Annotated in this window: 95 protein-coding genes, 3 tRNA genes and 1 pseudogene (1 of these 99 only partly in view); 62 read left to right on the forward strand and 37 right to left on the reverse strand. The window is 42.6% G+C overall.

Going from position 1 to position 115343, the window contains the following annotated elements:
* The 6 genes in view from fabG to yceD are tightly spaced (at most 18 nt apart) and all read right to left on the reverse strand, a layout consistent with a single transcriptional unit that may run on beyond the window.
* Positions 1-71, reverse strand: the beginning of a protein-coding gene (gene fabG / locus H0913_RS11140) for a 3-oxoacyl-ACP reductase FabG (RefSeq protein ID WP_154603577.1). The gene continues 664 nt to the left of window position 1, outside the view; the window shows 71 of its 735 coding nt (coding positions 1-71); it begins with the start codon at positions 69-71; its stop codon lies beyond the left edge, outside the window.
* Between the two features lie 8 nt (positions 72-79).
* Complete coding sequence (fabD, locus tag H0913_RS11145; RefSeq protein WP_154639314.1) at positions 80-1012, reverse strand: ACP S-malonyltransferase; 933 nt, start codon at positions 1010-1012, stop codon at positions 80-82.
* Positions 1013-1030: 18 nt separating this feature from the next.
* Entirely contained in the window at positions 1031-1981 is a 951-nt protein-coding gene (locus H0913_RS11150) for a beta-ketoacyl-ACP synthase III (RefSeq protein WP_036953071.1), read from the reverse strand.
* A gap of 3 nt (positions 1982-1984) precedes the next feature.
* Positions 1985-3025: a phosphate acyltransferase PlsX gene (plsX, locus tag H0913_RS11155; RefSeq protein ID WP_071992158.1), complete on the reverse strand. Its 1041-nt coding sequence runs from the start codon at positions 3023-3025 to the stop codon at positions 1985-1987.
* Positions 3026-3036: 11 nt separating this feature from the next.
* The gene (gene rpmF, locus H0913_RS11160) at positions 3037-3207 is read right to left on the reverse strand and encodes a 50S ribosomal protein L32 (RefSeq protein ID WP_006660802.1); all 171 of its coding nucleotides are present in this window, start codon (positions 3205-3207) and stop codon (positions 3037-3039) included.
* A 12-nt stretch (positions 3208-3219) separates the two neighbouring features.
* Entirely contained in the window at positions 3220-3744 is a 525-nt protein-coding gene (gene yceD, locus H0913_RS11165) for a 23S rRNA accumulation protein YceD (RefSeq protein ID WP_036953067.1), read from the reverse strand.
* A 142-nt stretch (positions 3745-3886) separates the two neighbouring features.
* On the opposite strand from yceD, the gene H0913_RS11170 reads away from it, so the two are divergent.
* Entirely contained in the window at positions 3887-4471 is a 585-nt protein-coding gene (locus H0913_RS11170; protein WP_154603575.1) for a Maf family protein, read from the forward strand.
* A gap of 50 nt (positions 4472-4521) precedes the next feature.
* On the opposite strand, the gene rluC is transcribed toward H0913_RS11170, so the two are convergent.
* Complete coding sequence (gene rluC / locus H0913_RS11175; RefSeq protein ID WP_181477255.1) at positions 4522-5478, reverse strand: 23S rRNA pseudouridine(955/2504/2580) synthase RluC; 957 nt, start codon at positions 5476-5478, stop codon at positions 4522-4524.
* 616 nt (positions 5479-6094) lie between these two features.
* On the opposite strand from rluC, the gene rne reads away from it, so the two are divergent.
* Entirely contained in the window at positions 6095-9307 is a 3213-nt protein-coding gene (gene rne / locus H0913_RS11180) for a ribonuclease E (protein WP_181477256.1), read from the forward strand.
* A 156-nt stretch (positions 9308-9463) separates the two neighbouring features.
* Here rne and tmaR read toward each other — a convergent pair whose 3' ends face one another.
* Entirely contained in the window at positions 9464-9799 is a 336-nt protein-coding gene (gene tmaR / locus H0913_RS11185; RefSeq protein WP_132495292.1) for a PTS system regulator TmaR, read from the reverse strand.
* A gap of 287 nt (positions 9800-10086) precedes the next feature.
* Here tmaR and H0913_RS11190 point away from each other — a divergent pair, with 287 nt between their 5' ends.
* From H0913_RS11190 to sbcB, 3 genes are all read left to right on the forward strand, one after another.
* Positions 10087-10401, forward strand: coding sequence for a type II toxin-antitoxin system RelE/ParE family toxin (locus H0913_RS11190; RefSeq protein WP_154603570.1), 315 nt, complete (start codon positions 10087-10089; stop codon positions 10399-10401).
* An 8-nt stretch (positions 10402-10409) separates the two neighbouring features.
* Entirely contained in the window at positions 10410-10727 is a 318-nt protein-coding gene (locus tag H0913_RS11195) for an addiction module antidote protein (RefSeq protein WP_154639312.1), read from the forward strand.
* Between the two features lie 73 nt (positions 10728-10800).
* Positions 10801-12240, forward strand: coding sequence for an exodeoxyribonuclease I (gene sbcB, locus H0913_RS11200; protein ID WP_181477257.1), 1440 nt, complete (start codon positions 10801-10803; stop codon positions 12238-12240).
* A 69-nt stretch (positions 12241-12309) separates the two neighbouring features.
* Here sbcB and dld read toward each other — a convergent pair whose 3' ends face one another.
* From dld to H0913_RS11225, 5 genes are all read right to left on the reverse strand, one after another.
* Complete coding sequence (gene dld, locus H0913_RS11205; protein WP_181477258.1) at positions 12310-14037, reverse strand: D-lactate dehydrogenase; 1728 nt, start codon at positions 14035-14037, stop codon at positions 12310-12312.
* A 397-nt stretch (positions 14038-14434) separates the two neighbouring features.
* Entirely contained in the window at positions 14435-15817 is a 1383-nt protein-coding gene (locus tag H0913_RS11210) for an APC family permease (RefSeq protein WP_132495302.1), read from the reverse strand.
* A 524-nt stretch (positions 15818-16341) separates the two neighbouring features.
* Positions 16342-16899, reverse strand: coding sequence for a hypothetical protein (locus tag H0913_RS11215; protein ID WP_181477259.1), 558 nt, complete (start codon positions 16897-16899; stop codon positions 16342-16344).
* Positions 16900-17086: 187 nt separating this feature from the next.
* On the reverse strand, positions 17087-19066 hold the full coding sequence (locus tag H0913_RS11220) for a ligand-gated channel protein (RefSeq protein WP_181477260.1): 1980 nt from the start codon (positions 19064-19066) through the stop codon (positions 17087-17089).
* Between the two features lie 383 nt (positions 19067-19449).
* On the reverse strand, positions 19450-20235 hold the full coding sequence (locus H0913_RS11225; RefSeq protein WP_181477261.1) for a DJ-1/PfpI family protein: 786 nt from the start codon (positions 20233-20235) through the stop codon (positions 19450-19452).
* 101 nt (positions 20236-20336) lie between these two features.
* Between H0913_RS11225 and H0913_RS11230 the strand changes: the two genes are divergently transcribed.
* Positions 20337-20972, forward strand: coding sequence for a TetR/AcrR family transcriptional regulator (locus tag H0913_RS11230; RefSeq protein WP_181477262.1), 636 nt, complete (start codon positions 20337-20339; stop codon positions 20970-20972).
* Between the two features lie 76 nt (positions 20973-21048).
* Here the strand turns inward: H0913_RS11230 and H0913_RS11235 are convergent, their stop codons facing one another.
* A complete protein-coding gene (locus H0913_RS11235; protein ID WP_154603563.1) occupies positions 21049-22536 on the reverse strand; it encodes an amino acid permease in 1488 nt (495 codons plus the stop codon).
* 145 nt (positions 22537-22681) lie between these two features.
* Entirely contained in the window at positions 22682-23545 is an 864-nt protein-coding gene (yieE, locus tag H0913_RS11240; protein WP_154603562.1) for a DNA-binding transcriptional regulator YeiE, read from the reverse strand.
* A gap of 190 nt (positions 23546-23735) precedes the next feature.
* Between yieE and H0913_RS11245 the strand changes: the two genes are divergently transcribed.
* Complete coding sequence (locus H0913_RS11245) at positions 23736-24815, forward strand: YeiH family protein (RefSeq protein WP_154639306.1); 1080 nt, start codon at positions 23736-23738, stop codon at positions 24813-24815.
* A 133-nt stretch (positions 24816-24948) separates the two neighbouring features.
* The gene (gene nfo / locus H0913_RS11250) at positions 24949-25794 is read left to right on the forward strand and encodes a deoxyribonuclease IV (RefSeq protein ID WP_181477263.1); all 846 of its coding nucleotides are present in this window, start codon (positions 24949-24951) and stop codon (positions 25792-25794) included.
* Positions 25795-25892: 98 nt separating this feature from the next.
* On the opposite strand, the gene fruK is transcribed toward nfo, so the two are convergent.
* A complete protein-coding gene (gene fruK / locus H0913_RS11255; RefSeq protein ID WP_036953017.1) occupies positions 25893-26828 on the reverse strand; it encodes a 1-phosphofructokinase in 936 nt (311 codons plus the stop codon).
* A 182-nt stretch (positions 26829-27010) separates the two neighbouring features.
* Here fruK and H0913_RS11260 point away from each other — a divergent pair, with 182 nt between their 5' ends.
* The 3 genes from H0913_RS11260 to yeiP all read left to right on the forward strand — a co-directional run bounded on the left by H0913_RS11260 (position 27011) and on the right by yeiP (position 29557).
* Positions 27011-27451 carry a nucleotide triphosphate diphosphatase NUDT15 gene (locus H0913_RS11260; protein ID WP_181477264.1) on the forward strand — a complete coding sequence of 147 codons (441 nt, stop codon included), beginning with the start codon at positions 27011-27013 and terminating at the stop codon, positions 27449-27451.
* Positions 27452-27598: 147 nt separating this feature from the next.
* A complete protein-coding gene (gene mtr, locus H0913_RS11265) occupies positions 27599-28843 on the forward strand; it encodes a tryptophan permease (protein ID WP_154639304.1) in 1245 nt (414 codons plus the stop codon).
* Between the two features lie 141 nt (positions 28844-28984).
* The gene (yeiP, locus tag H0913_RS11270) at positions 28985-29557 is read left to right on the forward strand and encodes an elongation factor P-like protein YeiP (RefSeq protein WP_154603558.1); all 573 of its coding nucleotides are present in this window, start codon (positions 28985-28987) and stop codon (positions 29555-29557) included.
* A 154-nt stretch (positions 29558-29711) separates the two neighbouring features.
* Here yeiP and H0913_RS11275 read toward each other — a convergent pair whose 3' ends face one another.
* Positions 29712-30056, reverse strand: a complete 345-nt coding sequence (locus tag H0913_RS11275) for a hypothetical protein (RefSeq protein WP_181477265.1) — start codon at positions 30054-30056, stop codon at positions 29712-29714.
* A 1054-nt stretch (positions 30057-31110) separates the two neighbouring features.
* On the opposite strand from H0913_RS11275, the gene mepS reads away from it, so the two are divergent.
* Positions 31111-31698 (forward strand): bifunctional murein DD-endopeptidase/murein LD-carboxypeptidase, encoded by a 588-nt coding sequence (mepS, locus tag H0913_RS11280; protein ID WP_154603557.1) that lies wholly within the window; start codon positions 31111-31113, stop codon positions 31696-31698.
* Positions 31699-31830: 132 nt separating this feature from the next.
* Here mepS and H0913_RS11285 read toward each other — a convergent pair whose 3' ends face one another.
* The 3 genes from H0913_RS11285 to rsuA all read right to left on the reverse strand — a co-directional run bounded on the left by H0913_RS11285 (position 31831) and on the right by rsuA (position 34809).
* Entirely contained in the window at positions 31831-32172 is a 342-nt protein-coding gene (locus tag H0913_RS11285) for a hypothetical protein (protein WP_181477266.1), read from the reverse strand.
* Between the two features lie 723 nt (positions 32173-32895).
* Complete coding sequence (locus tag H0913_RS11290) at positions 32896-34080, reverse strand: Bcr/CflA family multidrug efflux MFS transporter (RefSeq protein ID WP_036953002.1); 1185 nt, start codon at positions 34078-34080, stop codon at positions 32896-32898.
* 24 nt (positions 34081-34104) lie between these two features.
* Positions 34105-34809 (reverse strand): 16S rRNA pseudouridine(516) synthase RsuA, encoded by a 705-nt coding sequence (rsuA, locus tag H0913_RS11295; protein ID WP_154603556.1) that lies wholly within the window; start codon positions 34807-34809, stop codon positions 34105-34107.
* A gap of 222 nt (positions 34810-35031) precedes the next feature.
* On the opposite strand from rsuA, the gene H0913_RS11300 reads away from it, so the two are divergent.
* Positions 35032-36804: a DEAD/DEAH box helicase gene (locus H0913_RS11300; RefSeq protein ID WP_181478765.1), complete on the forward strand. Its 1773-nt coding sequence runs from the start codon at positions 35032-35034 to the stop codon at positions 36802-36804.
* Between the two features lie 209 nt (positions 36805-37013).
* Positions 37014-37295, forward strand: coding sequence for a 50S ribosomal protein L25 (gene rplY / locus H0913_RS11305; RefSeq protein WP_154603555.1), 282 nt, complete (start codon positions 37014-37016; stop codon positions 37293-37295).
* Between the two features lie 125 nt (positions 37296-37420).
* Here rplY and yejK read toward each other — a convergent pair whose 3' ends face one another.
* Positions 37421-38422, reverse strand: coding sequence for a nucleoid-associated protein YejK (gene yejK, locus H0913_RS11310; protein ID WP_108477940.1), 1002 nt, complete (start codon positions 38420-38422; stop codon positions 37421-37423).
* Positions 38423-38660: 238 nt separating this feature from the next.
* On the opposite strand from yejK, the gene H0913_RS11315 reads away from it, so the two are divergent.
* The 29 genes and pseudogenes from H0913_RS11315 (at position 38661) to H0913_RS11455 (ending at position 72920) form a co-directional block, all read left to right on the forward strand.
* A complete protein-coding gene (locus H0913_RS11315) occupies positions 38661-38888 on the forward strand; it encodes a YejL family protein (protein WP_108477939.1) in 228 nt (75 codons plus the stop codon).
* A gap of 21 nt (positions 38889-38909) precedes the next feature.
* Positions 38910-40625 (forward strand): LPS biosynthesis-modulating metalloenzyme YejM, encoded by a 1716-nt coding sequence (yejM, locus tag H0913_RS11320; RefSeq protein WP_181477267.1) that lies wholly within the window; start codon positions 38910-38912, stop codon positions 40623-40625.
* 107 nt (positions 40626-40732) lie between these two features.
* Positions 40733-40809: transfer RNA gene (locus tag H0913_RS11325), tRNA-Pro, on the forward strand.
* Between the two features lie 140 nt (positions 40810-40949).
* Complete coding sequence (locus H0913_RS11330) at positions 40950-41492, forward strand: YcxB family protein (RefSeq protein ID WP_181477268.1); 543 nt, start codon at positions 40950-40952, stop codon at positions 41490-41492.
* 522 nt (positions 41493-42014) lie between these two features.
* Positions 42015-42512, forward strand: a complete 498-nt coding sequence (gene tssB, locus H0913_RS11335; RefSeq protein WP_154603552.1) for a type VI secretion system contractile sheath small subunit — start codon at positions 42015-42017, stop codon at positions 42510-42512.
* A 19-nt stretch (positions 42513-42531) separates the two neighbouring features.
* The gene (tssC, locus tag H0913_RS11340; protein WP_154603551.1) at positions 42532-44076 is read left to right on the forward strand and encodes a type VI secretion system contractile sheath large subunit; all 1545 of its coding nucleotides are present in this window, start codon (positions 42532-42534) and stop codon (positions 44074-44076) included.
* Between the two features lie 22 nt (positions 44077-44098).
* A complete protein-coding gene (gene tssK, locus H0913_RS11345; protein WP_154603550.1) occupies positions 44099-45436 on the forward strand; it encodes a type VI secretion system baseplate subunit TssK in 1338 nt (445 codons plus the stop codon).
* Entirely contained in the window at positions 45433-46089 is a 657-nt protein-coding gene (gene tssL, locus H0913_RS11350; RefSeq protein ID WP_181477269.1) for a type VI secretion system protein TssL, short form, read from the forward strand. The genes tssK and tssL overlap by 4 nt, the downstream gene beginning before the upstream one ends.
* Positions 46090-46091: 2 nt before the next feature.
* Positions 46092-47831, forward strand: coding sequence for an OmpA family protein (locus tag H0913_RS11355; RefSeq protein WP_181477270.1), 1740 nt, complete (start codon positions 46092-46094; stop codon positions 47829-47831).
* A 2-nt stretch (positions 47832-47833) separates the two neighbouring features.
* Positions 47834-48325, forward strand: coding sequence for an Hcp family type VI secretion system effector (locus H0913_RS11360; protein ID WP_006660409.1), 492 nt, complete (start codon positions 47834-47836; stop codon positions 48323-48325).
* Positions 48326-48537: 212 nt separating this feature from the next.
* Entirely contained in the window at positions 48538-51201 is a 2664-nt protein-coding gene (gene tssH / locus H0913_RS11365; RefSeq protein ID WP_181477271.1) for a type VI secretion system ATPase TssH, read from the forward strand.
* Positions 51198-53738, forward strand: a complete 2541-nt coding sequence (locus H0913_RS11370; protein ID WP_181477272.1) for a type VI secretion system Vgr family protein — start codon at positions 51198-51200, stop codon at positions 53736-53738. Before tssH ends, H0913_RS11370 begins: the two co-directional genes overlap by 4 nt.
* Positions 53739-53750: 12 nt before the next feature.
* Positions 53751-56066 carry a hypothetical protein gene (locus H0913_RS11375; protein WP_181477273.1) on the forward strand — a complete coding sequence of 772 codons (2316 nt, stop codon included), beginning with the start codon at positions 53751-53753 and terminating at the stop codon, positions 56064-56066.
* Between the two features lie 63 nt (positions 56067-56129).
* Entirely contained in the window at positions 56130-57011 is an 882-nt protein-coding gene (locus H0913_RS11380; protein ID WP_181477274.1) for a formylglycine-generating enzyme family protein, read from the forward strand.
* Positions 57012-57013: 2 nt separating this feature from the next.
* Entirely contained in the window at positions 57014-57856 is an 843-nt protein-coding gene (locus H0913_RS11385; RefSeq protein ID WP_181477275.1) for a formylglycine-generating enzyme family protein, read from the forward strand.
* On the forward strand, positions 57840-58100 hold the full coding sequence (locus H0913_RS11390; RefSeq protein ID WP_181477276.1) for a hypothetical protein: 261 nt from the start codon (positions 57840-57842) through the stop codon (positions 58098-58100). The genes H0913_RS11385 and H0913_RS11390 overlap by 17 nt, the downstream gene beginning before the upstream one ends.
* Positions 58100-58933 (forward strand): formylglycine-generating enzyme family protein, encoded by an 834-nt coding sequence (locus tag H0913_RS11395; protein ID WP_181477277.1) that lies wholly within the window; start codon positions 58100-58102, stop codon positions 58931-58933. The genes H0913_RS11390 and H0913_RS11395 overlap by 1 nt, the downstream gene beginning before the upstream one ends.
* A gap of 243 nt (positions 58934-59176) precedes the next feature.
* Positions 59177-60067 carry a formylglycine-generating enzyme family protein gene (locus H0913_RS11400; protein ID WP_181477278.1) on the forward strand — a complete coding sequence of 297 codons (891 nt, stop codon included), beginning with the start codon at positions 59177-59179 and terminating at the stop codon, positions 60065-60067.
* A gap of 67 nt (positions 60068-60134) precedes the next feature.
* On the forward strand, positions 60135-60401 hold the full coding sequence (locus tag H0913_RS11405) for a PAAR domain-containing protein (RefSeq protein WP_181477279.1): 267 nt from the start codon (positions 60135-60137) through the stop codon (positions 60399-60401).
* Between the two features lie 2 nt (positions 60402-60403).
* Positions 60404-61546 carry a hypothetical protein gene (locus tag H0913_RS11410; RefSeq protein WP_154639290.1) on the forward strand — a complete coding sequence of 381 codons (1143 nt, stop codon included), beginning with the start codon at positions 60404-60406 and terminating at the stop codon, positions 61544-61546.
* 8 nt (positions 61547-61554) lie between these two features.
* Positions 61555-64890: an ImcF-related family protein gene (locus H0913_RS11415; protein WP_232368784.1), complete on the forward strand. Its 3336-nt coding sequence runs from the start codon at positions 61555-61557 to the stop codon at positions 64888-64890.
* 20 nt (positions 64891-64910) lie between these two features.
* Positions 64911-66521: a type VI secretion system protein TssA gene (tssA, locus tag H0913_RS11420; RefSeq protein ID WP_181477281.1), complete on the forward strand. Its 1611-nt coding sequence runs from the start codon at positions 64911-64913 to the stop codon at positions 66519-66521.
* 23 nt (positions 66522-66544) lie between these two features.
* Positions 66545-68296, forward strand: coding sequence for a type VI secretion system baseplate subunit TssF (tssF, locus tag H0913_RS11425; RefSeq protein WP_181477282.1), 1752 nt, complete (start codon positions 66545-66547; stop codon positions 68294-68296).
* Positions 68272-69363 (forward strand): annotated as a pseudogene (gene tssG / locus H0913_RS11430) (type VI secretion system baseplate subunit TssG). Before tssF ends, tssG begins: the two are co-directional and overlap by 25 nt.
* A gap of 15 nt (positions 69364-69378) precedes the next feature.
* Positions 69379-69918 carry a type VI secretion system lipoprotein TssJ gene (tssJ, locus tag H0913_RS11435; RefSeq protein WP_181477283.1) on the forward strand — a complete coding sequence of 180 codons (540 nt, stop codon included), beginning with the start codon at positions 69379-69381 and terminating at the stop codon, positions 69916-69918.
* Between the two features lies 1 nt (position 69919).
* Positions 69920-70348, forward strand: coding sequence for a type VI secretion system baseplate subunit TssE (gene tssE / locus H0913_RS11440; protein ID WP_004912512.1), 429 nt, complete (start codon positions 69920-69922; stop codon positions 70346-70348).
* 23 nt (positions 70349-70371) lie between these two features.
* Positions 70372-71718: a VasL domain-containing protein gene (locus tag H0913_RS11445; protein WP_181477284.1), complete on the forward strand. Its 1347-nt coding sequence runs from the start codon at positions 70372-70374 to the stop codon at positions 71716-71718.
* A gap of 112 nt (positions 71719-71830) precedes the next feature.
* Positions 71831-72508, forward strand: coding sequence for a DUF1345 domain-containing protein (locus H0913_RS11450; protein ID WP_036952946.1), 678 nt, complete (start codon positions 71831-71833; stop codon positions 72506-72508).
* Positions 72509-72659: 151 nt separating this feature from the next.
* Entirely contained in the window at positions 72660-72920 is a 261-nt protein-coding gene (locus H0913_RS11455) for a DinI-like family protein (protein WP_036952942.1), read from the forward strand.
* 170 nt (positions 72921-73090) lie between these two features.
* On the opposite strand, the gene H0913_RS11460 is transcribed toward H0913_RS11455, so the two are convergent.
* A complete protein-coding gene (locus H0913_RS11460; RefSeq protein ID WP_154602844.1) occupies positions 73091-73330 on the reverse strand; it encodes a hypothetical protein in 240 nt (79 codons plus the stop codon).
* A 161-nt stretch (positions 73331-73491) separates the two neighbouring features.
* Between H0913_RS11460 and H0913_RS11465 the strand changes: the two genes are divergently transcribed.
* The 3 genes from H0913_RS11465 (at position 73492) to H0913_RS11475 (ending at position 76224) form a co-directional block, all read left to right on the forward strand.
* Entirely contained in the window at positions 73492-74166 is a 675-nt protein-coding gene (locus H0913_RS11465; protein ID WP_154602845.1) for a response regulator, read from the forward strand.
* Positions 74156-75523: a sensor histidine kinase gene (locus tag H0913_RS11470; protein WP_181477285.1), complete on the forward strand. Its 1368-nt coding sequence runs from the start codon at positions 74156-74158 to the stop codon at positions 75521-75523. The genes H0913_RS11465 and H0913_RS11470 overlap by 11 nt, the downstream gene beginning before the upstream one ends.
* A 125-nt stretch (positions 75524-75648) precedes the next feature.
* Positions 75649-76224, forward strand: coding sequence for a cysteine hydrolase family protein (locus H0913_RS11475; protein WP_154602846.1), 576 nt, complete (start codon positions 75649-75651; stop codon positions 76222-76224).
* Between the two features lie 332 nt (positions 76225-76556).
* Here the strand turns inward: H0913_RS11475 and H0913_RS11480 are convergent, their stop codons facing one another.
* Positions 76557-77081 (reverse strand): anti-virulence regulator CigR family protein, encoded by a 525-nt coding sequence (locus H0913_RS11480; protein WP_181477286.1) that lies wholly within the window; start codon positions 77079-77081, stop codon positions 76557-76559.
* A gap of 180 nt (positions 77082-77261) precedes the next feature.
* Here H0913_RS11480 and H0913_RS11485 point away from each other — a divergent pair, with 180 nt between their 5' ends.
* From H0913_RS11485 to H0913_RS11505, 5 genes are all read left to right on the forward strand, one after another.
* The gene (locus H0913_RS11485; RefSeq protein ID WP_154602848.1) at positions 77262-78512 is read left to right on the forward strand and encodes a mechanosensitive ion channel family protein; all 1251 of its coding nucleotides are present in this window, start codon (positions 77262-77264) and stop codon (positions 78510-78512) included.
* A gap of 308 nt (positions 78513-78820) precedes the next feature.
* Complete coding sequence (locus tag H0913_RS11490; RefSeq protein ID WP_154639278.1) at positions 78821-81250, forward strand: DMSO/selenate family reductase complex A subunit; 2430 nt, start codon at positions 78821-78823, stop codon at positions 81248-81250.
* 11 nt (positions 81251-81261) lie between these two features.
* Entirely contained in the window at positions 81262-81879 is a 618-nt protein-coding gene (locus H0913_RS11495; protein WP_036952921.1) for a DMSO/selenate family reductase complex B subunit, read from the forward strand.
* Position 81880: 1 nt separating this feature from the next.
* Positions 81881-82657: a dimethyl sulfoxide reductase anchor subunit family protein gene (locus tag H0913_RS11500; RefSeq protein WP_154628169.1), complete on the forward strand. Its 777-nt coding sequence runs from the start codon at positions 81881-81883 to the stop codon at positions 82655-82657.
* A 124-nt stretch (positions 82658-82781) separates the two neighbouring features.
* On the forward strand, positions 82782-83381 hold the full coding sequence (locus H0913_RS11505; RefSeq protein ID WP_181477287.1) for a TorD/DmsD family molecular chaperone: 600 nt from the start codon (positions 82782-82784) through the stop codon (positions 83379-83381).
* A 61-nt stretch (positions 83382-83442) separates the two neighbouring features.
* On the opposite strand, the gene H0913_RS11510 is transcribed toward H0913_RS11505, so the two are convergent.
* Positions 83443-83985 (reverse strand): DUF924 family protein, encoded by a 543-nt coding sequence (locus H0913_RS11510; protein WP_154602851.1) that lies wholly within the window; start codon positions 83983-83985, stop codon positions 83443-83445.
* A 448-nt stretch (positions 83986-84433) separates the two neighbouring features.
* On the opposite strand from H0913_RS11510, the gene H0913_RS11515 reads away from it, so the two are divergent.
* The gene (locus H0913_RS11515) at positions 84434-84709 is read left to right on the forward strand and encodes a hypothetical protein (protein WP_154602852.1); all 276 of its coding nucleotides are present in this window, start codon (positions 84434-84436) and stop codon (positions 84707-84709) included.
* A 75-nt stretch (positions 84710-84784) separates the two neighbouring features.
* Here the strand turns inward: H0913_RS11515 and H0913_RS11520 are convergent, their stop codons facing one another.
* From H0913_RS11520 to H0913_RS11540, 5 genes are read right to left on the reverse strand one after another with little or no spacing between them, the layout of a single operon-like run.
* On the reverse strand, positions 84785-86527 hold the full coding sequence (locus H0913_RS11520) for an acetyl/propionyl/methylcrotonyl-CoA carboxylase subunit alpha (RefSeq protein WP_181477288.1): 1743 nt from the start codon (positions 86525-86527) through the stop codon (positions 84785-84787).
* The gene (locus H0913_RS11525) at positions 86514-88118 is read right to left on the reverse strand and encodes an urea amidolyase family protein (protein WP_181477289.1); all 1605 of its coding nucleotides are present in this window, start codon (positions 88116-88118) and stop codon (positions 86514-86516) included. Before H0913_RS11525 ends, H0913_RS11520 begins: the two co-directional genes overlap by 14 nt.
* A gap of 9 nt (positions 88119-88127) precedes the next feature.
* A complete protein-coding gene (locus H0913_RS11530) occupies positions 88128-88934 on the reverse strand; it encodes a putative hydro-lyase (protein WP_154639273.1) in 807 nt (268 codons plus the stop codon).
* A complete protein-coding gene (locus H0913_RS11535) occupies positions 88931-89710 on the reverse strand; it encodes a LamB/YcsF family protein (RefSeq protein WP_181477290.1) in 780 nt (259 codons plus the stop codon). The genes H0913_RS11530 and H0913_RS11535 overlap by 4 nt, the downstream gene beginning before the upstream one ends.
* A 27-nt stretch (positions 89711-89737) precedes the next feature.
* Positions 89738-90976 carry an NRAMP family divalent metal transporter gene (locus tag H0913_RS11540; RefSeq protein ID WP_036952895.1) on the reverse strand — a complete coding sequence of 413 codons (1239 nt, stop codon included), beginning with the start codon at positions 90974-90976 and terminating at the stop codon, positions 89738-89740.
* 429 nt (positions 90977-91405) lie between these two features.
* Here H0913_RS11540 and H0913_RS11545 point away from each other — a divergent pair, with 429 nt between their 5' ends.
* The 3 genes from H0913_RS11545 to H0913_RS11555 all read left to right on the forward strand — a co-directional run bounded on the left by H0913_RS11545 (position 91406) and on the right by H0913_RS11555 (position 95623).
* A complete protein-coding gene (locus H0913_RS11545; protein ID WP_154602857.1) occupies positions 91406-92068 on the forward strand; it encodes a GntR family transcriptional regulator in 663 nt (220 codons plus the stop codon).
* 395 nt (positions 92069-92463) lie between these two features.
* Complete coding sequence (gltP, locus tag H0913_RS11550; protein WP_154602858.1) at positions 92464-93771, forward strand: glutamate/aspartate:proton symporter GltP; 1308 nt, start codon at positions 92464-92466, stop codon at positions 93769-93771.
* 343 nt (positions 93772-94114) lie between these two features.
* The gene (locus H0913_RS11555) at positions 94115-95623 is read left to right on the forward strand and encodes a phosphoethanolamine transferase (RefSeq protein ID WP_181477291.1); all 1509 of its coding nucleotides are present in this window, start codon (positions 94115-94117) and stop codon (positions 95621-95623) included.
* A 406-nt stretch (positions 95624-96029) separates the two neighbouring features.
* Here the strand turns inward: H0913_RS11555 and H0913_RS11560 are convergent, their stop codons facing one another.
* The 4 genes from H0913_RS11560 to H0913_RS11575 form a co-directional block, all read right to left on the reverse strand.
* On the reverse strand, positions 96030-96317 hold the full coding sequence (locus H0913_RS11560; protein WP_154599427.1) for a putative quinol monooxygenase: 288 nt from the start codon (positions 96315-96317) through the stop codon (positions 96030-96032).
* Between the two features lie 70 nt (positions 96318-96387).
* Positions 96388-96552, reverse strand: a complete 165-nt coding sequence (locus H0913_RS11565) for a hypothetical protein (RefSeq protein ID WP_181477292.1) — start codon at positions 96550-96552, stop codon at positions 96388-96390.
* Between the two features lie 209 nt (positions 96553-96761).
* Positions 96762-96837 (reverse strand) — tRNA-Thr (locus H0913_RS11570).
* Between the two features lie 5 nt (positions 96838-96842).
* Positions 96843-96930, reverse strand: a tRNA-Ser gene (locus H0913_RS11575).
* A 215-nt stretch (positions 96931-97145) separates the two neighbouring features.
* Here H0913_RS11575 and rcsD point away from each other — a divergent pair.
* Together rcsD and rcsB are read left to right on the forward strand one after the other, a co-directional pair.
* Positions 97146-99845, forward strand: a complete 2700-nt coding sequence (gene rcsD / locus H0913_RS11580; protein WP_181477293.1) for a phosphotransferase RcsD — start codon at positions 97146-97148, stop codon at positions 99843-99845.
* Position 99846: 1 nt separating this feature from the next.
* On the forward strand, positions 99847-100497 hold the full coding sequence (gene rcsB, locus H0913_RS11585; RefSeq protein ID WP_181477294.1) for a response regulator transcription factor RcsB: 651 nt from the start codon (positions 99847-99849) through the stop codon (positions 100495-100497).
* Positions 100498-100577: 80 nt separating this feature from the next.
* Here rcsB and rcsC read toward each other — a convergent pair whose 3' ends face one another.
* Together rcsC and gyrA are read right to left on the reverse strand one after the other, a co-directional pair.
* Positions 100578-103430, reverse strand: a complete 2853-nt coding sequence (gene rcsC, locus H0913_RS11590) for a two-component system sensor histidine kinase RcsC (protein ID WP_181477295.1) — start codon at positions 103428-103430, stop codon at positions 100578-100580.
* A gap of 147 nt (positions 103431-103577) precedes the next feature.
* Entirely contained in the window at positions 103578-106181 is a 2604-nt protein-coding gene (gyrA, locus tag H0913_RS11595) for a DNA topoisomerase (ATP-hydrolyzing) subunit A (RefSeq protein ID WP_181477296.1), read from the reverse strand.
* A gap of 329 nt (positions 106182-106510) precedes the next feature.
* Here gyrA and ubiG point away from each other — a divergent pair, with 329 nt between their 5' ends.
* From ubiG to yfaE, 4 genes are all read left to right on the forward strand, one after another.
* Positions 106511-107233, forward strand: coding sequence for a bifunctional 2-polyprenyl-6-hydroxyphenol methylase/3-demethylubiquinol 3-O-methyltransferase UbiG (gene ubiG, locus H0913_RS11600; protein ID WP_036952802.1), 723 nt, complete (start codon positions 106511-106513; stop codon positions 107231-107233).
* A 334-nt stretch (positions 107234-107567) separates the two neighbouring features.
* Complete coding sequence (gene nrdA / locus H0913_RS11605; protein WP_181477297.1) at positions 107568-109859, forward strand: class 1a ribonucleoside-diphosphate reductase subunit alpha; 2292 nt, start codon at positions 107568-107570, stop codon at positions 109857-109859.
* An 11-nt stretch (positions 109860-109870) separates the two neighbouring features.
* On the forward strand, positions 109871-111007 hold the full coding sequence (gene nrdB, locus H0913_RS11610) for a class Ia ribonucleoside-diphosphate reductase subunit beta (RefSeq protein WP_036952796.1): 1137 nt from the start codon (positions 109871-109873) through the stop codon (positions 111005-111007).
* A 2-nt stretch (positions 111008-111009) separates the two neighbouring features.
* Positions 111010-111273: a class I ribonucleotide reductase maintenance protein YfaE gene (gene yfaE / locus H0913_RS11615; protein WP_154602863.1), complete on the forward strand. Its 264-nt coding sequence runs from the start codon at positions 111010-111012 to the stop codon at positions 111271-111273.
* Between the two features lie 162 nt (positions 111274-111435).
* On the opposite strand, the gene H0913_RS11620 is transcribed toward yfaE, so the two are convergent.
* Positions 111436-112776 (reverse strand): anaerobic C4-dicarboxylate transporter, encoded by a 1341-nt coding sequence (locus H0913_RS11620; protein ID WP_154602864.1) that lies wholly within the window; start codon positions 112774-112776, stop codon positions 111436-111438.
* Positions 112777-113259: 483 nt separating this feature from the next.
* On the opposite strand from H0913_RS11620, the gene tyrP reads away from it, so the two are divergent.
* Positions 113260-114408 carry a tyrosine transporter TyrP gene (tyrP, locus tag H0913_RS11625; RefSeq protein WP_230082430.1) on the forward strand — a complete coding sequence of 383 codons (1149 nt, stop codon included), beginning with the start codon at positions 113260-113262 and terminating at the stop codon, positions 114406-114408.
* 217 nt (positions 114409-114625) lie between these two features.
* Here tyrP and H0913_RS11630 read toward each other — a convergent pair whose 3' ends face one another.
* Positions 114626-115168, reverse strand: coding sequence for a YfaZ family outer membrane protein (locus H0913_RS11630; RefSeq protein WP_154602865.1), 543 nt, complete (start codon positions 115166-115168; stop codon positions 114626-114628).
* Positions 115169-115343: the final 175 nt, after the last annotated feature.

Raw genomic sequence — 115343 nt, forward strand, 5'->3', positions numbered from 1 at the left:
GTTAAAGCGATTGCTTTACCGATCCCGCGGCTCGCACCAGTTACCAGTGCAATTTTTCCTTCAAAGCTCATTGTCGTCCTCAGATAGTTTCTAAAGCCGAGTCTAATGATACAGGATCATTGACTGCAACGGCAGTTAAATTAGAGACAATTCGCTTGGTTAGACCAGTCAGAACTTTGCCTGGACCCATTTCAACCAATTGCTCAATGCCTTGTTCCGCCATGAATTCGACTGTTTCAGTCCAGCGCACCGGATTATATAATTGGCGCACTAATGCATCACGGATATTTTTCGCAGACGTTTCCATTTTAACATCAACGTTGTTGATAACAGGATAGGCCGGCTCACAAAATTCAATTTTTTCTAATGCTTCAGCTAATTTATCTGCAGCTGGCTTCATTAATGCACAGTGGGAAGGCACGCTAACAGACAGTGGCAACGCACGTTTGGCGCCAGCTTCTTTACAAGCAGCACCTGCGCGCTCAACAGCAGCTTTCTCGCCAGCAATAACAACTTGGCCTGGTGAGTTAAAGTTCACAGGTGAAACCACCTGCCCTTGCGCCGCTTCTTGGCATGCTTTCTCGATAGATTCGTTATCTAAACCGATGATTGCATACATTGCGCCAGTGCCTTCAGGAACCGCTTCTTGCATCAGTTTGCCGCGCAGTTCTACCAATTTAATGGCTTGTTTGAAGTCGATAACACCCGCACAAACTAATGCTGAATATTCGCCAAGGCTGTGACCCGCCATCAACGTAGGCATTTTGCCATTTTTTGCTTGCCAAACACGGAAGATAGCCACTGACGCTGCTAATAATGCAGGTTGAGTCTGCCATGTTTTGTTTAACTCTTCTTCTGGTCCATTTTGAACTAATGCCCAGAGATCGTAACCCAATGCTTCAGACGCTTCAGCGAATGTTTCTTTAACCAGCTGATTTTGTTCTGCTAAATCAGCTAACATCCCTAAAGATTGGGAACCTTGTCCCGGGAATACCATAGCAAATTGTGTCATGTCTGTTTTCTCAGTAAATTAAAAACGAACCAGTGCGGAGCCCCAAGTAAAGCCGCCACCAAATGCTTCTAATAACACTAATTGGCCACGCTGAATGCGACCATCGCGCACTGCTTCATCGAGTGCTGTTGGGACTGATGCCGCAGAAGTATTTCCATGACGATCCAGCGTAACAACCACTTTATCCATGGTCATATCCAATTTCTTTGCGGTCGCGGAAATAATTCGTAAATTTGCTTGATGTGGTACTAACCAATCAAGTTCTTCTTTTGCAATGTCGTTTTGCGCCAATGTCTCATCGACAATATGGGCTAATTCACGCACAGCAACTTTGAATACTTCATTACCTGTCATGGACAAGTAAGCTTGGTCATCTGAACAGCGGCTACGGTTTGGTAAGGAGAGTAAATCCCCATAACGCCCGTCGGCATGTAGATGTGTAGAAATGATCCCTGGTTCTTCAGAAGCACCGATCACCACAGCACCCGCGGCATCACCAAATAGAATAATGGTTCCGCGATCATTTGGGTCTAACGTTTTAGATAACGCATCCGCACCAATTACCAGTGCTTTTTTGGTCATGCCCGTTTTAACGAACTGATCAGCGATACTGATAGCATAAGTAAAACCAGCACAAGCCGCTGCCACATCAAATGCCGCGCAATCATTAATTTCCAGCATTTGCTGAATTTGACAGGCTGCGCTTGGGAATGCATGGGTTGCGGAGGTTGTCGCGACAATAATTAAACCAATTTCACTGCTGTCGACCTGTGCCATTTCCAGCGCATTTTTTGCTGCTTGGAAACCCATTGTGGACACGTTCTCATCGTCAGCTGAAATTCGTCTCTCTTTAATACCCGTACGCGTTACAATCCATTCATCAGAAGTATCAACCATTTTTTCCAGATCAGCATTGGTACGAACTTGCGATGGCAAATAGCTGCCTGTTCCTAATATTTTACTGTACATAGGTTATTGATCACTCCTGGGTAAAACAATATTAAGTCGAGCTGTTATTCTTTCGGGAACTTGTCGTTCAACAGCCTGTACCGCACGCTCAATTGCGGCTTTAAACGCATTTTCATTCGCTGCGCCATGGCTTTTGATAACAATCCCTTTTAATCCTAACAGAGTCGCGCCGTTATACTGGTCGGGGTTCATATCCCCAAAACGCTTCATTAGCCGTTTTTTCAACCATTTCTTAGCGAGTTGCATAAACCAACTGCTTTTTTTGTTCTCTTCACCGGCTGATTTTAACAATGAAAGAATGACACGAATCACCCCTTCCATCGTTTTTAGTGAGACATTACCTGCGAAGCCGTCACACACTAATACATCTGTTTTACCTGTCAGCAACTCGTTGCCTTCAACATAACCAATGTAATTAATTGACGCCGTTTCTTTCAACATAGCGGCGGCTTCGCGGATATTGTCCAGCCCTTTACTCTCTTCTTCACCAATATTGAGTAAAGCGACTTTAGGTTGATTGATGTTGGCAACTTCTTCCGCCATCACCGAACCCATCACTGCAAACTGCACGAGCATTTCACTGCTGCAATTCACGTTAGCCCCTAAATCGAGGACAACGGTTTTTCCTTTTTTCTGATTTGGCAAAATGGTCATTAACGCTGGGCGCTCAATACCTTCAATTGATTTTAACATCAATTTTGCCAAGCCCATCAATGCACCCGTATTACCCGCACTCACGCAAGCCTGTGCTTGACCTGTCTTCACTAACTCTAATGCCACTCGCATTGACGTCCCTTTGCTTTGGCGAATTGCGTGGGATGGCTTGGCATCGTTAGCAATGACGTTTTCGGCAGGGATAATTTCGATACGCGAAATTTGCTCCGCACTTTGTTGTGCAAGCAAAGGATGAATGGCTTCGGGTTGACCGACAAGCAGTAATTTTAATGCTGGATTAGATGCCAGTGCCTGCAATGCAGCAGGCACCGTGACGCGGGGACCAACATCCCCGCCCATGGCATCTAACGCGATGGTTAGACTAGCCAAAGTATCAACAATTACTTGCTGATAACCTTACGGCCACGGTAGTAACCATCTGCAGTCACGTGGTGACGCAGGTGAGTTTCACCGGAAGTTTTATCTACAGAAACTAGGGTAGCAGTCAGTGCATCATGTGAACGACGCATACCGCGTTTTGAACGAGTTGGTTTATTCTGTTGTACGGCCATTGACCTTACTCCTTAAGTACTTTTCTTTAAACTGGCTAATACGGCAAATGGATTTGGTTTCTCTACCTCAGGAGGTAGTTCACCATACACCATGTCCGCTTCGGACACTTCACAGTGTTCAGAATCATGAACCGGAACCACTGGTAGGGATAGAATTATTTCATCTTCTAACATTCCCAGCAAATTTATTTCACCAAATTCATCTACATAAACTGGTTCATACTGTTCCGGTAATGCTTCGGCCTTTTCGTCACTGACGACAGGACTAAAACAATACGATACGTAGACATGATGTTTGAAATCTTTTCTGCAACGTTGGCATTGTAGGGTGACATCCAATTCAGAATGCCCCTCTATGACCGTCAAGCGCTGATTATCAATTTTAAATGATAATTTGCTTTCAACATCACTATCTACACTGACTACTGATTCGGCAATTCGTGTAACTTGCTCAGGTGTGTAACTCCCGACATAGTCGAGGTTTTTCTGAGCTGCACGCTGCGCATCGATAGTCAGGGGTAATTTTACCTTTTGCATAAGGCGCGCATATTAACTTTGTAATGAACTATAGTCAAAGAAAAAGGCGGGATAAACTCGCCTTTTCACCAAAAAATCGCCGGTTAAGCGGATATAGTTTAAAATGAGTTAACCCTTTTGGCTATGAGTTTCGAGAAAAATCATGAAATCGATTATTTTGGCGTCAACCTCTGAATACCGACAAGCCTTACTTAAGAAGCTGGGCATCCCATTTCTTGCTGCTGCGCCCAACATTGATGAAACCCCTGTTCTACAGGAATCGGCTCAAGCTTTAGTGATGCGCTTATCTCACGAAAAAGCCAATGCATTGGCTCAACAATATCCACAGCATTTAATTATTGGATCTGACCAAGTTTGCGTCATTGACGATAAAATCGTCGGAAAGCCGCATAATTTTGATAATGCCTTTAAACAACTCAAGGCAGCGTCAGGTCATCGGGTGACTTTTTATACTGGGCTTTGCTTATTAGATAGTGCGACAGGTAAATTCAATCTCCAGTGCGAACCCTTCGATGTCTATTTTAGACAGCTCACGGATGAAGAGATCACCCAATACCTAAATAAAGACGAACCTTATCAATGTGCGGGCAGTTTTAAATCGGAAGGACTAGGCATTAGCCTGTTTGATAAACTTTCAGGGCGAGATCCAAACACGCTGATTGGTTTGCCAACTATTTTATTGTTGGAAATGTTACGCCAGCATGGGGTCAATCCACTCTTAGACTAAATAATAAGGTTAGCTAACCTGCAGGGTGTTGCTAACCTTTATTATCATTATTACTGCGCTTTTTTCGCTCTCAACACTTTCAGACACTGATTCAAATCGTTATGTAGTGGTGCAACAACTCGCATCTCTTCACCTGTTTTCGGATGAGTAAATTTCAGTGAATACGCGTGCAAGAACAAACGCTTCAATCCTGTCTCTGCCAGCTGGCTATCAAATTGCTTATCACCATAACGATCATCAAAAGCAATTGGATGACCTGCGTGTAAAGTATGTACGCGGATCTGATGAGTACGTCCAGTCACAGGGCTCGCCTTAACTAACGTCGCATTTTCAAATCGCTCTTCGACTTTAAAACGCGTTTCAGACGGCTTTCCTTCACTACTGACTCGAACAATACGCTCACCGCTTTGTAGAATATTCTTCAATAATGGCGCTTGTACAACTTTAGTATGTGACTGCCAATTACCGCGTACCAACGCTAAATAATCTTTTTGCATCTGTTTTAAACGTAATTGCTCGTGAAGAGCACGTAAAGCTGAACGTTTTTTAGCGACCAATAAGATACCGGAAGTATCTCTGTCTAAACGATGCACCAGCTCTAAAAAACGGGCTTCCGGACGTAATGCACGTAACCCTTCAATCACACCGAAGCTTAATCCGCTACCACCATGAACTGCGGTGCCTGATGGCTTATTGATGACTAGAATGGATTCGTCTTCAAATAGAATGCAGTCCGTTAATGCTGCTACCTTATCCAATTTCGCTGAAACAGGTGCAGTTTCACGCTCAGCAACACGCACTGGCGGGACGCGAACTTGATCCCCTTCGAGTAGTTTGTATTCAGGCTTAATTCGCCCTTTGTTGACGCGCACTTCACCTTTACGGATGATGCGATAAATCATGCTCTTAGGAACACCTTTTAACTTGCTCAGCAAGAAATTATCTATGCGTTGCCCTGCTTCGTCATCGCTAATATCAATAAATTGGACTTGGTTTTCTGTGTTCATTCGGGAATGCGTTAACTCTGATTGATGAATAAATAGTCTCACTTACATCGGTATATCATACCGACTCCACGAATTTTTTTATGTTTTTTTTTAAATTGGTCAATTTCTGCATGATCGGCTCAATTTCTTAATAAAATTTCCATATAACTTACGTTGCACTTGCTATAATGCACTTGGCAATGGAATAATAAGCGGTGCCAAGATGTTTAAAAACGAAAATTGGCTTTGCTATGTTAGCTTTAGGTGTTTTTGCACTTTCGGCTATAATTATTTTTAGCTAGTAGAATACAAGTTAGACGTAATACTGTAGGAATTTATTATTTGATGGCGTAACGATGCTGCAATGGCGTAAGACATCTAACTAAATCAAATAAATTAGCGAGCAACGAATTTTAGCTTATTGGGTTGGGAGTCTCCGTTTTCTAAGAAATCTACGGCATCCTGATTAAGAACGCTGAATTTTTAATCTAAAAATCAGGTTCACCGAATACTGCGCGTCTCTATACGAACGACTGCCGAGAGGTAGACGGCTTTGTAAAAATCATGAGGCCATCGGTTTACAGTAGCTCCTTCTTTCGCTGCTCTATTATTTAAAAAATAATGAGTAAGTAATAACATGAAAAGAATGCTAATCAACGCAACTCAACAGGAAGAGTTGCGTGTTGCCCTTGTTGACGGGCAACGACTCTACGATTTGGATATTGAAAGCCCAGGTCATGAGCAAAAAAAAGCCAACATTTATAAAGGTAAAATCACCCGTATTGAACCAAGCCTCGAAGCTGCTTTTGTTGATTATGGCGCTGAAAGACACGGTTTCCTGCCAATCAAAGAAATCGCTCGCGAATACTTCCCAAGCAATTATCACTCCCAAGGTCGTCCTAACATCAAAGATGTGCTGAAAGAAGGCCAAGAGGTTATTGTTCAAGTTGATAAAGAAGAACGTGGTAACAAAGGTGCAGCCTTAACCACATTCATCAGCTTAGCGGGTAGTTATTTAGTTCTGATGCCAAACAACCCACGTGCCGGTGGTATTTCTCGCCGTATCGAAGGTGAAGACCGTACAGAATTAAAAGAAGCATTATCTTGCTTAGAAATTCCAGATGGCATGGGGCTAATCGTCCGTACTGCGGGTGTGGGTAAATCAGCAGAATCCCTGCAACAAGATTTACTGTATCGCTTACGTCACTGGGAAGCGATTCAAAAAGCCGCAGAAAACCGTCCAGCTCCGTTCTTAATCCATCAAGAAAGTAATGTAATTGTCCGTGCTTTCCGTGATTATTTACGTCCTGACATCGGCGAAATCCTAATCGATAACCCGAAAGTGGTTGAGATGGCACGTAACCATATCGAAGCGATTGGTCGTGGTGATTTTGCTAGTAAAATTAAACATTATAGTGGCGATGTTCCTCTATTTAGTCACTATCAAATCGAATCTCAAATCGAATCTGCGTTCCAGCGTGAAGTGCGTTTACCTTCTGGCGGTGCGTTAGTTATCGATACAACCGAAGCATTAACGGCTATTGATATCAACTCCTCACGCTCAACCCGTGGTGGTGATATCGAAGAAACCGCATTCAATACCAACCTTGAAGCCGCTGACGAAATTGCACGTCAATTACGTTTACGTGACTTAGGTGGACTGATTGTTATCGACTTTATCGATATGACTCCAGTTCGCCACCAGCGTGAAGTTGAAAACCGCCTACGTGAAGCTGTTCGCCAAGACCGCGCGCGTATTCAAATCGCGCGTATTTCACGCTTTGGTCTGTTAGAAATGTCTCGTCAGCGTCTTAGCCCATCATTGGGTGAGTCCAGCCATCACGTCTGCCCACGCTGTACAGGTACGGGTACTATCCGTGATAACGAATCGCTGTCACTGTCAGTACTGCGTTTAATCGAAGAAGAAGCACTGAAAGAAAATACCCATGAAGTGCATGCGATTGTCCCAGTGCAAATCGCGTCATACCTGTTAAACGAAAAACGCCAAGCAGTTACAGAAATTGAACAACGTCAGCGTAACGTTCGCGTTGTGATTGTACCGAATGACCAGATGCAAACGCCTCACTTCCACGTCATCCGTATCCGTAAAGGTGAAGAAGTTCAAACCCTGAGCTACAACTTAGCCCAGTATCATGAAACTGAAACCTTAAACCACGGTGAAGAAGCGACGACTGAGCGTAAAGCACCTGAACAACCTGCTATTTCAGCATTTGCACTGCAAGAGCCAGTTGAAGTTCCTGCACTGAAACCAAAAGAAGCTCCGGCTAAAGCACCAGTTCGTGCCAAAGTGGATGAGCAACCTAAAGTTGGTTTATTTAGCAAAATTGCCGCTTTCTTTAAAGGCCTCTTTGCTGAAGAAGAAAAAGCCGTTGAAAAACCAGCGCAGAAACCTCGTCAGAATAACAATGACCGTCGCCGCAATAATGATCGTCGTCGCAATAATAACGACCGCCGTAATAACAATCGTCGCGACCGCGATGATAATTACGAAAATCGTGATAACCGCGACAATCGTGACAATCGCGATAACCGTAATAATCGCAATGCACAATCTGAAGATGCTGCAAACCGCAACAAGGGACGTAATAATAAGAATACGAACCAAGTTGAAGAGCAAATTACTGACAGTGCAAACCGCGAAAATCAGCAGCAACGTCGTGATCAGCGTGCAGAACGTCGTCGTCGTCAAGATGAAAAACGTCAACAACAAACTGCAAAAACGCAGCAAGATAACCAGCAAACAGCTGTTGATAATGCCGCTGTAGAAAAAGATGAAGAAGAACAACGCCCTGTTGCTCCTCGTCGTGAACGTCGTCAATTAACACAAAAAATTCGTGTAACTGACAATGACCAAGCAGCAGAAACGTCAATGGTTGCTGATACCGCCGTTGTTACAGAAAAATCTGCGCCGATTGCGGCATTACCAGCAGCAGTGAATGTTGAGAAAAAACAGGCTAATGTTTCTCTGGACGAAGATGACAACTTAGCGACTAACTCAGAACAATTGGATGATGATGAAAAACAAGACACCATCATTCCACGCCGTTCTCGTCGTTCACCTCGTCATCTGCGTGTGAGTGGTCAGCGTCGTCGCCGTTACCGTGATGAGCGTCATCTGAATAAATCACCAATGCCTTTAGCGGCGGCTGTAGCCTCCCCTGAATTAGCCTCTGGTAAAGTATTTATTCGCTACCCTGTTGTTCAACCTCAACAAGAAAGCATGGCTATCATGACCAATGAAGAGATGCTGGAACAACAAAATACCGTTCAAGCGCCTGTGGTAGCTGCACCGATTGAACATGTTGAAGTGAAAGCCGAGCTCACTGAAGCCCCAGTTGCTACTGAAACTGTTATCGAAGCACCAAAAGCAGAAACTGAAGCCAGCGTTGTTGTTGAAGCCGCTGCAATGGAAAGCGATGTTGTTGAAAATGTTGTTGTTGAAAATGTTGTTGCTGAAAATGTAGCAGCAGACGTTATCGAAGAGACAAAATCAGAAGTCGTTGAAACCCTGGTTGAAGTCCCTGTCGCTGAAGAAATCAAAACTGTTGTTGAACCTGTCGTTGCAGATGTGGTGATTGAAACCGCAGTGACTGCAGCAGTCGTTGAAACTACCGTGATTGAACCAGCTCCAACAGCAAATACAGTTAGCTTACATAAACGCCATGCATACTCACCAATGACGAAAGCCCCAGCGCCTGCTGTAGTGGCTTCAGACTTTGAAATTAAAGAGTATCAACGTGAGCCATCAACCTTTGAATCTAAAGGTGCAGGTGGACATGTGGCAGCCAATGTTGCGACATCAGAAATGGCAAAACCTGCTAGCTTCTGATTTTAGCAAGTTACTGACGAAAGCCTTGATGGGAAACTATCAAGGCTTTTTTGTTGGTAACATATTTCGCCCTCGCGAACTTGCATAAAACCCACAAAAACAAAAAGAGCCGTTAATTCGGCTCTTTCTACGTACTTAATCACTTCAGATTGGGGATTACTTGATATCCAACTTAGAAGAGAGCTCACCCATCTCTTTAAGCTTTTTAGAGATCTCGCGACGCTCTTTGGATAACTCAGCATTCTTGATGATGTAATCATCGATACGATCATCATAGTCGCTACGCATGTTTGCAATGATGCCATGGATATCATCAATGGACATGCCTGGTTTGATATACTCACTCAGGTTATCTAACAGCAGAACACGCTTTTGGTTATCACGAATTTTCTTTTCGTTATCCGTGATTTCGCGACGAATTTTATTTTTACGACGAAACATACGCACAAATTCCAGTACATTCTGGAAAGTTGGTTTGTTGGCGTTGTCCATGTTTAAAATCCCCTATTCAATAATCAAAATGTATTGTCTATTAACACAATACCTTCTTCTAGGGTCACCTTACAAGACACATTCGCTATTTTATTGATTTGAATTTAATGATTTGCATTGCCAATGCATCTTTAGACTTCAATTGCGAGCGTGCTCGTAAGCCATTTACATACAGACAAACTTCCTCCATTAAATTCCGCCTGTTTTATTAATCAATGTTAGTAATAACGTTCTTCACTGAAACAAAACACTTGAACATTGTAGCCTATAAGATACCATGAGGACATATGCGTATAATTCGGCATTATTTAACCACGGATGGTAAAGATCCATGCTCAGATTTCATCGATAAAATCAAAGACCCAATTGCTAGAATTAAAGTGGTCATGCGTATTAACCAACTCGCTAAGGGAAATTTAGGGAAACACAAATACTGTCGAGATGGAGTATGGGAGTTAAAAATTGAGCAAGGACCTGGATATCGAGTCTATTACAGCTTAGTTAGAGACGAGATTATTTTACTGCTTTTAATGGGTACGAAAAAAACACAGCAAGCAGATATTGGTATCGCAATTCAGTATCTAACCGACTATTTAAGGTAGGAACTAATATGGCTAAATCCCGATTACATGACGATGCAGTGGTTGAAATGCTGCGCAAAGACCCAACTCTCATCCCAATTTACCTACAGCAAGCCTTTGTACAGATTGATGAAGATGGCGGGCAAGCCGCATTTTTATTAGCTTTACGCCATATTATTGAAGCTCGAGGAGGGATGGCAGATATAGCCGAACAGTCCGGCTTATCCCGAGAAACTCTCTATCGAACATTATCCCCGACAGGAAACCCCACATTAAAAACACTACGCAGCATCATTAATGCAACTGGCATACCATTTTCTTCACTAGCAACGCTATCCCCCACATAAGTTTAGATTTTCTGCCAGATGGTTTACCATAGCATCAAACTTTTATGCGTTTGCATTACTCACCTAATCGACGATGGACCTCATTTTGAAAAATAAGCATAATCAGCCGACCTTCTTTATCCATGACTATGAAACATTTGGTAAGCATCCGGCTCTGGATCGCCCTGCTCAGTTTGCGGGTGTGCGGACAGACTTAGATTTCAACATCATCGATGAACCTGAAGTATTTTACTGCAAACCTACGGATGATTATCTTCCTCAACCAGAAGCGGTAATGATAACTGGCATTACCCCGCAAATCGCGATGGCCAACGGCGTGAATGAAGCGGAATTTGCGAAGCGCATTCATAACGCATTCAGCGTACCTAACACCTGCATTATGGGTTACAACAACATTCGCTTTGATGATGAAGTGACGCGAAATATTTTCTATCGTAACTTTTACGACCCATATGCCTATAGCTGGCAGCAAGGTAATTCTCGCTGGGATTTACTGGATGCATTACGCGCTTGTTTTGCATTACGACCTGAAGGGATCAACTGGCCAGAAAATGATGACGGGCTACCTAGCTTGCGCCTTGAACATTTAACCAAAGCTAACGGCGTTGCCCATGAAAATGCCCATGATGCGATGTCTGACGTTTTAGCGACCATCAATATGGCTAAATTGCTAAAACAAGCTCAACCCCGCATGTTTGATTATTTCTATCAACTGCGAAATAAAAACAAAGTTAACCAGCTGATCGACATCGTGGATATGACCCCGTTAGTTCATGTATCAGGGATGTTTGGCGCGGTACGCTCTTATATTAGCTTAGTTGCCCCTCTTGCGTGGCACCCGGAGAATAAAAACGCGGTGATTATGTGTGACCTGTCTGCCGATATGTCGCCGCTTCTCACGTTAAATGCGGATGAACTTCGTGAGCGCTTATACACACCGAAAGCCGAATTAGGTGACGAGTTCCCCGTCCCAGTTAAATTGGTACATATTAACAAATGCCCAATCCTTGCCCCTGAAAAGACCTTGCGAACGGTGGATGCTGAACGTACAGGCATTGACCGTGACCTGTGTATGCGTAATTTAGAATTGTTGCGTAAGAACCCTGATGTGCGTAATAAACTGATTGAGTTGTTTAGCGTCGCCCAACAATTTGAAGAGTCAAATGACGTGGATAGCCAAATCTATAATGGTTTTTTCAGCCCGTCCGATCGCTCTACGATGGACATTATTCGCGAAACGCCACCCCAAAATTTACCCGCATTAGATCTTAGCTTTGAAGATAAGCGTATGAAGGAGCTATTTTTCCGTTATAAGGCACGTAATTTCCCTGCAACACTCTCTTATGAAGAGCAACAGCGTTGGTTACAGCATCGCCGCGATTATTTTACTGAAAGTCGTTTAACGGATTATCTACAGCAAATTCAATTGCTCATGGAAGTTCATCATGAAGATGAAAAACGCTGCCAACAATTAAAAGCCTTAGTGAACTATGCCGCCGAATTAGCAAGTTAATAGTTAGCGATAGAAATGCAAATGGGCAGAAAACCTGCCCATTTTTATTATTTTTTATCTTTTAGTCATCTAGTGGTCGCAACCACAATCCCCTTCCCAATGTTTCCGTTTGGTGGTTTTTCCGAGTCCTGGGTTCATAGTGTTTGTTGGGTCGGACTCTTTATAGAACGATTTCAATTGTTCCGGTGCTTTATACAAATGCCCAACATTGTGCTCTGCTGGGTACTGAGCGCCCCGCGCATCTAGCAACTCCAACATTTTCTGTTTTAACTCTTTCGGATCCACGCCTTTTTTCAGGACATAATCTTGATGCATAACGTGGCACATAAAATGTCCGCAATATAATTTATGCACAATCAGATTTTCAATTTCTGGTGGCAGTTTTTCAAACCAATCACGGTCATTGCGTCTTAATGCTATGTCTAGCGGCAGGACATCTTCCACATCATTATTATGGACGGCATGATAACGAACAGCAGATCCCGCAGCGGCAAAGCGATGTAAGAATGCTTTTGCACCTTCTTCCGGTGTACATTCAAAATAGCCACCATCGGCTGTGGCGAAGAAGGATTTCAACCAGACTTTGGCTTCATCAATACCGTCTCCCGCCATTTTGAGCATTAAATGATGCTCGTACTTGTCACGGAACTGTTTCATGCGTGGTGGTAAATGAGAAGGCCACAGCTTGCTTAGCAGCTGCATGGTACGGTCAATTAAGTTTGATGGCAGCAGTGGTACTTTATTCAATACCGCATCCATACGTCCTTTAATGGTAAAGAAGGTTGGCATTTTGTCGGTACCAAATTTATCGATCATTAAGAACGTATCTTTGCCATAAATTTCTGCAATATCAAAGCAGCCACGGTGCATATACTCACCCGCGACAGGTAAGTTTTCAAACTCACTCAAGATATGGCGACGAATGTCTTCAAGGACATCTGGATTGTTCGAACCAATATAGAAAACTTGGGTGGCTTTGTCCGCAGGGAAAGTGTCTAAACGAACAGCGAAAACAGCTAATTTACCCGCACAGCCAGAGGCCTCAAACAAACGACGCTCATCCGCATTAAAGCGCGATGGTGTGTCTGCGTCGACATCACGCACACGTTCTGCGTAATCATGGTCAGATGCCAACTTTTCGCTATTTTCAATATCTTCGCTGCTATAACGGCGGTTTTGTAGGTTAGTTAAGATCTCTTCTGGGGTTTTCCCCAATTCGATACCTAAATGGTTTACCAGCTCAACTTTGCCATCTTCATTGACGCGTCCATATAAAGCTAACTCAGTATAGGCAGGGCCACGACGGACAAGGGAGCCACCAGAGCTGTTACAGATCCCTCCCACAACGGAGGCACCAATACATGAAGAGCCAATTAAAGAGTGAGGTTCACGCCCCAGTGGCTTGAGGATTTTCTCGAGGTCATAGAGCGTACTACCCGGCATCGCGACCACTTGGTTAAATTCGGGTAGGACTTGAATTTGATTTAGGCGTAACGTGCTGATAATGACGATATCGCGATCATAATCATAACCGCTTGGGGTTGAGCCTTCGGTGAGCCCCGTGTTTGCCGCTTGCATGATCACAATTTTGTCAGCTTCGACACAGGCTTTAAATACATACCACTGTTCGAGTAACGTGGTTGGGAATACAACGGCAATGGCATCACCCACCCCGGAGCGGAAGCCTTTGCGATAACGTTCTGTTTTATGGGGTTCGGTAAGGATATTCTTTTTGCCAACAATGTTCCTGAGTGTGAGTAATAATCGTTGGTTCTCAGGATTTTTTACATCATTCATCTCATGCCTTCCTGTCAGGGTCTTGTCATTAAACCCATCCACAATATCACATAAGATTAATATGTTAAGAAATTATTAATACCCTTTAGAAACAAAAACAGCACCCAAAGGCGCTGTTTTTATTAGTCTTCAATTTTGATTAGCCGTTTGCCGTTTGCCGTTTGCCGTTTGCCGTTTGCCGTTTGCCGTTAAATTATTTTGTTGCTTGCATACATTCAAAATAATTCGTGTTGTAGCTAGGCGGCGAATAAAGTCATCCCGATGAGCATACATGAGTATGTGATTCGGGTGACTTTATGATGCCAACAACGCTACGGCGCGAAGTATGAAGAATTGATTTCTCTAACTATTTCATTGTTGTAGCCAAAACGCTACAACATGAAATACAACGAGAAAATCACACGTCGCTCATCTGCGGCATCGGCCTACGGAACATACGTGTCAGCACCGCCATATACACCAGACCAACCGCCGTCCAAATCAAACCATAAACCATTGAATCTTCTTCGATATTCAACCACAGCACACAGACTGTTAGCGTACCGATGATCGGTAATATCAAATAGTTCATGATGTTCTTGAAGCCTTTAATACGACGTTCACGGATAAAGAATTGGCTGATGACTGAAATATTGACGAATGTAAATGCAATCAGCGCACCAAAGTTAATTAATGCGGTTGCAAAATCCATCTCAAACCAGATAGCGCCGAGGGCTAAGAAGCCAACTAATAAGACGTTATAAGCTGGTGTACGCCATGTTGGGCTAACGTAGCCGAACACTTTTTCTGGGAATACGCCATCACGACCCATTACATACATTAAACGCGCACTACCCGCATGAGCCGCCATACCCGATGCTAATACCGTGACACAGGAGAACACAAGAATAATGGCTTGGAAGAATGACCCGGCCACAAATCGCATAATGTCAGGCTGTGTTTCGTTAATATTCGCAAAGCGTGAAACGTCTGGGAAAAATTGCTGTAAGAAGAACGAAACGGTAATAAAGATCACACCACCAATCAGTGCAGTTAAGAAAATTGCACGAGGAATGACTTTACCTGCGTTTGGTGTCTCTTCTGACAGTGAACTTAACCCATCAAAACCTAAGAATGAGAAACAGAGTATGGTTGCCCCAGCTATCAGCGGGATCATTTCCGTTTTTTCATTCGCAAATGGATTGAATGTCCAGATCTCCCCTGTCCCTTCACCATTTGAAACCCCGTGGATCACTAAACCTGTAAATACCGCCATTACCCCCATTTGGATAATCGCAATTACAGTACTTAAGTTTGCAATCACGTTGATGCCTCGTAAGTTAGCAGCCGTCATTAAAATGACCAAGCCAATAACAAAATACGCAGGTTCAACGTTCGGGAAAATATCTTGTAAATAAATTTTCGCCAATAAAATATTGATCATTGGCATAAAAATGTAGGACAGCAAAGATGTCCAACCCACAAGGAAACCAATATGTGGACTCATTGATTTCTGGGCATAAGTATAGGCTGAACCGGCTGATGGGAAGCGTTTAACCAGCTTACCGTAGCTCAGCGCAGTAAACAGTATCGCAGCAAGTGCAATAATGTATGAAGTCGGGACGTGACCACCCGTCTTATCTGATACCATTCCGAAAGTATCAAAGATAGTCATTGGCTGAATATACGCAATACCAATCATAACAACTTGTACAAGCGTTAATGTCTTCGCAAGTTGAACACGGTTATTGGCGCCAGTTTGGTTGTGGCCGATATCTAAAGGTACGGAATTATTTTGCATGATAAAGCCCTCCCATAACTTTCGATTGCGTACTTCGACTCAATCGACAGTTACTGGGAAGACTTTGCATCTGCCTATAAGCAGAGAAGAAAGAAGAGAAGTGGAAAAGCGTCTGTGCGAAGCCGGTGTTTGCTCCGTAGTCATCAATGCGGCAACGACGACCGCTTGGCCCTGCTGCCAGTGCGAAAAAGTAAGCCATAAAAGCATTCCTCAAAGCTGTAGCATGAAATATTAGCTACACGTAAATATTTATTTATCTATCCGGCCTGATATCCGGCCCCGTTAAAATGAAAGAACCCTAAAAAGCAAAAAAACCGATGCCGGTTTTTATCAGGCATCAGTCATTTTTTAGTCCGCGCATTTTGCACGTCATACCTGTAAATAGCAAGCCAATTTGTTAACAAAACGCCCCCTTTTCGATGAGAAATTCTGATAATTTTGGACTTTCCGTTCTGATAGCTAATATGACATGCTTTTAAGACGATAAATGACACTAAAGCCGATTGATTATCCTTAATAAAATGCTAAACCGGTCGGTCTAATTTCGCGGCACTTTTTTCCAATAACATATCTAAACTTGAGTGCAGTAATTTACTTTTTACGGCTTTGGTTTCTGACTGCAATGGACTACCGACTTTGTTATCCATCGTATAGACCGTCACTTTTCCCTCTTGATGGTTATAAATCAATAAACCATCCACGCCATAATCATATTGATCTTTAAAATTACCCAGTACCGATTGCATACTGTTTCTCGCTTCAACATCACCATTGACGGCTTTACGGAGTGTTTCGATGGATAACCCCACCGGAACTGAGTAGACATACAACACTTCCACATCAGAATCACCATCATCACTGCCATTACACATAAAGCAGGCATCCCTTTGAACTGAAGAAAGCCGTTCCATTTTGCGTAATTCGATTAATAATTTTTGACCATCTTGATACGGTGATTGCGAGATATCGAGAAAAACTAATCGGTAAGGTCCCGGGTCACCTGCAAGGGCATGGGAAAGACCGCCTATAAATAGTAAAAAACTCAGACAACTAGCTCTAAAATAACGGTTAAATTTGGGCATAGTCTATTCCTGCTCGGCTCCATATCGCGGTGAGGAAGATTGACGCAGTTAGCGGTAAATAACCATATCTTTATTTCCGAATTACTGATTTTCTTTTTGGATACCTATTTTCTTTTTAAATAATAGTACAAAAAAGCCCTTTGGCGATTAACCAAAGGGCTTAGATAAATAAAAATTAATAGTTTAATTAGAAGTTGTAGTTAATGCCGATATTATAACGACGACCTTCTAATTCAGCGCCATAGGTTCCTTGATCTACACGGCGGTCTAGCACGTTATAAACACCACCAACAATGTTGGCATTTTTACTGAGTTTATAGCTCGTACCCAGGTCAAACATTGCGTAGGATGGTGTCCCTTTACTCATTTGCTGACCACGACCTTGATAATCTGAAGTTTCACTACGGAAATTCATACGACCCCAAGTTTGTAAATCTTCTGTTGTATCCCAAGTCAAGGTGGTATTTACCATGTGCTTAGGCTGCTTACTCAACGGCTTACCTTTATTTACACCACTTTTTTGCTCTGTGTGCGTATAGGTATAGTTCGCTGCAAATTCGAGGTTATCAAGAATTCCCCAGTTGAAAGTCACTTCAACACCTTGCATTCTTGCTTTGTCAACGTTGGCTTTATCGCTAACAAAACGGTACGGTTTACCTGGGCTGTCACCTTCACCATCGGCTAACGTACAGTCTCTGATTGTGTCAATGCTATTGTCACAACGTCTGATTTCAGTGATTTTATCTTTGAAATCAGTATTATAAATAGTAACCCCAGCGGTTAGGTTATCTTGATTATTCCAAATAACACCAATCTCTTCAGTGATACTTTTTTCTGGTTTCAGATCTGGGTTACCGTAAATGACGGCATTTCCTTTACCACCGCCAGTTGCTTGTCCCCAGTTTGCCGACGATTCACGTAAACTTGGTGCTTTATAGCCTGTAGATACACCACCTTTAATCGTCCATTGCTCATCTGCATGCCAAACGCCGTATAAACGAGGAGTCCAATGAGCACCGTAGTTTTCATCATTATCCATTCGCAGACCACCTGTTAATGCAAAGTCATTTGTCATTAACCATTCATCTTCTGCAAATAATGCCCAGCTGTATCTGTCTAACTCGCTATTTCCTGGCAGTTTGTTACTTTGATCTTTTAGCTTTTCCTTACGGTACTGACCACCAATACTGACACTGTGATCACCCAGTAAGAAAACACTTTGGTTACGGACGACTAAATCTTCCACCGTCATTTTACGACCTGGGTTTTTCGCTTCATCGTACTGAACATAAGTGTCCGTCGATGCAAGATCATAAGTACCTGTATGCGTTAAAGCTACATGGGTCATATCATACTTACTAAATCCGCTACCATCACCATAAGCAGCGGTATAACCCTCACGATAGTCACGATGCTGGTTATCTTTTTTAAAGTCTAAATCAAAGGCGTTTTGCTCATTTGGTGTCAGTGATAATGTACCCCCACCACTGGTCATGATTTGGCGACCAAATCCATCGATAATTTTATCTTCACTTCGGTGTGAATATTGACCCTGTAACTTTATTCCTAATAAACCATCAACTAATGGCCCTGAGGTATAGAAGCTACCTTGCCCTGTATTACCTGAATTTTTGCGTTCTGTAATGGTAGTATCTGCACGTAAACTCGTTGTCCACTCTTGCTGAACACGACGAGTAATAATATTGATAACCCCGCCCATAGCATCAGAGCCGTAAAGAGAGGACATTGGACCGCGAACCACTTCGATACGCTCGATGGCAGGTAATGGTGGTAACCAGCCTTGTTCGATACCTGCCCCATCACTATTTGGTCGGATGCTACGTGTATCTACACGCTTCCCATCGATAAGGATCATGGTGTATTTTGCATCCATCCCTCGGATACTAATATCGGAGCTGCTACCACCACCGGTAACAAGAACACCTGGAACATCCTTCAGGGCATCCGTCACATCGCGATAAGCTTTAGTTTCTAGCTGTTCACGTGTCACAACGGAAATTGATGCTGGCGCATCTTCAATCTTTTGCTGATAGCCTGATGCAGTTGTTACAAAAATTTTATCGCTGCTGTCATCCGCAAAAGCAGGTACCGCAGTGATAGCCGCAATAATGCTAACTGCTATTTTTCTTTTAGTAAAAACAACCATTCCCAATTCTCCAAGAGATTTCTTTATCTTAACAATGAATTTTCTATGCTCAGCATGGGTCGTCTAACGCCCCAACGGTTTATTATTTTTTTGACATGATACTTTCTGAGGTTTACCACTTTTGAAGTTAAATCAATTAAGTAATTAACTCTCATTCGCAGGCGGTAACAATAATGTAAATGGTAATACTTATCAATACCATTATTGAATGATTCATGACTTTCCGTGATGAATTGTGTGACTTAAGTCAAAGGTTAAATCTTTTGAATCGAGATCTGCTGCGGATTACACATCCGCAGCAGATCAAATTAAAAACGAAGAAAGGTGAGCGCTTGCCAAAAAAAGACTAAATACAAGCGCGAAAAGACAGTAGAGACGGAAGGTTATTGATTAATATTCTGGTTAAACTGTGCGTAACCGCGTTTTGCCGCAGCGTGATACTCTTGGTTTAGTGGTGCTGTCATCTGCTGTGCTATTGCTGTCATTTCAGGGCCTGCGAGTTCAGGTGAACCGGTACGAAACGGTGGGCGCGGATCATACTCAATTGCCAATTCGACAAGGGAGGCAACCTCTTCTCCACGTAAGGCTTTGAGCACCAACAGTGAGGCATCAAATGAACCGGTTGCGGGTCCAGAGGTATAAATCGAACCATCGATGACAACATCACTGCCCCCTACGGCGATTGCCCCTACGTCTGGTAGCATCGGGACAACATTACTATTACTGGTTGCCCGCTTACCCCGCAATAACCCTGCCGTTCCTAGCATTAACGAACCATAGCAAGTACCAATCACCGTTTTTGCGGTATGCCCAACCTGAGCAAAAAACTGAATCACTTCAGGATCTTCAATAACCTCTGGAGGCACCATACCCGTGACTAAAACATCTAAATCATCAGGGCACTCATCGAATGTCATTGTTGGCATCGTTGGCCACCCTGTGTAGCCCTCAAGCAACTCTTTACGCTTCCAGATAAAATAAATTTCAGCGCCCACAATAGTAAAAACGGATTGTGCCCCATTAATGTCCATTGGCATAAATCCTGGGCAGACAAAAATACCCACTTTAAGTAAAGACGATTGTTGCGCCCTCCCCCCTGCAATCAGCGCCTGAATTGACGGTGTCGTCAACCCAGCGTCCGTGCTAATGACATAATCATATTTATTCATTCTATTACCTTTGGTTGTTTAATCATCATTATTATACTGATCGGTAAGATAATATATGATATACAATGAAGTAAACTATTTTTGTACTGAATGGTAATAAAATGGCACAAAAAGGTAGACCACGAAATTATGATAGCCATGAAGCGCTAAATAACATCATGGCGTTATTTTGGCGCAAGGGGTATTCCGCGACTTCACTTGAAGATTTGGTTGACGTCACGGCGATGAAAAAGCCGAGTCTCTACGCCGCTTTTGGAAACAAAGCGCGACTGTATGAATTAGCAATGGCACGGTTTGGTGAAATTGCGCAGGCACATTACGCAGCGGCACTTGCTGCTCAATCGCCAAATGAGCCGTTGTTTGCACGACTTAGTCGTTGGCTACGTGCCACCGTCTCCTTGTATAACGGAGTGGATGGTAAGACAGGCTGTATGGTGCTCTCCACTGCCGTAGCAGAAACCGATGACCCACAGGTACAAGCCTTCCTAAAAGACGTTATCCTTGCACAGGAGACGATGCTTATTACTTGTATCGAAAAGGAAAAATCGACCTTACGTGAACCTGAAAATGCGCGATTACTGGTAAAAATGCTTGTCGCATTGCTGCATTCAGTATCGCTACGAGCAAGAGCGGGTGAAACGGAAGAGGAATTGTCCACGCTAATTAATGCGGGAGAGATGGTGCTGCGTGCAATGCTAGTTATACCGGAAAACACCCAATCAACGTCATCCCCTTAGAAAACAAAAATGGGTAATGTCGTCAGCAAACTCACTGACTCACATTACCCATTAACATCTTAATTTTAAGAGAAAATTACTTCTCTAAATTCTCTTTATATGACGGGAAGCTCATCTCTTTATAACGGATAATCGAGGTTTTCTTCACGATTTTATATCCGAACCAGATAGCTAAGAATAAAGGAATACCGATATAGGTTGCAGTGACGCCCACCCAGTCAATTTTATCTTCTAAGAAAGCTTGGTAGTTTTGACCCAGTGTAATCACTAAGCACAAGATAAAGGCGAAAATTGGCCCGATTGGGAAGAATCCTGAGCGATATGGCAAGTCATTAAGATCTCTACCTTGCGCAATATAGCCTCTTCTGAAGCGATAATGGCTGATAGCAATCCCTAACCATGCGATAAATCCAGTCATACCCGATGTATTTAATAACCACAAATACACAGTTTGATTACCAAACATTGAGCTTAAAAAGCACAGACCCGCCACAACCGTAGTTGCCAGCAATGCATAACGTGGTACGCCACCTTTTGACAGGCGAGCAAAGATTTTCGGTGCTTTACCTTCACGAGCCAAGGTATACAGCATACGCGTTGAGGCATACATTCCTGAGTTACCCGCAGAGAGAACCGCAGTTAAGATAACGGCGTTCATCACCGCTGCTGCTGATAATAAACCTGCATTTTCAAATACTAGTGTAAATGGACTCACGCTAATATCTTTTACGTCATTACGCAGTAAACTTGGGTCAGTGTAAGGAATAATTAAGCTGATGATTAAAATCGCAAAGATATAGAACAGCAAAATACGCCAGAACACTTTACGCACTGCACGTGGGATATTTTTCGCTGGATCTTTTGACTCACCTGCCGCAATACCGATTAATTCAGTACCTTGGAATGAGAACCCTACGATCATCGCCACACCAATCATGGCAGAGAAACCACCTGCAAATGGTGCATCACCAATTTCCCAGTTATGCCAACCTGCGTTTTCTGCACCGTTCATAATACCGAAAATCATCAGCACACCGACGACGATAAAAATAATCACCGTGGTCACTTTGATTAGCGAGAACCAATATTCGGCTTCACCGAAGCCTTTAACGGAAATATAGTTCAGTAAGAAAATGATTGCTAAGAAGATAGCACTCCAGATCCAACCTGGGGTATCTGGGAACCAGTAGGTCATCACTAATTGTGCAGCGACAAGGTCAACTGCGATAGTGACAGCCCAGTTGTACCAGTAGTTCCAACCTAGTGCGAAACCAAAGCCTTCATCGACATATTTTGCGCCATAAGTCGCAAAGGAGCCGGAGACTGGCATGTATGCCGCTAATTCACCTAAGCTGGTCATTAAGAAATACACCATTAAACCAATAATGGCGTATGAGAGGAGCGCTCCACCCGGTCCAGCTTGTGCTACTGTGGCACCGGATGCCACAAATAAACCGGTTCCGATGGAGCCGCCAATTGCGATCATCGCGAGGTGGCGAGCTTTTAGTTCTCGACGTAATCTTGGTCCGCCGCTCATCGATGTCGTTGTATGTTGTTCTGCCATCTGTTCCCTGTATTTTATTTTCAGTCAATAACGCGGGGGATTCTAACAAACTCAAACGGCAGAACTAAGCAACTCTTTGCTGTTATAAGATACCTTCATAATCCAGCGATAATTATTAGCAAAACACGTTATGGTGAATAAAACGTCAATGACAATAATCCAGCAGATTCGTTATCGCGTTAGAAAGATGCTTCTGACGGTGATAAATCAGGTATAGCGTACGCTCAAGTTGTAACTCTTCCACTTCAAGCTCCACCAGCGTGCCATTCTCTAACTGCTCGGCAATCACGCGTCGAGATAAACAGCTGATACCCATCCCAAAACGTACCGCATGTTTAATCGCTTCGGAATTACCTAACTCCATCAAAATATGGAAGCCTGGAAGGTGTGCGAATAGCAGTTGGTCTAGTACATCGCGCGTACCAGACCCCCTTTCACGCAAGATCCATGGCGCATCTTTTAACTCTTTTAAAGTCACTTTTTTCTGCGCTAATGGGTTACTTGGTGCTGAAAACACCACTAACTCATCTTTTAACCACGGTTTTGAAATGAGTTCTGGACTATGACAGACCCCTTCAATCAGCCCCACATCCGCCCGAAACTCCATCACACCTTTAATGACTTCCTCAGTATTCCCAATGAATAACTCCAGTGGAATTTCAGGATTATCATGACGATACCCAGCTAAAATTTCAGGCAACATATAGTTACCGATTGTGGTACTTGCCGCCAAACGAACTGCGCCCATCTCTTTTTTGAACAGTTGCTCAACTTCAAATGCTTGTTCTAATAACGCTAATGCCTTTGGGTAAAGTAGGCGCCCATGTTCGTTAGTAACAAGTCGTTTACCTACACGGTCAAAAAGTTGCACGCCTAGCTGCCCTTCCAAGTCAGTCAGTGAAGCGCTCACTGCGGACTGCGATAATGCTAATAATTGCGATGCCTGCGTCGTGGAGCCACTTTTCAATACTTCCGTGAAAACTTCAAGCTGCCTCAGTGTAATACGCATACAGAAAGCTCCAAGATGATTATGTAGTTGTAATAATATTGTTAATATTAATCATTTATTAGCAATATACCAGAAGAAACTCTTAATCTGTTTTTTAGATAAATAATACAAAAACAATCAATTTAGATTATTGAATTTTTTGTTATATGCTTATTCCAACTTAATCTAAGTCGTCATAAAGAGTGTAGTCATGGATAAAACTGGAACCAAAGCAATCACACAAAATAATTCATTCCCTATTCTAAAACTTGTTCCGGGGATTATTTTAGCGGGAATTTTAACAGCCATTGCCATATACCTTGGGGAACAGTCATGGTTTATGGATATTGGGCTGGGCGCTCTCACTCTGGCTATTCTTCTTGGTATTTGTGTGGGAAATACCGTTTACCCTGCTATTAGTACAAGTAGCGATGCAGGGATCAAATTTGCTAAGCACTATTTTTTACGTGCCGGTATTATTCTGTATGGCTTTCGCCTTACTTTTCAGCAAATTACCGACGTGGGAGCTACAGGACTGATTATTGATGCCCTGACATTAACCTCCACTTTTTTCTTAGCTTACTGGCTTGGTAAAAAAGTATTCAAACTTGATGATGAAACCACCATGTTAATCGGTGCAGGTAGCAGTATTTGTGGTGCCGCCGCTGTAATGGCAACCGAGCCAGTGGTTAAAGCGTCTGCAAGTAAAGTCGCTGTTGCCGTTTCAACCGTGGTGATCTTCGGTACCATCGGTATTTTTGTCTACCCATGGTTATATCAGTTAAATGCACATTTCGGCTGGATCCCTGCAACTCAAGAAACGTTCGGGATTTATATCGGTTCAACTGTTCATGAAGTCGCCCAAGTGGTTGCCGCAGGTCATACTATTGGTCCAGATGCAGAAAATGCTTCTGTGATAGCAAAAATGTTGCGTGTCATGATGCTGGCACCGTTTTTAATTATCTTGTCTGCATTTATTAGTCGTAAAAATGCGGCCAACACACAAGAAGGCGCTCAGAAAAGTAAAATTACGATCCCTTGGTTTGCCGTGATTTTTATTTTGGTCGCCGCGTTTAACTCATTCAACTTATTACCTGAACAGCTGGTTAAACAAATTATTACGTTAGATACCATCTTATTAGCGATGGCGATGGTGGCATTAGGGTTGACAACGCATGTCAGTGCGATTCGACAAGCGGGGATCAAACCTTTACTGATGGCAGCTATCTTGTTCGCTTGGTTAATTTTTGGCGGTATTGTGATTAACGTTGTTATCCAGTCGGTGTTTTAACCCTCATTTTCTATTTGCTAAGTTTGTCTCCTTTTTTGAGCACCTCCGATTGCCGCTTTTCATAAGCGGCATTTTTTTATTGGTTTCATTTCTTTAATTATTAATGGCATACTCCTGAAAAAAGGAGTCAATCATGAAATATGTTGGAGCACATGTCAGCGCCTCTGGCGGCGTTGACCAAGCAGTGATTCGCGCCCATGAAATTGGAGCCACCGCATTTGCTTTATTTACCAAAAATCAGCGTCAATGGAAAGCCGCCCCCCTTAGCGACGAAGTCATTAAAAGCTTCAAACAAAACTGCACTAAATACGGTTATGGGAAACACCAAATTTTACCCCACGACAGTTATCTCATTAATTTGGGACACCCTGAATTTGAAGCATTAGAGAAATCTCGCGTCGCTTTTATCGATGAAATGCAGCGTTGCATGCAATTGGGGATTGACCTGCTGAACTTCCATCCCGGCAGCCACCTTAAACAAATTGACGTTGATGATTGCCTAGTCCTCATTGCAGAATCGATCAATATCGCCTTAGAAGAAACTGAAGGCGTTATCGCCGTCATTGAAAATACCGCAGGACAAGGAACAAACCTTGGTTTTGATTTTACGCATTTAGCTAAAATCATCGAACGCGTGAAAGATCAAAGCCGTGTTGGGGTTTGTATAGATACTTGCCATGCCTTTGCAGCTGGTTATGACTTACGTACAGCGGAAGATTGCGAGAAAACATTCCAACAATTTTCTGACATTGTGGGCTTTGAATTCTTAAAAGGTATGCATCTTAATGATGCGAAAAGTGAATTTGCCAGTCGTGTTGACCGCCATCATAGCTTAGGTGAAGGCAATATTGGTTATGCGCCATTTAGCTATATTATGAAAGACCCGCGTTTTGATGGTATTCCGCTGATTTTAGAGACCATCAATCCCGATATTTGGCCACAAGAAATTGCATGGTTAAAATCGCAACAAAATAGCTAACGCTTTCAGTAAATAAGACTGCTAATAAACCAAACGCATAGCAAACAAAAAGGCGGCCTTCTATAAGCCGCCTTCCCAATGAAATAATCGTAAAATAGTTACAATGATTTCATCTCAATTTTTGCCATCATATCGGCCAGTTTATTACGGTTTTTCAAACCAACATCCGGCTGAGAAACCGATAACGCAGAAATTGCAGTCGCCATACGGAGTGTATGTTCGCTAGTCTCACCATTTAATAAGCCGTAAGCTAACCCTGCAACCATTGAATCGCCAGCGCCTACCGTACTGACAACCTCACATTGAGGCGGTTTCGCTAACCAAGAGCCTGAAGCATTTACCCAAAGAGCGCCTTCTTCACCGAGGGAAATAACCACGTGAGAAATGCCTTTATCGCGCAATTCATGCGCCGCAGCAATAACATCTTTTAAATCCGGTAATTTGCGCCCTACCCATGTTTCTAGCTCTTGACGATTAGGTTTAACTAACCATGGTGATGCTTTCAGACCCGCTTTTAATGCTTCGCGGCTGCTATCAAAGATAATACAAGGGCATAACTGACGCAGGCGAGTCATCCAACGTGTGAACTCTTCAGGTTCAATCCCGTTAGGTAAACTTCCACTGACCACCACCATGTCAAAATGGCCAAGCCAATTAAGGGATTCCGTGGAAAAACGGTTCCAATCTTCTTTACTGACATCAAAACCAGAGAAATTAAAGTCTGTCGACTCACCGTTATTTTCTGTGAGCTTAACATTAATGCGTGTACGACCTGGCACCATGCTAAAACGGTTTGCCATGCCATTTTCACTAAAGAAGTGTTGGAATTCTTCTTGGTTGTCCTTACCCATAAAGCCGCTAACAGTGATATCAATACCAAGGTCACGCAGGACTTTCCCCACATTGACCCCTTTACCTCCAGCATTGAGACTAGCGGTCTTAACTAAATTGACTTCACCGACTTCGATGGAAGGGCATAGCCCCACAAGGTCATAAGCAGGATTTAATGTAATTGTAGCAACCCGGCGAGTCATAACCACTTATCTCCCTTATCATTATTGTCTTCGTGCAGACAGTCTTATCACAAGATTTTCAGGGCATAGTTATAACATTAATAACTGTTGGTTTCAGTGATATTTGTATTTTTTCCTGATTGTAATTTGAAAGTAACGTGGCAAAATTCCTTTCTTTATAAAAATAAGAAGAAGGAAAAATAATGTCGGGTCCTCAATACGTTGTTGTTGGTGTCGGTGTGCTGATTACGAACGGCCAAGGGCAAATTCTACTGGGTAAACGTAACAGCCAGCATGCACCTTACTGGTCTATTTTCGGAGGCCACGTTGACCCTGGAGAATCTTTCGAAGCCTGCGCAATCCGTGAAATAAAAGAAGAGATTGGTATTGATATCGATACCCCAACTGTATTTGGTCTCAGCAATAATATCGAAACGTTCCGACAAGAAGGTAAACATACGGTTTCTATCTGTATGCATGTGGAATATAACGGGAAAGTTGCCCCGCAGATCATGGAAGCGGATAAATGCGAAAGCCTGTTGTGGATCTCCCCAACTGACCCATTACCTGAACCTCATTTTGAAGCTAGCCGTAATGCGATCGAATTATGGCTCAGTAAACGTTTCTATCAGCCGCATATCTAAACCCAATATGCACAAACATCTCACTGCTTGTGCATATAATAACCACTCTTAACTATTTTTTATTTTATTATCTTTTAGATGTTTACATTATTTCCGACCTAATGTATCGTTCGGCTAGTACAGTGAAACAATCATTCAGGAGTCATCATGGAAGCCGATGTAACAAAACCACCAAAGCGCCCCTCTATTTTAGGCGGCTCAATGATCATAGCCGGTACCGCAGTCGGTGCAGGTATGTTTTCTATTCCGATGGTGACTTCAGGTGTTTGGTTTTCCGGTTCAGTTGTCTTACTGATCTACACATTTATCTGTATGTTGTTATCAGGATTAATGATTTTAGAAGCCAATATGAATTATCCAGCAGGTGCTAGTTTTCATACCATGGTGAAGGATTTATTAGGTTCTGGCTGGAATACCATTAACACTCTCTCCATCACGTTTGTGTTGTATATTTTAACCTATGCCTATATTTCGGCGGGTAGCTCGATCATCACCGAGAACATTTCAAAATATGTTCAAGTTCCGCAAGCGCTTTCTGGCTTTGTTTTTGCGGTGGTTATCGCGTTTTTTGTTTGGTTATCTACCCGTGCAGTTGATAGGTTAAGTACGATTTTAATTGGCGGGATGGTGATCACATTTGTGATGTCCATCGGCGGCATGGTCACTACCGCCTCACCGTTGATTCTTTTCAACCAATATGAAAATAGTCAAAGTGAATATTTACCTTATGCATTAGCTGCGTTGCCTTATTTACTGACCTCTTTTGGTTATCACGGTAACGTACCGGGATTAGTGAAGTACTACAATAAAGACAGCCGTAGTGTCATGTTGAGCTTAGTGTACGGCGCAGGAATTACGGTCACTATCTACATCTTATGGCAGTATGCTATCCAAGGTAATATTCCACGTTCGTCCTTTATTGCGATCAGAGAAAATGGTAACAATATTGGCGCGTTACTGAATCAAATGAATATTTCCGCACAGAGTAGCTTTATTTCGCAATTTTTAACGCTGTTCTCTTATATGGCATTAGCAAGCTCGTTTTTAGGCGTATCCCTCGGCTTATTTGATTTTATCGCGGACTTCTTTAAATTTAACGATAGCCATCAAGGGCGTTTTAAATCAGTCATTATTACTTTCTTACCGCCAACGGTTTTAGGTTTAGCGTTCCCTGACGGCTTTATTTATGCCATCGGTTTTGCAGGACTCGCAGCAACTATTTGGGCGGTCATTGTCCCTGCCATGATGGCAAGAGCAAGCCGTAAGCGTTTTCCTAATAATAGCTATCGAACACCCGGCGGAAGCTTTGTGATTGGGTTCGTCATCTTATTTGGTTTGATTAACGCAGCCGCACATATTTTGTCTCTGCTAGGTTTATTACCTGTCTATTAAGTTATTCAAAGACAATCATTGGTTAAAAAGAGATCCCTAGCGTGAAAACTAGGGATTTTTTTGATGTTAACATCTTGCCTAATCCCTTATCTGCGAGTAATTTTGTCGAACTCTTTTTGACAATAACAAAGAAGGTTATTTATGGCCAAGGCCAACGAAATCAAACGTGGTTTTGCAATAAACTACAACGGGAAATTACTGCTGGTTAAAGACATTGATATCCAATCTCCAAGCGCTCGTGGCGCAAGTACATTGTATAAAATGCGCTTTACCGATATCAAAACTGGCCAAAAAGTTGAAGAGCGCTTCAAAGGTGATGATATTTTAGACACAATTTCACTCACTCGCCGTGCGGTAAGCTTCTCTTATATTGATGGTGATGAGTATGTGTTCATGGACAATGAAGACTATACCCCATATATCTTTAAAAAATCTGATATTGAAGAAGAGCTGTTATTTATTCCTGAAGAAGGTTTACCAGGAATGCAGGTTTTAACAATGGATGGGCAAGTTCTAGCTCTTGAATTACCACAAACTGTCGATATGGTGATTGCTGAAACAACACCAGGAATTAAAGGCGCTTCTGCGAGTGCTCGTACTAAACCTGCAACAATGCCGACAGGCTTAACCGTTCAAGTTCCTGAATATATAACTACCGGTGAAAAAATCCGTATTCATATTCCTGAACGCCGTTATATGGGCCGTTGTGATTAATTATTTCGCCCTATTTTCTCAATAAGAAAATAAGCTTACATTACCTATGGGCATTCCGCCCATAGGCGTCATTATAAATAAACATCACCAATTCATCCTAGAATAGCATTCCATTTAATATTCAAAAATTAATATAAATATGACAATTTAGTTATTAGTCATAAATAACCGTGTAAACCCCTATTTTATTTTCCTTGTTAATCCATTTAAATGTTTGAGTTCCTTTTTGATTTGGAAGCATAGTCCCTTTTTCACTCAATTTATTAAACTTTACTGAGGTCGTTTTAACGACGCCATCATCATTCCAGCATTTTGTATCAATGCTCTGCTCAATACTCGTGATAACACAAGGTGATGCGACAATTGCGCCAACAAAGTGGATTGTGCCTGATGAAACGGGTTTTGCTTCGCTGTGCGTAGACGCCTTAGCGTGCATACCGAATGTTAATGCCATTAAAGAAAATACTGCTAATGTTATTTTTTTTACTGAGTGATCCACAAGAATTTCTCCGCTTAAAATTAAGTTATCGTCAATTACTAAAATTTATTTACATCTAATTGATGCATTACTTAATAAATTTTCGGATATAAGCTTAATTTGCGGAGGGGAATAGTTATTTCACTTATGGCCGCTATTTTTTATTTTTAAATAACCTCAAAGGATAGGCACGACCTTTAACTCCTTTAATTTAACTTAGATACAATAAATTTCATTGAAACTGATTTCATTTATATAACAAATCACTCTGTGTTTTATTAAAATCAGTCATCTACTCCAACAATCAAATTTGATATTTATTAATCAGAACGGCTATAAACAACTCTCTATATAAATTCATTTTCTTAGTGAAAATTTAATCTATTTAATTCCTTTCACTTATTAAAAGAGTGAAACTTCATAGCACCTAATGGTGAACATAGCTGTTTAGTTCACTTAACTTGAAGACTAATGCATAAAAAACACACGATAATGTAGTAAGAATATCCGCAACATATAGCTATCGGATACAGCCAATTGCTTTTACATTTAGGTGACAAACAATATAAATTTAAACTTCTTTACAATTCAGATTGAAATTTAAAAAATCCCCACTGTTTTTATAAAGATATTAGATAATAAACGTGACTATGATCATATTTTCTTTGAGAACGGTCTCTGTAAGGGCGCAAAAAAACTGGATTATTCGCATTCTGAAGGCAAGTTAATGATGGATCTCTCGTTTTATATAATGTTTTGTAAATTATCCCCCTATTAACTCGCCATTTCAGCTTTGTTTATGTATATTCTTTATGTTTGGTTAAAGAACTCAATATTCATCAGCCAAATATATAAAATAAGTACGATTTTTAGCAGCTTCTGATTATCTTTTTATAATCAACAGGTGTTAGAGCACAAGACAGCTGCTAATTTAGAGCATAATTTGTTCGATACATAAACACTTTCTGCGAAAAATACACTCAGTCGTTATAATGCGTTTTTCACAGGGATCAGTTTAAGTGTGTTGTGTAATTTCCACACGGCAACAAATAAAATGGCAAGGGATATTCTATTAATGTTAACTTCTGAAAAATTTAAGCGCTATGTCTGGCGCATTGTTCCGGCAGTCGCAATTGCCGTAACGCTTTCAGCATGTACGGCACCGAAAACATCGAAGAATGGTCAAACTACCGCAAGATCTTCAGATGTTCGCATGTTAAACGCAACATCGAATGACTCACTCGCAATGGCATCTCAAGATGAATTCGAAGATTTAGTCAGAAGTGTTGATACCAAATCCAAAATCATGGATCAATATGCAAGCTGGAAAGGCGTTAGCTACCGTCTAGGTGGAACCACTAAAAGTGGTATTGACTGTTCTAGCTTTGTACAACGTACTTTCCTCGAGCAATTTGGCGTGCAATTACCACGTACTACCTCTGAACAAGAATCTTCAGGTAAAAGTGTAAAACGCAACAATTTAAGAGCGGGTGACTTAGTTCTGTTTAAAACAGGTCGCACGATGAAGCATGTAGGGATTTATATCGGGGACAATAAATTTGTTCACGCCTCTACAAGTAATGGCGTTATCGTTTCTGAAATGACTAACGATTATTGGAGCAAGCGTTATTACGCAAGCCGCCGTGTGGTTAATGGTTCATAAAACCCAGAAACATTAATGCAGTAGTATATAGATACCTTGCCAATAAAAAAGCTTCCAGGCTCTAAACCGGAAGCTTTTTTATTGGGCCGAATATCATAAAGACGACCTTAATATTAAATAGTCTCAATGCCATTAGGCACAATAGAAACCAGAAGCCATTTCTGCGATAGCAACACCCGATGCTTTTAAACGGCACATTGCTGTTAGCTCATCACTCGCTCGGATAAATAAGCACATCTCTTTTTGCCATTCTAAAATGGCGTTATCGATCTGCATTTCCGATAACGATTCAGACAAATGCTTCATTGCAATACAATCTGTTGCACAGTCGTGGCTCAGCAATTTTAGCCCCACTAGCTTATCGCTATTAATATCATTCATAGGCACAACCTCAACATCCGTACCTATTTTTCCCGATAACCAGCGATAGCTTTGCGGCAGCCTGTGCACCACCGAAAGACCTAATTTTTCCACAAAAATTTCCTATTAAAATATGTCATCATTTTGCCAAGTAAATTGACTAGCTAAATCGCCATTTAATCTACATTTCACTCAATGAATATCGATTCTTTTAGATACTGAAACTCCCCCAAGAGACAACGTCCCTCTTCCTTGTACCTCTCTCTATATTAGAGAGCGAATAGAGCTACATAAGTCTTAAAGAAATCCTCGTTCAAACCGAACTTTTAACCCAATCAAAAAGTAACATGAATGTTAAAAGCAAGAACTTAAATATAACATTAAAAAAGTAGCATGTCGTTAAATTTTTGTGACACACATCATTGCATACGAATTTTTTTGACAAAAAAGTTAATTTTTAAACAAATTTTGAGAACAACCTTCAAAATAAACCATAATAAATCAATTTATTTTTTACATTATCACTGAAGTATATTAACAATCATCTATTTTTTAAGCTCATGCAACCTTATTTCGGATCATTAAAAAGTGAGCTCCACCTTTCATTGAAAACAGAAATTTAACAAATATTCGACTTAAGATAATTGATATGGATCATTTCTTGATAAATACTTTAATTACATTACGTAATTAGTCAGTTTTATCGATGTATTGTACAGGTTAATCTATGGGTATTATGAATAGTGTATTTGTGAGATAAATCAGAATGATATAAATAAAGGAATGGAACTAATCAGTTTGTCAGTTTCATCCTTGAAACTGATTCAATTAGAGATGCTATTTTGCGCGTTTCGCTAAAAGCACAAATAACATGGAGAGTGCCACACAGCCTACCATCGAACCTACCATCGGCCAGGCATTTTTAGCAGGGATCATTGATAACAACGTTCCCACCAATGCACCAATAGAAAAACGAATTGTGCCTGCAAGTGAAGAAACTGTTCCTGCAATATGAGGGTAATTATCGAGGATCACTGCCATCGAGTTTGAGGTGATCATGGCAATCCCACTCACATAAATCGCGACGCCAATCACCAATGTCCAGAAATCCATACCCAATGCTGTCGTCGTTAATAGCCATATTCCCATAACGAACTGAACAATAATCCCAAAATATAACATTCGCTCAGCGCCAAATTGCCTTACAAATTTGCCGTTAATCGTCGTCATAATGAATAAGAAAACAATATTAATGCCAAAGTAATAGCCAAAATGTTGAGGCGATACCCCATTAAGGTCGATATAGACAAATGACCCTGCATTTAAGAAAGAAAACATACCGGAAAACGAGAATGAGCTAGCCAAAATATAGAACAACACTTGGCGGGCTCTGAATAACGTCGCAAACTGGCGTAATGTGGTTCCGATATGGAATTTTTGTCGCCTTTCAACCGGTAGCGTTTCTCGGATAAATAAACTAACCAGCACCACAGCGATGACAGCCGCAATCGCAATGCTCCAGAAAATGGCATGCCATGAGAACCAGCGCATCATTTCGCCGCCCATGATAGGTGCCATCAACGGTGCAATGGTCATCACTAACACGACGAAAGACATACTTCTGGAAAATTCATCTTTAGTAAACATGTCACGCATCAAGGCGTTGATCACGACGCTGGCTGCGGCTGCCGCAAATCCATGAAGGAAACGCAGCCAGATAAATGTATCGATAGATTCTGCAACAGCACAAGCCGCAGAGGCTAGTGCAAAGACAATCACCCCACCTAAAATGACGGGTTTGCGTCCTAAACTATCCGCCATCGGACCATAAAAAAGCTGACCAATTGCAAAACCAAAAATGTAGCTGTTCAGGGTCATCTGAATGCGCCCTTCATCTACATTAAAGTAACCTGTCATTGCAGGGAAACTCGGTAAATACATATCAATCGCTAATGGCATTAGCATTGATAGCAAACCTAAAATTAAAATCAGCCCCAAATAGGATGAACGCTGTTGTTGCACTTATTAACTCCTGCTATGACATCATTAACGGGGAACCGTAATACTCTCAATCTCTGCTTCCGTCAGTGGACGGTATTCACCCGGCTCTAACTGCTCATCTAAACGAATTTCCCCGACTCGCTCACGATGCAAACCACACACATGATTTCCGACTGCCGCAAACATTCGTTTAACTTGATGATAGCGCCCTTCACTGATTGTCAGTCGGACATCACGTGGAGAGATAATTTCCAGCTGCGCAGGTTTCGTGAGTGATTTTTCACCATTTAACATGACGCCTTGTTCAAACTGTACCGCGACATCATCCGCGATATCTTCACTCAGTTGAACTCGGTACGTTTTCTCACAATGATGTTTTGGCGAGGTGATGCGATGAGACCACTGACCATCATCCGTTAATAACACTAACCCAGTCGTATCAATATCTAAGCGACCTGCTGCATGCAGTTTTTGAGCGACGGGCTCATCAATAAAATAGAGAATTGTCGGGTGCGTGGGGTCATCAGTTGAGCAAACATAGCCTTCCGGCTTATTGAGCATAAAATAGCGAGGCCCCGTAACTTGCACTAACACATTGCCATCATAGGCAACTTCATTATCAAGACCCACCTGCATCGAACCTGATTTTACTACTTCATCGTCAACCATGACATTACCGGCACGCAGCTCACGCGCCACCAAACTCCGGCTTATCCCAAGTTGCTGGGACAAAAATTTATCCAGTCGCATAGATTCTCTTAACTTGATGGAATGTCAGCGAGAGGTACAATAGCACCGCGCTGTCATAAGATAGAAAGATGGATTGCTGTGATTACTATCACATAATTTATTATACCAATAACCTGTTACAAGTGATAGCACAGCAAAGGGAACGCTTAAATTTAGACCTAGCCACGGATCTAACTTAAATTTAACATTAATAATCTGACTTTTTTGAAAAAACTAACTCATATGCCTGCAGCCTCATCCCGTTTTACTTTACGCCCTTACCAACAAGAAGCCGTTGACGCGACAATCCAGTACTTTCGACGTCACACTACGCCCGCGGTGATTGTGCTCCCGACAGGGGCAGGAAAAAGCTTAGTGATCGCAGAATTAGCGAGATTGGCTCATGGGCGCGTATTAGTTTTAGCCCATGTCAAAGAGTTAGTTGAACAAAACCACGCCAAATATCTAACTTATGGTCTAGAAGCAGATATCTTCGCAGCAGGCCTCAATCGCAAAGAATCCCACAGTAAAGTGGTCTTTGGAAGCGTACAATCGGTAGCGCGTAATCTTGAACACTTTGACGACAAATTCTCTTTAGTTATCATCGATGAATGTCATCGCATCAGCTTAAACGAAGAAAGTCAGTATCAACAAATTATCCTAAGCTTACAAAAGCATAACTCTGCACTGCGCATTTTAGGTTTGACCGCAACTCCCTATCGCCTAGGGCATGGGTGGATTTACCAATACCACTACCACGGAATGGTTAAAGGGGATGAACACTGTTTTTTCCGTGATTGTATCTATGAATTGCCGCTGCATTACATGATCAAAAACCAATTTTTGGTTCCCCCTGAACGCCTTGATATGCCAGTGCTGCAGTATGATTTTAGTCAGGTATCGGTTAACCAATCGGGAATTTTTAGCGAGCAAGAACTCAATTTATCCCTCAAAAAACAGCAGCGCATTACACCAAAAATTGTGGCGCAGATTATTGAGTATGCCACGCCGTTACAAGGGTGCATGATTTTTGCCGCTACGGTTGAACATGCTAAAGAGATCCTCAGTTATTTACCTCAAGATACTGCGGCATTAGTCACCGCAGAGACACCATCCCTTGAGCGCCAAAACATCATTCAGCAATTTAAAAACAAGCAATTACATTATCTTGTCAACGTTTCAGTACTGACCACTGGTTTTGATGCGCCACACGTAGACGTAATTGCCATCTTACGCCCAACAGAGTCCGTCAGCTTATATCAGCAAATCGTTGGACGTGGCTTACGTTTGAGTGAAGGAAAGAAACTGTGCCTAATTCTGGACTATGCCGGAAATCCTCATGACCTCTTTCGCCCCGAAGTGGGTAGCAGCAAACCCAACTCCACCAGCGTTCCAGTCCAAGTTTTCTGTCCACTGTGTCAGTTTGCCAATGTTTTTTGGGGAAAATGTACTGCAGATGGTCAAATTGTCGAACACTACGGGCGCCGTTGCCAAGGATGGGAAGAAGATGAGCAGGGACGCAAACAACAATGCGAGTTTCGCTTTCGATTTAAACAATGCCCTCATTGCGGCGCTGAAAATGATATTGCCGCACGACGTTGCCATAAATGCCAAGAAGTCCTCACGGACCCCGATGATATGCTTAAAGCCGCTTTACGGCTTAAAGATGCTCTAATCTTACGCTGCGGGGGAATGGAACTCACTTCAGGCTCGGATGCAAAAGGCGAGTGGCTGAAAATCACTTACTACGATGAGGATGGCACGTCGGTGTCTGAGCGTTTTAGACTCACCACTTCTGCTCAAAAACGCGCATTTGAATTCCGTTTTTTACGCGAGCATCACCGTGCCCCTGGCGTTCCCTTCCATTGGAATAATGCGAACGACATAATTTCACAACAAGCATTATTACGTTACCCGCAATTTGTTGTTGCGCGAAAAAAAGAAAGCTACTGGGAGATTAGAGAAAAAATCTTTGATTATCAGGGACGTTTCCGTCTTGCCGCATCATTAAGATAATCAGAAAAAACGCAATTAATGATGAATAAATCATGCCAAGTCAGAAAGATAATGATCTTAATGATTGCCCGCTAGCCGTTTTTTCGTTAAAATGCCGCCCGCCTTTGTATGTCTCGCTTCGCGAAATGATGTTACAGGGCCAAATCTCGAACCTGCTGCTGGGTCGCCTGTAGCAGGATTTTTATTTTTTCTTTTATAGAGAAATTGTAATGTTAACTATCAATGCAATTGAACGTAAAGAGCAGGGTAAGGGTGCGAGCCGCCGCCTGCGCAGAGCTAACCAACTGCCAGCTATCGTTTACGGTGGCAACCAAGAAGCTATCTCTGTTACTCTGAACCACGATGAAATCATTAACCAAGAAAGCAAAGCAGAATTTTACGAAGTTCTGACTCTGGTTGTCGATGGTAAAGAAACTAAAGTAAAAGTTCAGGCTGTTCAACGTCACCCATTTAAGCCAAAAGTGACGCACATTGACTTCCTGCGCGCTTAATTAAGCCCATAGCCGAGCTTTAAAGTTTTTTCGGGACGCCGAGTAAATAACGCCGCAATTGCGGCGTTATTTATTTTTAAGACAAGATTTCTAACGTAAGATTTCTATAGAAAATCTATCGTTCACTATTTATTACCGCGACGTTGCAACTGGTCACGTAAATTTGGCGGAGTTCCACGAATAGTCAATGTGTCTGTCACGGGATCCCAAAAGATACGCTCTCCCATTAACATCGCGTCAAAGCTAATCGTAATTCCCCCACCACTACCTGAAAATTTCGTCAACTGCTTTAAAGTACCGCGATCAGCAGGAAAACTCTCTTCCAATTGATAATCATTTTGGCGAGTGAAATCTTCAAAGCTTTGCTCTTCCACCATCGGTAGCTCTTTTGAGAGTTCCTTCAACTCAATCTCTTCGCCTGATTGCAATTGCTCACTGCAATAGCTATGAACTTGTTGGCGATAAGCTTGGCGAGTATTTTTATCCATCTGCGCATTATCACAAAAATCATCCAATGCTTGGACTAACCCTTTATTCTGTACCTTCGCATTCAAACCTTCAGATGCAGCCAAGAAATCCATAAAGAAATCAGAAACTTTACGCCCTACTCGCCCTTTAAGGAAAGTCAGATAACGCTTCGACTCTGGATTGGTTTCCCATTCAGTCAAATCAATACGTGCCACAATATCCGCATGAGGAATATCTAAGTAATGAGTCGTACCTAAATCGAGGGATTCAGTCACAAACATGCTATCGCAGCTATTAAGAACGGCAATCAGCAGGTATTCCACCGCTAAATAACGATATTGGCAGAAGAGAACGATGCCGCCTTCAGCAAACGGGTATTTTGCCAGCTCATCTTTTAAACGCACGGTCATTGCGCGGCTAAAGCCTAAAAACTCTTCTTCGCCCTTACGCAGTAACGTTAACGCTTCAGCAAGTTCACTCTCTTCGTTAAACTCACCAAATGCCTTACTTTTTGCACTGTATACACGATGTAATTCTGCCATCATGTCTTGCACAACATTGTCTGTCGTCAATAACGAATCACGCAACATGACTTCTAAAGTCTGTTCATCTCGTTTAATCAACTGGTGTAACGCTATCTGGGTAATTTCCAGACTCATTGTTGGCTCCTTTCGCTAGCAGAAATAATGTCGCGTATTCAAACACTGTTAGTATTTGTCTGCAACTGAAACCGTTAACCGCCATTTTTTTATTACTTTTATGGCGAACTATTATCCACTTCGGTGATCTAAATAAACATTATTATCAATTAAACGAAAATTTGTTTAAAGAAAGAAGAAAAGTCACCCACAATGGGCTATCATATGGAGCTTTCATTAATTTAGGATGTCATAATTTATGCCACAATCATCTCGCTATAGTGATGAAAAAGTTGAAGGTTTACTGTCTGACCTTGTTAGTGTGTTAGAAAAAAACCATACTCCCGTTGATCTATCATTAATGGTACTTGGTAACATGGTTACCAATCTGCTCAATACGTCTGTCGCCCCTGCTCAGCGTAAAATGATTGCAGAGTCCTTTGCCAATGCATTACTTTCTTCTGTACAAGAAGATAAATCACACTAATTTGGTTGATAAATAAACAGCATGGTCACCCATCAGCGCTACCGTGATAAAGTCTCCAACATGATTGGTTGGGGGCACTGGTTTGCACTTTTTAATATACTACTTTGCCTTTTGCTAAGTAGCAGCTATCTGTTTATTTTTGACTGGCCAGATACCTTCGCTGGTCGCGCTTATGCCTTCGTCAGTTGGTTGGGTCATTTCAGTTTCGTGGTGTTCGCCACTTACTTGCTAATCATCTTTCCACTGACCTTTATCGTTATGTCCCAACGATTGTTGAGGGTTATCTGTGTGGCGCTAGCCACCGCGGGACTCACCTTATTACTCTTTGATATTCGCGTTTTTAGCCAATTTGGCCTCCATCTTACACCGCAGGTTTGGGATTTAGTGATTAACCCCGCCAAAGGTGAAATGGCACGCGAATGGCAACTGATGTTCATCAGTATCCCCATTATCTTTTTGGTTGAGATGCTATTTGCGACCTGGAGCTGGCAAAAATTACGCAGCTTAAGTCGTCAAACATTTGGGCGCCCACTGGCAGGCCTATTCATCGCAACATTTGTGATATCGCATTTAATGTATGCGTGGGCGGATGCCAATTTTTATCGCCCGATCACGATGCAACGCTATAACTACCCGCTGTCTCAACCAATGACAGCGCGCAAACTTCTTGATAAATATGGGCTACTCGACCTGACTGCACATCAAAATCGTGTCTTCCAGCAAGGTAGTCCAACTGCACTGAAACTTCAGTACCCATTGAAGCCACTTAGCTATCAAGACCAAGGTACGGGTTACAATTTACTTTTATTGGTTGTCGATGATTTAGGTAATGTTTCTCAGCAAAACCAAATGAACTCACTGAAAGAGTTCAAAAATATCAGCTCCCAATTTACCAATCACTATACTTCTGGGTTACGCAATGATACCGCCCTATTTGGGCTGTTCTACGGTATTTCATCAAGTTATATTGATAATATTCTCAATGGTCGCCACCCTTCTGTCTTGGTTGAAGCTTTACAACATCAAGGCTATCAGTTTGGTTTATTCTCCACTGATGGGTTTAGCTCACCATTATTCCGACAAGCGATTTTATCTGACTACTCTTTGCCGACAAAAGCATCGGACAGTGACAAACAAACTATTGCACAGTGGAATTTATGGCTGGATAACGTGAAGCATGGCTCACCTTGGTTCTCATTCTTAAACATCAAGGGAGCGCCGGGAAGTAATCAAACGGATAACCAAATCAGCCAAGTCATTGATACGCTAAAGAGCCAGAACAAGCTTAACAATACCATTGTGGTGATCACAGCAAACTACAACAGTAACGGTTCGCAAGAGACTGATTGGGTGAATAAGAAACACTTTAACCGTGACAGTATGCAAGTTCCGTTATTTATCTACTGGCCGAATACTCCAGCACAACAAATTGATAAGCTGACTAGCCATCAAGACGTAATGACCACCCTCATGCAGCGTGTGTTACATGTCAATAACCCACCTGATGATTACAGCCAAGGTGAAGATCTCTTCAGTGCGCAGCGCACTTATCCGTGGGTGATCACCGGCGATAAAAGCGATGTCGTCATTACCACCAACAACGCGACAATGTATATGGATCATAATGGCCAATTTAATATCTATGACCCACAAGGCAACGAGCAGACTGACGACAAACCAGACCTTGCTGAGCTACTGAAAATCTTCACTGAACTTAAACGCTTCAATGAAAATTAGCGCTTAAATTTCAATCAGTCATCTGGGTTTACTCTTGATTTTGCCAATGTTTTGAGTAGTATATTTTTTGCCTAAAGCCCTTGTTGTAAAGGCATGTATTCATTAATCGGCACGTAGCGCAGCTTGGTAGCGCACGGTCATGGGGTGTCCGGGGTCGGAGGTTCAAATCCTCTCGTGCCGACCAAATTCTCACTCAAGCCAGCCTTTTCGGTTGGCTTTTTGTTATTCAATACTTCCCTTTCTTTGACCATTATCTGATAGCCAAATTGCATCGCTATCGGAATAATAGACACTATTCTTTTAACCTTTTATTAAGGACACAGTATGTCGCTATCCGTCACGGTTGCATTATCACGCCAAGAATTTATCGCCTTTAGCCGCTACTGCCATAAAAATAACTACTTTTTACCCAAAAATCGCAACTTGCTCACTTATACCCTGCTCTATTTGATTTTCTTTGCCGTCATGGGAGGATTATTCACCTTACTCCAACATTTTGATATCGAGCTTAATATGGGGCAATTTGTTGTCTCTGTTCTGATGGCGATATTACTTTATGCCATCTTTGCAATACGTTTGTTTAAAATATTGAACAAAGCGATTCCTGATGCGGATAGCTCGACTTTCTGCACAAAAACATTCACGGCTGATGAGAATGGATTACACATTGAGAGCGCTTATGGATTATGGCACTACAATTGGAATTCAATGCGTTTTATAAAACAAAATGGAGATACACATTATCTATTTATTGATAGAACTAGCGCCTTTATTTTCCCAAAACGAGCGTTTGATTCGCACGAAAATTATCTAAAGTTTGTGCAATACCTCACTGAACAAAATTATTTTTTAAATAATCCAGAATAAATCTTAGTAAACCAAATTAATTTAGCATAATCATCCATTATGCTTTATTTTAAATTTTGCGAGTAATTTATATTCACTACACATTTTTTTACACTTTATTTTTAGCTTTAACTAACGATTTATATTAAAAATTAGAAATAACTCCACGAATAGTATTTCGTCTATATTATCGTCCGATATCACCCTCTTTATGTGTAAAATTATTTATATATTCTGATTTTCTTAAGAATAATCTCTATTTTCACTATCAAAATTTCCTGCAAAAAATCCACTCACTTTCATTGTGAATACACATTAGCTTTGATTTTAAATGATTTTTAATTAATTAAATAGCTGCTAATACGTAAAAATACGTTACGTCACACTCAAACATAAAATCATATCCATTAGAAACCTTGATCTATCAGCCTTAAAATTATATAAAATAGCAAACTGATTTAAGCCAAATTAAAGTTGAAGAATATATTTCATTTACCAATAATTCATATTTAAAGCGAGTAATACCACTAAAGGACTCCTAAAATGTCAGATAGCTTCCAAAATGAAGTACCGAAGGCTCGAGTTAATATCAAATTAGACTTGCACACGGGTGGTGCGCAGAAAAAAGTGGAATTACCACTTAAATTATTAGCTGTTGGTGATTACAGCAATGGACAAGATAATCGAGCATTATCTGAGCGCGAAAAAGTTAATATCAATAAAAATAACTTTAATAGTGTACTCACTGAATTTGCACCGGCCATTAATCTCACAGTGAAAAACACCCTTGCCGGTGATGGAAGTGAAGAAAGCATCAACCTCTCTTTCAAAAACATGAAAGATTTTGAGCCTGAGCAAGTTGCCCGTCAAATTCCTCAACTACGCGCAATGTTAGCTATGCGCAATTTGCTGCGTGACCTGAAATCTAATCTCCTCGATAACGCAACGTTCCGCCGTGAACTGGAAAACATCCTTAAAGATCCAGAGCTCAGTGATGAACTTCGTGAAGAACTAGCACAGCTAGCACCGAAGAAAGATTAATTTGGATTATTAAAGGATTATGCTGATGTCTGTAAAAACTGAATCAACTCAAGGCGCAACAACTGTGCTGGATGACACCTCAAATCAAGGTGTTTATGCTTCTTTGTTCGAAAAAATCAATTTAACGCCAGTCGCATCAATCAGTGATATTAACGCATTCCAAGACAATGCAGCCTTGGCAGATGCAACGGCTGACGAACGCGTCACTGTCGCCGTTCAAGTCTTCCTCGATCGTTTAAAATCATCAGGTCAAAAAGTCGAGCGTTTAGATAGAAACCTGCTCGACCATCATATTGCTGAACTTGATAAGCAAATCAGCCAACAATTGGATGAAGTCATGCACCACCAAGACTTCCAAAAAGTTGAATCCACTTGGCGTGGCTTGAAATTCCTGGTTGACCGCACTGATTTTCGTCAAAACGTCAAAATTGAACTGCTAGATATTGCGAAAGACGATTTACGCCAAGATTTCGAAGATAGCCCAGAAGTCATTCAAAGCGGCCTTTATCACCATACTTACATTGCGGAATATGACACCCCAGGTGGCGAACCTATCGCAGCAATGATTTCTAACTATGAGTTTGACCGTAGCCCGCAAGATATCGCCTTACTGCGTAGCATCTCCAAAGTCTCAGCATCCGCACATATGCCATTTATCGGCTCTGTAGGACCAAAATTCTTCGGTAAAGAGACGATGGAAGAAGTGGCGGCAATCAAAGATATTGGCAACTATTTTGATCGTGCTGAATACATCAAATGGAAATCATTCCGTGACTCTGATGATGCTCGATATATCGGCTTAACCATGCCTCGTGTGCTTGGTCGTCTGCCATATGGCCCAGATACCGTACCTGTTCGTAGCTTCAACTACGTTGAAGAAGTTAAAGGCCCAGACCACGAGAAATACCTGTGGACCAACGCCACCTTTGCTTTTGCTGCCAACATGGTTAAAAGTTTTATCAACAATGGTTGGTGTGTCCAAATTCGTGGACCTCAAGCCGGTGGTGCTGTTAAAGATCTCCCAATCCACCTGTTTGATTTAGGAACGGGCAGTCAGGTCAAAATTCCATCCGAAGTGATGATCCCAGAGACCCGTGAATTTGAATTCGCCAATCTTGGATTTATCCCGCTGTCTTACTACAAAAACCGTGATTACTCCTGTTTCTTCTCTGCTAACTCGGCGCAGAAGCCCGCGTTATACGATACCGCGGATGCCACCGCAAACAGCCGTATCAACGCTCGTTTGCCATACATTTTCTTACTGTCCCGTATCGCCCATTACTTGAAGCTGATTCAACGCGAAAACATTGGTACCACCAAAGACAGACGCTTACTTGAATTAGAACTCAACAACTGGGTTCGTGGCTTAGTGACTGAAATGACCGATCCTGGTGATGATTTACAAGCTTCTCACCCGCTGCGTGATGCAAAAGTGGTTGTTGAAGATATCGAAGATAACCCGGGCTTCTTCCGTGTGAAACTGTACGCGGTTCCACACTTCCAAGTCGAAGGTATGGATGTTGATTTATCGCTAGTTTCACAAATGCCTAAAGCAAAAGCCTAACGGTTATTAAAGGTCATTCAGGATGAAAATCTACCGTCCCCTATGGACAGACGGGGCCTTTTTGGCCCCTCAGCAATTTCAACAGCAAGCCCGTTGGGACGGTCATGTTGCTGAAGTGGTCGCACAAATGGGTATCGCCTCCACGTGGGGCGTCATTAGTACCGAGTTTGATGCCAGTGCATTAACGCTCTCTCGCGTAAGCGCCCAAAAAATCGTGGTGCGCTTTCACGATGGCACACTGATTGACACAACCTTAGCTGATGCCCTTCCTCCGGTATTGTCCCTCAATGATTATGCGGATCGCCAGTCATTGGATATCGTTCTGGCATTGCCTTTAATGCTAGCCAATGGTGGAAACTTAGTTCCTGAAACAGGAACCGATCGCCCACGTCGATTTAGCCAAGAATGGGTTAAAGTTCAAGACTTATTAGGGCATGAACAAACAGACATTGCCGTATTACGTCACGTGGCAACACTGCGTTTTGCTCATGATGAGAATGAAGCCTATATGACCTGCCCTGTTGCACGCCTTATTCGCAACGCTCAAGGGATGTGGGAATTTGATAGCCACTTCATTCCTCCCTTACTTTCCTGTCAAGGAAGTGCTGAATTACGAACATTGCTTTCTGAGTTTATGCACCGTTTAGTGGCTAAGCGCCGTCGTTTAATGGCGCTACGTCGCGAAAGTAATGAAAAAATGGCCGACTTTGTGGTCGCTGATGTTTCACTGTTTTGGTTACTGAATTCACTGAATAGTGCCGAGCCGGTCCTCAATGAACTCAGCACCGCATTACATCGTCATCCTGAATTACTCTATCGAGAGCTAGCTCGTTTAGCGGGCAGCTTATTAACTTTTTCCTTAGAAAGTAAGCTGGAAGATATCCCGCTATACAAACATGAGCAGCCAGAGCTTGTTTTCCCACCTCTTTTTGCCTTGTTAAATACACTGCTTGAAGCCAGTTTGCCTTCTCGCGTTATTAGCATTGAATTGGCGAAAGAAGGTCCATTCTGGAAAGGTCAACTCCATGACGGTCGATTACGTGAAGAAGCCGATTTTTACTTATCGGTTCGCTCATCATTGCCTGCTCACTTATTGATCGCTCAATTTCCACTCCTTTGCAAAGCGGGCAGCAGTGATGATGTGGCGGACGTCGTTAATGTGGCACTCAATGGTATTCCATTGAAACCGCTCAGCCATGTTCCAACGGCGGTCCCTCTTCGCTTAGAAAACCAATATTTTGCGCTAGATATTGAAACACCTGCGGGTCAAGCCATGCTCTCTTCTGGGCAATGTGCTTTCTATGTTCCAAGCACGTTAGGTGACATTCAATTAGAGCTGTTTGCGGTACTTCGCTCATGAACAATACAACATCGCACCATACTATCGACATGATCTTCGCTCAAACTTGGCTGATGGTTTGTCAATTGCATCAAGGCACTGCCATCACTCAAGGGGATAATTTTTATCGTCGCGTTTGCCAACTCATTGATGAAACACGTCAAAAACTGCTTGAACATGGCTACCCTGAATCCGCCATTGAACATATGCAATACGCTCAATGTGCCCTGATTGATGAATCTGTGATGAATCGCCAACACCAAGATGATGGCTACAACACATGGATCCAATCTCCTTTGCAAGCACGCTACTTCAATACATTAGAAGCGGGAGACAAACTTTGGGATCGCCTACGCAGCATTTTAAATGAAACCGCTCCGAATCCTGACGTTTTGCTCTGTTTTCATCGCGTGCTTACCCTCGGATTTGTCGGTAAGTTTCGCCAAAAAGAGGCGCCAGAACGTGAACGCATCGTCGCTCAACTTAATGTTCAACTTCCAGACTATCTGATCGCTTCAGAATTGCCTCTCGTCGTAAAACCTAAATTACGGTTTAGCCGTCGCAGACTTTACTGGTTTGGTTGGGTAGGTGGCATCCTCATACTCGCCGCCATGTGGTGGGGATTCAGTGCATCGTTAGAACATTTACTACAACAGTGGATGACACAAGGATAGGCATGCAAAATCCAATCAAACAGTGTCTGACGCTTTTTGCTACGGGGCTTTTTTTGTGGCTACTCTGGGGATTTTGGTCTCTAGGGCAAAGTGTCACCATTTTTGTTTCCGTCTTCGTCTTAGTACTGACGGGGGGAATGTTGTTTTGGCAATATAAACAACGACGCCAAGTGTTATCCACTGAACATGATTATACGGGTGCATTTCCGGCTGATAATTATCAGGGGCCTGTCATTTTAGTCTGTGGTCAATCTCAAGCACTATTCCTGGATGACCAATTACACAGAGAAACAAATCAAGGTTGGTACATTCGTGTATCCGCCCCCACTGAGCTCGTTAAACTGATTGCCGCATTGGTGGAATATGCCCCTTCACTATCGGGTCACTTATCCTTACTTTACGTTGTATTACCCGAGCAACTGACTCAACAAGAAACCCTGACACAAGCACTACTCAACTGGCGTCGAGCGATTGGGGAAGGCCGTCAAAAAATCGGTGCTAAATTACCATTTTGGGTAACGGTATACCTTTCTAAACCTCATCACGCTGAAACCGCTATACATGTTGATGATGAACATACCCCTTGGATGACGTTACTCAGCCACCAAACTGAATTTCAGGTAGAGCAAGAAGGTGCGATGTCAGTCCCTTACTCCGTGTGGCTACCTACGCATTTCGGACAGTCAGAACAAAGCCTGCAATTTTCGCTGTGGCTAGACACCTTACAAAGTTGGCTAAACCAGGTTTTAGTGCCTCAATTCACCCTGCCTCAAGCTGGAGCTCCGAAGCAAATCCCTTCAGCATGGGCCATTCAGTGGATAGATATCACTAGTCAGCCGAACAATTTATGGCAGCAATTCATCCAAGAAAAAACCACATTGCCATTACACTCCTCAGTACAAACAACGGATTTACTCCCTTTGCCGGATGTCATGCTACGCCGCTTACATCATGATATTAGCTTAAGCCGAACGGAAAAAAGCCTCGGTGCAATTGGCGCTATTTTTGGGATTTTCTTAGTGGGTGCTTTAGTCGGCAGCTACCACCACAACCAACAACTCATTCGCCATATTGGTGAAGATATTGCTCGTTTCTCTCAGCTTTCAGATGTTCCACTCGCACCAAAATTGACCGCTTATCAGCAGCTCCAAGATGATGCCGCTGAGCTTGCACGCTGGGAGCGTGAAGGGATCCCAAGCGCTTACTCTTTAGCGTTATATCAAGGTAATCGAATATTGCCTTACTTACATACTCTGCTAGGAAGTTGGGCGCCTTCTCAACCTGAAATCGCCCCTGAAGCGCCGACTGCCCCACCTCAAATTGTCACTTTGGATAGCTTGTCTTTATTCGATGTTGGGCAATACACACTCAAAACGGGCGCGACCAAAGTATTAGTTGATGCGTTACTCAATATCAAAGCCAAACCCGGCTGGTTAATTATGGTTTCTGGCTATACCGATAACACCGGGAATCCAGAACAAAATCAAAAACTGTCTTTAAAACGCGCAGAGTCTGTCCGTGATTGGATGATTCAAACCAGCGATATCTCGCCAACCTGCTTTGCTGTGCAGGGATACGGGCAAAATAACCCCGTTGCCGACAACAACACCACTGACGGACGAGCTCGCAATCGCCGCGTAGAAATTCGCCTGATACCTCAAGCTGAAGCTTGTCAGATATTAGGCGTCAACACCGTACCATCGATGGATGGTGGTACACATTCCACACTAAAGGAGAAGTAGTTATGGCTATTCCAGTTTATTTATGGCTGAAAGATGATGGCGGTGCTGAAATTAAAGGTTCTGTAGACGTACAAGACCGTGAAGGCAGCATCGAAGTGGTTGCTCAAGACCATAACCTGTACATCCCAACGGATAACAATACCGGTAAATTAACAGGTACTCGTATCCATACGCCATTCATTTTCGTTAAAGAAATTGATGCTTCAAGCCCTTACCTTTACAAGGCTGTGACCACGGGTCAAACCTTGAAAGAAGCTGAATTCAAATGGTATCGCATTGATGACGCAGGACAAGAAGTCGAATATTTCAACACCAAGCTTGAAAACGTCAAAGTCGTGAAAGTCGCTCCAAAAATGCACGACATTAAAGATCCAGGTAAAGAGAAGCATAACCATCTCGAAGAGATTGAGCTGCGCTATGAAAAAATCACTTGGACATACAAAGACGGCAACATCATCCATTCCGATTCTTGGAATGAGCGTGCTACCGCTTAATTAAGACAAGCAGGCGTTTCGGCGTCTGCTTTTTTCTTGCGCCCCTTGCGCAACCTCACTCACACACAACACATTTTGCCATTAAACAAGCTATACGCGCTTTCAACCGCGCATTCCCATCGCCAATATCACCTTATGAACCTCGGTTAACGGTTAGGGGCGGTAGCGTGCCTAAACACATTGATATCCACCAGATTATCTAGGGAGAGAACATGGAAAATTCTTCAGTTATGTTATTGCGTCGCCTAAACCCTTTCTGTGCAAATGCACTAGAGGCAGCAGCTTCCTTGTGCCAAACACGCGCCCATGCTGAGGTTACCATCGAACATTGGTTACTCAAGCTGCTTGAGCTAGGAGAAAGTGATATCACTGTGTTAGCGCGCCGCTATGAATGGGATATTTCTGCACTTTGGCAAAGCCTGTTAACAGACATCGACAGCCTACCCCGCTCTATCCATAGCCGCCCATCCCTCTCAAAATCACTCCTAAACTTAATTCAAAACGCATGGGTGATAGCCTCATTGGATGAAGATATCGAGCACATTCGCAGCGTCCATATTCTTGCAGCGATGGTGAAACAACCCTCTTTAGTTCCGAACGACGCCCTTTGGCCATTAATGACCTTAAGCCTCACGCAATTACAACGTTTAAGACCAATGCTTGATGCTCAATCCGATGAACGCCCTGAAGTTCAGCAACTTGCGGCGCATAATCAATCTTTACCAGCAGAAGCGCCACTTGACTCGCAATCAACAAACGAAGCTCCAGCACCGAATGTCATCGGTAACACACTGAATGATGCCTTACTCGCCGTGCTGAATAAATTTACGGTGGATGTGACCGAAAAAGCACGCGAAGGCGTGATTGACCCTGTCTTTGGACGTGATGACGAAATCCGTCAAATGGTCGATATTCTGTCTCGCCGTCGCAAAAATAACCCCATTCTCGTGGGGGAACCGGGTGTCGGGAAAACCGCGTTAGTGGAAGGCTTAGCCCTACGTATCGTTGAAGGTAATGTTCCTGTCAGCCTGCAAACCACATCATTACGCACATTAGATTTAGGGCTACTGCAAGCGGGGGCTGGCGTCAAAGGCGAATTTGAACAGCGCTTAAAAAACGTGATTGAAGCCGTACAACAATCTCCTACGCCGATTTTACTGTTTATCGATGAAGCCCATACCATCATTGGCGCAGGCAACCAAGCCGGTGGCGCTGATGCCGCTAACTTACTCAAACCCGCCCTTGCCCGTGGTGAACTACGCACTATCGCGGCAACCACTTGGTCTGAATATAAGCAATATTTCGAGCGTGACGCCGCTTTAGAGCGCCGCTTCCAAGTGATTAAAGTTGATGAACCTGATGACGAGAAAGCTTGCTTAATGCTGCGTGGACTAAAACCACGCTATGCAAAATATCATGGTGTTCACATTACCGATGATGCGGTCAAAGCCGCTGTCACCTTATCTCGCCGTTACTTAACCGGTCGCCAACTCCCCGATAAAGCCGTGGATTTGCTCGATACCGCCAGCGCCCGTATCCGCATGAGCCTCGATACGCTTCCTGAAGCACTGACCCGTTTAAAAGCCAAGCGCAATGCATTAGAACTTGAACAGCAAGCGATCCTTGATGATTTGGCCATTGGCAACACCACCAACCAATCCCTACTGAGCGAACTAGTCACTCAAGATGCCCAAATCGCCATACAGCTGGCTGATTTAGAACAGCGTTTTGAGCAAGAAAAAAACCTTATCAGCGAGCTCTTAGAACAGCGCCGTCAATCTCAAGATGTCAGCGATATCCAATCACAGTTAGAACTTATTCAGCAAAATGAACCGCTGATCACCCCCGATGTGGATGTTAGAACGGTGGCTACTGTTATCGCCGACTGGACGGGTGTGCCATTATCCAGCCTCTTAAAAGACGAACAAACTGAGCTACTGGAGTTAGAAGACTCGCTAGGTAAACGCGTTGTGGGTCAAGAAAGCCCATTACTGGGGCTTGGACAGCGACTACGTGCAGCTCGCACGGGTCTCGCCTCAGAAAATGGCCCTCAAGGGGTATTTTTATTAGTGGGTCCAAGCGGAATCGGTAAAACTGAAACCGCCTTAGCTTTGGCAGATGTCCTGTTTGGTGGCGAAAAATCTTTAATTACCATCAATATGTCCGAGTATCAAGAAGCCCACACTGTCAGCCAATTAAAAGGCTCGCCTCCAGGTTATGTGGGTTACGGTCAAGGCGGGATTTTAACGGAGGCCGTTCGCAAGCGTCCTTACAGCGTCGTGTTACTTGATGAGGTGGAAAAAGCCCACCGCGATGTACTCAACCTGTTTTATCAAGTTTTCGACCGTGGATTTATGCGCGATGGCGAAGGTCGTGAAATTGATTTTCGCAATACCGTGATCTTAATGACAGCAAACTTGGGCAGTGACTTGTTGATGCAGCAACTCGAAGAGTTCCCTGAGTCTACCGACGGCGAGCTGCAAGAACTGCTGCGCCCAACTTTGCGCGAACACTTCCAACCCGCCTTACTCGCACGCTTCCAAACCCTAATTTATCGTCCATTAGGCCCTGTCGCTCTGCGCCAAATTGTTGAAATGAAACTGGCCAGCGTGATTAAGCGTCTTTACACCCACTACAAGCTTGAGGGCATTATCGAAGAAGCGCTCTATGACACGCTCGTGAGCGCGTGTTTATTACCCGACACTGGTGCCCGCAACATTGATAGCCTGCTTAACCAACAAATTTTACCGGTACTGAGCCAGCAATTGCTCATGCGCCAAGCTAACCACCAGCAAGCACAAAGCCTGACTTTGGGGTATAGCGAAGAAGACGGGATCACCCTGAGTTTCAGTGATATTGAGGAGATAAATCCATGAGCCTACTCGATACAGCAAAAAACCTCCTTCAAGGACAAAACCGCTATCGCCTAGAAATCCAAGGCTGCTCAGATTTACTGGACGTTGAACATTTTACGGGTCGTGAAGCCGCTAGCGATACTTATCGCTACCAAATTACGTTTACCTGCTCCGCCCAAGATCTTTCTGCTCAACAATTATTGCGCCGTAATGCCAGCCTGACCTTTTCCGCGCCGATAAATAATTTAATGGGACTCGCCACTCAGCCTAGCGTTGCCAAGCGTGTTCATGGGGTGGTGACGGATTTTCGTCGTCTCTCTGGCTCTGCGGATGAAGCTCGCTACCAGTTAGTTATCGAGCCTTTTTTTGCGCTACTGCGCCATCAGATTCGCAGCCACCGTTTCTTTATCAACCAATCTGTTCCCGATGTGGTTGAACAAATTCTGCGTGAACATAATTTCAAAGGCTGGGAATTCGAATTTCATCTCGAAAAAGAGTACCCAAAACGCGAACAAATCAACCAGATCAACGAAAGTGACCGCCAATTTATTGAGCGTTTACTCAGTGAAGTGGGTATTTTTTATCGCTTTGGTTTACAAGATGATACCCAAACTGAGGTGCTCCACTTTACGGATAGCCAACGCGGTTATGTGTATGACAAAACACTGCCATTAAATAGTCCATCAGGGCTGAGCGATAACCATGTTGACAGTGTTTGGGGATTATCTTTACGCCACCAAGTGGTTGAAAGTACTGTCTTTGCCAAAGACTATAACCACCGACTGGCGGAAGATACGTTGATTTCCGCCGTCGCAGACATGACCCGCGGTGATGGCGAAAAAATCAACTACGGCGATGTTTATCACTATAAAGGCCGCCACCTAACCCGTGGGGACAAAATTCGCCCTGAAACCGAAACCGCTAACTTCTGGGCAAGACTCGACCACGAACGCTTTTTAGCTCGCCAGACTTTACTACGCGGAGAAAGTAGCGCAGCAGACCTGACGCCATTATTAGTGCTAAGCATTCAAGATAACCCGCTCAGTTCGACGTTACCCAGCGTATTCAAGTCACCCGTTTTAATTACACGTCTACGTTTTACCGCCAGCCGAGATAAAGCGCTAACCGTCCGTTTTGACGCCGTGCCATACACTGAATCACTGTGCTGGCGCCCTGCTCTAAAACCACGCCCTGTCATTGCTGGAACATTAATGGCGCGTGTCACCAGCGCAAAAGACCACGACATTTATGCTCACCAAAATGAACACGGCTTTTATTGGGTCAAATTCGACGCAGATCGCGATGATAAAACCAAGGGCTATGAAAGTATGCCCGTACGTTTGGCGAAACCTTACGCCGGAGATACTTATGGGATGCATTTCCCACTGATTCAAGGGACTGAAGTTGCCATCGCCTTCCATGAGGGTGACCCAGACCGCCCTTACATCGCCCACGCACTGCATGATTCCCGCCACCCCGACCACGTGACGGATAAAAATAACACCCGTAATGTAATCCGCACACCTGCGAATAACAAACTGCGCATGGAAGATAAACGCGGGCAAGAGCATATTAAACTCAGCACCGAGTATGGTGGGAAAACCCAGTTAAACTTGGGGCATTTGGTCAACGCCGAACGCGAACAACGCGGTGACGGTTTTGAGTTACGCACAGATAGCTGGGGCGCAATTCGTGCGGGTAAAGGGTTGTTTATTACCACCGATAAGCAGGATAAAGCTGGTGGTAATGTGTTGGCGATGGAAGAGGCAATACAGCAACTAGAGCAAGCATTATCGATTGCTAGAAATTTATCAAATTCAGCGGAAATCAGCGGAACAGCAGCAAGTGATCTTGATGCGCAAGAGCAACTAAAGAATAATTTATCGCAACTTACTGCACCTGGATTATTAGTCCATGCACCCGAAGGAATCGGTGTTTTCACACCAAAACCAATTAGCATCGGTTCAGGTCAAGAAAGCATTGCTATTTCTGCATCAAAATCTATCAACTTATCAGCAAATAAAACTCTAACTATCAACGCAGAAAATGATGCCAATATTTATGCTCAACATAATGGCATTAAAACTTTTGCAAAATATGGAAATATTGATGTTGAAGCTCAAAATGATGCAATGTCACTTCTATCAAAACAAGATTTAAGAGTTCAATCGATTGATGGCAAAGTTCATATCACTGCTGGACAAGAGATTATTCTTAACTGTGGTGGGGCATATATCAAGATCTCGGATGGAAATATTGAATTAGGTAGCCCAAATAATATTTTACTAAAAACAACCAATGTTCAAAAAATGGGGGCTACTAGCTTTTCATCTACGCCACCCGAAATTCCTGTCGGATTTAGTGAACAATTCACTTTACGTGATAAAGACTCAAACAAAATTTTACCTTATACCGATTATACCGTGACGACAGAAGATGGAGAGGTTTTCACAGGAACATCAAGTGCTGAAGGGAAAACACTCGATATTATTACAGCAATTCCTACAAAATTGTCTGCTATTACTCATAGAAATAAAGACAAAGAAAAGCCTGAATAACGGTGGATAATTATGCAAAAAAATCAAACACAATCGAAAACAAATAACGTGGATGGTAGTAATAAAGATGCTTACTCATCAAGCGAGCCTAATCTTTATTATCATCCAGATACTAATGAATTAATTTTTGTCCCAGATGATGCTCTTGAATTAGAAAGCCGGCATTTATGTACGCTCGTAAAAAATAAACATAGTCGCTTAGCTCAAATTGATAACTTACTCGATAGCACATCTTTAAAAGAAAGAGAAAAAAACTCCGACGAGTTCGTTAATAAGCTATTAAACTGCCATGAAGAATACAATCAAGCTGCAAATGAACTTAATAAAATAGTTTCAACATTAACTGTCATTATTGATGAGAATGAGAAAGAGGATAAAAAAAATCGCTCATTACTAGATTCCAGTGCAGGTAGTGACAATCTGAATATTGTTGAGCTACTCAAAGTACAAGCTAGCGGTGGGTTTAAATATCGCTACGTTCGTTCCGATCAAATAGATACCAAAGGCAAACATGAAGTACATAAATTAGAACGTAGTGATATAAGTAACGAAGAAAAGAAAAAAATAATTAACCGGGTAATAGAAACAGATACAAATGGAAACCAAACAGAAAAACTAGCAGTTGATACTGAGCAACTAAAAGAAGCATTAAAGGAAATTGAACCTGCTTTTAAATATCAACTTTTTGAATTAGAGGGTGATAGCGGAACACTCGGTGAATGGGCTGGAAGCTTCCAAAAGTGGGCAGAAGACGTTAATAAAAGCTTGGACTCAACACCGCCAACTAAAACAAAATATGCATCCTTTGATAAAAAAGCACAAATCATGCGATGGAGTTACGGAGGTGATGGCAATATCGAAATTTCCAATGGCTCCCTTGGCGGAAATAAAGATAGAAAAGCACAAGCTAAAGCCAATATTTATGGCAACTTCGCATTTGCAGAAGCAAAAGCGGAAGGAAGAATTCACTTACCAAACCGCCAAGGTGTTCAATTTTTATACCCGACAAGAAATCCAAAATCCACAACCCGGGTCATTGGTGACTTTGGCGCTTTAAGCTACAAAGAAATGATGGCGTCGATGGGAGCTTTTAGATTTGATATCGCTCTCACATTAGCTGGCATGTTAGGAGCCAGCTTTGGCTTACAAGCAAGTGTGAATCTTTCAACTGAGGGTTTAAGAGGCTCTCAATCTTCAACAACAGATAATAATCGCATTCAATTAAGCGATGTTAAAGGATCTGATATCACCAAGTCTGCAGATGCTCTTGGCTTGAATTCGGAAGCCAGTGTATTTGTTGGCGTTAAAGGTGGTGTTGAGTTGGCTGGTGAGTTTCTCTGGTTAAGTCCAGAATTAACCCCTGCCCAACGGAAAAAATATGAACAAACTGATGGCTTCTGTTCTATTGCTAAAGTAGCAGGAGGAACAGATTTTATGCTAGGAGTAGGTGCAACTGCGCAATTCGCTATAACCGTTATAGATGGCAAGATATACCTTATTGCTCATGCAGAATTATGCTGGGGACCTGGCGCTGGTGGTCATCTTACTTTTGAGGTGAATATGGATAAAATTATGGAGGAATTTATGCCATGCTTTGTCCATATGTTACGTGATATTGACTATATAAAAATGTTAAGAATAATTTCCGAAGATGATTTTTTGGCTATTTGTAAATTACCAATTTTAATTGCTATGGGAGCAGGCATAGCAATTTATCAAGGTTTATATGATGCAACTCGATATTTCGAAACTGCTTGGCAAAACAAAAATAATCGAGAAAAATTAATGACTGCCATTATTAAAAATAATGGTGATGATTTTAAATTTACGCCTCCAGAAACAAAAGGGGCTGTTATTGCAGCTCTTTTAGAGCACGAATTTTGGGAAAATCATTTTTATGGACAAAGTCATAAATTAACCCCTGGCGAAATAGATGGAGTCTTCAGCACCAGAAAACGTGCTATTCTGTATATCCTTCGATGGGCTCAATCACAACGCGATTTTGATAATATCATTCAACACTTAAGTACCATACCTGATGGCTCTAAATTAAGTGTCCCTATCAATACCACATATATTCTGTCGTTTTTATCTTTAGGTGAAGAGACCAAAACTCATTACACTGACCGAGGTAAAATTTATTCTAGAGCAAGTCGCTATGCAGAAATTTTTGGTACACTCAGAGATAAATTACCTAATGAAGCATTAGCTAAACAGAATAATGGAACCCCTTTTAAAGAGTACATTACGATTTCCGATGTGACTAGCCGCACATTATGGTCTAGAGATGGTGTCAATTGGAAAGAAAATTTATACGGTAATAGTTAATTATATTCCCCCTATAAACTAACTTAATTAAAGAATTTATTACAATTCAAAAGGCAATCTTAAATGAGACACACTAAATTCCATATCTCTCTTCCTTTTATTCTTTTACTTACAGCTTGTGATAACACTCCGACAGCAGAACAACAAAAACAAGCTCAACAACTGGTCAATGATACTTTAAATAATATGGTGTTTGTTGAGGGCGGAACTTTTTTAATGGGAGATTTTGGTGGTAAAGATGGTAAATCCAATTTTGTTTATAGTCTTAGTAAGGATAATAAATTTACCCATAATGTAACCCTCGATAGTTTCAGCATATCAAAAAGTAAAGTTTCCTGGGGAGAATATCTATTATGGATAGATTTAACTAATAAGCCGTTACCTAAAAGTTATATTGCAATAAAAGAGTGGACAAGTTATCCCCCCGCTAAAGAGTTTATTAAAGATAATTATTTAGCCTCTGTTGGTTGGCAAGACGCTAAAGATTATTGTCAATGGATTGGACAGCAAAGTGGTTTACCTGTTGACTTACCTACCGAAGCTCAATGGGAGTATGCGGCTCGTAGTCAAGGTCAATTTATATCCCTTGCAACATATAATCAACAATTCGATACTGAAGTAATGCATAGTTCTCGAGCCTTTGTGCCACTCAATACACGAAAACCAAATCAAATTGGATTATACGATATGATGGGCAATGGATGGGACTGGACCAATGATTGGTACGATGAAAACTATTATTCAGCTTCACCAAGTAAAAACCCCCAAGGTCCTATCTCAGGAATCAAGAAAGTGGCTCGGGGATCAGCAGGTACTGATATTTTTAAAAATTTAACGATCAACCGCTATGCTATGGAACCAATTCTAAACGATATCACCATTACAGGGCGAGGTTTTCGCTGCGCAATCCAATCCCCAACCCCTATCCAACCCGTAACTAAATAGCCATGATATTCTTTAATCAAACATACCGTACTGTTTTACTGATTAGTTTTGGGGGATTAATTGGCTGTGATGACGGGCAAAAAGCGCAGAATGCCGCGCAGTTACGCGAAATTTCGATGGAGAATATGGTGCCCATTCCAGGCGGGCGGTTTCAAATGGGGGATTTTGGCCCCCTTTTTGATGACAAACTGCCGTATAGCAGTGACCCGTCGACTCGACCGTTGCATTGGGTTTCGTTGTCGGCGTTTAAGATGGGAAAATACCGCGTGACGTGGGGGGAGTTTAATCGCTGGTTGGCGGTGCAGGGAAGAGAGCACCTTGAATCTTATACTGAGGGGAAAAAGAGCGAGCTGACCTATTTGTTGGAGATATTTGGCGACGATTACCCGGCAAAAGTCTCATGGTCGGATGCGAAAGCTTATTGTCAATGGTTAGGGAGGACGAGCGGCAAAAAAACGGATTTACCCACCGAAGCCCAGTGGGAGTATGCGGCACGCAGTGGCGGGCAGTTTTTGATTTACGGTAACAGTGATAATCAGATGTACTATGAGCAAGATCCTGCCCGCAACTTTACCGATTGGTCTGCCCCGGTTGGGCTCTTTGCGCCGAATCCCATAGGACTGTATGACATGATGGGCAATGGAACGGATTGGGTGAGTGATTGGTACAGTGAGGTGTATTACCAACATTCACCGGAAGAGAATCCTCAAGGGCCCGACAATGGTGAGGAAAAAGTGACCCGGGGCTACCATGACAGTTCTGATGGTGCATCGACGATCTCTCGGGGAAGTAAAATTCCTGATAATGAGTTTGGTAATGGATTTCGGTGTGTGGAAAATCCATAATCCCATTGAGAGGATTAATGTTTTATCCGGTATACGCTGTAATCGTTCGATAGCGACATCTGAAATTCAAATAGCACCCCGCCATTACCGACAAAACCTCGCGGCACTGTATCAACAGCTTCCCGATTGTCTTGAAGTTCTGCAAAATACGGATGTAAATCAGCAAGCGCCATTAAAGCAAGTTGAATTTATCTATGTGGACAGTTGTACGCGCGTGTTTGTGAACGATAAGGAGTTACGATAATGACAATGCCATGGCGTCTCTACACGCCTTTACTGATAGTTATACTTGCCGGGTGTGATAGTGGGCAAAAAGAGGCTGAATCGGCTAAGTTGCGTCAAGCCTCGATGGATAATATGGTTTCTATTCCTGGCGGACGTTTTCAGATGGGAGATTTTGGACCGTTAGTGGAAGATAAACTGCCGTATAGTCTTGACCTTTCAACCAAGCCTTTGCATTGGGTGTCCTTATCGGATTTTAAAATGGGCAAATACCGAGTGACGTGGGGAGAGTTTAATCGCTGGTTGGATGTGCAAGGAAGAGAACCCCTTGAATTTTATACGAAGGGTAAAAATAGTGAGGCCGTCGATTGGGAGGAGCTGGGGGATGATTATCCTGCAAAAGTATCGTGGCAAGATGCGAAGGCCTACTGCCAATGGTTAGGGATAAATAGTGGCAAAAAAACCGATTTACCCACGGAAGCCCAGTGGGAGTACGCCGCTCGCAGCGGGGGTCAATTTTTGATTTTCGGGAATAGTGATAACAAATTGTATCATAATAACGAAGACCCCAACCGAAACTTTACTATTTGGCCTGCTCCTGTAGGAAGTTTTGCCCCCAACCCTATCGGACTGTATGACATGATGGGCAATGGAACGGATTGGGTTAACGATTGGTATAGTGACGGTTATTATCAACATTCCCCCGAAGAGAATCCGCAAGGACCGGAAACCGGAACGAAGAGAGTCTTCCGTGGTTATCGTGGCAGCGTTGATGGCACATTAACGATCACTCGGGGCGGTGAATATCCTAACGATAAGTATGGTGAAGGGTTTCGGTGTGTAGAAAATCCATAATTCTATTGAGAGGATTAATGTTTTATCCGGTATGCGCTGTAATCGTTCGATAGCGACATCTGAAATTCAAATAGCACCCCGCCATTACCGACAAAACTTAACGGCCTTGTATCAGCAACTGCCCAACAGTCTTGAGGTGCAGCAAAATGTGGATATGAATCAGCAGACACCGCTCAAACAAGTCGATTTTATCTACGTGGACAGTTGTACGCGCGTGTTTGTGAACGATAAGGAGTTAGGATAATGAAAATGGTTTGGTGTTTAAGTTTGCCCTTGCTGATAGGGTCACTGGTAGGGTGTGATCACACCCCTACCGCAGAACAACAAAAACAAGCTCAACAACTGGTCAATGATACTTTAAATAATATGGTGTTTGTTGAGGGCGGAACTTTTTTAATGGGAGATTTTGGTGGTAAAGATGGTAAATCCAATTTTGTTTATAGTATTAGCAAGGATAATAAATTTACCCATAATGTAACCCTCGATAGTTTCAGCATTTCAAAAAGTAAGGTTTCATGGGGCGAATACTTGCAATGGCTAGATATCATGGGAAAACCTCTACCCGAGAATTATAAAAAACTGAAAGAACAAGTACGCTATGTATCGATGAAAAAATTTACCAATGATAATTATCTCGCCTCTGTTAACTGGCAAGATGCTAAAGATTATTGCCAATGGATTGGGCAACAAAGTGGATTACCGGTTGACTTGCCTACCGAAGCGCAATGGGAGTATGCGGCTCGTAGTCGAGGTCAATTTTTGAATTACTCAAGTGACGATGGCAAGTTTGGCGACTTTATTGATCCTTCTTCCAAAGCATATATTCCATTAAATATGCGCAAACCCAATCCCCTAGGGTTATATGATATGATCGGCAATGGCTGGGATTGGACCAATGATTGGTACGATGAAAACTACTATTCAGTATCTCCCGAAAAAAATCCGCAAGGCCCTCAATCGGGTACGACCAAAGTAACTCGAGGCTCTGCGGGTACCAATTTTATGGATAACCAGAATATTGAACGCTATGCTATGCCTCCTGTATTAACAGAGATAATGAGCACAGGGCGAGGTTTTCGCTGCGCAATCCAATCCCCAACACCTATTTCAACCGCTGAAAATTATAGCCAATAATTAATATTAAAATACTAAGTTAATATTTTTTGAATATCACAACCTACCTATTAATATTTAAACTCTTATGACTAAAAACATTATTTTACTGGGTGATAAAACCAGTCATGGTGGCACCGTTATTACCGCAACTTCCGATATTATTATTAATGGAAAAAGAGCAGCTAAAATAGGTGACTTAGTCAGTTGCCCCAAAAAAGGTCATGGCATTAATGCCATTATTGAAGGCGCTACAGAATTTACATGTAAAGGTATTCCTGTTGCCGTGGATGGAAGCAAAACTGAGTGCGGTTGTTATCTCATTGCCAGTATTACTGACTTTAATTTAGGATAATTATGTCTTGGAATAAAAAAGCATCGCTACAAGTACCTAAACCTCAAAAGCCTCCTTACGTTAAATGGATTATAGCGTTAGGTTTAACATTATTTTTTCTATTTTATTCACTCTATTTTAATTCTCAAAAAGAATCTCTCGATTCAGATAGAGGAAAGATTATCATCATTTTTGTGGCTATAGCCCCGCTCATTACTGTTTTAAGTGTATTCTTCGTAAAAATTATTTTTTATTTTAAATCAAAAAATAATTATGAATTCTTAGAAAATGAAAAGAAATATGCTGATAAAAAATGGGAGGAATGGGGTTCAAGAGCAATTAGCATATTAGACTCCGTTATTTTACTTCCTGATAAAATCACATTACCCTATATTTTAAAACATCAGAGTTCACATATCGCAAGCTACCAACTACCAAAGAGAATTGATTATTTACCTGAAGATAAATCTCCGTGTTTTATTTTACTAAGGACACTGCAAGATAAGATTCTTGAGGTCAGTACCAAATACCCTTTCTCTGTTCACTATTTAACAAATCAAGACCACAACACATCAAGAAAAGAATTCGAATATTCATGGGAAAAATTATTTCATACCCCACCACCACACAATGTAAATTTCACCCATGAACTAGATTACAACTACATCGAAGATACTGTAAGAAACAATGAAGACCTAATCCAACTGGTACTCATTGAGCAGGCTTATAACCAAAATCAATCTGCCGCGTTTGCAGCGTTTATTTTTACTTCCGATGAAGTCGCTTTGGCATATCAACTCAATACGATTGCTAATGTAAAAAGACCGATGCCAATCACAATCGATGAAGATAAACAGAATGCCATCCATCTATTTACTGAAATACAGACTGAATCAAAAAATACGTTTCTTTGTTTTTCTGACAATAAATGCCAAAACGATTTAATCGGCGCGATTTTCAGTGCCTCTGAGGTACTCCCTAAAATAGAACCCAATAAGTTACTTAACTTAGAATTTTTTATTGGTCCAGTAGGCGAATTTTCAAGTTGGTTAAATTTAGCCATCGCCATTGACTATGTTGCTCAATCCAAGAACTCAGCTTTAACACTTTCTCAAGATAATCAATCAATGTTTATTGGAACTATTACTTCGAGTCCATCGATATGAATATAAAATTGAATAAATCCGTAGTGAAGACATTTTCTTTCTTCATTTTTGTTGTCTTACTATGCCTTTGTGTTTGGTTCTATGGTGAACACTTTTACCTAGAAACAAAATTCAAAAAGTACATTACGATCGGTATTATTATTTCTTTTAGTATTATTTATAGTGCCGTTCGATGGGGATTTCATCACAAAAAAATAGCAGAGCACCGTGAAGAAAATAAAGACACGGGTACTTATCCAGATAAAGACAAAAAATCCATCCTCAATAACCAGAATTTATCCCCCATATTAGTCACCCTAAAATCCCAATACGGCACTTTCTGGCATTCCAAAGTCTCTATTCAACTCCTCCTCGGCTCCCACTCCGCGGTCGAAAAACTCGCCCCTAGCCTGACGCAAGAAATCTGGCAAGAGTGTGATGGCACCCTACTTATCTACGGTGGCGATATCGGGAGTTCCATAGACTCAGAGCGACTGGAAACCCTCAAACACCTGCGCCGACGTCGTCCGCTCGATGGCGTGATTTGGGTGACTGAAAATAGCATTTCGTCTCAGCTTTTAGACAACAACGTCACGTTCACTAATCTCAATACCGCAACAGCCCACAATGCGGGGCGTTCAATCCAAAACCTCTTCCAAGAATTAGGTTGGCGTGCGCCAGTTTGGGTATGGAGTGTCAGTGACCAACAATCCCTCAGCGCGGTCGAAACGCCCTCTATCCTCTGCATGACAGAACAAAATATGCCCGCCGAGGCGCTATCCCCTAGCTTGTTAAGCCTGATCCCCGCACTTGTGATCAACGGAACTCAAGCATTACTTCGCGAGCAGAAACATACCTATCTGCTTGCTTTTGCTCAATTTTTACAAAACGGTGGCAGCCAACAGCTCGCTACCGCATTAGCCCCACTCAACACTCAATTACGTACGCTGCCTTTTTCCGGCATCGCATTTAGCCCTTCTATCAATCCGTTAAATCAGCAACGTTTACCCAATAGTTGGCACCCTGATACCCGCTGGAAAAGCTGGTTGAATGTACAATCTGAACTGGCATCCGGTTTACAGCCTGCCTCTTTAGGCTTTGACAAAAAACGTCTCGTTCAATACGGTGCTGCCACCGCTATGACCTTGTGGGGCGCAGGCATGATTGTCTCTTACTTCGCCAATCGCCAGCTTATCGAAGAGAGCTACCAAAGCGCGAGCGTCGCTGCTAACGCCCAATTACCAGAAACTGAACGCCTCAAAGCCCAGTATGATTTTCAGCAAACCCTAGGCTTACTCAATCATCGCGAACAAACTTCTGTACCTTTCTGGCTCCATTTTGGGCTAAACAGTAATCAGCCACTATTAGCCCATTTATGGCCGCTATATCAACAAACGGTATTACCTCCTTTGCGTGATACCATCGCTCAGCAATTGGCTCAGCAGCTACAAGCCTATGCCCAGCTTTCCCCTAACAGTGAAGACCGTCGTCAAGCCACCCAAGGGGCGTATCAAAGCCTAAAAACCTACTTAATGATGAGTACCCCTGAGCGCATGGATCCCGCGTTTTTTACTGATAGCGTGCTCACGACCCTCCCCGTTCCTCAAGGAATGAACGAAGGTGAATGGCAAACCCTCGGCAAAGAATTACTGATGTTCTATGCCCAGCAATTACCGAAACACCCCGAATGGCAATTAACCGCCAACAATAATCTGATTAATCAAAGCCGCACTTTACTTATTCGACAAATTGGCCAACGCAGCGAAAGTGCCACGCTGTATCAAGAAGTGTTACTACAAGCGCAGCATCAGTTCCCAGATATGACCTTAGACGACATGACCGGCGATACCGATGCCAGCTTTTTATTCACCACCGATGAGTTTGTGTCAGGTATTTTTACCCGCAAAGCGTGGGAAGAATCTATTCAACCCGCCATCAAAAAAGTGGTTGAATCCCGCCGCAATGAAATTGATTGGGTATTGAGTGATAGCCAGCATGAACTTAGCCAAGATATTTCGCCGGATGTGCTCAAGCAGCAGCTTACTGAACGCTATTTTGCTGATTTTTCTGATAGCTGGTTAAACTTCCTCAATAGCCTGCAATGGCGCCATACTGAAAGTTTGTCCGATACTATTGACCAATTATCTTTGATGAGTGATGTGCGCCAGTCACCCGTCATTGCGCTGATGAATACCGTGGCTTATCAAGGGAAAACCGGACGCCAGCAAGAAAAGCTCGCCGATTCCTTTATGAACTCCGCGAAAGACCTGCTCAATAAAGAACAGAAACCGGTCATTAGTCAGAAAGCCGACTTTACGGGGCCGCTTGAAGAGACTTTTGCTCCAATTCTGAATTTTGTGGACCCGCAAGCGACTACGCAAACAAGCGATAACCTCAGCCTGCAAGCCTATCTCACCCGCATAACCCGTGTGCGATTAAAGCTTCAGCAAGTGGTTAATGCCCCTGACCCACAGGCTATGTCCCAAGCATTCGCGCAAAGTATTTTAGAAGGTAAAAATGTCGATTTCTCCGAAACGCGGGATATGGGCAGCTTAATTGCCGCCAGCTTTGGGCAAGAGTGGCAAAGCTTTGGGGATGCGCTGTTAGTCGAGCCGATGACTCAAGCGTGGCAGCAATTACTCACACCAACTGCCCAAGGCATTAATAGCGAATGGCAAAATGCCATTGTCAGTGAATGGAACAACGCTTTCGGCGGGCGCTATCCACTGAAAAACACCCAAAGTGATATCTCCTTACCATTGATGGCGCAATATCTGCGCCCCGATAACGGACGCATTCAGCGCTTCTTAGAAACGCGTCTGCAAGGCGTGTTACGTAAAGAGGGCAATCACTGGGTACCGAACAGCACCAACGCCCAAGGATTACGTTTTAACCCTGCTTTCTTAACCGCGCTAAATACCCTAACCGAGTTAGGCGATGTCGCTTTCGCCAATGGGGAAGCCCGTCTCTATTTTGAAATGCGTCCAGGCACCAGTAAAAACGTCATGCAGACTATATTGGTGATCGATAAGCAAAATCTTACTTACGATAACCAGTTCCCAGAGTGGCACCGCTTTGTCTGGCCTGCTGATACCATTGCATCTGGCGCATCATTAACCTGGATGACCACGTCCTCGGGCACCCGACTCTATGGCGATCATCGTGGTGTGTGGGGACTGATTCGTCTACTCGAAACGGCCAATGTCGCGCCTTATGCGGGCAGCACCAGCAGCTATACCGTTTCGTGGGTCACACCGGATGGTATCTCGCTGAATTACCAACTGCGCACCGAAATGGGTCAAGGCCCACTGGCGCTATTAAAACTGCGCAATTTCGTTTTGCCTGAAAAAATCTTTTTGGATTAGCCATCGATAGGACATCACCTATGCCATTATTAACTGCCTTGCGCACCGCTTGCTTTACTGGAAATCCGCTTGCCGCAAACCTGCTTGTTGAGCAACAAGTGGCACTATGGGAGCGCTGGCTACTGCCCATTACCGCCGAAAATCCAATGGGGGATGACCCTGGTTATGACGATGACTTCGAACGCATGAAAGAAGAAGTCAACAAACTCTCGGGGGCAGACACGGAGTTAATTTGCGCCCTTGCCGAGAACCTCCTGACCAACGTCTGCAAAGATGCGCGAGTTATCACCTACTATATTTGGGCACGTTTGCATCGTGAAGGGGAAACGGGATTAGCCGATGGACTCGGTCTACTCGCAGGATTACTGCATCGCTACCATGACAGCTTACTACCTTCGCGTCCAAATAGCCGAAAAGCCGCCATCGAATGGCTGGCAGGTCAACGTGTCCTCGACAGCTTATCTCTCTACCCTGAGGTGGATAGCAACGAGTTTTCGCGTATTGTGGCGCTACTTAGCGCGATAGTGGATGAGTTTAATACATGGGATGAAGCAAGCCGCCCTAACCTTGCGCCCCTCTTACGCGCCTTAGAAAATCGACTCGCCCAATCGGGTGGGGCTGATAGCGTCATCCCGCAAAATATCAAAGCGTCTGAAAATGTGGCGACAAAGCAAATTGCCTCGGGGATCAGCCCTATCGCCCCCATCCAATCGGGTCACGAACTGCTCGACCAAGCCAAAGTGCTCGCCAATTATCTGCGTAATCAACCCAACGGCTGGCTGTCGGGTCACCGACTGATGAAATCTGTCCGTTGGGATACCCTGCACCAATCGCCACCACAAAATCAGCATGGTTGCACGCGTTTAGCCCCACCGCGCTCAGATGCGAAAGCCCAATTAAAACGCTTATATCTGCAACAAAACTGGTTAGAACTCACCGAACAAGCCGACCGCCTATTTGCCGAAGGCGTTAACCATTTTTGGTTAGATGTTCAATGGTACTTACATCAAGCACTCAGTAAATCTCCCACGCCTTGGAATGGTTGGGCAGACGTTATTGCCTCGGATTTAAAGCAATTCTTATTGCGCCTACCGGGGTTAGAAAATCTCGCATGGGAAGATGGCACCCCCTTTGCTGATGAAGTGACCCTCGCATGGATCAAACAACAGATTCTGGAAGATAACATTCAGTCTCTGCACTCTATGCCAGTTCACGGCACGGATGACGATGATAATGGCTCGATATTTGCCTTAGAGCAAGAAGCATTAACGCAAGCCGATACCGAAGGGGTAGAAGCCGCCTTAGCATGGTTAATGTCTCGTCCGAACATTCAGACCACCCGCCAAAAATGGCTATTGCAATTGGTAATGGCAAGAGTGGCGGAGCAGTTTGCCCGTCATGATTTGGCGCTGAACTTATTGCGTGAATTAGATAATCGCGCTGAGCACATGCAACTGGCTGATTGGGAGCCGCATTCCCTGTTTGAAGTCAAAGCACGCCAATTACAACTTCTGCGAGGTAAAGCACAACGTAACACACCGGATAAAGCCGAGTTACATCACCAAATGTCTGAATTATTGGCTCAATTGACTCGCTTAGATCCTGTCCGAGCATTGGTGCTCTACCCTTAAATTAATCAGTGAGAGTGATACGAATGGATGATTTAACCCTTCGCTATTATGATGCAGAAATGCGCTATCTACGCGAAGCTGCGAAAGAGTTCGCCCAAGCTCACCCCGACCGGGCGGCACTATTAGATTTAGACAAAGCCGGCATTCCCGATCCTTTTGTTGAGCGATTATTTGAAGGTTTTGCCTTTTCGATGGGGCAACTGCGCCAAAAAATTGATGATGATTTACCGGAATTAACGGAAGGATTGGTCAGCCTACTTTGGCCTCATTACTTACAAACCATCCCTTCCCTGTCCGTGGTGGAACTCGCGCCCGATATTCACGATATGAAATTATCGTCGGTGATCCCAGCCAATTTTGAAGTGCTTTCACGCCCGATTGGCGAGAAGAAAACCGTTTGTCGTTACCGCACCACGCGGGATTTAACCTTAAACCCCATTGCACTATCCACAGTGAATTTAACCACTGAGCCTGATGGACGCTCCGTGATCCGATTACGCTTCGATTGTGCAAAACTGGTCGATTGGAAACAGAGCCCTCTTGGTGCCATTTCCTTTTATTTGGCGGGTGACGTCCCGACCACTTACGCCCTGCATCTCGCTCTCACCAAACACGTCGCAGCGACCTATATCCGTTTACCATCCTCCCCTGACCGTATTCGTTTACCGCTGTGGTTTTCCCCTGGAGGATTTGCCGAAGAAGATCAACTGTGGCCCAAAGGAGATAGCACATTCAGCGGCTACCAGTTGTTGCTGGAATATTTTTCTTTTCGCGAAAAGTTTTTCTTCGTCAACTTAAACGGGCTTGAAGAGATTCAATTACCCGAAGGACTAAGTCACTTTGAGCTGGAAATTGTGCTCGATACCCTGTGGGATAGCGACATTCCATTAAGTCGCGATAACCTAAAATTGCACAGCGTTCCGGTGATCAACTTATTCAATATTGAAGCGGACCCTCTTACCGTTAACGGGTTAGAAAGTGAATATTTACTGCGTCCCCGCCGCCTACAAGATGGACACACTGAAATTTACGCTGTCGATACGGTTCATGGCACAAGGCGAGGTGAACACATTCACTATGTCCCATTCAGCAGCTTTCGCCATCGAGGCGGCATGTTGCGCCGCAATGCACCAGAACACTACTACCACACTCGCGTTAAGCGCGGTGTTAGTGGGTTGCATGATACATGGCTGATTTTAGGGGGCGAGCGCGAGCAGCCAACCGCCGCTCTGGAAAGTGAAACCTTATCTTTGCAATTAACTGGCACTAACGGGCAACTTCCGCGCAAAGCGCTGCAAAGTACATTGCTAGACAGAACCGAAGAAACACAACAAACCCAGCTGCAAGTTCGCAACTTATGCAAACCAACCCTGCCTTGCTATCCCCCAGCCGAAGACCGTTTCCATTGGCGCGTTCTCAGCCACCTTGGCGCCAGTTTCCTCAATATGATGGACAACGTGGAAGTATTGCGCGGCACATTGGCACTCTATGACTGGCGAGAAGATGATTTAAACAGCCGTAAACTCGATGCCATGATCCACGTTGAACAGCACCTTATCGAGCGCTTCGAAAAAGGCTTTTTACAACGCGGTATTGCCATCGATATCACCCTCGATAGCAACGGATTTAACGGTGAAGGTGATATTCATCTCTTTGGTGAAATGCTCAACCGCTTTTTCGCACTGTACACCGACGTGCATCTATTTAACCAACTGACTCTCCATATTTTACCAACAGGAAATCGCCTCACATGGACAGAGAATCATCCTCAGTAAATCAGCTTTTTGATGCACTAGGGGAGCGTCTACCACTGGTTAACTTCTATCGGTTTTGCCAACTGCTAGAACAGAGTAATAAACAGCGCCCGCCACTTGGTAGCACCCAAGACCCGAAAACAGATATTATCCGGTTTCGTCCCCATCGTGGGATGGGTTTTCCTGTCACCGAAATTAAAGGTATCGACATTTAAGACCGCTACCGAGATAGCAATACGCCAAGTATTCGAACCACCTTTTTAGGGTTATATGGTGTCACATCGCCGTTACCCACCGCCTACCTCGATGACATCGCGCAACAACGGGAAGGAACCGAATCGCTCACGGATTTTCTGGATATTTTTAACCATCGACTCACCACGCAGTTTTACCGTATTTGGCGAAAATATTCCTATCCAGCGACCTTTTCCGCAGGTGGCGAAGATGAAACTTCTCAGTATTTATATGGCTTAATTGGCTTGGGGATCCCTGGCACCGCCCAACATGTGCAAGCGCCTTTATCCCGCTTTCTCGCCTTATTGGGTACATTGCGTTTTCCAACGCGCACCGCAGAAGGTGTTGCGTCTCTCGTTAAATTACTGGCACCTGAGACTCGCGTGAAAATCAAACCCCATGACCCGCGGCGCATCGAGCAAGCGACTCAAACGGGGCTGTCGTGCAAAACCCCAATGACCTTAACCAACAAACCCGTTTTAGGTCAGTATTCTACCGATGTAAACAGCCAAGTTTTGATTACCTTACAGACAGATAACTTTGATGAAGCCCGAAATTGGCTGCCTGACGGACAACTGTATCAAGATTTAATGGCGCTGTTGCATGTCTACCTAGGGTCAAGAGTCAATGCCCGTCTTTGTCTCAAATTACCCAGAAAGTTGCTCCCTAACGCGACGTTAAGCACTCAATCTCACCAAGGTGTTCAGCTGGGACGTACTGCTGCAATGGGTGCATTGGCGCCTAATGCCGCTCCCCGAGAACACATTATTACCTTAAATTTAGGGCGCTATCAGCGATTATCGGTAGCATCACACTCTACGCCGCCCTCACATTACGCTAATTATCGATTCTAATTCTGGGACTCCCCTATGAAACACATCCCTTTATTGCCATTTTGTGGCAAAACATTGGTGCTTCTGACTGCATTAAACCTCACCGGATGCGGGCTCACTCAAATGGTCAGTGATGGCACTCGCAGTGCAGCAAACGCGATATTTTATAAGCAAGTGAAAGTCGTCCATCTTGATTTCGTGGCGCGTGAAGCACTCAATACCGATGATACAGGCGCATCGCTATCCACCATCATTCGCGTATATCAATTAAAAGATACAGAAAGCTTTGATGAGAGTGATTATGCGTCGTTGTTTGCCAAAGATAGCCAAGTACTAAAATCCTCTCTCGTGGTCCAAAAAGATTTACGTATTCGTCCAGGTGAGTCGATTTCCCTCGATATGCCCCTTGAAGATGGCGCTGAATTTGTTGCCGTCGCCGTGATGTTCCATCACCCTGACCTTATTACCGACGACTGGCGCGTGGTGATCCCCAAAAAGAGGTTACTACCGGATGACCCACGCTTACTCACCCTCGCGGATAACTCCATGACCTTAAAACCACTTGGAGAAAAATAGCATGTCCCAACCTTCATTATATGAAATGTTGACGGGGTATTTTGCGGGTGGATTGGATATTGATGCTATCCCAGAACATGACCAAGTGATGGTGTCTGTGATGGACAATATTCGCCGCATTCTCAACGCCAGAGCGGGCAGTATCGAGCACCTTCCCGACTACGGGCTACCTGATATGAGTAAAATGATCCAAGGTCTCCCCGGCACCGCTCACAATATGATGACCATTTTATCGGCAACGTTACTCAAGTATGAGCCCCGCATCAAATCACTCTCTTTGGTGTTATTACCGCAAAACAGCTTTGGGGCGCTCCATTACGCCCTTGAGGTTGAATTACATGAGCAAGGTTTGATCCGTTATGGCACTGAATTTATGCCGGATGGGCGCATTCTCGTACACCATCTAAAAAAACAATTCGATACGATTTAAACCGACGACAGCGTGAGAAGACTATGAACCCAGATTTAAACACATTGCGCCTTGGTGGCGACCCGCGCACGCTGGCTGATTTTGCCGCGCTCAAAGAAGAATTAAATAAACGCTTTCACCCCGCCCGCCCAGATGTCGACTGGGCGCGTGCCCATGGACTTTGTTTGTCCTTATTCAACCAAAACGGTGCTGATTTACAAACTTGCGCATGGTTTACCCTGATCCGCCAGCATCAAAATGGCATCGCGGGATTAAACGAAGGCTTATCTTTACTCCAACATTTACTAAGCCGCCACTGGCAAGGATTATGGCCACAACAGACCCATGCCCGGGTTGAGATCCTCGCAACGCTGAGCCAACAATTGATGACTGGGTTACGCGCCCATGCACCTGTTTATGCAGACCTGCCAGCTCTGTATCAGACTGAAGCGACGCTAAACCAAATTGGACAGTTGCTACAAACATTAGAGCTCAAACACCTCACTCAGCTGGAGCGACTGCAAAACTTGCTCACCACCCAAGCCAAGCAGCTCGAAAATACCGATGTTCCTGATAGTGGCTTTATTCCACCAACGCCGCTGCAATTGCCAAAAACCTCGCCATCATCATTTCATGCCCGTACCGCCGCAACGCCAATTTCCATCAAGGCCAATGCCACCATCAGCACACCGACACCGACTCAGCCTTCTTACCGCAAAGGCATCTGTGTGGGTCTGGCTTTCGGTATTGTGCTCACCGGCGCGCTGTGTGCAGGAACTTTGTATGTCTTACACCCGCAAATCAATAACCACGTTTTAGCGCAAGCTCTCCCACAACTCCCTGACTTTACGCCGAATATCGCCTCAATTCTTGAGCAGCAATTACAGCCTAATGCCGCTCAACCCAATAGTTTTTCCCCAGAAAAACTCAAGATAATCGATAACTACCTCGTGGAATTAGAGTCCGTCTCCCCAATTTGGTCTCAGCAGTATGGATTAAGCATGGTGAGTTACCTCACAAAGCAATATGGTGAACGTCAAGAAGTCAGCGCATTTAACGACAAATGGCAGCAAAATATGCAAATTAATGCGCTATCTAGCGATAAATTGCAGAAATGGTCTGAAGGGATGGCGGAGTTAAACAATCTCAGTACGCGCTTAGACAGTCTTGATGGTAAACCTCGCAGCTATATCACGGGGTCTGAATTAAAAACCATTATTTTCAATGCCCGCCAGCATTTTAATCAAAGCGTTCCATTAGAAGAAGAATTGCGTCGCCTTGAGCAACTTCAAACCCAAGGCTCCGTTCCTGAGTCTGAATACCAACGGATTGATAACCATTTTAAACAGCTACTGAATCGCTATGCGTTGATAAAACAAAGCGAAAAATAAACCTATTTATTCCTAAGCAATACCTGTATGGAGCACCTTATTCGTGCTCCATTTTTTTCAGTGATATACTCGTTTTAAATTAACATGATAATTATTTTTCAAGGAATACCCCATGCTTCGCTGTGCTGCTCGTATCACCCACCAGCTACGTCATGCATTTCATTCTCGACCACGCTTTTTGGTCTCGCTTATTGTTGCTTTCATTACTTTCTTCGCTTTATTTCAAACACAAAGTCTGATTATTAACTTAATTATCAGTTGGAACGCATTTGCGTGGTGCTATTTGCTGTTTCTGTTCCAGAGAATTATTAGCCACAATGTGAAAGATATTCGTAAGCTGACGAAAATTGAAGATGAAAGCGCGAGCATGGTAATATTTTTCTTGATGTCAGGCTGCTGCGTCAGTTTATTAGCCTTATTCTTTGCCTTGGGTGGACACAGTGATATTCCGAAAGCCGATAAAATTTACTCTTATATTTTAACTGCCTCGACATTGATATCCTCTTGGCTGCTCTTACCCACCGGCTTTACCATGCACTATGCCCATCTCTATTACGGTAATAGTGAAAATGAAAAACCGTGGCTAATTTTCCCCGATAAAATCACCCAACCCAGCTATTCGGATTTTATGTATTTTTCATTCACCATTGCCGTCGCCTCACAAACAGCCGATGTGGAAGTTGCCTCAACCCCTATGCGACGTGCGGTATTGCTCCAGTCCGTTATTTCATTTGTCTTTAATATGGCCATTTTAGGGTTATGTATTAATATTTCTGCCAGCTTCTTTTAAAGGGTAACCCCCCTTTATCGGAATAATTTGCCGAAATAAAAAGAGTTAGCCTGCTATCACAATAAAAAAATATTCAATGCGGGATATTGACAATATCCCCATATAGATCTAAAAATACTGTATATTAATACAGTCTTTAGTAGAGGCTATTATGTTACGCATCGAAGTGTTATTTGATAAAAATTCACCACAAAAACCAAGTGGCTTGGTTTTACAAGCTTTAGAGTCTGAGATTTTACGCAAACTACAGTCACAGTACCCTGATATGGTTACTCGAGTAGGCTTTAGCTCTCAGCAGGCGATTAATATTTCAGGAACGAAGATTGCGGATGACAAATTACGCATTGAAGAGATCTTAGAAGAAATTTGGATGGATGACGGCTGGCTACCTGAAGCAAATACCGATGACTAGATGATTAGCAGAGAAATGGAAGGGTAATATCCATCTTCCATTTCTTAATTCATTATTCTTTGAAGTTAATCTGAATCACTTTCAATGTGTTTCTGTCTATCACTTATACGCTTCTACGTATAAAAACCGATAGCACCACAATTTACCATTCCGCCATTAACGAAAAAGTATTAATAAAGTTTTTGACGAAGATACGATTTAAACTCATTCACCGGATTACGTTTCGTTTTACTCACTTCAAGTACCCGAGCCTCTACTAAGCAAGTTTTCGCATCAGTGCATCGCTGAACTTCATTTAATTTCGTCGGATTCAACGCCAATTGTGGCTTATTGAAACTCTCCCCCATAAATAGCAAGGCAATAAAAATAATCCCGATAAATAGAGGCACTTCAATATACGCTTGTTTCATGATGAATGCTCTTGTTATGGTTGTTGAGGGTATATTAGTGCTTTTGCATTTTAGTACCTTAATATTTGGTTAAACCAACCTTAAGGGATGCTTAAGGGGGTAAATATCCTGGTTGCTGGGTGAGCGGAGTCTGCTTATACTCCGCAACAGAGGTAATAAATATGAATATTTTATTGGTAGAAGACGATCTTCAGCTCGGCAAAGCGTTATGCCGTGGACTAGAATTAGCTGGGTTTAATCCTTGCTGGGTCAGATTATTATCGGATGCTAAGCAGCAATTACAGACACGCAATTTTGATGTCATGCTTTTAGACTTGGGATTACCTGATGGTGATGGTCAAGAGGAATTAATTTCATGGCGCCAAGCTGGAGAATCAATACCGATTATTATTCTTACCGCCCGCAATAAAATGGATAATTTAGTGGCGAGTTTAGATTCTGGTGCCGATGATTTCTTAACAAAACCCTTTGAGATGCCAGAGTTGATTTCTCGCGTAAAGGCTATTAGCCGACGTATGGCTGGGTTTTCATCTGAAATTTGGCAATTGGATAATCTGCAATTAAATCCATTAAACCATCAAGTCACCTTGGATGGTCAATTATTATTACTCTCCGGCAAAGAATATCTGTTGCTATACGAGTTAATTAAGAATGCCGACAATGTCGTGCGAAAAACGGATTTAGAGCAACGTTTATTTGGCTTGGATGATGTGGAAAGTAACTCCCTTGAAGTCCACATTCATAATTTACGCCGCAAAATTGGTAAAGACAGAATTATTACTATCCGTGGCATCGGTTATTTACTAAAAAAAGAAGCGCAATCTAGTGAAGATTAAATCCTTTCTTGTCTACACATTTGGTATTCAGATTGGCGCAGTCATCTTTTTATGGCTGCTGCTAGTCGGTTGGTTACAATTTTTTTATCTACCTGATTTGGTCGATGATGATGAATTTAACCAACAACAGCAAATTGTCACACAAGGGATTGCGCGTACATTAGGTACAGTGTCAGATACCCCAGAATATTTTGATAAGCTCGCGGTTATTCTGCAAAAAATGTATACCGATGCCATGGAAAACGGCATTGAAACTAGCTATAAACCGTATATGGTTGTGCGGGATAATCGGGGACATGTGTTATATCGCAATAGTGAAAAGATTTCGGACCCATCACTAAAATCAGTCGAGATGCTAACTGCCCAACATAAAGATTGGCATTTCACCTCTGCATGGGATGATGACCATACCCTCGAAGTTGTGATTGCAGAATCGTATCTTGAGCGACGAAAGTTAATTGGTAATCCAGCCGAAGGCACTGCCATTCCTCTCGCCTTTATTTTGGGCATAATGTTAATCGCTATTTTGATCACCGCCTATTTTAGTATTCGCCCAATTAAACAAGTAGCTAAAATTATTTCATCGCGTCAACCGGGAAATTTAACGCCGATTGATACCAAAGATATGTATAAAGAAACTCGCCCGATTATTTCCGCGATTAACCAATTAATGGCACGAGTCGATGCCGCGAATTTACGCGAAAAACGTTTTATGGCAGATGCGGCTCATGAATTGCGAACTCCGATTGCAGCGGTAACAGCACAATTACATGTGTTAATGCATATCGATAATCCAAAAGAAAAAGCCGAGATTATTAATGATATGAAAGAGACATTAACGCGCGCCGCTTCTTTATCTCATCAATTAATTGATCTCGCACGTTTGGAAGCGGAAGATTTTGCCATTCGTAAAGAGAACATTGATTTACCGATGTTAATCAGTAATCTCATTTCATCGCATATTCCTTATGCTCTCAATAAACATATTGATGTGGAATTATCCAGCCCAGATTCTTTTTATATTGAAACTGATAAGCTGGCGCTGAGTAATGTGTTCACTAATTTAATCGAAAATGCGATTAAATATTCGCCAGAAAAAGCCAAAATAAAAGTGACATTGGCAGATCTCACCCCTTTTGGTGCCACCATTACAATTCAAGATAATGGACGCGGTATTCCAGAAGAGAGCCGGGCGCATTTATTTTCTCGCTTTTACCGTGTGCCTGGAACATTAGAAACAGGAAGCGGTTTAGGATTATCTATTGCCCATAACTTGGCATCAAAAATAGGTGCGACATTAAAAGTCACTGATGGATTAGAAAATAAAGGCATTGGATTTATTATTGATTTGCCTTGATTGAATCGGCAGTTGAGAATAATACCATTAATTAAAATAATGTTATTCAGTTAACATCCCGAGTGCGCAATAAGCATTACAATCCCTTATTACGTTAAATTACTTAGCCATAAAAAGGGGCAATAATGTCACAGGCGCTAATCATCATTGATCTTATTAACGATATTGTGGGTAAAAACGGTTTATCCAATAGCAGTTATTCCCAAGTCAATTCCCGTAATATTATTGAAAAGGCGAATCAAGCCGCTAATTACGCAAGAAGTCAGCGTATTCCTGTTATTTGGGTCAAAGTTGGCTTTAGCGATAATTATCAAGATATCCCCGCTGGCTCTCCACTTTTTTCACAAGCTAAACAGAAAGGCGCATTAAAATTAAGCGGCTATGGCTGCCATTGGGTGGAAGATTTGGAAGTTCATATGCAAGACAGAGTGATCATTAAGAAAGGCGTTTCTGCATTTGCAGGCAATAAACTCCACCAATGGCTCAACGATAATGATATTACTCAGCTCTATTTTGGTGGAGTCAGTTCGGTAATGGCAATCCAAAGTAGCGTGAGACAAGCCCATGATTTAGGTTATTTTTGCCATGTCCTCGAAGATGTGTGTGCCGCTGCAACCATTGAACTACACGAACAAAGTATGCAGGCGCTGGCAGGTCTAGCCACGATTTCATCCAGCAAGACGTTTATGCAAGGCAAATAACCGTCATGATGAGTATGTTGTAAACAATAATTTACAACTTTTAAATTAAAAATTAGTTTAATATTTAAAATATCTTTTGGTTGATTATTGACTTTGATCAATAAAAAACTAGAATGCTCCTACGTGATCAAGATCACACATTAACATTCGGAGCGAACATGAAAAGCATCAAAGAATTTTTCGTTAACCTGCAAGAAGTTGTTGAATTACTGTCCAAGCGTTTTATGTAATTTGCTTTAAACTTTAGTTAAACTATAGTCAATCAAACCTTTCATTTACCTCATTCAAGTATTTGCAAATTTTTGCTAACGGCCTTTTTTAAGGCCGTTTTTTTATTCAAATACGTTCTCAATAATTTCCGCCACTATCGCCGTTTTAATCGCAACTAACAGTAAATCTTTTCCGCTCATTCGCCACTCATACCCTGAGTAAGTTGGCAAACAGGCTCTAAACGAGGCGGGTAACGCTTTTTTAGCAATTCCCGGTGGCAACGGCTTACCTCGACGGATCTGTTTTTCAATTCCAGGTGGAAGCCCTTGATAACCCACTAGACCATAATTGATGGCAACAGGACGAACATCGCCGAAATTGATATTAATACTAATCAAAGAGTTATCATAATGACTTGAGTATTTCTTCACATCACAGTCATATTTTTTGCCCTTATGTTTATGCTTTTTATTGTGCTTATGATGATGGTCATCATGATCATAATAATAATAGTCACCCTTATGCTTACCATTTCCTTCATCACCTTGATGGTTAGAAGCCTGAGCAAATAGCGGCATGCAAATGAGTGCAGGTAGTAAGATTAATTGCAAAATAAATGTTTTTTTAGCTTTATTCTCGATGTGCATTTTATTGTGAATTCCTAACCATACCGGGTCGTAAAACATTATGCCCTACGTAAAAATACAGCAATAAGAAATGCCTCATTCACAGTAATGTTATGTAAATGTTAGTAATTTCAGCCAAACTTAAATCCTATTTGCTTATACTGGGTCGTCATTTATGGATAACGCAATAAAGGAGAATTTATGCAGCAGCAACTGCTCGACTGGGCTCGCCAGTTTAATCAAGACTATGCCACCCTCGCCTCTCTCTTAATGGTCCTTGGGCTGATACTGATTGTCGCCCTGATTTTGCATCTTTTTCTACACAAAATTTTGCTTCCTACGATTGAAAAAAGAGGATTAAAAGCGGGTTCCGGTTGGCAACATCAACTCACCCAATATAATCTGTTCAATCGAATTGCCTTTATTATTCAAGGTATTGTGGTCAACATTCAGTCCACCTTATGGCTATCTTCGGGCTCCACGACACAAATGGTATTGAATGTCGCTTCCCAAGCATGGTGCTTACTGTTTGGCTTGCTGGCTATTTATTCCATTTTAGATATCACACTGGGTGTATTACAGCGTGCGGCAAAAACGGCACATCTCCCGCTACGTGGAATTTTCCAAAGCATTAAGCTTATCGCCACTGTTTTAATTTCGATTATGATCATCGCGCTACTGATTGGTAAATCTCCGTTGATTATCCTCAGTGGGTTAGGTGCGATGACCGCCGTCATGATGTTGGTGTTTAAAGATCCGATTATGGGATTAGTCGCCGGAATTCAGCTCTCTGCGAATAACATGGTCAACATAGGCGATTGGCTGGAAATGCCGAAATACGGTGCCGATGGTGCGGTGATTGATATTGGATTGACCACAGTTAAGGTTCGAAATTGGGATAATACCGTCACCACCATTCCAACTTATGCCCTGATTTCAGATTCCTTTAAAAACTGGAAAGGCATGACCGAATCAGGCGGACGCCGTATCAAGCGCAGCCTACGCATCGATGCCAATAGTATTCATTTTTTGAAACCTGAAGAAGTTTGCAACTTTGAAAAAGCCAACTTATTAGAGCCTTACATCGAGAAAAAAGTCTCTGAAATTCAGGTCTACAACTCTACGTTACCAGAAGATAAAGCGACGCCACTCAACCAGCGACGCCTCACAAATATCGGGACATTTCGCGCCTATATTGAAGCCTATCTGCGTGCTCACCCGCAGATCCATAAAAATATGACCATCATGGTTCGCCAACTGGAGTCAGACTCAAACGGTATCCCAATTGAGATTTACGCGTTTACCAACACAACAGTATGGTTAGAGTATGAACGTATCCAATCGGATATTTTTGACCATATTTTTTCCATTCTGCCGCAGTTCAACTTATCTGTGCATCAATCACCTACCGGTAATGATGTTCGATTCTTAGGTCATTCAGCGAATAAATAACTCATCATAGGTAACTTATAAATACTACTTAATGATTAGCGAACATGGCCAACCTACCTAGAGGGGGAAACCCCTCTTATACTCACAGATCACACCCCACCATTATATAATTTCCAATATAACGATTGATAATAAAAATAGAACAAAACGGGTATCCAAGACAAAAAAACTCCTTATAAATTAAACAAATAAAAATATTTCCCTTGGTTTTATCAAAGATATTGTTGATGCATATCATGTTAGTGAGTGGGTATTTTTTCTAACATATTGAACATACCTAATACGTTATTTACATATAGGCAATGTCAATGCATAAAAATAAAACAAATACTCATTTCGCAGAACTGAGCAGGAGGGAATTTCTTCAGACCTCCGCAACCGTAGCGGGTGCAGCCGCCGTTGCAGGCTCAATCACTCTGCCTTTTGCTGCTCAAGCAAAAACACCAACCATCATGCCCGACGAAGTCAGTGAGAAAATCAGCTACAGCGCTTGTTTAGTCAACTGCGGTAGCCGCTGCCCTCTAAAAGTTCATGTGAAAGATGGCGTTATCAGCCGTATTTCCAATGAAACCATGTATGACGATTCAACACTGGGAGAGCACCAAATTCGCCCTTGTCTGCGTGGTCGTTCAGTTCGCTGGAAAACTTATAATCCAGACCGTTTAAAATACCCAATGGTGCGTGTGGGTAAACGTGGTGAAGGTAAGTTCAAAAAAATTAGCTGGGATGAAGCCACCACTATCATTGCGGAAAAACTGAAATACACCATCGATAAATACGGCAGCGATGCCATTTATTATCAATATGGTTCCGGTTCAACGGGTGCCAACTTGCACGGTCGAGCGGCCTGTAAACGTCTTTTAAGTTTAACCGGTGGATTTTTAGGTGACTACGGGACTTATTCCTACGCACAGCTAATGGAAATCACGCCATATGTTTACGGCAGTGTGGAAGAGTCTTATTTAACTGAAATCCAAAACTCCGATCTCGTGGTGATGTTCGGTCATAACTTGGCTGAAACCCGTATGTCCGGTGGTGGTCAGTTCTATGAAACGCTAAATGCCCTCGATAAGAGCAAAGCAAAAGTGATCATTATTGACCCTCGCCGCACTGATAGCGTCACAACGTTAGGCGCTGAGTGGATCCCTATTTATCCGGGTACTGACGCCGCGTTAGTGGCAGCCCTGGGTTATGTGATGATCCAAGAAGGCTTAACCGACGAAGAATTCCTGAAAAATTACTGTGTGGGCTGGGATGAATCAACCCTGCCCGCTTCAGCGCCACGTAATGCCTCTTACAAAGATTACATCTTGGGCAATGGTCCTGATGGTATTGCGAAAACCCCTGAGTGGGCGAGCAAATTAACGGGTATTTCGGTTTCACGAATCATTCAGTTAGCCCGTGAAATTGGTAACGCTCAACGAGCTTGGATCTCACAAGGCTGGGGCTTACAACGTACCGAAAATGGTGAGCAAGCCTGTCGCTCTATCATGATGCTGCCTATTATGTCTGGCAATATTGGTCGTTCAGGGACTAACACTGGTTTATGGGGTAACAGTTTTGCCTATCCAGTGGCTGGATTTGGCTTACCGAACCCAGTGAAAGCATTGATCCCAACGTATATGTGGTCAGAAGCGATTGTGCGCGGTAAAGAGTTAACCGCTGAAAATGGTGGGATCAAAGGCGTTGATAAACTGAATAACGACATCAAATTTATGTGGTGTTATTCCAGTAATGTCATCGGAAACCAGCATGGTGACTTGAATAAGACCCATGAAATTCTGTCTGATGAATCAAAATGTGAGTTTATCCTTGTTTGGGATAACCACGACACTCCATCGGCAAAATATGCGGATTTATTGCTGCCAGATGTGACCACCGTCGAAACAAACGACCTGATCAATAACTCCTATGCAAGTGGGGCTTATCACTATCTGGTGCGTCTACAAAACGCCATTGAACCACTGTGGGAAAACCGTCCAAACTACGATGTATTAGTCGAAATCGCAGAAAAAATGGGCGTGAAAGATCAGTTCACTGAAGGCCGCACCTACGCAGAATGGATTGAGTTTTGCTACAACAAAACTCGTGAAAAAATGCCTCATTTGCCTGAATTTAGTGAGACTGATGGTGCGGGGATCATCGACCGTAAGTTCCTCAATAGTGCTGAAAACGTGGCACTGAAAAGCTTCCGTGATGACCCAGTGAATAATCCACTGAAAACACCATCGGGCAAAATTGAAATTTACTCCGAAAAACTGGCTGAACGCGTGAAAAACTGGGAACTTCCAGAAGGTCAGCGTATTCCAGCTATTCCTGAATATTGTGTGAATAGAGAAGGTGTTGAAGCGCAAGCTGCACAGAAAAAACACTCTTTATTAATGACGGGCTTCCACGATAAAGGTCATGTTCACTCAACCTATTACAATGTGGCTATGCTGCGTGAAGCTATTCCTCATCAATTCTGGTTAAACCCAATTGATGCACAAGAACGTGGTTTGAAGAATGGCGACTTAGCTGAAATCTTCAATGATCGCGGGCGTATTCAGATTAAAGTCAAAGTGACTGAGCGCGTCTTACCGGGTGTGATTGCGGTTCCTCAAGGTGCATGGCGCACATTGAATACCGAAGGTTTAGATGTTGGCGGTTGTATCAACACCCTAACCTCCCATGTCCCTTCTCCTCTGGCGAAAGGCACACCACAACATACTAACCTTGTTGAAGTCAAACGCGCTTAAGGAGTTAATTGATGAAACAGTATGGCTTTTATTTTGACTCCACAAAATGCACTGGCTGTAAAACCTGTCAGGTCAGTTGTAAGGACGAAAAAGATTTAGATTTAGGTCCTAAATTCCGCCGTGTGTATGAATTCGGTGGCGGTAGCTGGCAGAAACAAGACGGTATTTGGCAACAAAACGTTTATAGCTACTACCTGTCGATTTCGTGCAACCACTGCTCGAACCCTACTTGTGTAGAAGGTTGCCCAACTGGCGCAATGCACAAACGCAGTGAAGATGGCTTAGTGGTTGTTGACCAGTCTATCTGTGTAGGCTGTCGTTACTGTGAACTGCGCTGCCCATACGGTGCGCCACAGTTTGACGAAAAGAAAAAACTGATGAGCAAATGCGATGGCTGTTATGAGCGTGTCGCAAAAGGAATGAAGCCGGTTTGTGTAGAGTCTTGCCCGCAGCGCGCTTTAGATTTCGATGACATTACCGTTTTACGTGAGTTACACGGTACGGAGTGCGGCATTGCACCGATGCCAGATCCAAGCCTGACTAACCCGAATATCGTCATCAAGCCACACAAAGATGCTAAACCATCGGGTGATAAAAGTGGCGAATTGAAAAACCCTGCGGAGGTCTAATATGCATGAGTTACCACTGGTTTTCTTTACTGTCTTAGGGCAATCCGCGGCGGGTTTATTTCTGTTAGCTTATATTGCGAAAAAAATGGGGTCAATCGACGATAAGCAGCTGAAAACAGCTAATATTATCGGGTTTATCATTGTGATGATTGGCTTGGGTATTGGCGCACTGCACGTCGGCCAACCTCTGCGTTTCTTCAACATGTTGTTGGGTGTCGGTCGCTCACCAATGAGTAATGAAGCGTTCTTAAGTGGCGTGTTTGTGGGCTGTGCTGCCGCGACGCTATTTTTCACTCACTTTGTTAAACAAGCCGCTCTGCGCGAGCTGTCTAACATTGCAGCTGTGATTTCAGGGTTAGCGTTCGTTTGGTCGATCCCACAAGTGTATAACATTGCGACAATTGCTAACTGGGATACCCAATTCACGACACTACAAATGTGGACAACCCTGTTTGTGGGGGGTGGCGCACTGGCAATGGCAATCGGCGCTCGTGGTTTAGGATTAACGGCATTTTTAGTCGGTACCTTTGCGATTTTTGCCAGCCGTGCCAGCTACCAAGCATTTTTAAGCGAAACGGCACCCGCATTAAGCGCAGAACAAACCGGTTTTTGGGGCTTCCAAGTGATTGTATTAGCAATCGCCTTAGCGGCATTCGTTGGGTTCGCTATCAAGCAACGTTCACCGAAAATTCCATTACTGACCTGCGCGGCAGCCGTATTACTCGCAGAACTGTCTGGTCGTATTGCCTTTTATAACCTGTGGCAAATCACCATGTAAGGTGCTATAACCACAGATTATGGTTAGCAGTATAAGATAAATAATAATATAAGAGCCTGAATTCAGGCTCTTTCTTTTAAGTTAATTGAAGCTTTAAATTAATTGCAGCTTTATAGGTAATATCATGCAAACTCTCGATACCACACTTTTTCGTATTTTAGGGGGAATGTTTTACTACTCTCCTGAAACCCCCACGTTTCAAACCTTGCAACCTGTACTGCGTGAAATCCCATCCCTATATGATTGGCAGGAACCCACTCAGCTGATTGCCGATTGCGAAGCATTAAGTGATTATCCAGCAGACTCGCTTACCTATGATTTTTCAATTCTTTTTGAAGGTCAAGGTGCGATGCCAGCACCACCATGGGGATCTGTGTATCTGTCTCATGACAATACCGTTATGGGGGATTCCACCAGCGCCTATCGCCAGTTTTTAATGTCCCATGGGTTGGTTACTGATACGGGATTACGGGAACCGGAAGACCAATTTGGTCTGATGTTAATGGCCATTTCAGCACTGGCAGAGCAAGGTCAAGACGACGCCATTGTGGAATTACTCGAACAGCATTTATTGCCTTGGGCGGAACGTTACTTAACGTTAGTCCAGCAAACATCAACTGAACATGGGTTTTACCCTACCCTTGCCAAAATCACTCAGGCCTATTTGGCTGGCGTGCAAAAACAGCTAGGTTTACAGCCTGCCATGGCCGAGCTTTTTCGTTAATAAACCTTAAAAGAGAATGAGTTTGCTAGTACGTAAGCAAACTCATTTTTATGTAGACGAATTAGAATGATGAGTTAGGTTGCTGTAAAAAGGTAATTTCTTCTCGAGTAGACGGTCGACCAAGGATCTCGTTGCGATGCGGATAGCGCCCAAACTTATCGATAATGGCCTTATGGCGCATTTCATAATCCAGCGTACTATCATCCCCCAACATGCGGAATAGCTCCACCGCTTGCAGGTGGATAAAGCTTGATTCTGAATGCATAAATGGCATCAACATAAATTTTCGCTGAGATAGCGTAAGCAGATGATAATCTGGCTGTTTAATGGCTTCTTGTGCCAGCGCTAACGCCATCGCATCTTGCGCGAATGCTCTTGGAGTATCTCGCCATAAATTACGTGAAAACTGGTCAAGAATAATAATTTCCGCTAAACGGCCGCGAATAGAGACTCGCCAATAAGCCAGCTCCCCTTTTGCCGCCTGTTCACTGAGCGCAGTAAAACGTTTTGCGATGGTTAAGTCGAATTTCTCGCTTTTTTCAAACCACTGTTTTGGGGTTGATTCTTCAAACCAAAATGAAAGCACTTCTTCCATGGCATTCATAAGTTACCTATTTATATTATTATTGCGATTATTATTACGATATCGGGTTCATCGTAGATAAAAATAGTTCAAATTGACAGGATGGAGATCTGAAAACACAAATTTGCAGATAAATATTTTGTTATTTGCGAGCTAGCCCTAAAATAATCGCAATAACACTCTGTAACTTCCTACTGTTTTTACTACATCACGTTTTTATTGCATCACGTTTTTATTGCATCAAGACAAGTATTCTTTTTTTGATAATGATAAATTCTCGATCACACATTCTTATTTGCTGTTTAATGTGAATTTAAATTTATCTATCGTATGAATACATACATTTATTTAATCCAATGTTAGAATTTGACTTACATTTTATAGACAAAGAACGCGCCCCTATATATTAAGCGTGTTAATTTGACATCTTGGGTGTACTTCATTAGCGGTGAGTGGGAAGGCAAGATAAATGGCAGGACATATGGTACTTATCGGTTGGGCTTTGTGGGTCAGTCCTTGTGGCACTGATTCATGTGATGCATTACCCGTGACCGAAACCATTTTTACCCAAGAACAATGCATGAGTCGAAAATCCTATTTAGAGGCGAAACGCCCTAATTTGTATTTCTTATGTGGTGAGGTTTATCGTGATAGCGATGAAATCGCCAAAGAGGAAAAGAGTGTCGTGCCCGCACCTAATCCACCATTACCCGTACGCAACTTACCTGAACGCAAATCACGTTGAGTTACGATTAAGTGGGTAAGGCGGTGGCCGTTCGCCACCCCTTATTAACGATTAATCGCCATTAACAATTAACGATTAGATAATCTCCGCAATTTTATTATCTGCATCGATAAAATCCCCTTGCTTAGCTGCATATTTCAGTTCCCCTGAACGGTGAGCGATGACTTGAACTTCCATTTTCATGGCCTCCATCACACCAATCACTTCCCCTTCAGTCACCTTATTTCCTTGAGGAACTAGCCAATTGAATAGCACGCCAGAAATGGGTGCGTTCACGCTGTTAGGGTTATTTTCAACGCCTTGAGTCGCTGGGGTAACCGTCGTTGGATTCACCGCCATTCCAGCAAACAGTTGAGCGGGCAAACCCAGTTCGCAACGTTTCCCGTCAATTTCAATAAATGACCGTGTTAACGCGTGTTCGGCTTGTGGTAACTGGCGCTTCGCAGGTGGAATTTCAACACTAAATTCCGTTTCAATCCAACGGGTATGCACCTTAAAATCCTCACAAAAATCTGCTTGTTCCATGACTGCACGATGAAAAGGCAATACGGACGCAACCCCTTCAATCTTAAATTCAGCTAATGCGCGACGAGCACGTACAATCGCTTGTTCACGGGTTTGACCGACTACAATCAATTTTGCCATTAGCGAGTCAAAGGTACCGGGAATGGTTTTGCCTGTTTCAACGCCACTATCAACACGGACGCCTGGGCCTGATGGCGTATCAAAACGTAAAATAGTTCCTGGAGTCGGTAAGAAACCATTTCCGGCATCTTCTGCATTGATACGAAATTCAAAAGCGTGACCACGAGGTTTAGGCGTTTCTTGAATACTCAGAGGCAAACCTTCAGCAATACGTAGCTGCTCAACCACTAAGTCAATTCCTGCCGTTTCTTCTGTGACTGGGTGCTCCACCTGCAAGCGGGTGTTCACTTCTAAGAAGGATAAAGTGCCTTCTTGGCTTAACAAAAACTCGACCGTTCCCGCTCCTACATAGCCGGCTTTACGGCAAATATCTGTGGAAGCACGAATGATTTGTTGTTCTAATTCAGGGGCTAAAAACGGAGCGGGTGACTCTTCCACCAGCTTTTGGTTTCGGCGTTGCAATGAACAATCCCGTGTTCCCACGACAACAACGTTACCAAGGGTATCGGCGATAACTTGCGCTTCAATATGGCGCGGATTATGCAAAAATTGTTCAATAAAACATTCCCCGCGCCCAAATGCCGCTGTCGCCTCACGCACCGCAGAATGGTATAACTCTTCCACTTCGTGCATCTGCCACGCCACTTTCAAACCACGTCCACCGCCGCCAAATGCGGCTTTAATTGCGATGGGTAGCCCATGTTGATGGGCAAATTGCACCACTTCTTGAGCGGTTTCAACGGGATCTTTGGTTCCTACCACAAGCGGCGCACCTACTTGTAAAGCGATATGTCGGGCTTGAACTTTGTCCCCCAAAATATCAATACTTTCAGGGCTTGGTCCAATCCAAATCAAGCCAGCTTGTTGCACTGCTCGCGCGAATTCAGCACGTTCAGAAAGAAAACCGTAGCCCGGATGCACCATAGTTGCACCGGATTTTTTCGCTATCTCAATCAGTTTCTCAATGTTTAAGTAACTCTGCGCTGGGGTATTGCCACCTAGCCCATAAGCTTCGTCCGCCATGTTGACATGCAATGCGTCAATATCGCTATCGGCATACACTGCCACAGACGCAAAACCATAATCGCGGCAAGCACGAATAATACGTACGGCGATCTCACCGCGGTTGGCAATCAATACCTTATGCTGTGCATTTTTATTATTGGTATTCATAAGCTTCATGACTCCCTTCAAGTTGATAAAATTCACGTAATGGATTAAAGCGGATTTTGCCATTCACAGGGATTTGCCCTGCAAGATCCAAATGATAGTCACACACCGCCCCTATCACCGGATATCCTCCCGTCAATGGGTGGTCATTTAAAAATAACACCGGCTGCCCATTCGCTGGGACTTGGATGGCACCAATACAGGTACCTTCACTTGGTAATTCATGCAACAGTTCACGACTTAGCGGCACTTCACCTGCAAGGCGTAACCCAATACGGTTTGAAGCGGCAGTCACTTGCCAAACTTGCTGGCGCAGTAATTCAGCAGCTTGTTCAGTAAACCAATCTGTTCTAGGCCCCATCACCACATCCAGTACCACCACATCATCTGCGGTCGGGTAGTCAAAAGCTGGCGATTCTGTGAGTGAAATGGCGCGATGGATCATTTTTTGATAAATCGATAAAGATTGCCCAACCATTAATGGTGCGGGACCGACTTGGGCTAACGTATCGAATGAGCAGCTTTCAAGAACCGGAGCTACAGCAAATCCCCCGCGTACGGCAAAGTAGCTACGTACACCTTTGGTTGGGCGCCCTAATTGAATGACATCCCCTTTCGCGAGGTGAATTGGTTGATAAGTTGTTGAGGTGTATATCTGCCCATCTTCCGTGGTGATGGTGACAGGACATTCAGCACCGGTAATACCGACCAACAGGTCTCGATTAGCTCGGACTTTTAAGCCACCTTGAGTCACTTCCAGTACAGTGGATTGGGTACAATTACCGACCAAACGATTGGCACTGTATAGCGCCGATTTGTCCATCGCTCCTGATTCGGAGATCCCTAACGCTGACTGCCCAATACGCCCTCTATCCTGAAATAATGTTTGTAATCCGGTCGCCAGCACGGTGAGATCATAAGTTTGGTTCTCATCGATAGGTTTAATGTCAGTTTGGCTCGGTAAACTATAGCTCACGGAACTTTTGCTTTGGTCAACAAATTGCACCCGATAACCCGCCTGTAAGAGGGCTGGCTCTGGGCGATTAATATCCCACACGGCTAAATCAGTCTGACCTATCAGTTGCCAACCACCGGGGCTAGCTTGTGGATACACGCTGCTAAATTCCCCCGCCAATGCCACTGAACCTGCGGGAATTCGCACACGAGGGGATTGGCGGCGCGGTACCTGTAATTGTGCTTGCTTCGATACCATATAACCAAATCCGGGCGCGAAACCGCTAAATGCCACCAGATATTCACTTTCAGTATGACGGCGGATCACCTCTTCGATAGAGACCCCTAAATACTCCGCCACTTCTGGTAAATCTTCCCCGATATAGTGCACGGGAATAGTGACTAACTTCCCCGTTTTAGACTCACCGCTTTCAATATTGCGTAGAGAAATTTGTTGCACGATCACATTAACATGCTCAATCGCTGGGTTATAACGCACTAATACCGTTCGTGCCGCTGGGGTTATCTCTTCGATACCTTTAATCGGGTAATGCGTTAATGAGTCCGTCAGTGCCATCGTCTGTTCGAGGCTCGGCAGTTCAACCATAAACGCGCTTAAATTGACAGGTAAGAAACGCATAAGACTCCCCTATACGTGGTAAGCGGCGTCAGGAACATCCGTGATAAACATATATCCCGGAGCATGACTCAACGCAAAAGGAACACCCGATTTCATTACCGCTGCTTGAGGCGTCACCCCACAAGCCCAAAATACGGGAATTTCACCGTCTTCAATGCGGACTGCATCCCCAAAATCAGGACGCATAATGTCTTGGATCCCCAATAATTCAGGCGCACCAATATGCACGGGAGAGCCGTGTACCGCGGGAAAACGCCCCGAAATCATGACGGCATCAGCAACACGGTCGGCAGGGATTGGACGCATGGATACCACGAGCTCGCCCTCTAAACGCCCCGCAGGGCGACATAGTTGGTTAGTTTTATACATCGGCACATTGGAACCGTCGGTAATGTGGCGAACATCAATACCCGCCTCTATCATCGGTGTTTCAAAGGTAAAACTGCAACCAATCAAGAAAGTCACTAAGTCAGGATGTTGCTGATAAATGGCCGTCGCATCCGTAATTTCATCCACCAGCTTGCCCTGTTCCCAAACACGATAACGAGGAATATCGGTACGCAGATCGGCGCCTTCGGCTAATACAGTTTGCCAACTCCCTGATTCGCACACATCCAAGACAGGGCAACTTTTGGGATTACGTTGAGCATAAAGTAGGAAATCAAACGCCCAATCTCTTGGCAACGCAATCATATTGGCTTGGGTCATTCCCGGCGCCATACCTGCTGTGGGTTTATCATAGCCATGGCGAATCGCTTCTCTCGCCGCTTTCGCCGCTTGAATGGCCTCTTTTGAGGCTTTCATTAATGCATTCATGCTTGGCCTCCCTTTCCTGCAAATGGACGGATACCAATTCCTTGCAGCTCAAAGAGTTCACGCACTTTTTTCGCCATCTCTAATGCACCGGGGCTATCCCCATGTACACAAATGGAACCGGCTTCAATGGGGGTGAATTTTCCATCAATAGCGACCACACCGCCTTCATTCACTAATTGCAACATGCGCTTAGCCACTAGTTCTGGGTCATGGAGGACTGAGCCCGCTAGCTTGCGAGAGACCAGCGTGCCATCGCTGTTGTACGCTCTATCGGCAAAAGCTTCTGCGACCACCTTCAACCCACTCTCTTTTGCCCAACCAATCAGTGGTGAGCCGGCCAATGCCACCAGCGTGAGTGAGTTATCAATCGCCAAAATACCATCGATGACTGCCATTGCTTGGCGCTTGTCATGGGCGATGGTGTTATACAGCGCACCGTGGGGTTTGACATATTCCACTTGGGTGCCTGCCGCCGTTGCAAGCCCCTTTAATGCACCAATTTGATAAATTACGTCTGCGGTTAATTCGTTAGATGCAATATCCATATTTCGGCGACCAAATCCGACTAAATCCGGATATCCCACATGCGCTCCTACCGTCACCCCCTGCTTTTGTGCGGCGATGAGCGTTTGGAGGATCCCATCGGGAGAGCCCGCATGAAATCCACAGGCAATGTTGGCGCTACTGACAATGCTCAGCATTGCCTCATCATTGCCCATTTTCCATTGACCAAAACTTTCACCAAGATCGCTATTTAGGTCGATTTGCTTATTCATTATTGTTCCTCAATCCTTGATAACGGCTTATTTTAAGTAGTTGAAAATTGCGCTCACGGACATGGCGCCCATATACCACGTTAAGGCACAGGTCACGACTCCCGACCACAGTAACCAGCGTGGGTAATGATAGCCTTCCATTAAATCTGCACGTTTCCAGCCAATATAGACAAACAGCGTCAGACCAATCGGTAAAATCAAGCCGTTAAAGCCTCCAGCGAACACCAATAAAGCGGCTGGCGCAGTTCCCATAAACAGGTAAACAGCCAATGAAACGGCGATAAACAGGATAGTGGCAATATTACGTTGTCTTTCCGTAATGGAAGATTTGAACGCTTTTAAGAAGCTCATGGAGGTATACGCTGCGCCGATAACGCTAGTCAGTGCTGCCGCCCATAAAATTAAACCAAAAATACGTAAACCGAAGTTACCCGCCGCGGCTTGGAAGGCTTGAGAGGCAGGGTTCGCCGCTTTACCTGAAATATCAATCGTCACGCCACTCGCAACCACACCTAAGATGGCTAAAAACAGGACATAGCGCATGACGCCGACGACGATAATTCCTTTGGTCGCTGCGCTAGAAACCGCTTTGATGTTTTCGACGCCAACTTCGCCTTTATCCAGTAAACGATGCGCCCCTGCGTAACAGATATAGCCACCGACCGTTCCACCAACAATCGTCGTGATCATCGCAAAATCAACGGTGTCAGGGAGTACACTTTGACGTAGCGCTTCACCAATTGGTGGATTAGATGCAATCATCACAAAGAGGGTTAAACCAATCATGACCAAACCTAATGCAATGATTAATCTATCAATAAAACTACTGGCTTTGCGGGACGAGAATATATAAATCGCTAAGAGCGCACTGAGTAAACCGCCCCACTTAGGGTCGAGGCCAACGAGTGCGTTCAGACCTAAACCTGCCCCTGCAATATTACCGATATTAAATATCAATCCCCCAAAGATGACTAATACAGCCAGCAAATAGCCACTTCCAGGAATTGTCGCATTGGCGATATCGGATGAGTGCATTTTGGTGAGTGTCACCACTCGCCAAATATTTTGCTGTACCACGAAATCAATCACGATGGAGGCTAAAATACCAAAAGCAAACGCAGCACCTAAAGTAACGGTGAATGTTGCGGTTTGAGTGATAAACCCGGGACCAATCGCTGATGTTGCCATTAAGAAAATAGCGCCAATCAGCGAGGAACGACGTTTCTTCACATATTCTGCTGTCGAGATATTTTCATGAGCTGCCATATGCATACTCCTCTGTAGTTTTTGTTGTTATCTGTATTTTGATGTTGTGCAAGTTTTTTAATACTGAGCTTGTTTATAGAGGCAATTTTCGTGCCATTGTTCTATCAATGGTATGGATTGTTAATTTATTGAATGCAGATTGTTGAACAATTAATACGGAGCGATGAATAATTAAGCAATCAAAATCGTTTCTGGTAAGTTAAAAATCAAATCTCGATCACTTTTTTAACAATTAACGCTTGTCTGTAACATTAAGAATGAGAGGCGTGATACGTCAAAGCACCAATTTAGTGCTTCAAAATGGAAATGCCCTGAATGAGTGCATAAAAGGAGTCTTGCTGCCCTACAGCGAATGTGTGAAGATAGCGCTCAAATACCTGTTTTAATGAACTGTTCACCTTACTTTTCTTCAACTAGGCTCGCCTTTTTATGAAAAAACAGCCCGTCGCACAAACCTTGTCAGTCACTATCGCAGAAACTATCCGCCATAAAATTACGATTGGTGAGTTAACGCCGGGACAACGTTTATCAGAAGCCGCATTGAGTGAAGAGCTGGATATTTCTCGTAATACTTTAAGGGAAGTCTTTCGCGTATTAACCCAAGAAGGTCTACTCACCTACGCTCCCAATAAAGGAGTGTATGTTTCCGTCCCAGATATGGCAGCAATTATTGATATTTACCAAGTACGTCGATTAATTGAATGTGATTCATTGACCCATGCTTATGCTCTGCATCCTGCCGTTCAAAAAATGAAACTCGCTGTCGCTGAAGCTCGAGAACATGAAAAAACGGAGAATTGGGTGGGTGTCGGTACCGCCAATATGAAGTTTCATACCGCGATTGTGGAATTGTCGGACAGTGAAAGGTTAATTAAGCTTTATCATAATATTGCCGCAGAGCTACGTTTAGCTTTTGGTCATTTAAATGATGCCAAACTGCTCTACGCTCCCTACATTGATAAAAACCACGCTATTTTAGAATTACTTGATGCGGGTAAAAACCAAGAAGCCGCTACTGAACTTCTGCACTATCTGGATTTATCTGAACGCACATTACTTGCCGCCTACAAGCGCAGTCAATCACGGCTATAAAATCCTCATTTTTGCAGAAGGCTCACTTTATCTCATGTCTTTTGTTACCCCTCTATTTTGTTAATTCAATATCTATGCAAATAATTTTGCATAGATATTGCAGAATTAAACACTTCATAAAAATCTCAACTCACAAAAATTGTATTTAACAATCTTTATAGATTAGATTAATCACTTTTTGTTATCAATTTATCAACACATGCAGATACAAATTGAAATATATATTAACAAAACATTCTATTTCAGAAACTTATTTTACAATTTGTTATAAGTAACCATTGTAAATAACTCTACTTTCTCGAATAAATGATTGTGGTTTTTCCGAATATTGGTTATAAAACTGAGCATAATAAAAATACAATGTTAAATAATATTAATATAAACGAGAATTATTTATGACACTAAACAACATCGTTCCAAAAAAACCGTTTAAATTTGGTTTAGGGTGGCAGATTCTAGTTGCGCTTATTTTAGGTGTTATCGTTGGCGCTTTATTGCATGAAAGCGTGGAATACAAAGATTGGTTAATACTGAATGTTCTCTCTCCCGCGGGTAAGATTTTTATTCAATTAATCAAAATGATTGTTGTACCTATCGTCATTTCGACCTTGATTGTGGGGATCGCTGGTGTCGGGAATACAAAACAATTAGGCACATTGGGTTTCAAAACGATTCTTTACTTTGAAATCATTACTACTATTGCCATCATTGTGGGTATTTCGTTTGCCAATATCTTCCAACCAGGTGTGGGCATTGATATGTCTCAGCTCACTCAAGTAGATATTTCTCAGTACCAAAAAACGACACAGGAGGTTGCTAGCCACCCTTCAGGGATCGTGAATACTTTATTATCTTTGGTACCGAGCAATATTTTTGCTGCTATGGCGAGCGGCGATATGCTTCCTGTGATCTTCTTCGCGGTTTTATTTGGTTTAGGTTTATCCTCTTTACCAGTAGCAAAAAAACAGCCGCTATTAGATGTTCTGCAAACTTTTTCTGAAACCATGTTCCGCGTGACTAACATGATTATGATGTATGCACCAATCGGGGTGTTTGCATTAATTTCCGTCACCGTTGCAAACTTTGGATTTACTTCACTGGTTCCTCTGCTGAAGTTAGTTATTTTGGTTCACTGTGCGATTATTTTCTTCGCCGTTGTGGTACTTGGAATTGTGGCTCGTTATTGCAAAATTAATATTTTTACTCTGATGAGAATATTAAAGGATGAGCTGCTACTTGCTTATTCAACAGCCAGCTCTGAAACTGTACTTCCTCGTATTATGGATAAAATGGAGAAGTATGGAGCGCCAAAATCTGTCACCAGTTTCGTTATCCCAATTGGTTATTCATTTAACTTAGATGGCTCCACCTTATATCAAAGTATTGCCGCCATTTTTATTGCTCAGTTATATGGTATCGAGCTGTCATTAGGGCAAGAGCTTATTTTAGTCTTTACCTTAATGATCACGTCAAAAGGGATTGCGGGAGTTCCGGGAGTTTCATTTGTCGTCTTGCTGGCAACGTTAGGTTCTGTGGGGATCCCATTAGAAGGCTTGGCATTCATTGCTGGTGTTGACCGTATTCTCGATATGGCAAGGACTGCACTTAATGTGGTTGGTAACGCGTTAGCTGCCTTGATTATCGCCAAATGGGAACACAATTATGATGAGAAAAAAGCCCGAGAGTATGAGGAAAGTTTTTAATTAAGGACTGAATATCTAGGCTCTTCTTATTTCTAACTAAAGCCATCTTTAAAATATTAAAGATGGCTTTGAATCAACGTGTTCATCGTTGATCTCCCCCTCACCCAGTCTTATGATAATCATTTTAGCATTCAATCGGTTATGCTAACATTACCTAAAATCAGTTGATTAATAGAAATAATATCTATCCTTATCAAAAAACGATTTATTAAATATTTTTTATTGCGCTATTATTTCATTCTATTGCTAATATTTATACACTATTGGATCTACGATTGATATATACTCAATGACGGCCTGCTAAGCGATAATCTCTTACTCAAAAACAGAAATTGATGAAAATATGCACAACCTAGTGAAAAATAATTTCTTATTAAAATTTATTGCGTTATTTTTGTTCTTTACGGCTATTCATTATGCAATGGGTTACCACTTCAAGATTTTCTACATCCTGGCTATCACAGGAATATTAATTGTCGTTAATGACTATCCTAAAGTGTATAAGACCATTATTGCCATTTATGCTCTGGTGGGTATCTGCTATCTGCCTGTAGGGTTACTTTACGGCTATCCCGATTATAATATCTTTTCATCTTTTTATTATACGGATAGCGAGGAAGCTAAAGGCTTTCTTAAAAACATCAATTACAAGTATTATTTATTCTCAATTCTTCTCCTGTGCTTCAGTTATTTCATATTCAAATTGAAGTTTGAAGTGAATAAAAAAAGCAAATATGTTTTCTCTGCTATTTTTTTGATAATCACTGCGATATCCCCTATTAAAGCTCTTTCTGAAGGAAGCTGGCGGTTGCTTTTAACATCTGGATTACCTGAGTATCGTTTCTTTACTGAAAGTCTTTTTTACCTAAACTATTTACAGCAAGAAAAAAAATCTATTGAAGGTGATGATACCTTTGAAACAGTCTCCTCCAATCCTAAATATCATGTTTATGTTGTTGTTATTGGCGAAAGTGTTCGCCGTGACTTCATGCACAGTTATGGCTTTCCAATAGAAAACACCCCTTTCACCGATACAGTAAAAGGCTATATATTCGATAATTATATTTCTGCATCAGGTTCAACCAATCTTTCGTTGTCAAATACCTTATCTTTATATCCTCAAATGCAAAATAATATTATTTCTCTCGCAAACAAAGCGGGTTTCAAAACTTTTTGGATTTCGAGACAAGGCACTTATGGTAAACATGATGGTCCTGTAGCATCAATCGCCAAGCGTGCAACACATGCTTATTTTGTAGGTGGTAGTGCATTACTCGATAATAATGTTATGTCTCAAGATGCCCCTGTAATCCCTAAGTTTATTGAATCCTTAGAGCAGCCGGGTCAACATAAACTTATTGTGGTGCATTTAATTGGTAGTCATTCACCATTCTGCGATCGAATTGATAATACTTATGAGCAATTTCATATAAGTGACAAACTCTCTTGCTATATTCAATCTATCAAGAATACGGATGTCTTGTTATCTCAGATACAACAGCTACTTATAAAACAAAATACATCATGGTCTATGCTTTATTTCTCTGACCATGGGCTGTCTTTTATCGATAATCAAACTGATCTGATCCATGGTGATAAAACACGGCAAAATTTTGAAGTCCCGTTTTTTATTACATCGTCTGATTCGACTCAACGAGAGGTTATTTCTGCTCGTCGAAGTGCAATGAGTTTTATGACATTATTCTCTCAGTGGACAGGAATATCAGAGAAGAGCATTTCCCAATCATGTCCAATGATTTCTAGTCAAGAATGTGAAAATCAAAATACCGTCATTAATTTTGATAAAGATCCAATGAGCTTTGAACGGCTCAATCATGACGAAAAAAAATAAAATACCATTCAAAGGCGATAAATTAACTCAGTTTATCGCCTTTTTAATAGTTATTTTTACGTAATTTGAAATTTAATTAGTTACTTATGTGATATTTTCTCGCAAGATTTTATTTCATTGCTACGCTAAATATACACTTTAATTTAGGTCATTCTTTATTTGGATCAGCAGCAATGAATCAGGTCAGACGCTTTCTTTTATTCTTAAAAGTTTTACAGCACCTAATGATTATCTTTGTGTTTACGCTGTCATATTTTCTGTTTCAGAATTGGCTATAATTCGATAAAGTTGAGCCCAAACCAAATCCCCCTTTTCTAGTAAAATAATAACCCGACTATTTAGGGGGAACTTATGAGAAGTTATTTGGATGAGTTTTACATACGATACTTAAATGTTCTCTTCCGTGTTAAAACGCCGCATCCATCAAGATAAATTTAGGCTCTGCTCTTTGATAATGATTGATCATCGGTACTAACCGTTGGAAGTGTTCAGACGCACAATGTGAATCTAATGCAGCACGATTCGGCCACTCTTCAATAAAAACAAAATGCCCAGGATCCTTTTCATCAATATAAAGGTCATAAGCGATACATAGCGGTTCTTTCTTCGTGGCTTCAACAAGTGCCTTATAGAGCGGCAACACGATCTCTACCGCTTCCGGCTTGATAAAATCTTCAGCAATGACTTTTAGCATGGTAATCCTCTTTGTTTAGCTTGTTAAAATTCAAATCAATCCCTTTCAACTAAGCGAGCTTCAAAAGCTCTTATTGATTCAGCTTAACATCCACATTTCTAATTATCTGCGCTAATTTGGCCTTATCATCATCAGAAAGATAATCATGGTATTTTTCAACAAAGCGCTGGATTCGCTCTGCCCCAGCAATAATTTTCTGAGCAGCTTTGTTGATGTCATCTTGATGGGTATTCATGTTGGAACCTCATTAATCTACACCATGACAAAGAAGGTATCATGCGTTTAATAAATGATCATCAAACTAACCTTTGCATGATATATGTTAATTACTGAAAACTTACTCAGCATATAGGGTAGCGAAAGTACAAGGAAGAAATTAGAAAATGGATAAATGGCTGACAAAGAAAAAACCCGCTATATCTTTCGATATAGCGGGTTCTTATTTGGTGCCGGCTACCGGAGTCGAACTGGTGACCTACTGATTACAAGTCAGTTGCTCTACCAACTGAGCTAAGCCGGCTAATTTGGCGGAGAGATAGAGATTCGAACTCTAGGATGGTTGCCCATCGGCGGTTTTCAAGACCGCTGCCTTCGACCGCTCGGCCATCTCTCCATGGGGCGCGATTATGGAGGAATCACGGGGGCTTGTCTACCCCTGATAGTAAAATAATTGCATTTTTTTGTTCGTTTGACTAATCTTCACTCAATTGTTCTCTATTGCCCTAAAAAAATGCTAATATCTGTGCAAAATCAGTGTCTATAGCGTACCTAGGCGTATGATTTTTAATCTGATTAATCTAATTTGCCAGTGTGACGGCGTGGGACTGTATGTACAAACAATCATTATTAAAACCGAATGTTCTTTCTCGCATTTTTATTGCCTTTATTGTGCTGCTCGTCACAATGCTTTCGTTGTCCCTCTATAATTACTATCACGCATGGATGTTGGCGCACCAAACAGCTATCAACACCCTCGCTAATCGACTCGCTTATCAAATTGAAGATTATCGCTATCAAGCGGGTCACATCTATAAGCTTGCGAATGATAAAACCACACCTGACTCTGTTAACGACATTTCTGTGACAGAAATGCGCCACGATGTTTATTGGCTAAGTAGTAATAACCAGACCATTGATTCCATTGTATTTGGTCTCAATAAACCAAGCAGTAAAGTCTTAGCGACAAAGCTCGCAAACTATATGGAGATTGTATGGGGAGCGAGGAATGAATTTAACTCCATGTACTACCTGAATGGGCAAGACAACTCCTTAGTGTTGGTAACCACCCACTCCATCCTAAAACCTGAGATACGCTATAAAGAAAGCTATCTGACGCTAACCGCGGAAGACAAACGCTCTGATATGATCACTCAATCGACATTATTAGATCGCCGTGAAGTCATCTCCAATATGCAGAAAAATGCGCAGGATAATGTCTACTTCTATACCTATCGTTTAGTCTTTAACTCGCCAGGGCGTTTAAGTAGTGTGATCTCCTTTGATATTTCTATCAATTCAATCCTCCCTTTTACGCTACAAGGCGATGATATTTCGATTTCACAGCGCCCAAACAATCAAGAAAATAACCAAGCGGCCAGCGAACTCGTTGGCACCAGCTTGATGCTATCTCAACCCATTGAAGGTACGAATTACCAGATTAACTATACCCTTTCACTGAAAAGTATTATTTTCGGGGTGTTAAGTTACAATTTTTGGCTAATTACCTGCATGATTGCGGTCAGTATTTTGGCATTGATCACCACAATGTTTATCCGCAAGCGTATTATTTCACCCAATGCATCAATGCTGGATGAGCTTCAGTTTAAAGATGCCCTTAATAATGACATTCTTAACCATATTTCTTATGGCATCCTAGTCTTTGATTTTAATAGCAATAAAAAGCTATTGAGCAACAGTATCGCGAACCACTTATTACCGTCTATGGATCTGATACATATCAAAGAGATGGCAACCGATCATAATGATATCATTCAAGTTTCAATAGAAAACAATATCTATGAAATCATTTTGGTGAAAAGTTTAATTAAAGAAAACACCATTTTGTTTATCATCATAGATAAAGATAAAGAAGTTCTGACGCAAAAACGCCAAGAAATGGCTACGCGTGAGCACCAAAGAAATATCCAACTTAGAAAAGTGGTTTTCGAGAATATTTGTCAGGAAATTTTGCCTGCCATTAACCAAATTGATGCCAAATTTAATCAATTGAGCATTTCACTCGACGAACCTAAAAATCCATTATTATCTGAAATTCAAAACCAACTGTTTTATATCAATAATTGGTTTAGAAATATCGAGCTTATTAGCCAATTAGAAACTCAACAGATTGAGTTTAAAACAGAAAAATTTGCTATTGGTCAGATAATTAATCAATTTCTTAAACAAAACTTAGCCCATTTAAATCGTAAAGGACTTTCGTTCTATTTTTATAACAACATAAATCCGGACTCATTAATTGAAAATAACCCGGATTATTTCCAAACTTTATTCCAATCAATTTGGGAATATTCAATAGAAACTACAGCCTTTGGTAAAATTGTTGTTTCAATTGACTACATCACAGAAAAAAATGAAATTTCGATTGATATAAAAGACAGCGGAATTGGATTAACTCAGATTGAATTGAACAACTTGCAAAGCCCATTCACAGGGAAAGCGCAAAGTTCAAATCAATTCAAGCGTTCTGGCATGACCTTTTATCTCTGCAAATTATTAACGAAAAAAATGCAGGGAACATTTAGTATCAAGTCAAGTGATGCTATCGGAAGCCACTATCAAATTAGGCTTCCAGCGCAACCTCAGATGCAAAGCCATGAATACCCTGCTCTGCTTGAAGATATTTATATTCGCTTGAATATTCAGAATATTGATGCACGTCGGATTGTTAAACAGACCTTATCGCATTATGGTGCTGAGTTTCTTGATATTGATGAAAGCTCGCCACATAGTAATTGGGATCTCTTAATCGCCGACAATGATGACATTTCCTTTAATAACATAATTAAAATTAAAGGAAATTCATCTTCAATGACTTGTATTAACCCAAATTACATTGAAGTTAACTACAATTTCGCGGATGAACTTATCGATGCTATCTCATTATTGATAGAACAAGCAGATGAGACAGAAGATAATGATGAATCCGACCTACCTTCATCACTCATTCTACGAGAGAATAACTCTCATTCGAATAATTCTGTCGATAATATTCTTTCAGGCTATCATTTAATTCTGTCGAAGAGCGATTATAAAGATTTGTTTATCTCAACAGTACCGATAGATATTAATAAACTGTATAATAGTGAAAGTGTTGCGAATTTAACCGAATTAAAAGACACTGCACATCGTTTAAAAGGAGTTTTTGCTATGCTTGAATTCCATTATCTTCATAAACTTTGTGAAGATTTGGAACATTACATAGCAGATGAAAACGGATTTGAAATAAAAAATTGCATTAGAGAACTGGATGTCTCAGTGAAAAGACTAATGCCAGAAGGTAACCAATAATATGAATAACCTAAATGTCATTGTTGCCGATGATCATCCTATTGTTCTTTTCGGTATCAGAACGTCGCTTGAACAGATTGAATGGGTAAACATCGTCGGTGAATTTGAAGATTCTACTTCTTTAATTAATAACTTAGCGCGCCTGAATGCAGACGTTCTGGTTACTGATTTGTCTATGCCTGGCGATAAATACGGCGATGGTATTACATTAATTAAATACATTAAGCGTCACTACCCTGACTTATCGATTATTGTCCTTACAATGAACAATAATCCGGCGATCTTAAGCGCTATTCTTGAGCTTGATATTGAAGGTATCGTACTAAAACAAGGTGCGCCTGCTGACTTACCAAAAGCACTAGCAGCCTTACAAAAAGGGAAGAAATTTACCCCTGAAAGCGTCAGTAAATTGCTTGAAAAAGTGAATGCGAGTGGCTATGGCGATAAACGTTTATCACCAAAAGAAAGTGAAGTTCTACGCTTATTTGCTGAAGGCTTCTTAGTCACTGAAATTGCTAAAAAACTGAATCGCAGCATCAAAACCATTAGTAGCCAGAAAAAATCGGCGATGTTAAAACTGGGTGTTGAAAATGATATCGCACTGCTGAATTACCTTTCATCAGTCAGTATCGACAATTCCCCTTCTGAATAACCGTTTTTTAGCGCTAGAATAGAAGCCCGATCAGGGCTTTTATTTTTTCTATTCAATATGTTAACTGTTTAATAAGTAATTTATTCATTAGGTTTAACATACTTCACTAACGACTCCCTTAGCACACTGATCGATGTAGGCTTCGAGAGACAATCATTCATACCCGCATCAAGACAACGCTGCTTCTCTTCTGCCATGGCATTTGCCGTTAACGCCACAATCGGCTGCTTAAAGCCTTGTTCTCGCAACGTGCGCGCTAATTGATAACCGTCCATATTGGGCATATTCACATCAGAGAGGACGATATCTGCATGATTATGTTCAAGGAATTTCAGCGCATCTAATCCATCGACAGCTGTACTGGTCATAAAGCCAATGCTTGCTAACTGTTCTGTCAATAGCATCCGGTTAATAGGATGGTCATCAACAATCAAGACTTTAAACGTATTCAAATCTGCATCGGCACCTTCGAGATCGTGATTTTCTAAACTCTCTTTACTGCCTTGAGCCAGCTTAACAATGATTTTATCAATCAACATTGGCAACTTATCGAGCTGATAAGTGTTATAAAGCCAATTATTTGGTTGAGTTTCAAATAATTCACCTGAATATAAACTACTGAGTTTGAGTAAGTTTCTATTCTGTAAGACAACACTTTCTTGGATATCCGTGATCAACAAGTCATACGTCTCATTGATATCAATGGATGAGCCCGTCACCACATTAAAATCATGGTGTTCGAGCAATCTTACAAGAAAATCAATTAAGAATGCATTTTGTCCCGTTACGGCTATACGGTAATTTTTTCGGTACTCAGGAATAGCGGGTTCTAAATATTGCTGGCCGTATAGTGGAATGCGGATCGTAAACGTACTTCCCAGCCCCGCTTGAGAATCCACTCCAATATCACCATCCATCAAGTTGATGAGTTTCTCGCAAATAGCGAGCCCTAACCCTGTACCTTTATGCCCATTATTTTGATCGTAAACTTGGAAGAAGGGATCAAATAATTGCATAACCACTGCTGGGGTCATTCCAATCCCCGAATCTTTGACCTCAATTTTTAAATAATTTTCATCTTTCCAAATATGCAACATCACAAAGCCCGAGTCCGTGAACTTTATGCTGTTATTCACAATGTTGGAGATAACCTGTTGTAGACGCACTGGATCGCTAAGCATCAGGTCTGGAATGTTAGGCTCAATATAAGAGTAAAGCGACACTTGTTTTTTAGTCGCCAAAGGCACGTAATTAGCAAGGACATAAGCAAATACATTACGGCAATTGAATAGCTTATTTTCGATTTTCAATTGCTTGGATTCAATTTTAGAGAAATCCAAAATATCACTGATAATCTGCAACAGCAGCGATGACGAGTTATCCATCGTAGAGACTAATCGAAGCGCTTTATCTGATAAATCATATCGTTGTAATAATTCAATATTACCGATAATCCCATACAATGGCGTTCTCAATTCATGGCTTACCGTGGCTAAGAACATCGATTTCGCTTGGTTCGCCTGATCCGCAGCATCTGCGACATCCTGCAATGATTTTTCCATCTGCACGCGGATACTAATATCGATCAATACGCAGATAGCTACATCTTCATTTTGGTAACGTGAATTCACAAAACTAATCTGTAGATGGGTGCCATTCGTTGCAACAACATCAATATAGTTGCTGGATTTTTGACGAATAATCATCAAGATACGCTGTTTATCATCTTCACTCAGCAAGCGAAAATAGTTATGTGCAAGCTCATTACTCAGAATATTGCCGCCATCACTTAGCCTTAGAATAATGATCCCAACAGGGGCTGATGCCACAATTTTATGGTTAAACTGTTCATGCTCTTCAAGACGAATCGCCGTATTGGCCGCTGGCTCTAGCATTCGTCTTTCTAGCAACCAAATTAAAAAGAAAATTAACGTACCAGATAAAATATTAATTAATATTGCGTAACTTATTGATGTTTTTAAGTTATCGATTAAATACGATGTCTGGATTGAATAAATAACTGTTAGCTGCGAAGGTGCTAAGCGCTTCTTAAAAAACAGCTGAGTATAATCAGAGTTAAAACCGAAATAATTTATCTCTCCTGATGTCAGTAATGGTGAATTTTTAATATTCGCATCTGACGAAGTGTAGAGAACCGGTTGATTTGATGAGTTAATTAATGTGATTTCAACGGCCGGATTATTGCGTAAATTAAACTGATTTAAGTTGATCGCACGCTCAATCCCAATAAAACCAATAATTACGCTTTTCTCATAAATAGGGATCATCAAATAGAGTTGACCATTTGATGGTTGAGCGCTGTGAGTAATGGTATATAAATTACGCTCTTGCCCCTGCTGCCTTAGCTGCTTGTAGATCCGCGCATTGTCATAGACCACTTTTTTTAACGTATCAATATCAGAAACAGCAGCGCGAATTGAATAATCCATCATGCAATAACTACCTGTTCCAAAGACAAATACGTGATTTAAGCCTTGGGGTACCGCAATGCTATCTTTCCAGAAAATATTAAGTTGTTCAAAAGCAGAAAGGTAGTTCTGAGTCCGCTGCTTAAATGCATCACAATCTGCCGATGGCATGAGTGGGTATAGCGAGTACGACGTGGATGTGGGTAAAGTGATATCTTCTTGTTGAATACCCACTTTTTGTTGATGTTCTTCGTCTTTGAGCCGTTGCTGCTCTGTCATGGAATGGATCAGGCGAAGAGTAGCATTTGACTGCTGAATGTAAACTTGCAGGTTTTCATAACCAGAATGGAATTGCTGGCGCAGATCAGATTTATGCTCATTAAACTGGGTATAAAGGAAAAACAGAGTGATGAAAAGCCCCATTCCCCATAGCATAACGCCTAGGACACGAAAAAGATCTCTAGATAATCTGAGGGATGTTTTAAACGAGGGTAAATATCTCAATCCGTTACCTACAAGTACATTATCACTATTACTGAGTATACTCGATTAACTCAATGAAAAGCGACAACCAATAACTTCCATGTATATTGCTAGTGTAAAGATACAAAAACGGGCGGATAATCCGCCCGTTTCATTGATAAATGAGACTTACTCTTCGGTATCTGCATCAGTTTGTGCTTCACCGTCAACATCAATACCCTCTTCATCGGTATTTTCATCGTCTTCAGTTTCAGCAACACGTTGCAAACCAACTACTTTTTCATCTTCAGCAGTACGGATCAACGTCACACCTTGAGTATTACGTCCAACGACGCTAACTTCAGAAACGCGGGTACGAACCAGAGTCCCTGCATCCGTAATCATCATAATTTGGTCGGTATCCTCAACTTGGATAGCGCCAACAACTTGACCATTACGCTCGCTCACCTTAATGGAGATAACCCCTTGAGTTGCACGAGATTTTGTTGGGTACTCGGCTTCTTCAGTACGTTTACCAAAGCCGTTTTCAGTCACAGTCAGAATATGGCCTTCACCACGAGGAATAATTAAAGAAACAACTTTATCGTCGTCCATTAATTTAATACCGCGAACACCTGTCGCTGTACGTCCCATCGCACGAACCGCATCTTCTGCAAAGCGTACAACTTTACCTTGCGCAGAGAACAGCATGACTTCATTGCTACCGTTGGTTAAATCAACACCAATCAGTTCATCGCCTTCGTTCAAGTTTACGGCAATAATACCGGCACTTCTTGGGCGGCTGAAATCTTGCAGAGGGGTTTTCTTCACGGTACCGCTCGCGGTCGCCATAAAGACATAATAGCCCTCTTCATATTCACGCACTGGTAAGATCGCAGTGATACGTTCATCTTGCTCAAGTGGCAGTAAATTCACAATTGGACGTCCACGAGCACCACGGCTAGCTTCAGGCAATTGATAGACTTTCATCCAATATAAGCGACCACGACTTGAGAAACACAAGATAGTATCGTGGGTATTCGCCACCAACAGACGCTCAATAAAGTCTTCTTCTTTAATACGTGCTGCAGATTTACCTTTACCACCACGGCGTTGTGCTTCGTAATCAGACAATGGCTGATACTTCACATAACCTTGGTGAGATAGCGTTACCACCACGTCTTCTTGGTTGATCAAATCTTCGATATTGATATCTGCGGTATTTTCAGTGATCTCAGTACGACGTGGGTCGTTATAAGCATCACGAATTGCTTCTAGCTCTTCACGAATAACTTCCATTAAACGCTCAGGACTACGCAGGATAAACAGTAATTCTTCGATTTGTTTCAGAAGTTCACGGTACTCTTCCAGCAGTTTTTCATGCTCAAGACCAGTTAATTTCTGTAAACGCAGATCCAAAATTGCTTGTGCTTGCTGTTCAGTCAGGAAATATTGGCCTTCATGAACACCATATTGCGGCTCTAACCACTCAGGACGCGCTGCATCATCACCCGCACGTTCCAGCATTGCAGCAACATTACCCAGAGCCCAAGAACGGGCAATCAGCCCAGCTTTTGCTTCTGCTGGTGTTGGTGCTTTACGGATCAATTCGATAATTGGATCGATATTCGCCAGTGCCACCGCCAACGCTTCAAGGATGTGCGCACGGTCACGGGCTTTACGCAGTTCGAAAATAGTACGACGTGTAACAACTTCACGACGATGGCGAACAAACGCGGCAATAATATCTTTCAGGTTCAAGATTTTTGGTTGCCCCTGATGCAGAGCCACCATGTTGATACCGAAAGAAACTTGCAGTTGAGTCAGTGAATACAGGTTATTGAGCACCACTTCGCCAACGGCATCGCGCTTAATTTCAATAACAATGCGCATACCGTCTTTATCAGACTCATCACGCAGTGCACTGATACCTTCAACGCGTTTTTCTTTAACTAATTCCGCAATTTTTTCAATCAAGCGCGCTTTGTTCACTTGATACGGAATTTCGTTGACGATAATGGTTTCACGGCCATTTTTCTCATCAACTTCGACCTCGGCACGCGCACGAATGTACACTTTACCGCGACCGGTACGATACGCATCGATAATACCACGACGGCCATTGATAATAGCGGCGGTCGGGAAATCTGGGCCTGGGATGTGTTCCATCAAGCCTTCGATACTAATATCTTCGTCTTCTATATAAGCTAAGCAACCATTAATCACTTCCCCTAAGTTGTGCGGAGGAATATTAGTTGCCATCCCGACGGCAATCCCCGAAGAACCATTGACCAAAAGGTTAGGTATCTTCGTTGGCATCACTTCTGGGATTTGCTCTGTACCATCATAGTTAGGAACAAAGTCTACGGTTTCTTTTTCTAAATCAGCCAGCATTTCATGGGCAATTTTCGCCATACGGATTTCCGTATAACGCATTGCAGCGGCGGAGTCTCCGTCAACTGAACCAAAGTTCCCCTGACCATCTACCAGCATGTAGCGCATAGAGAAAGGCTGCGCGAGACGGACGATGGTCTCATAAACGGCGATGTCTCCATGTGGATGGTATTTACCGATGACGTCCCCGACGATACGGGCAGACTTTTTATAGGGTTTATTCCAATCATTTCCCAGCACATTCATCGCAAATAACACTCGGCGGTGTACTGGCTTCAGTCCATCTCGAACATCTGGAAGTGCACGACCGACGATAACGGACATTGCATAATCCAAATAGGAACTTTTCAGTTCTTCTTCGATATTGACTGGGGTGATTTCTCTGGCAATCTCGCTCATGGAACCACTGTCCCTCATAACTTCAGATTCAAAGAGTAAACTATACCACAACTCCCTTATTTAATTAAGAGATAAGAGAAGTGAGTATTTGTCTTTCAAGCTATGTATAATAGCGGAAAAATGCGCTTATGTGTCCGAATCTTGTAGATTTTCAAGCAATAGTCTCTCAAGGATTTTCATATTTGGCTCATAATCCCAATAAATTAACTCACGGGCGACTATCGTCCCATTACGAATTCCAACCTATTTTTGCATTTTGCAAAATAAATATAGTCCAATAGGTAAAAATAAGTAATGCGAGGATAGAAATAGATATAGGAGTTCCTCAGATGAATGATACCCAAGACCAAACGTACCTAAACGTCGACAAACAAGAAATTGAAAAGTTTGAATCGATAGCGTCACGTTGGTGGGATCTTGAAGGCGAGTTTGCCCCATTACACCGTATTAATCCGCTGCGTTTAGGCTACATCATGCAACGTGTAGACGGCATTTTTGGTAAAAAAATCCTCGATGTTGGCTGCGGTGGCGGTATTTTATCTGAAAGCATGGCGCGCGAAGGTGCAGATGTCACGGGTTTAGATATGGGCGCAGATCCGTTAATGGTCGCTCGTCTACACTCTCTGGAATCCGGTATTCCTGTGGAATACGTCCAAGAAACCGTCGAGCAACATGCAGATAAACACCCTCAGAGCTACGATATCGTGACCTGCATGGAAATGCTTGAACACGTCCCAGATCCAGAATCTGTGGTAAGAGCCTGCGCGAAGTTAGTTAAGCCTGGCGGACATGTTATTTTTTCCACCATTAATCGCAACAGAAAAGCATGGCTAATGGCTGTCGTGGCAGCGGAATATGTAATGAAAATGGTTCCGAAAGGCACCCACGATGCCAATAAGTTTATCCGTCCATCCGAATTAATTAGCTGGGTCGATAAAACGCAATTAAAAGAACAACATATGATGGGGTTACATTATAATCCAATCACCGATAAATTTTGGTTAGGGCCTAACGTTGATGTGAACTATATGCTGCATACGATCAGCGAATAAATAGCAAGCGGTACGTTTAAGAAAACAGCAAACGGTCTCAACTTTACAAAATAATTTTTAGTCGAATGTCGGTAAGTCAATTTTTAGCAACTCCACTTCTCATGCTGCTTACCGACATGATCAATTTTTCTTATCCAGTTGTTATCCACAAGAACCATCAAATTTGTACACTTGATAAAATCACACATTAACATTATCTTGTTATTAGATTCTTAACAAACTACTACATATAGTGGTCATCACAAATATAATATACAAGTCTCATGATTCTTCATCATGAGCTTTTTTACGTTTGGGACTCCCTATTTGTAACTCAACCAAGGTGTACTTGCTCATGAACCAGAGTCTGTTAGTCACAAAACGTGATGGACATAAAGAACGCATTGACCTCGACAAAATCCATAAAGTTATTACATGGGCGGCGGAAGGTCTTAGTAACGTATCAGTTTCACAGGTGGAGTTACGTTCTCAGATTCAGTTTTATGATGGGATCAGAACTTCTGATATTCACGAAACGATGATTAAAGCTGCTGCCGACTTAATCACCGGTGAAACACCAGATTACCAATACCTTGCTGCACGTTTAGCGATTTTTAACCTGCGCAAAAAAGCCTATGGCCAGTTTGAGCCACCAAAATTATATGCCCACGTAAAACATCTGGTTGAGATGGGTAAATATGATAAGCATTTGCTGGAAGACTACACCGAAGCAGATTTCGAGCAAATGGATGGTTTTATTGACCATTGGCGTGATATGAATTTCTCCTACGCTGCTGTTAAACAGTTGGAAGGGAAATATTTAGTTCAAAACCGTGTCACCGGTGAAATCTACGAAAGCGCCCAGTTTTTATATATTCTGGTTGCGGCATGCTTGTTTTCTCATTACCCACAAGCAACCCGTTTAGATTACATCCGTCGTTTCTATGATGCGGTATCAACATTCAAAATTTCTTTACCTACGCCAATTATGGCGGGGGTACGTACACCGACACGTCAATTCAGTTCATGTGTTCTGATTGAGTGCGGTGACAGCCTTGATTCTATCAACGCAACCTCAAGTGCTATCGTGAAATATGTGTCTCAGCGTGCTGGTATCGGTATCAACGCGGGTCGCATCCGTGCACTGGGTAGCCCAATCCGTGGTGGTGAAGCCTTCCACACTGGCTGTATCCCATTCTATAAGCATTTCCAAACTGCGGTAAAATCTTGCTCTCAAGGTGGCGTACGCGGTGGTGCAGCAACCCTGTTCTACCCTATCTGGCACTTAGAAGTAGAAAGTTTATTAGTCCTGAAAAACAACCGTGGTGTTGAAGGTAACCGTGTTCGCCATATGGACTACGGTGTACAGCTCAACAAATTAATGTATGAGCGCCTGATCAAAAACCAAGATATCACCCTGTTCAGCCCATCGGATGTTCCGGGCTTATATGACGCGTTCTTCGCCGATCAAGACGAATTCGAACGCTTATACGTACAATATGAGCAAGATGAGAAAATCCGTAAATCCAGTGTGAAAGCGGTAGAATTATTCTCATTAATGATGCAAGAACGTGCTTCCACAGGCCGTATCTATATTCAAAACGTTGACCACTGTAACACCCACAGCCCGTTTGATCCGCAGGTTGCTCCTGTTCGTCAATCTAACCTGTGTCTGGAAATTGCACTGCCAACTAAACCATTAAATAACGTCAATGACGAAAATGGTGAAATTGCCCTGTGTACGCTGTCTGCGTTTAACTTAGGTGCCATTGAAAGCCTCGATGAGTTAGAAGAGTTAGCTATCTTAGCAGTTCGTGCATTAGACGCACTGTTAGACTACCAAGATTACCCAATCCCTGCAGCGAAGAAAGGCTCTATGGGTCGTCGTACTCTGGGTATTGGTGTGATTAACTACGCTTACTACTTAGCGAAACACGGTGTTCGTTACTCCGATGGTAGCGCCAACAACCTGACGCACAAAACGTTCGAAGCGATTCAATATTACTTATTGAAAGCCTCAAATGAATTAGCGAAAGAGCAAGGCGCTTGCCCGTGGTTCAATGAAACCACCTATGCACAAGGCGTGTTACCTATCGACACTTACAAGCGTGAGCTCGATAAATTAACTGACGAACCACTGCATTATGATTGGGAAGCTCTGCGTAACGATATTAAACAATACGGTCTGCGCAACTCAACACTGTCTGCATTAATGCCATCAGAGACCTCGTCTCAGATTTCGAACGCGACTAATGGTATCGAACCACCACGTGGCTATATCAGCATTAAAGCATCAAAAGACGGTATCCTGCGCCAAGTGGTACCAGATTACGAAAACCTGAAAGGTGCTTACGAGCTATTATGGCAAATGCCTTCCAATAGCGGCTATTTGCAGTTAGTTGGGATCATGCAGAAGTTTATCGACCAGTCGATTTCTTCGAACACAAACTATGACCCAACCCGTTTCCCGAATGGCAAAGTGCCAATGAATCAACTGTTAAAAGATTTATTGTTAGCCTACAAGTTTGGTGTGAAAACACTTTACTACCACAACACCCGTGATGGTGCTGAAGATGTTCAGGGGGATCTGGAAGAGGTTGTTGAAACCGCAGATTCTGATTGTGAAGGCGGAGCTTGTAAAATTTAATAGGGATGGTTATGTCACATTCATACACGATTTTTTCTCAAAAAAAGAATAACCAGCTGCTGGAGCCAATGTTTTTCGGCCAGCCTGTGAACGTTGCCCGTTTTGATCAGCAAAAATACCCTATTTTTGAAAAACTGATTGAAAAGCAACTCTCATTCTTCTGGCGCCCAGAAGAAGTTGACGTGGCGCGCGACCGTATTGATTACAATGCGCTGCCTGATCATGAGAAACACATTTTTATCAGTAACCTGAAATACCAAACGCTGCTCGACTCTATTCAGGGTCGCAGCCCTAACGTGGCATTTTTGCCACTGATTTCAATCCCAGAATTAGAGACTTGGGTTGAAACTTGGTCATTCTCGGAAACTATTCACTCACGTTCATACACGCATATTATTCGTAATATTGTGAATGATCCGGCCATTATCTTTGACGATATCGTTGAGAATGAAGAAATTCTGAAGCGTGCAAAAGATATTTCTGAGTACTACGACACGCTGATCGAAATGACCAACTATTATCATATGTTTGGTGAAGGGACGCATACACTGGGTGGTAAACAAGTCACCGTTTCACTGCGTGCACTGAAAAAGCAACTTTATTTATGCTTAATGAGTGTTAACGCCCTTGAAGCAATTCGTTTCTATGTCAGCTTCGCGTGTTCTTTCGCCTTTGCAGAGCGCGAATTGATGGAAGGTAATGCAAAAATCATCAAGCTAATTGCTCGCGATGAAGCGCTGCACTTAACAGGGACTCAGCATATGCTGAACCTGTTACGCTCTGGTCAAGACGATCCTGAGATGGCAGAGATTGCCGCTGAGTGTGAAGATGAATGCTATCGCCTGTTTGTAGATGCGGCAGAACAAGAAAAAGAGTGGGCTGAATATCTGTTCAGCGAAGGCTCTATGATTGGTCTGAACAAAGATATTCTGTGCCAGTATGTGGAATATATCACCAACATTCGTATGCAAGCGGTTGGTCTGAAATTACCATTTGAAGCGCGTTCTAACCCTATTCCATGGATCAACGCATGGTTAGTGTCTGACAACGTTCAAGTGGCGCCACAAGAAGTGGAAGTCAGCTCTTATTTAGTCGGTCAGATTGACGCTGAAGTTAACACCGATGATTTGAGTGATTTCGAACTGTAATTATGGCAAGTCATAAAATCACCCTGCGTCTTACGCAGGGTGTGCAAGTCCCCTACCACACCGACGTTCACACCAGTTTATTGGACGCCCTTGAAGATAGCCGAGTGCCTGTCGAATACCAATGCCGAGAAGGCTACTGTGGCTCTTGCCGCGTAACATTATTAAAGGGAAAGGTTGGATACAAACGTAAACCGATCGCTTTTGTTCAAGAGGGTGAGATATTACCCTGTTGCTGCCATCCGCTTTCCGATATTGAAATCGAGTAGCGACGTTAGTAACACTGTATATCTAACCATAATATAATACCCAAAATAATTCGAGTTGCAGGTAGGCAGCAAACGAAGATAGTCGGGGAGCATACACAAGTATGTGACCCGACTAGCTGAGTGCAGCTAACACCCCTGCAATTTGAAGTATGAAGGGTATTTTTATAGATAACCGTACATCGCAGCAAATACCCAACCAAACACACAGGATACACCCACCCCGATTAAGCCCGGCAGAATAAAGCTATGGTTGATAACAAACTTACCAATGCGCGTGGTTCCAGAACGGTCAAACTGAATTGCCGCAAGGTCGCTTGGATACGTTGGCAGGATATAGTAACCATAACAGGCTGGTGCAGAAGCAATGATATACGCAGGGTCAACACCAATACCCAGAGCGATTGGAACTACTGCCGCTAATGCCGCCGCCTGTGAGTTCACAAATTTAGACACTAACAGTAAAACAACCGCATACGCCCAAGGGAAATCTTTGACTAATGAACCTAAAGTGCCTTTGATTTCATCCATATGAGCACCGAACATGGTTTCTGCCATCCACGCGATACCATATACCGCCACGATAGCAATCATCCCTGAACGGAATACTTCGTTTTTAGAAATCTGTCCTGGATTGGTTTTACAAATGATAATGATCAGCGCACCCGCTAATAACATGAACATCTGGATCACTAATACCATCGATAACGGCTTACCGTTAATTAATGGTCTGAGCTCAGAAAATGCGCCCAGCAATGCCACCACAACGATAGATGCTAAGAAAATCCACATTGCTACCCAGTTAATTTTAGGCAGCTTTTTATCCAGTAGCGTAACCGTCTCACCATAAACATAGTCATGGTTTTCAGGCACAGAGATAAACTCTTGGAATACTGGGTCTTTATCCAGATCTTTACCGCGGAACCAGCTAAAGATACCAATCGCTAAGATACCAATTAAGGTAGATGGAATGGTGATTGCCAATAAATCTAAAAATTCCAGTGATTTACCGTTGATAGATACGCCATTTAACATCGCGACTAAAGAGACAACGGCCACAGACACAGGGCTGGCAATAATCCCCATTTGCGCCCCGATACTACTCGCCGCCATTGGTCTTTCAGGACGAATATTATTCTTGATCGCTGCATCGTAAATGATTGGCAAAATGGTATACACCACATGCCCGGTACCACACAAAATGGTTAAAATACAGGTAACGAAAGGTGCAACAATAGAAATGTATTTTGGATTTTTACGCAGTAAACGTTCTGCGATTTGTAGCATAACGTCCAAACCGCCTGATGCTTGTAAGGTTGCTGATGCTGCAACAACAGCAATGATAACAAGCATAACGTCTACAGGCGGTTTTCCTGGAGGTAAACCAAAGCCAAAGACAAGTATAACTAGGCCAACACCACCTAGCAGCCCGAGCGCCATACCCCCTTTTCTTGCTCCGTAGAACAAGCAGACAAGAATAATGGCAAGTTGAATCATAAAGTCCATAGGTCCATCCTTTATTTATAGGTTTCCCTTATTATCCAGATGGTCTTAACGTATTAATTTGATTTATATTAATTTAAAAAACAATATTGTTTTATTTTCATTCCTAATATTTTGCCCTCATCACAAAATTCCCCTTTAGTTGCTGCCATAATGTTCAGTTAAATAATATAATGAGTAAAATCAATCCAATAAACCCCATTTTTTAACATTTAAACCCCACCGCGGTTACCCTTTCTATCATTCTTTAACATCATTTCACACATCGTTATCAACACTTCCTTTAGGGCAAACATTAAAGAATCTTTTATCTTATTTAGACTGTTAATATATATTTACACTCACTGTAATTCAGATTTGACAGAGTAATCGCAATCGCATAATCTGCTTAAATTATTAATAACCCGAATTCAATCAGAGGAATTTGTGAAGAATCGTACCCTTGGCAGTATTTTGATCGTGGCAGGAACAACAATTGGTGCAGGAATGCTAGCAATGCCGCTAGCGGCAGCGGGTGTTGGCTTCACTGGAATAGTATGTTTGTTAATAGGTTTATGGATGCTAATGAGTTATACCTCATTACTACTGGTCGAAGTTTATCAGCATAATCCTGCCAATATGGGTCTCGGTAGTGTTGCGAAAAAGTACCTCGGCCCCGTTGGTCAAATTGTCACGGGTTTGAGTATGTTATTGCTGATGTATGCTCTGACAACTGCCTATATTGGCGGAGCTGGAGTGCTTATCTCTGATAGCCTATCCTCTTGGTGGGGGATCACCGTTTCGACTCAAACAGCCATTATTATGTTCACTATTGTTGGTGGTGCTGTGGTCTGTGTGGGAACACACTCTGTTGATTTTATTAACCGTATTCTTTTTACTGCTAAGACGATTTTCTTAGTGATCATGCTTGCCGTTATGATGCCTCATGCCGAGGCGGTTAACCTAAGCACAATGCCTCTCGAAAAAGGCCTTATACTCGCCGCGGTTCCCGTGATTTTTACCTCTTTTGGGTTCCATGGAAGCGTACCGAGTTTAGTCAATTACATGAATGGTGATGTACGCAAGCTGCGTATCATTTTCATTACAGGGAGTGCAATTCCTCTGGTTGCCTACATTTTATGGCAAATTGCGACTCTCGGCGCTATCCCATCAAATACATTTATGGGGATCCTTGCTCAATCATCCGGTTTAAATGGGTTATTAACTGCTATCCGTGATGTAGTTGCCACTCCACGCGTGAATATGGCCGTGGCCCTGTTTATGGATTTAGCGTTGGCGACTTCGTTCTTAGGTGTGGCTTTAGGTTTATTTGATTACCTTGCAGACTTATTTAAGCGCAGCAATGATTTTATTGGTCGCGCACAAACCACGCTGCTGACCTTCGTACCACCGTTACTTGCCGCCCTATTCTTTAGTAGCTTTGTACAGGCATTAACTTACGCCGCTGTCGCATTATCAGTCCTAGCATTAATCATACCGGCACTGTTAACCATGCGCGTACGCAAGTTAGAAGCCAATGGCATTTACCGCGTCAAAGGCGGCACCCCAATCCTCACTTTAGTTCTGCTGTGCGGTATCGCGGTCATCGCCATCCAATTCGCCATCGTGGCCGGCTTCCTACCAAACGTAGGTTAATCCCAAGAATTTCATTCATAAAAAAAACACCCCAAATTGGGGTGTTATTCTTGGCGTTTTTTGATGTTTTTTTTGAAAAACTATCACTGCCATTTTTCAAAATAGTTCATGTTGTAGCTAGGCGGCAAACGCGCTAATCCCTAGGAGCATACACAAGTATGTGACTAGGGTTAGCAAGAGCAGCCAACAACGCTACAGCGTGAAATATGAAGAAAAATTAAAAGGATAAGCCGGCGCCCACATACCAACCATCTGCAAGTTTCTCATTACGATCATCATGCGCGCCTTTCATCTCAATCAGACGATAACCCGCATCAACCGACAGCGGTTTAAACACGGTGTAACGCGCACCTGCTTTCGCTTCCATGTAGGATTTGCTGCCTGAAGTCAGTGATTCTGGTGCGCCATACGCTTCACCGTAGAAACTTAATGATGGCAGTGCTTGCCAGCTTAAGCCGCCGCCTAATGCAGCCGCTGCACCATCTGAACCATCTTCAGGAGATAAATACAGTGCTTTACCGCCAACATAGGCATTAATTGGACCTAATGGCAGGCCGAACGTTGCACCTAGGCTACCTAGCTGACCATTGTGATCGCTGCGCGCCCATGAGCCATTAAATGCTAAACCAGAACCTTGAGTACCAAAACCACCGCTTAATTCGGTAAAGTGCTCACCTGCGCTGAAATCAGCAGAAATTGCTTGAGCAGCACCCATATAAAATGCAGAGGTCGCTGCAACAGCTAAAAGAACTTTGCGCATTATCATTTCCTTTATTATTAAAAATTAAAGTATCGTGACGATGTTACGTGATTTAGTGCACGTACTCAGTCTTTTTTGCTTAAATTTACGTTAGAACACCGTTTAACGCACAATAAGTGAAATTCATCAGTGATTTACTTCAATTTAATTCTTCATTTCCTGACTAAACTTCCTA

Origin of the sequence: Providencia rettgeri (genome assembly GCF_013702265.1) — a bacterium.
GTDB lineage: Bacteria > Pseudomonadota > Gammaproteobacteria > Enterobacterales > Enterobacteriaceae > Providencia > Providencia zhijiangensis.

What these genes read in the sequence shown, in the direction of transcription:
- rcsD (WP_181477293.1), top strand. Translation starts at nt 97,146, where the DNA reads ATGTACAAACAATCATTATTAAAACCGAATGTTCTTTCTCGCATTTTT.
- H0913_RS11170 (WP_154603575.1), top strand. Translation starts at nt 3,887, where the DNA reads ATGAAATCGATTATTTTGGCGTCAACCTCTGAATACCGACAAGCCTTA.
- H0913_RS11230 (WP_181477262.1), top strand. Translation starts at nt 20,337, where the DNA reads ATGGCACAAAAAGGTAGACCACGAAATTATGATAGCCATGAAGCGCTA.
- H0913_RS11150 (WP_036953071.1), bottom strand. Translation starts at nt 1,981, where the DNA reads ATGTACAGTAAAATATTAGGAACAGGCAGCTATTTGCCATCGCAAGTT.
- fabD (WP_154639314.1), bottom strand. Translation starts at nt 1,012, where the DNA reads ATGACACAATTTGCTATGGTATTCCCGGGACAAGGTTCCCAATCTTTA.
- H0913_RS11525 (WP_181477289.1), bottom strand. Translation starts at nt 88,118, where the DNA reads ATGCGTTTCTTACCTGTCAATTTAAGCGCGTTTATGGTTGAACTGCCG.
- rsuA (WP_154603556.1), bottom strand. Translation starts at nt 34,809, where the DNA reads ATGCGACTGGATAAATTTTTGTCCCAGCAACTTGGGATAAGCCGGAGT.
- H0913_RS11260 (WP_181477264.1), top strand. Translation starts at nt 27,011, where the DNA reads ATGTCGGGTCCTCAATACGTTGTTGTTGGTGTCGGTGTGCTGATTACG.
- H0913_RS11405 (WP_181477279.1), top strand. Translation starts at nt 60,135, where the DNA reads ATGACTAAAAACATTATTTTACTGGGTGATAAAACCAGTCATGGTGGC.
- H0913_RS11475 (WP_154602846.1), top strand. Translation starts at nt 75,649, where the DNA reads ATGTCACAGGCGCTAATCATCATTGATCTTATTAACGATATTGTGGGT.
- H0913_RS11395 (WP_181477277.1), top strand. Translation starts at nt 58,100, where the DNA reads ATGACAATGCCATGGCGTCTCTACACGCCTTTACTGATAGTTATACTT.
- tssC (WP_154603551.1), top strand. Translation starts at nt 42,532, where the DNA reads ATGCTGATGTCTGTAAAAACTGAATCAACTCAAGGCGCAACAACTGTG.
- tssE (WP_004912512.1), top strand. Translation starts at nt 69,920, where the DNA reads ATGTCCCAACCTTCATTATATGAAATGTTGACGGGGTATTTTGCGGGT.
- H0913_RS11630 (WP_154602865.1), bottom strand. Translation starts at nt 115,168, where the DNA reads ATGCGCAAAGTTCTTTTAGCTGTTGCAGCGACCTCTGCATTTTATATG.
- tssJ (WP_181477283.1), top strand. Translation starts at nt 69,379, where the DNA reads ATGAAACACATCCCTTTATTGCCATTTTGTGGCAAAACATTGGTGCTT.
- H0913_RS11220 (WP_181477260.1), bottom strand. Translation starts at nt 19,066, where the DNA reads ATGGTTGTTTTTACTAAAAGAAAAATAGCAGTTAGCATTATTGCGGCT.
- H0913_RS11500 (WP_154628169.1), top strand. Translation starts at nt 81,881, where the DNA reads ATGCATGAGTTACCACTGGTTTTCTTTACTGTCTTAGGGCAATCCGCG.
- nrdB (WP_036952796.1), top strand. Translation starts at nt 109,871, where the DNA reads ATGTCACATTCATACACGATTTTTTCTCAAAAAAAGAATAACCAGCTG.
- H0913_RS11545 (WP_154602857.1), top strand. Translation starts at nt 91,406, where the DNA reads ATGAAAAAACAGCCCGTCGCACAAACCTTGTCAGTCACTATCGCAGAA.
- tmaR (WP_132495292.1), bottom strand. Translation starts at nt 9,799, where the DNA reads ATGGACAACGCCAACAAACCAACTTTCCAGAATGTACTGGAATTTGTG.
- H0913_RS11480 (WP_181477286.1), bottom strand. Translation starts at nt 77,081, where the DNA reads ATGCACATCGAGAATAAAGCTAAAAAAACATTTATTTTGCAATTAATC.
- H0913_RS11190 (WP_154603570.1), top strand. Translation starts at nt 10,087, where the DNA reads ATGCGTATAATTCGGCATTATTTAACCACGGATGGTAAAGATCCATGC.
- tssF (WP_181477282.1), top strand. Translation starts at nt 66,545, where the DNA reads ATGGATGATTTAACCCTTCGCTATTATGATGCAGAAATGCGCTATCTA.
- H0913_RS11540 (WP_036952895.1), bottom strand. Translation starts at nt 90,976, where the DNA reads ATGGCAGCTCATGAAAATATCTCGACAGCAGAATATGTGAAGAAACGT.
- H0913_RS11490 (WP_154639278.1), top strand. Translation starts at nt 78,821, where the DNA reads ATGCATAAAAATAAAACAAATACTCATTTCGCAGAACTGAGCAGGAGG.
- H0913_RS11235 (WP_154603563.1), bottom strand. Translation starts at nt 22,536, where the DNA reads ATGGCAGAACAACATACAACGACATCGATGAGCGGCGGACCAAGATTA.
- fruK (WP_036953017.1), bottom strand. Translation starts at nt 26,828, where the DNA reads ATGACTCGCCGGGTTGCTACAATTACATTAAATCCTGCTTATGACCTT.
- rluC (WP_181477255.1), bottom strand. Translation starts at nt 5,478, where the DNA reads ATGAACACAGAAAACCAAGTCCAATTTATTGATATTAGCGATGACGAA.
- H0913_RS11520 (WP_181477288.1), bottom strand. Translation starts at nt 86,527, where the DNA reads ATGAATACCAATAATAAAAATGCACAGCATAAGGTATTGATTGCCAAC.
- tssH (WP_181477271.1), top strand. Translation starts at nt 48,538, where the DNA reads ATGGAAAATTCTTCAGTTATGTTATTGCGTCGCCTAAACCCTTTCTGT.
- yejK (WP_108477940.1), bottom strand. Translation starts at nt 38,422, where the DNA reads ATGAGTCTGGAAATTACCCAGATAGCGTTACACCAGTTGATTAAACGA.
- H0913_RS11245 (WP_154639306.1), top strand. Translation starts at nt 23,736, where the DNA reads ATGGATAAAACTGGAACCAAAGCAATCACACAAAATAATTCATTCCCT.
- H0913_RS11505 (WP_181477287.1), top strand. Translation starts at nt 82,782, where the DNA reads ATGCAAACTCTCGATACCACACTTTTTCGTATTTTAGGGGGAATGTTT.
- H0913_RS11315 (WP_108477939.1), top strand. Translation starts at nt 38,661, where the DNA reads ATGCCACAATCATCTCGCTATAGTGATGAAAAAGTTGAAGGTTTACTG.
- H0913_RS11360 (WP_006660409.1), top strand. Translation starts at nt 47,834, where the DNA reads ATGGCTATTCCAGTTTATTTATGGCTGAAAGATGATGGCGGTGCTGAA.
- nrdA (WP_181477297.1), top strand. Translation starts at nt 107,568, where the DNA reads ATGAACCAGAGTCTGTTAGTCACAAAACGTGATGGACATAAAGAACGC.
- H0913_RS11225 (WP_181477261.1), bottom strand. Translation starts at nt 20,235, where the DNA reads ATGAATAAATATGATTATGTCATTAGCACGGACGCTGGGTTGACGACA.
- dld (WP_181477258.1), bottom strand. Translation starts at nt 14,037, where the DNA reads ATGAATGATGTAAAAAATCCTGAGAACCAACGATTATTACTCACACTC.
- H0913_RS11330 (WP_181477268.1), top strand. Translation starts at nt 40,950, where the DNA reads ATGTCGCTATCCGTCACGGTTGCATTATCACGCCAAGAATTTATCGCC.
- H0913_RS11535 (WP_181477290.1), bottom strand. Translation starts at nt 89,710, where the DNA reads ATGAATAAGCAAATCGACCTAAATAGCGATCTTGGTGAAAGTTTTGGT.
- H0913_RS11620 (WP_154602864.1), bottom strand. Translation starts at nt 112,776, where the DNA reads ATGGACTTTATGATTCAACTTGCCATTATTCTTGTCTGCTTGTTCTAC.
- H0913_RS11510 (WP_154602851.1), bottom strand. Translation starts at nt 83,985, where the DNA reads ATGAATGCCATGGAAGAAGTGCTTTCATTTTGGTTTGAAGAATCAACC.
- H0913_RS11485 (WP_154602848.1), top strand. Translation starts at nt 77,262, where the DNA reads ATGCAGCAGCAACTGCTCGACTGGGCTCGCCAGTTTAATCAAGACTAT.
- gyrA (WP_181477296.1), bottom strand. Translation starts at nt 106,181, where the DNA reads ATGAGCGAGATTGCCAGAGAAATCACCCCAGTCAATATCGAAGAAGAA.
- H0913_RS11355 (WP_181477270.1), top strand. Translation starts at nt 46,092, where the DNA reads ATGCAAAATCCAATCAAACAGTGTCTGACGCTTTTTGCTACGGGGCTT.
- mepS (WP_154603557.1), top strand. Translation starts at nt 31,111, where the DNA reads ATGTTAACTTCTGAAAAATTTAAGCGCTATGTCTGGCGCATTGTTCCG.
- ubiG (WP_036952802.1), top strand. Translation starts at nt 106,511, where the DNA reads ATGAATGATACCCAAGACCAAACGTACCTAAACGTCGACAAACAAGAA.
- H0913_RS11195 (WP_154639312.1), top strand. Translation starts at nt 10,410, where the DNA reads ATGGCTAAATCCCGATTACATGACGATGCAGTGGTTGAAATGCTGCGC.
- H0913_RS11380 (WP_181477274.1), top strand. Translation starts at nt 56,130, where the DNA reads ATGAGACACACTAAATTCCATATCTCTCTTCCTTTTATTCTTTTACTT.
- sbcB (WP_181477257.1), top strand. Translation starts at nt 10,801, where the DNA reads ATGGACCTCATTTTGAAAAATAAGCATAATCAGCCGACCTTCTTTATC.
- tssA (WP_181477281.1), top strand. Translation starts at nt 64,911, where the DNA reads ATGCCATTATTAACTGCCTTGCGCACCGCTTGCTTTACTGGAAATCCG.
- H0913_RS11385 (WP_181477275.1), top strand. Translation starts at nt 57,014, where the DNA reads ATGATATTCTTTAATCAAACATACCGTACTGTTTTACTGATTAGTTTT.
- yceD (WP_036953067.1), bottom strand. Translation starts at nt 3,744, where the DNA reads ATGCAAAAGGTAAAATTACCCCTGACTATCGATGCGCAGCGTGCAGCT.
- tssK (WP_154603550.1), top strand. Translation starts at nt 44,099, where the DNA reads ATGAAAATCTACCGTCCCCTATGGACAGACGGGGCCTTTTTGGCCCCT.
- H0913_RS11495 (WP_036952921.1), top strand. Translation starts at nt 81,262, where the DNA reads ATGAAACAGTATGGCTTTTATTTTGACTCCACAAAATGCACTGGCTGT.
- yejM (WP_181477267.1), top strand. Translation starts at nt 38,910, where the DNA reads ATGGTCACCCATCAGCGCTACCGTGATAAAGTCTCCAACATGATTGGT.
- rne (WP_181477256.1), top strand. Translation starts at nt 6,095, where the DNA reads ATGAAAAGAATGCTAATCAACGCAACTCAACAGGAAGAGTTGCGTGTT.
- H0913_RS11565 (WP_181477292.1), bottom strand. Translation starts at nt 96,552, where the DNA reads ATGAATACCCATCAAGATGACATCAACAAAGCTGCTCAGAAAATTATT.
- H0913_RS11560 (WP_154599427.1), bottom strand. Translation starts at nt 96,317, where the DNA reads ATGCTAAAAGTCATTGCTGAAGATTTTATCAAGCCGGAAGCGGTAGAG.
- H0913_RS11555 (WP_181477291.1), top strand. Translation starts at nt 94,115, where the DNA reads ATGCACAACCTAGTGAAAAATAATTTCTTATTAAAATTTATTGCGTTA.
- H0913_RS11445 (WP_181477284.1), top strand. Translation starts at nt 70,372, where the DNA reads ATGAACCCAGATTTAAACACATTGCGCCTTGGTGGCGACCCGCGCACG.
- yeiP (WP_154603558.1), top strand. Translation starts at nt 28,985, where the DNA reads ATGGCCAAGGCCAACGAAATCAAACGTGGTTTTGCAATAAACTACAAC.
- H0913_RS11465 (WP_154602845.1), top strand. Translation starts at nt 73,492, where the DNA reads ATGAATATTTTATTGGTAGAAGACGATCTTCAGCTCGGCAAAGCGTTA.
- H0913_RS11515 (WP_154602852.1), top strand. Translation starts at nt 84,434, where the DNA reads ATGGCAGGACATATGGTACTTATCGGTTGGGCTTTGTGGGTCAGTCCT.
- yieE (WP_154603562.1), bottom strand. Translation starts at nt 23,545, where the DNA reads ATGCGTATTACACTGAGGCAGCTTGAAGTTTTCACGGAAGTATTGAAA.
- rcsB (WP_181477294.1), top strand. Translation starts at nt 99,847, where the DNA reads ATGAATAACCTAAATGTCATTGTTGCCGATGATCATCCTATTGTTCTT.
- H0913_RS11215 (WP_181477259.1), bottom strand. Translation starts at nt 16,899, where the DNA reads ATGCCCAAATTTAACCGTTATTTTAGAGCTAGTTGTCTGAGTTTTTTA.
- tssL (WP_181477269.1), top strand. Translation starts at nt 45,433, where the DNA reads ATGAACAATACAACATCGCACCATACTATCGACATGATCTTCGCTCAA.
- H0913_RS11410 (WP_154639290.1), top strand. Translation starts at nt 60,404, where the DNA reads ATGTCTTGGAATAAAAAAGCATCGCTACAAGTACCTAAACCTCAAAAG.
- H0913_RS11455 (WP_036952942.1), top strand. Translation starts at nt 72,660, where the DNA reads ATGTTACGCATCGAAGTGTTATTTGATAAAAATTCACCACAAAAACCA.
- tssB (WP_154603552.1), top strand. Translation starts at nt 42,015, where the DNA reads ATGTCAGATAGCTTCCAAAATGAAGTACCGAAGGCTCGAGTTAATATC.
- rplY (WP_154603555.1), top strand. Translation starts at nt 37,014, where the DNA reads ATGTTAACTATCAATGCAATTGAACGTAAAGAGCAGGGTAAGGGTGCG.
- tyrP (WP_230082430.1), top strand. Translation starts at nt 113,260, where the DNA reads ATGCTAGCAATGCCGCTAGCGGCAGCGGGTGTTGGCTTCACTGGAATA.
- H0913_RS11370 (WP_181477272.1), top strand. Translation starts at nt 51,198, where the DNA reads ATGAGCCTACTCGATACAGCAAAAAACCTCCTTCAAGGACAAAACCGC.
- H0913_RS11530 (WP_154639273.1), bottom strand. Translation starts at nt 88,934, where the DNA reads ATGAATGCATTAATGAAAGCCTCAAAAGAGGCCATTCAAGCGGCGAAA.
- mtr (WP_154639304.1), top strand. Translation starts at nt 27,599, where the DNA reads ATGGAAGCCGATGTAACAAAACCACCAAAGCGCCCCTCTATTTTAGGC.
- H0913_RS11375 (WP_181477273.1), top strand. Translation starts at nt 53,751, where the DNA reads ATGCAAAAAAATCAAACACAATCGAAAACAAATAACGTGGATGGTAGT.
- H0913_RS11460 (WP_154602844.1), bottom strand. Translation starts at nt 73,330, where the DNA reads ATGAAACAAGCGTATATTGAAGTGCCTCTATTTATCGGGATTATTTTT.
- nfo (WP_181477263.1), top strand. Translation starts at nt 24,949, where the DNA reads ATGAAATATGTTGGAGCACATGTCAGCGCCTCTGGCGGCGTTGACCAA.
- yfaE (WP_154602863.1), top strand. Translation starts at nt 111,010, where the DNA reads ATGGCAAGTCATAAAATCACCCTGCGTCTTACGCAGGGTGTGCAAGTC.
- rpmF (WP_006660802.1), bottom strand. Translation starts at nt 3,207, where the DNA reads ATGGCCGTACAACAGAATAAACCAACTCGTTCAAAACGCGGTATGCGT.
- H0913_RS11450 (WP_036952946.1), top strand. Translation starts at nt 71,831, where the DNA reads ATGCTTCGCTGTGCTGCTCGTATCACCCACCAGCTACGTCATGCATTT.
- H0913_RS11400 (WP_181477278.1), top strand. Translation starts at nt 59,177, where the DNA reads ATGAAAATGGTTTGGTGTTTAAGTTTGCCCTTGCTGATAGGGTCACTG.
- gltP (WP_154602858.1), top strand. Translation starts at nt 92,464, where the DNA reads ATGACACTAAACAACATCGTTCCAAAAAAACCGTTTAAATTTGGTTTA.
- H0913_RS11300 (WP_181478765.1), top strand. Translation starts at nt 35,032, where the DNA reads ATGCCTGCAGCCTCATCCCGTTTTACTTTACGCCCTTACCAACAAGAA.
- H0913_RS11210 (WP_132495302.1), bottom strand. Translation starts at nt 15,817, where the DNA reads ATGCAAAATAATTCCGTACCTTTAGATATCGGCCACAACCAAACTGGC.